106 protein-coding genes and 1 pseudogene (1 of these 107 only partly in view) are annotated in these 113,177 nt (G+C 72.6%); 40 read left to right on the top strand and 67 right to left on the bottom strand.

Features of this window, described 5'->3' with window-relative positions:
* Together ACGFIE_RS15570 and ACGFIE_RS15565 are read right to left on the bottom strand one after the other, a co-directional pair.
* Positions 1-486: the 5' portion of a class I SAM-dependent RNA methyltransferase gene (locus ACGFIE_RS15570; protein ID WP_393294903.1), read on the bottom strand. The gene continues 813 nt to the left of window position 1, outside the view; only the first 486 of its 1,299 coding nucleotides appear in the window; it begins with the start codon at positions 484-486; the stop codon falls past the left edge of the window.
* On the bottom strand, positions 479-2,548 hold the full coding sequence (locus ACGFIE_RS15565) for an APC family permease (RefSeq protein ID WP_393294901.1): 2,070 nt from the start codon (positions 2,546-2,548) through the stop codon (positions 479-481). Before ACGFIE_RS15565 ends, ACGFIE_RS15570 begins: the two co-directional genes overlap by 8 nt.
* Before the next feature lie 172 nt (positions 2,549-2,720).
* On the opposite strand from ACGFIE_RS15565, the gene ACGFIE_RS15560 reads away from it, so the two are divergent.
* Positions 2,721-3,386, top strand: coding sequence for a potassium channel family protein (locus ACGFIE_RS15560; protein ID WP_393294899.1), 666 nt, complete (start codon positions 2,721-2,723; stop codon positions 3,384-3,386).
* Positions 3,387-3,389: 3 nt separating this feature from the next.
* Positions 3,390-4,079, top strand: a complete 690-nt coding sequence (locus tag ACGFIE_RS15555) for a TrkA family potassium uptake protein (protein WP_363682289.1) — start codon at positions 3,390-3,392, stop codon at positions 4,077-4,079.
* 37 nt (positions 4,080-4,116) lie between these two features.
* Here the strand turns inward: ACGFIE_RS15555 and ACGFIE_RS15550 are convergent, their stop codons facing one another.
* From ACGFIE_RS15550 to dut, 4 genes are all read right to left on the bottom strand, one after another.
* The gene (locus tag ACGFIE_RS15550; protein WP_393294897.1) at positions 4,117-4,803 is read right to left on the bottom strand and encodes a DUF3159 domain-containing protein; all 687 of its coding nucleotides are present in this window, start codon (positions 4,801-4,803) and stop codon (positions 4,117-4,119) included.
* A gap of 25 nt (positions 4,804-4,828) precedes the next feature.
* Positions 4,829-5,209 (bottom strand): OB-fold nucleic acid binding domain-containing protein, encoded by a 381-nt coding sequence (locus ACGFIE_RS15545; RefSeq protein ID WP_357498525.1) that lies wholly within the window; start codon positions 5,207-5,209, stop codon positions 4,829-4,831.
* A 126-nt stretch (positions 5,210-5,335) separates the two neighbouring features.
* Positions 5,336-6,010, bottom strand: a complete 675-nt coding sequence (locus ACGFIE_RS15540) for a DUF3710 domain-containing protein (RefSeq protein ID WP_393294895.1) — start codon at positions 6,008-6,010, stop codon at positions 5,336-5,338.
* Positions 6,011-6,035: 25 nt separating this feature from the next.
* On the bottom strand, positions 6,036-6,560 hold the full coding sequence (gene dut / locus ACGFIE_RS15535) for a dUTP diphosphatase (RefSeq protein WP_393294893.1): 525 nt from the start codon (positions 6,558-6,560) through the stop codon (positions 6,036-6,038).
* An 84-nt stretch (positions 6,561-6,644) separates the two neighbouring features.
* Between dut and ACGFIE_RS15530 the strand changes: the two genes are divergently transcribed.
* Positions 6,645-7,178 carry a DUF3093 domain-containing protein gene (locus ACGFIE_RS15530; protein WP_393294891.1) on the top strand — a complete coding sequence of 178 codons (534 nt, stop codon included), beginning with the start codon at positions 6,645-6,647 and terminating at the stop codon, positions 7,176-7,178.
* Positions 7,179-7,197: 19 nt separating this feature from the next.
* On the opposite strand, the gene ACGFIE_RS15525 is transcribed toward ACGFIE_RS15530, so the two are convergent.
* A complete protein-coding gene (locus ACGFIE_RS15525; RefSeq protein ID WP_393294889.1) occupies positions 7,198-7,995 on the bottom strand; it encodes a hypothetical protein in 798 nt (265 codons plus the stop codon).
* Positions 7,996-8,115: 120 nt separating this feature from the next.
* On the bottom strand, positions 8,116-8,412 hold the full coding sequence (locus ACGFIE_RS15520; RefSeq protein WP_007075406.1) for a DUF4193 domain-containing protein: 297 nt from the start codon (positions 8,410-8,412) through the stop codon (positions 8,116-8,118).
* A 434-nt stretch (positions 8,413-8,846) separates the two neighbouring features.
* On the opposite strand from ACGFIE_RS15520, the gene ACGFIE_RS15515 reads away from it, so the two are divergent.
* The gene (locus tag ACGFIE_RS15515; RefSeq protein WP_393295647.1) at positions 8,847-9,365 is read left to right on the top strand and encodes a LytR C-terminal domain-containing protein; all 519 of its coding nucleotides are present in this window, start codon (positions 8,847-8,849) and stop codon (positions 9,363-9,365) included.
* A gap of 73 nt (positions 9,366-9,438) precedes the next feature.
* Here ACGFIE_RS15515 and ACGFIE_RS15510 read toward each other — a convergent pair whose 3' ends face one another.
* Complete coding sequence (locus ACGFIE_RS15510; protein WP_393294887.1) at positions 9,439-10,260, bottom strand: inositol monophosphatase family protein; 822 nt, start codon at positions 10,258-10,260, stop codon at positions 9,439-9,441.
* 289 nt (positions 10,261-10,549) lie between these two features.
* Between ACGFIE_RS15510 and ACGFIE_RS15505 the strand changes: the two genes are divergently transcribed.
* Both ACGFIE_RS15505 and ACGFIE_RS15500 read left to right on the top strand, forming a co-directional pair.
* Positions 10,550-12,127 carry an RNA polymerase sigma factor gene (locus ACGFIE_RS15505; RefSeq protein WP_393294885.1) on the top strand — a complete coding sequence of 526 codons (1,578 nt, stop codon included), beginning with the start codon at positions 10,550-10,552 and terminating at the stop codon, positions 12,125-12,127.
* Positions 12,128-12,372: 245 nt separating this feature from the next.
* On the top strand, positions 12,373-12,606 hold the full coding sequence (locus ACGFIE_RS15500; protein WP_007456919.1) for a hypothetical protein: 234 nt from the start codon (positions 12,373-12,375) through the stop codon (positions 12,604-12,606).
* A gap of 167 nt (positions 12,607-12,773) precedes the next feature.
* Here the strand turns inward: ACGFIE_RS15500 and ACGFIE_RS15495 are convergent, their stop codons facing one another.
* The 3 genes from ACGFIE_RS15495 to ACGFIE_RS15485 form a co-directional block, all read right to left on the bottom strand.
* On the bottom strand, positions 12,774-14,507 hold the full coding sequence (locus tag ACGFIE_RS15495; RefSeq protein WP_363682275.1) for a DEAD/DEAH box helicase: 1,734 nt from the start codon (positions 14,505-14,507) through the stop codon (positions 12,774-12,776).
* Positions 14,508-14,687: 180 nt separating this feature from the next.
* Positions 14,688-15,332 (bottom strand): trimeric intracellular cation channel family protein, encoded by a 645-nt coding sequence (locus ACGFIE_RS15490; RefSeq protein ID WP_363682273.1) that lies wholly within the window; start codon positions 15,330-15,332, stop codon positions 14,688-14,690.
* A 40-nt stretch (positions 15,333-15,372) separates the two neighbouring features.
* A complete protein-coding gene (locus ACGFIE_RS15485; protein ID WP_007456912.1) occupies positions 15,373-15,591 on the bottom strand; it encodes a DUF3039 domain-containing protein in 219 nt (72 codons plus the stop codon).
* Positions 15,592-15,678: 87 nt separating this feature from the next.
* On the opposite strand from ACGFIE_RS15485, the gene ACGFIE_RS15480 reads away from it, so the two are divergent.
* Positions 15,679-16,614, top strand: a complete 936-nt coding sequence (locus ACGFIE_RS15480; protein ID WP_393294882.1) for a pseudouridine-5'-phosphate glycosidase — start codon at positions 15,679-15,681, stop codon at positions 16,612-16,614.
* Positions 16,611-17,510: a PfkB family carbohydrate kinase gene (locus tag ACGFIE_RS15475; protein WP_363682269.1), complete on the top strand. Its 900-nt coding sequence runs from the start codon at positions 16,611-16,613 to the stop codon at positions 17,508-17,510. Before ACGFIE_RS15480 ends, ACGFIE_RS15475 begins: the two co-directional genes overlap by 4 nt.
* Before the next feature lie 80 nt (positions 17,511-17,590).
* Here ACGFIE_RS15475 and ACGFIE_RS15470 read toward each other — a convergent pair whose 3' ends face one another.
* Positions 17,591-17,950: a DUF3099 domain-containing protein gene (locus tag ACGFIE_RS15470; RefSeq protein WP_393294880.1), complete on the bottom strand. Its 360-nt coding sequence runs from the start codon at positions 17,948-17,950 to the stop codon at positions 17,591-17,593.
* A 104-nt stretch (positions 17,951-18,054) separates the two neighbouring features.
* Here ACGFIE_RS15470 and ACGFIE_RS15465 point away from each other — a divergent pair, with 104 nt between their 5' ends.
* Positions 18,055-18,342, top strand: coding sequence for a hypothetical protein (locus ACGFIE_RS15465; protein WP_007456905.1), 288 nt, complete (start codon positions 18,055-18,057; stop codon positions 18,340-18,342).
* Positions 18,343-18,355: 13 nt separating this feature from the next.
* Entirely contained in the window at positions 18,356-18,667 is a 312-nt protein-coding gene (locus tag ACGFIE_RS15460; protein ID WP_363682905.1) for a hypothetical protein, read from the top strand.
* Positions 18,668-18,676: 9 nt separating this feature from the next.
* Here the strand turns inward: ACGFIE_RS15460 and ACGFIE_RS15455 are convergent, their stop codons facing one another.
* A complete protein-coding gene (locus ACGFIE_RS15455) occupies positions 18,677-19,267 on the bottom strand; it encodes an HhH-GPD-type base excision DNA repair protein (RefSeq protein ID WP_393295644.1) in 591 nt (196 codons plus the stop codon).
* Positions 19,268-19,363: 96 nt separating this feature from the next.
* Between ACGFIE_RS15455 and ACGFIE_RS15450 the strand changes: the two genes are divergently transcribed.
* The gene (locus ACGFIE_RS15450) at positions 19,364-20,848 is read left to right on the top strand and encodes a methyltransferase (RefSeq protein WP_393294878.1); all 1,485 of its coding nucleotides are present in this window, start codon (positions 19,364-19,366) and stop codon (positions 20,846-20,848) included.
* A 37-nt stretch (positions 20,849-20,885) separates the two neighbouring features.
* A complete protein-coding gene (gene dtd, locus ACGFIE_RS15445; RefSeq protein WP_363682263.1) occupies positions 20,886-21,308 on the top strand; it encodes a D-aminoacyl-tRNA deacylase in 423 nt (140 codons plus the stop codon).
* 63 nt (positions 21,309-21,371) lie between these two features.
* On the opposite strand, the gene ACGFIE_RS15440 is transcribed toward dtd, so the two are convergent.
* Positions 21,372-22,157, bottom strand: a complete 786-nt coding sequence (locus ACGFIE_RS15440) for a sporulation protein (protein ID WP_393295641.1) — start codon at positions 22,155-22,157, stop codon at positions 21,372-21,374.
* A 233-nt stretch (positions 22,158-22,390) separates the two neighbouring features.
* On the opposite strand from ACGFIE_RS15440, the gene sigB reads away from it, so the two are divergent.
* Both sigB and ACGFIE_RS15430 read left to right on the top strand, forming a co-directional pair.
* The gene (gene sigB / locus ACGFIE_RS15435) at positions 22,391-23,407 is read left to right on the top strand and encodes an RNA polymerase sigma factor SigB (protein WP_393294876.1); all 1,017 of its coding nucleotides are present in this window, start codon (positions 22,391-22,393) and stop codon (positions 23,405-23,407) included.
* 102 nt (positions 23,408-23,509) lie between these two features.
* On the top strand, positions 23,510-23,917 hold the full coding sequence (locus tag ACGFIE_RS15430) for a VOC family protein (protein WP_393294874.1): 408 nt from the start codon (positions 23,510-23,512) through the stop codon (positions 23,915-23,917).
* A 10-nt stretch (positions 23,918-23,927) separates the two neighbouring features.
* Here ACGFIE_RS15430 and ACGFIE_RS15425 read toward each other — a convergent pair whose 3' ends face one another.
* Genes ACGFIE_RS15425 through ACGFIE_RS15415 form a run of 3 tightly spaced genes read right to left on the bottom strand, consistent with a single transcriptional unit; the run spans position 23,928 to position 28,589 of the window.
* Positions 23,928-26,483: a GNAT family N-acetyltransferase gene (locus tag ACGFIE_RS15425; protein WP_393294872.1), complete on the bottom strand. Its 2,556-nt coding sequence runs from the start codon at positions 26,481-26,483 to the stop codon at positions 23,928-23,930.
* Between the two features lie 15 nt (positions 26,484-26,498).
* The gene (locus tag ACGFIE_RS15420; protein WP_393294870.1) at positions 26,499-27,680 is read right to left on the bottom strand and encodes an acetoin utilization protein AcuC; all 1,182 of its coding nucleotides are present in this window, start codon (positions 27,678-27,680) and stop codon (positions 26,499-26,501) included.
* A 48-nt stretch (positions 27,681-27,728) separates the two neighbouring features.
* Complete coding sequence (locus tag ACGFIE_RS15415; RefSeq protein ID WP_393294868.1) at positions 27,729-28,589, bottom strand: sulfurtransferase; 861 nt, start codon at positions 28,587-28,589, stop codon at positions 27,729-27,731.
* A gap of 100 nt (positions 28,590-28,689) precedes the next feature.
* Here ACGFIE_RS15415 and ACGFIE_RS15410 point away from each other — a divergent pair, with 100 nt between their 5' ends.
* Complete coding sequence (locus ACGFIE_RS15410) at positions 28,690-29,379, top strand: metal-dependent transcriptional regulator (RefSeq protein ID WP_393294866.1); 690 nt, start codon at positions 28,690-28,692, stop codon at positions 29,377-29,379.
* 19 nt (positions 29,380-29,398) lie between these two features.
* Here ACGFIE_RS15410 and ACGFIE_RS15405 read toward each other — a convergent pair whose 3' ends face one another.
* Complete coding sequence (locus tag ACGFIE_RS15405) at positions 29,399-29,947, bottom strand: hypothetical protein (RefSeq protein WP_393294864.1); 549 nt, start codon at positions 29,945-29,947, stop codon at positions 29,399-29,401.
* 92 nt (positions 29,948-30,039) lie between these two features.
* Positions 30,040-30,300, bottom strand: a complete 261-nt coding sequence (locus tag ACGFIE_RS15400) for a DUF5522 domain-containing protein (RefSeq protein WP_393294862.1) — start codon at positions 30,298-30,300, stop codon at positions 30,040-30,042.
* A gap of 119 nt (positions 30,301-30,419) precedes the next feature.
* Here ACGFIE_RS15400 and ACGFIE_RS15395 point away from each other — a divergent pair, with 119 nt between their 5' ends.
* From ACGFIE_RS15395 to ACGFIE_RS15385, 3 genes are read left to right on the top strand one after another with little or no spacing between them, the layout of a single operon-like run.
* Positions 30,420-31,697 carry an MFS transporter gene (locus tag ACGFIE_RS15395; RefSeq protein ID WP_393294860.1) on the top strand — a complete coding sequence of 426 codons (1,278 nt, stop codon included), beginning with the start codon at positions 30,420-30,422 and terminating at the stop codon, positions 31,695-31,697.
* A gap of 9 nt (positions 31,698-31,706) precedes the next feature.
* A complete protein-coding gene (locus tag ACGFIE_RS15390) occupies positions 31,707-32,561 on the top strand; it encodes an alpha/beta fold hydrolase (protein ID WP_393294858.1) in 855 nt (284 codons plus the stop codon).
* 33 nt (positions 32,562-32,594) lie between these two features.
* On the top strand, positions 32,595-33,527 hold the full coding sequence (locus ACGFIE_RS15385; protein WP_393294856.1) for a MerR family transcriptional regulator: 933 nt from the start codon (positions 32,595-32,597) through the stop codon (positions 33,525-33,527).
* A gap of 2 nt (positions 33,528-33,529) precedes the next feature.
* On the opposite strand, the gene ACGFIE_RS15380 is transcribed toward ACGFIE_RS15385, so the two are convergent.
* From ACGFIE_RS15380 to ACGFIE_RS15370, 3 genes are all read right to left on the bottom strand, one after another.
* A complete protein-coding gene (locus tag ACGFIE_RS15380; protein ID WP_393294854.1) occupies positions 33,530-34,465 on the bottom strand; it encodes a DUF2332 family protein in 936 nt (311 codons plus the stop codon).
* Between the two features lie 66 nt (positions 34,466-34,531).
* On the bottom strand, positions 34,532-34,693 hold the full coding sequence (locus ACGFIE_RS15375) for a hypothetical protein (RefSeq protein ID WP_393294852.1): 162 nt from the start codon (positions 34,691-34,693) through the stop codon (positions 34,532-34,534).
* Complete coding sequence (locus ACGFIE_RS15370; RefSeq protein ID WP_393294850.1) at positions 34,690-35,088, bottom strand: hypothetical protein; 399 nt, start codon at positions 35,086-35,088, stop codon at positions 34,690-34,692. The genes ACGFIE_RS15375 and ACGFIE_RS15370 overlap by 4 nt, the downstream gene beginning before the upstream one ends.
* Before the next feature lie 329 nt (positions 35,089-35,417).
* Between ACGFIE_RS15370 and ACGFIE_RS15365 the strand changes: the two genes are divergently transcribed.
* Positions 35,418-36,317: a bifunctional 5,10-methylenetetrahydrofolate dehydrogenase/5,10-methenyltetrahydrofolate cyclohydrolase gene (locus tag ACGFIE_RS15365; RefSeq protein ID WP_393294848.1), complete on the top strand. Its 900-nt coding sequence runs from the start codon at positions 35,418-35,420 to the stop codon at positions 36,315-36,317.
* Between the two features lie 162 nt (positions 36,318-36,479).
* Here ACGFIE_RS15365 and ACGFIE_RS15360 read toward each other — a convergent pair whose 3' ends face one another.
* Positions 36,480-39,386: a vitamin B12-dependent ribonucleotide reductase gene (locus ACGFIE_RS15360; protein WP_393294846.1), complete on the bottom strand. Its 2,907-nt coding sequence runs from the start codon at positions 39,384-39,386 to the stop codon at positions 36,480-36,482.
* 34 nt (positions 39,387-39,420) lie between these two features.
* A complete protein-coding gene (gene nrdR, locus ACGFIE_RS15355) occupies positions 39,421-39,921 on the bottom strand; it encodes a transcriptional regulator NrdR (RefSeq protein ID WP_363682235.1) in 501 nt (166 codons plus the stop codon).
* A gap of 580 nt (positions 39,922-40,501) precedes the next feature.
* Here nrdR and lexA point away from each other — a divergent pair.
* Positions 40,502-41,290 (top strand): transcriptional repressor LexA, encoded by a 789-nt coding sequence (lexA, locus tag ACGFIE_RS15350; RefSeq protein ID WP_393294844.1) that lies wholly within the window; start codon positions 40,502-40,504, stop codon positions 41,288-41,290.
* Between the two features lie 70 nt (positions 41,291-41,360).
* Here the strand turns inward: lexA and ACGFIE_RS15345 are convergent, their stop codons facing one another.
* Both ACGFIE_RS15345 and hflX read right to left on the bottom strand, forming a co-directional pair.
* The gene (locus tag ACGFIE_RS15345; RefSeq protein ID WP_393294842.1) at positions 41,361-43,004 is read right to left on the bottom strand and encodes a hypothetical protein; all 1,644 of its coding nucleotides are present in this window, start codon (positions 43,002-43,004) and stop codon (positions 41,361-41,363) included.
* 50 nt (positions 43,005-43,054) lie between these two features.
* Positions 43,055-44,509, bottom strand: coding sequence for a GTPase HflX (gene hflX, locus ACGFIE_RS15340; protein WP_393294840.1), 1,455 nt, complete (start codon positions 44,507-44,509; stop codon positions 43,055-43,057).
* Between the two features lie 185 nt (positions 44,510-44,694).
* Between hflX and ACGFIE_RS15335 the strand changes: the two genes are divergently transcribed.
* The gene (locus tag ACGFIE_RS15335; protein WP_393294838.1) at positions 44,695-46,161 is read left to right on the top strand and encodes an NAD-dependent malic enzyme; all 1,467 of its coding nucleotides are present in this window, start codon (positions 44,695-44,697) and stop codon (positions 46,159-46,161) included.
* 184 nt (positions 46,162-46,345) lie between these two features.
* Here the strand turns inward: ACGFIE_RS15335 and dapF are convergent, their stop codons facing one another.
* From dapF to ACGFIE_RS15320, 3 genes are read right to left on the bottom strand one after another with little or no spacing between them, the layout of a single operon-like run.
* Positions 46,346-47,182: a diaminopimelate epimerase gene (dapF, locus tag ACGFIE_RS15330; RefSeq protein ID WP_393294836.1), complete on the bottom strand. Its 837-nt coding sequence runs from the start codon at positions 47,180-47,182 to the stop codon at positions 46,346-46,348.
* A 7-nt stretch (positions 47,183-47,189) separates the two neighbouring features.
* Positions 47,190-48,134, bottom strand: a complete 945-nt coding sequence (gene miaA / locus ACGFIE_RS15325) for a tRNA (adenosine(37)-N6)-dimethylallyltransferase MiaA (RefSeq protein ID WP_393294835.1) — start codon at positions 48,132-48,134, stop codon at positions 47,190-47,192.
* The gene (locus ACGFIE_RS15320) at positions 48,119-48,850 is read right to left on the bottom strand and encodes a hypothetical protein (protein WP_393294833.1); all 732 of its coding nucleotides are present in this window, start codon (positions 48,848-48,850) and stop codon (positions 48,119-48,121) included. Before ACGFIE_RS15320 ends, miaA begins: the two co-directional genes overlap by 16 nt.
* A 201-nt stretch (positions 48,851-49,051) precedes the next feature.
* Here ACGFIE_RS15320 and ACGFIE_RS15315 point away from each other — a divergent pair, with 201 nt between their 5' ends.
* The 3 genes from ACGFIE_RS15315 (at position 49,052) to ACGFIE_RS15305 (ending at position 53,849) form a co-directional block, all read left to right on the top strand.
* A complete protein-coding gene (locus ACGFIE_RS15315; RefSeq protein WP_363690120.1) occupies positions 49,052-50,260 on the top strand; it encodes a DUF349 domain-containing protein in 1,209 nt (402 codons plus the stop codon).
* Between the two features lie 343 nt (positions 50,261-50,603).
* Positions 50,604-52,211 carry a cellulase family glycosylhydrolase gene (locus ACGFIE_RS15310; protein WP_363690118.1) on the top strand — a complete coding sequence of 536 codons (1,608 nt, stop codon included), beginning with the start codon at positions 50,604-50,606 and terminating at the stop codon, positions 52,209-52,211.
* Positions 52,212-52,448: 237 nt separating this feature from the next.
* Entirely contained in the window at positions 52,449-53,849 is a 1,401-nt protein-coding gene (locus tag ACGFIE_RS15305) for a cellulose binding domain-containing protein (RefSeq protein ID WP_393294830.1), read from the top strand.
* Between the two features lie 46 nt (positions 53,850-53,895).
* Here ACGFIE_RS15305 and miaB read toward each other — a convergent pair whose 3' ends face one another.
* Positions 53,896-55,395 (bottom strand): tRNA (N6-isopentenyl adenosine(37)-C2)-methylthiotransferase MiaB, encoded by a 1,500-nt coding sequence (miaB, locus tag ACGFIE_RS15300; protein ID WP_393294828.1) that lies wholly within the window; start codon positions 55,393-55,395, stop codon positions 53,896-53,898.
* A 56-nt stretch (positions 55,396-55,451) separates the two neighbouring features.
* Here miaB and ACGFIE_RS15295 point away from each other — a divergent pair, with 56 nt between their 5' ends.
* The gene (locus ACGFIE_RS15295; RefSeq protein ID WP_363690112.1) at positions 55,452-55,736 is read left to right on the top strand and encodes a DUF2277 family protein; all 285 of its coding nucleotides are present in this window, start codon (positions 55,452-55,454) and stop codon (positions 55,734-55,736) included.
* Here the strand turns inward: ACGFIE_RS15295 and ACGFIE_RS15290 are convergent.
* Both ACGFIE_RS15290 and selD read right to left on the bottom strand, forming a co-directional pair.
* Positions 55,682-56,161: a hypothetical protein gene (locus ACGFIE_RS15290; protein WP_393294826.1), complete on the bottom strand. Its 480-nt coding sequence runs from the start codon at positions 56,159-56,161 to the stop codon at positions 55,682-55,684. The two genes, ACGFIE_RS15295 and ACGFIE_RS15290, sit on opposite strands and share 55 nt — an antisense overlap.
* A 241-nt stretch (positions 56,162-56,402) precedes the next feature.
* The gene (selD, locus tag ACGFIE_RS15285) at positions 56,403-57,392 is read right to left on the bottom strand and encodes a selenide, water dikinase SelD (RefSeq protein ID WP_393294824.1); all 990 of its coding nucleotides are present in this window, start codon (positions 57,390-57,392) and stop codon (positions 56,403-56,405) included.
* A 195-nt stretch (positions 57,393-57,587) separates the two neighbouring features.
* On the opposite strand from selD, the gene ACGFIE_RS15280 reads away from it, so the two are divergent.
* The 4 genes from ACGFIE_RS15280 to ACGFIE_RS15265 are packed head-to-tail and all read left to right on the top strand — an operon-like array spanning position 57,588 to position 60,989.
* Complete coding sequence (locus tag ACGFIE_RS15280) at positions 57,588-58,343, top strand: amino acid ABC transporter ATP-binding protein (RefSeq protein WP_393294822.1); 756 nt, start codon at positions 57,588-57,590, stop codon at positions 58,341-58,343.
* A gap of 56 nt (positions 58,344-58,399) precedes the next feature.
* On the top strand, positions 58,400-59,275 hold the full coding sequence (locus tag ACGFIE_RS15275; RefSeq protein ID WP_363690104.1) for a glutamate ABC transporter substrate-binding protein: 876 nt from the start codon (positions 58,400-58,402) through the stop codon (positions 59,273-59,275).
* 41 nt (positions 59,276-59,316) lie between these two features.
* Positions 59,317-60,024: an amino acid ABC transporter permease gene (locus ACGFIE_RS15270; RefSeq protein ID WP_363690102.1), complete on the top strand. Its 708-nt coding sequence runs from the start codon at positions 59,317-59,319 to the stop codon at positions 60,022-60,024.
* Positions 60,021-60,989 (top strand): amino acid ABC transporter permease, encoded by a 969-nt coding sequence (locus tag ACGFIE_RS15265; protein WP_393294820.1) that lies wholly within the window; start codon positions 60,021-60,023, stop codon positions 60,987-60,989. Before ACGFIE_RS15270 ends, ACGFIE_RS15265 begins: the two co-directional genes overlap by 4 nt.
* 112 nt (positions 60,990-61,101) lie before the next feature.
* Here the strand turns inward: ACGFIE_RS15265 and rny are convergent, their stop codons facing one another.
* From rny to ACGFIE_RS15210, 11 genes are all read right to left on the bottom strand, one after another.
* Complete coding sequence (rny, locus tag ACGFIE_RS15260; RefSeq protein ID WP_393294818.1) at positions 61,102-62,868, bottom strand: ribonuclease Y; 1,767 nt, start codon at positions 62,866-62,868, stop codon at positions 61,102-61,104.
* A gap of 618 nt (positions 62,869-63,486) precedes the next feature.
* Positions 63,487-64,269, bottom strand: coding sequence for a 3-keto-5-aminohexanoate cleavage protein (locus tag ACGFIE_RS15255; RefSeq protein WP_393294816.1), 783 nt, complete (start codon positions 64,267-64,269; stop codon positions 63,487-63,489).
* 31 nt (positions 64,270-64,300) lie between these two features.
* Positions 64,301-64,996: a regulatory protein RecX gene (locus tag ACGFIE_RS15250; protein WP_393294814.1), complete on the bottom strand. Its 696-nt coding sequence runs from the start codon at positions 64,994-64,996 to the stop codon at positions 64,301-64,303.
* Positions 64,997-65,010: 14 nt separating this feature from the next.
* The gene (recA, locus tag ACGFIE_RS15245) at positions 65,011-66,057 is read right to left on the bottom strand and encodes a recombinase RecA (RefSeq protein ID WP_007456801.1); all 1,047 of its coding nucleotides are present in this window, start codon (positions 66,055-66,057) and stop codon (positions 65,011-65,013) included.
* 188 nt (positions 66,058-66,245) lie between these two features.
* Positions 66,246-66,446 (bottom strand): DUF3046 domain-containing protein, encoded by a 201-nt coding sequence (locus tag ACGFIE_RS15240; protein WP_007456799.1) that lies wholly within the window; start codon positions 66,444-66,446, stop codon positions 66,246-66,248.
* 4 nt (positions 66,447-66,450) lie between these two features.
* Positions 66,451-67,809 (bottom strand): MFS transporter, encoded by a 1,359-nt coding sequence (locus tag ACGFIE_RS15235; protein WP_393294811.1) that lies wholly within the window; start codon positions 67,807-67,809, stop codon positions 66,451-66,453.
* 109 nt (positions 67,810-67,918) lie between these two features.
* Positions 67,919-68,089, bottom strand: a complete 171-nt coding sequence (locus ACGFIE_RS15230) for a hypothetical protein (RefSeq protein ID WP_393294809.1) — start codon at positions 68,087-68,089, stop codon at positions 67,919-67,921.
* A gap of 194 nt (positions 68,090-68,283) precedes the next feature.
* Positions 68,284-69,888, bottom strand: a complete 1,605-nt coding sequence (locus ACGFIE_RS15225) for an FAD-dependent oxidoreductase (protein WP_393294807.1) — start codon at positions 69,886-69,888, stop codon at positions 68,284-68,286.
* Positions 69,889-70,047: 159 nt separating this feature from the next.
* Complete coding sequence (locus ACGFIE_RS15220; protein WP_393294805.1) at positions 70,048-70,752, bottom strand: UdgX family uracil-DNA binding protein; 705 nt, start codon at positions 70,750-70,752, stop codon at positions 70,048-70,050.
* Between the two features lie 49 nt (positions 70,753-70,801).
* Complete coding sequence (locus tag ACGFIE_RS15215; protein ID WP_363689031.1) at positions 70,802-70,924, bottom strand: hypothetical protein; 123 nt, start codon at positions 70,922-70,924, stop codon at positions 70,802-70,804.
* Between the two features lie 90 nt (positions 70,925-71,014).
* Complete coding sequence (locus ACGFIE_RS15210) at positions 71,015-72,355, bottom strand: aminotransferase class I/II-fold pyridoxal phosphate-dependent enzyme (RefSeq protein WP_393294803.1); 1,341 nt, start codon at positions 72,353-72,355, stop codon at positions 71,015-71,017.
* Positions 72,356-72,389: 34 nt separating this feature from the next.
* Here ACGFIE_RS15210 and ACGFIE_RS15205 point away from each other — a divergent pair, with 34 nt between their 5' ends.
* Both ACGFIE_RS15205 and leuE read left to right on the top strand, forming a co-directional pair.
* On the top strand, positions 72,390-73,631 hold the full coding sequence (locus ACGFIE_RS15205) for a bifunctional pyridoxamine 5'-phosphate oxidase family protein/GNAT family N-acetyltransferase (RefSeq protein WP_393294801.1): 1,242 nt from the start codon (positions 72,390-72,392) through the stop codon (positions 73,629-73,631).
* On the top strand, positions 73,631-74,302 hold the full coding sequence (gene leuE, locus ACGFIE_RS15200; protein WP_393294799.1) for a leucine efflux protein LeuE: 672 nt from the start codon (positions 73,631-73,633) through the stop codon (positions 74,300-74,302). The genes ACGFIE_RS15205 and leuE overlap by 1 nt, the downstream gene beginning before the upstream one ends.
* A gap of 6 nt (positions 74,303-74,308) precedes the next feature.
* Here the strand turns inward: leuE and ACGFIE_RS15195 are convergent, their stop codons facing one another.
* The 10 genes from ACGFIE_RS15195 to ACGFIE_RS15150 form a co-directional block, all read right to left on the bottom strand.
* Positions 74,309-75,241, bottom strand: a complete 933-nt coding sequence (locus ACGFIE_RS15195) for a sporulation protein (RefSeq protein ID WP_393294797.1) — start codon at positions 75,239-75,241, stop codon at positions 74,309-74,311.
* A 115-nt stretch (positions 75,242-75,356) separates the two neighbouring features.
* A complete protein-coding gene (locus ACGFIE_RS15190; protein WP_393294795.1) occupies positions 75,357-76,421 on the bottom strand; it encodes a hemolysin family protein in 1,065 nt (354 codons plus the stop codon).
* Positions 76,418-77,773 carry a hemolysin family protein gene (locus ACGFIE_RS15185; RefSeq protein WP_393294793.1) on the bottom strand — a complete coding sequence of 452 codons (1,356 nt, stop codon included), beginning with the start codon at positions 77,771-77,773 and terminating at the stop codon, positions 76,418-76,420. Before ACGFIE_RS15185 ends, ACGFIE_RS15190 begins: the two co-directional genes overlap by 4 nt.
* 161 nt (positions 77,774-77,934) lie before the next feature.
* Complete coding sequence (mnhG, locus tag ACGFIE_RS15180) at positions 77,935-78,306, bottom strand: monovalent cation/H(+) antiporter subunit G (RefSeq protein WP_393295638.1); 372 nt, start codon at positions 78,304-78,306, stop codon at positions 77,935-77,937.
* The gene (locus ACGFIE_RS15175; RefSeq protein WP_393294791.1) at positions 78,306-78,569 is read right to left on the bottom strand and encodes a monovalent cation/H+ antiporter complex subunit F; all 264 of its coding nucleotides are present in this window, start codon (positions 78,567-78,569) and stop codon (positions 78,306-78,308) included. The genes mnhG and ACGFIE_RS15175 overlap by 1 nt, the downstream gene beginning before the upstream one ends.
* Entirely contained in the window at positions 78,566-79,168 is a 603-nt protein-coding gene (locus tag ACGFIE_RS15170; RefSeq protein WP_393294789.1) for a Na+/H+ antiporter subunit E, read from the bottom strand. The genes ACGFIE_RS15175 and ACGFIE_RS15170 overlap by 4 nt, the downstream gene beginning before the upstream one ends.
* Positions 79,165-80,670, bottom strand: a complete 1,506-nt coding sequence (locus ACGFIE_RS15165; protein ID WP_393294787.1) for a Na+/H+ antiporter subunit D — start codon at positions 80,668-80,670, stop codon at positions 79,165-79,167. The genes ACGFIE_RS15170 and ACGFIE_RS15165 overlap by 4 nt, the downstream gene beginning before the upstream one ends.
* 22 nt (positions 80,671-80,692) lie before the next feature.
* Positions 80,693-81,181: a Na(+)/H(+) antiporter subunit C gene (locus ACGFIE_RS15160; protein ID WP_393294785.1), complete on the bottom strand. Its 489-nt coding sequence runs from the start codon at positions 81,179-81,181 to the stop codon at positions 80,693-80,695.
* Positions 81,178-84,012 (bottom strand): Na+/H+ antiporter subunit A, encoded by a 2,835-nt coding sequence (locus tag ACGFIE_RS15155; protein WP_393294783.1) that lies wholly within the window; start codon positions 84,010-84,012, stop codon positions 81,178-81,180. Before ACGFIE_RS15155 ends, ACGFIE_RS15160 begins: the two co-directional genes overlap by 4 nt.
* Positions 84,013-84,203: 191 nt before the next feature.
* Entirely contained in the window at positions 84,204-84,590 is a 387-nt protein-coding gene (locus tag ACGFIE_RS15150) for a hypothetical protein (RefSeq protein WP_393294781.1), read from the bottom strand.
* Positions 84,591-84,801: 211 nt separating this feature from the next.
* Between ACGFIE_RS15150 and ACGFIE_RS15145 the strand changes: the two are divergent.
* Positions 84,802-89,556: pseudogene (locus ACGFIE_RS15145) on the top strand (DEAD/DEAH box helicase); the annotation flags it as partial.
* Positions 89,557-89,639: 83 nt separating this feature from the next.
* Here ACGFIE_RS15145 and ACGFIE_RS15140 read toward each other — a convergent pair.
* Positions 89,640-90,227 (bottom strand): hypothetical protein, encoded by a 588-nt coding sequence (locus ACGFIE_RS15140; RefSeq protein WP_393294779.1) that lies wholly within the window; start codon positions 90,225-90,227, stop codon positions 89,640-89,642.
* Between the two features lie 126 nt (positions 90,228-90,353).
* On the opposite strand from ACGFIE_RS15140, the gene ACGFIE_RS15135 reads away from it, so the two are divergent.
* Together ACGFIE_RS15135 and ACGFIE_RS15130 are read left to right on the top strand one after the other, a co-directional pair.
* On the top strand, positions 90,354-91,154 hold the full coding sequence (locus ACGFIE_RS15135; RefSeq protein WP_393294777.1) for an S-adenosyl-l-methionine hydroxide adenosyltransferase family protein: 801 nt from the start codon (positions 90,354-90,356) through the stop codon (positions 91,152-91,154).
* Positions 91,155-91,179: 25 nt separating this feature from the next.
* Entirely contained in the window at positions 91,180-91,422 is a 243-nt protein-coding gene (locus ACGFIE_RS15130; RefSeq protein WP_039905669.1) for a CPCC family cysteine-rich protein, read from the top strand.
* Positions 91,423-91,446: 24 nt separating this feature from the next.
* Here the strand turns inward: ACGFIE_RS15130 and ACGFIE_RS15125 are convergent, their stop codons facing one another.
* Complete coding sequence (locus ACGFIE_RS15125; RefSeq protein WP_393294775.1) at positions 91,447-92,715, bottom strand: hypothetical protein; 1,269 nt, start codon at positions 92,713-92,715, stop codon at positions 91,447-91,449.
* Positions 92,716-92,825: 110 nt separating this feature from the next.
* Between ACGFIE_RS15125 and ACGFIE_RS15120 the strand changes: the two genes are divergently transcribed.
* Both ACGFIE_RS15120 and ACGFIE_RS15115 read left to right on the top strand, forming a co-directional pair.
* Entirely contained in the window at positions 92,826-93,635 is an 810-nt protein-coding gene (locus tag ACGFIE_RS15120) for a DNA-formamidopyrimidine glycosylase family protein (protein ID WP_393294773.1), read from the top strand.
* A 165-nt stretch (positions 93,636-93,800) separates the two neighbouring features.
* Positions 93,801-97,475, top strand: a complete 3,675-nt coding sequence (locus tag ACGFIE_RS15115) for a hypothetical protein (protein WP_393294771.1) — start codon at positions 93,801-93,803, stop codon at positions 97,473-97,475.
* A gap of 11 nt (positions 97,476-97,486) precedes the next feature.
* Here ACGFIE_RS15115 and ACGFIE_RS15110 read toward each other — a convergent pair whose 3' ends face one another.
* The 7 genes from ACGFIE_RS15110 to ACGFIE_RS15080 form a co-directional block, all read right to left on the bottom strand.
* A complete protein-coding gene (locus ACGFIE_RS15110; protein WP_363688991.1) occupies positions 97,487-98,272 on the bottom strand; it encodes a hypothetical protein in 786 nt (261 codons plus the stop codon).
* Positions 98,273-98,295: 23 nt separating this feature from the next.
* Positions 98,296-99,168: a PspA/IM30 family protein gene (locus ACGFIE_RS15105; protein WP_393294769.1), complete on the bottom strand. Its 873-nt coding sequence runs from the start codon at positions 99,166-99,168 to the stop codon at positions 98,296-98,298.
* Between the two features lie 201 nt (positions 99,169-99,369).
* Positions 99,370-99,831 (bottom strand): helix-turn-helix domain-containing protein, encoded by a 462-nt coding sequence (locus ACGFIE_RS15100; RefSeq protein WP_007456752.1) that lies wholly within the window; start codon positions 99,829-99,831, stop codon positions 99,370-99,372.
* A 152-nt stretch (positions 99,832-99,983) separates the two neighbouring features.
* Positions 99,984-100,535: a CinA family protein gene (locus ACGFIE_RS15095; protein WP_393294767.1), complete on the bottom strand. Its 552-nt coding sequence runs from the start codon at positions 100,533-100,535 to the stop codon at positions 99,984-99,986.
* 131 nt (positions 100,536-100,666) lie between these two features.
* Positions 100,667-101,263 (bottom strand): CDP-diacylglycerol--glycerol-3-phosphate 3-phosphatidyltransferase, encoded by a 597-nt coding sequence (gene pgsA, locus ACGFIE_RS15090; RefSeq protein ID WP_393294766.1) that lies wholly within the window; start codon positions 101,261-101,263, stop codon positions 100,667-100,669.
* A 77-nt stretch (positions 101,264-101,340) separates the two neighbouring features.
* Entirely contained in the window at positions 101,341-102,849 is a 1,509-nt protein-coding gene (rimO, locus tag ACGFIE_RS15085) for a 30S ribosomal protein S12 methylthiotransferase RimO (RefSeq protein ID WP_363688981.1), read from the bottom strand.
* Positions 102,850-102,906: 57 nt separating this feature from the next.
* Positions 102,907-103,830: an ornithine cyclodeaminase family protein gene (locus tag ACGFIE_RS15080; RefSeq protein WP_393294764.1), complete on the bottom strand. Its 924-nt coding sequence runs from the start codon at positions 103,828-103,830 to the stop codon at positions 102,907-102,909.
* Between the two features lie 93 nt (positions 103,831-103,923).
* On the opposite strand from ACGFIE_RS15080, the gene ACGFIE_RS15075 reads away from it, so the two are divergent.
* Together ACGFIE_RS15075 and ACGFIE_RS15070 are read left to right on the top strand one after the other, a co-directional pair.
* The gene (locus ACGFIE_RS15075) at positions 103,924-104,238 is read left to right on the top strand and encodes a DMT family transporter (protein WP_393294762.1); all 315 of its coding nucleotides are present in this window, start codon (positions 103,924-103,926) and stop codon (positions 104,236-104,238) included.
* 75 nt (positions 104,239-104,313) lie between these two features.
* Positions 104,314-104,559, top strand: a complete 246-nt coding sequence (locus ACGFIE_RS15070; RefSeq protein WP_393294760.1) for a hypothetical protein — start codon at positions 104,314-104,316, stop codon at positions 104,557-104,559.
* A 74-nt stretch (positions 104,560-104,633) separates the two neighbouring features.
* Here ACGFIE_RS15070 and ACGFIE_RS15065 read toward each other — a convergent pair whose 3' ends face one another.
* Complete coding sequence (locus ACGFIE_RS15065; RefSeq protein WP_393294758.1) at positions 104,634-107,096, bottom strand: DNA translocase FtsK; 2,463 nt, start codon at positions 107,094-107,096, stop codon at positions 104,634-104,636.
* Positions 107,097-107,209: 113 nt separating this feature from the next.
* Here ACGFIE_RS15065 and ACGFIE_RS15060 point away from each other — a divergent pair, with 113 nt between their 5' ends.
* Together ACGFIE_RS15060 and ACGFIE_RS15055 are read left to right on the top strand one after the other, a co-directional pair.
* The gene (locus tag ACGFIE_RS15060; RefSeq protein ID WP_393294756.1) at positions 107,210-107,680 is read left to right on the top strand and encodes a YbjN domain-containing protein; all 471 of its coding nucleotides are present in this window, start codon (positions 107,210-107,212) and stop codon (positions 107,678-107,680) included.
* An 86-nt stretch (positions 107,681-107,766) separates the two neighbouring features.
* On the top strand, positions 107,767-109,401 hold the full coding sequence (locus ACGFIE_RS15055) for a YbjN domain-containing protein (RefSeq protein WP_393295635.1): 1,635 nt from the start codon (positions 107,767-107,769) through the stop codon (positions 109,399-109,401).
* A 93-nt stretch (positions 109,402-109,494) separates the two neighbouring features.
* On the opposite strand, the gene ACGFIE_RS15050 is transcribed toward ACGFIE_RS15055, so the two are convergent.
* Genes ACGFIE_RS15050 through thyX form a run of 3 tightly spaced genes read right to left on the bottom strand, consistent with a single transcriptional unit; the run spans position 109,495 to position 112,950 of the window.
* A complete protein-coding gene (locus ACGFIE_RS15050; protein ID WP_363688971.1) occupies positions 109,495-111,183 on the bottom strand; it encodes a ribonuclease J in 1,689 nt (562 codons plus the stop codon).
* A gap of 52 nt (positions 111,184-111,235) precedes the next feature.
* Entirely contained in the window at positions 111,236-112,162 is a 927-nt protein-coding gene (dapA, locus tag ACGFIE_RS15045) for a 4-hydroxy-tetrahydrodipicolinate synthase (protein ID WP_393294754.1), read from the bottom strand.
* A gap of 47 nt (positions 112,163-112,209) precedes the next feature.
* A complete protein-coding gene (gene thyX / locus ACGFIE_RS15040) occupies positions 112,210-112,950 on the bottom strand; it encodes an FAD-dependent thymidylate synthase (protein ID WP_363689045.1) in 741 nt (246 codons plus the stop codon).
* Positions 112,951-113,177: the final 227 nt, after the last annotated feature.

Below are 113,177 nucleotides of genomic sequence, written 5' to 3'. Positions count from 1 at the left end.
GTCGACCGCGTAGCGGACCCGCGAACGCCAGCCCAGCAACCCGCCCGGCAACGCCTCGACGCGGACGCCGAGCCGGTCCAGCTCGGCGTCGGTGAGCCCGCCGAGGCGGACCAACTGCTCGCGCACCACGGCGGTCTTCCAGGCCAGCTGCGCGTCCGGGGCGACGTGTTGCAGGTCGCAGCCGCCGCAGGCGCCCGGCTTCGCGTACGGGCAGGGTGGCTCCACCCGGTCCGGCGAGGCGTCCAGCACGGTCACGGCGTCGGCCCGGACGAACCCCCTGTGCACCTCCGTGACCTCGGCGATCACCCGCTCGCCGGGCAGCGCGTGCCGGACGAACACCACCTGCCCGTTAACCCGGGCCACGCAGTGTCCGCCGGGGGCGACCGCGTCGACAGTCAGCTCGACGCGCTCCGCCTCCGCGAGGCCGCGCTCCGCCTCGGCCAGGGCGCGCTCGGCCGCCACGGGCGGTCCGGTCCGCTCAGTCACGGCCGTTCCCGACCGTCTCGGTGCCCGCCGGGCCGGACTCGTCCGGCGGCGGTACGGTGACCGCCGGTGGCACGGTGCCCCGGGGCCCGCGCGCCGGCGTGTTGGAGAGTGCCGCGTCCAGCCGGTCCAGGTTCTTGCTCGCGGTCGAGGCGAGCTGCCACGGGACGCTTACCACCATCACCCCCGGTTCGAAGAGCAGCCGACCCTTGAGGCGCAGCGCGCTCTGGTTGTGCAGCAGGTTCTCCCACCAGCGCCCCACCACGTACTCCGGAATGAAGACGGTGACCACGTCGCGCGGTGACGTACGGCGGGTCGAGGCGACGAAGTCCAGGATCGGGCGGGTGATCTCCCGGTACGGCGAGTCGACGACGGTGAGCGGGATCGCCATCTCCCGCCGCTCCCAGTCGGCCTGCAGGTCGCGGGTGTCCTTCTCGTCGACGTTCACGGTCACCGCGGTCAGCGTGTCCGGCCGGGTCGCCCGGGCGTACGCGATGGCCCGCAGCGTCGGCTGGTGCAGCTTGCTGACCAGCACGATCGCGTGGTTGCGGGCGGGCAGCACGGCCCGGCCCTCGTCCGGCGGGGTCAGCTCGGTGGCGACCCGGTCGTAGTGCCGGCGGATGGCAAGCATCAGCGCGTAGATCACCGCCATCGCCGCGATCGCGATCCAGGCGCCGAGCAGGAACTTGGTGATCAGGACGATCACCAGCACCGTGCCGGTCAGACCCATGCCGAAGGTGTTGATGGCCCGGGACCGCAGCATCCGATGCCGTGCCTCCGGGTCCCGCTCGGTGCGCAGGCGTCGGTTCCAGTGTCGGATCATGCCGGCCTGGGACACGGTGAACGACACGAAGACGCCGACGATGTAGAGCTGGATGAGGCGTGTCACCTCGGCCTGGAACCCGACGATCAGCACGATCGCGAAGAGGGCGAGGAAGGTGATGCCGTTGGAGAAGGCCAGCCGGTCACCACGGGTGTGGAACTGGCGGGGCAGGTAGCGGTCCTGGGCGAGGATCGAGCCGAGCACCGGGAAGCCGTTGAACGCGGTGTTCGCGGCCAGGAAGAGGATGAGCGCGGTCATCCCGGCCACCACGTAGAGCAGGAACGAGCCGGAGCCGAAGACCGTCTCGCCGAGCTGGGTGGTCACCGTCTTCTGCACGTACCCGTCGGGGCCCGAGACGATCTGCAGGGCCGGGTCCTCGACGAACTGCAGACGGGTCAGCCGGGCCAGCCAGATGATCCCGACCAGCAGGCTCACCGCGATCACGCCCAGCAGCAGCAGCGTGGTGGCGGCGTTGCGGCTCTTCGGCGCCTTGAACGCCGGCACGCCGTTGGAGATCGCCTCGACACCTGTGAGCGCGGCGGCGCCCGAGCTGAACGTCCGCAGCAGCAGGAAGACGAGCGCGAAACCTGTCACGCTGTGCTCGGCCTGGATGACGAGGCCGGCACTGGGCGCACGGAGGTCGTCGCCCAGCACGAAGACGCGGAACAGCCCGGTGAGCAGCATTCCGCCCATCACGATCACGAAGCCGTAGGTCGGGATGGCGAACGCGGTGCCCGACTCGCGCAGCCCGCGCAGGTTGACGGCGGTCAGCAGGACCACCGCGAGCACCGCGATCATGACCTTGTGGGTGGCCACGAACGGCACCACCGAGCCGAGGTTGGCCACCCCGGAGGAGACCGACACGGCCACCGTGAGCACGTAGTCGACAAGCAGGGCACTGGCCACGCCGACCCCGAACTTCGGCCCGAGGTTGACCGTTGCCACCTCGTAGTCGCCGCCGCCGGAGGGGTAGGCGTGCACGTTCTGCCGGTAGCTGGCCACCACCGTGAGCATCACCACCACCACGGCGAGGGCGATCCACGGGGAGAAGAAGTACGCCGAGGTGCCGGCGATGGAGAGGGTCAGCAGGATCTCGTCAGGCGCGTACGCGACGCTGGACAGCGCGTCGGAGGCGAACACGGGCAGCGCGATGCGCTTCGGCAGGAGGGTGTGCTGCAGACGGTCGGACCGGAACGGTCGACCGAGGAGCATTCGCTTCAACAGCGAGGTGGGACTGGCCACGAACGCCAAGGGTACGACCACCACTGTGCGAACGCGGGGGTGGGCGATCACGCTCGGCCGCGATGAGGGGGTACGGTCGGTCCCGCTGTCGACCCGGACGTGGCAGGCTCGGACCCGAAGCCACCGGCGGCGGAAGGCCAGCGGCAGCGGTACGCACCTTGGGAGGGACAGCGTGCACGTCGTGATCATGGGATGTGGCCGGGTCGGTTCGACCCTCGCCCACAGCCTGGAGTCCCGGGGGCACTCGGTGGCGGTGATCGACCAGAACGCCGACGCCTTCCGGCGACTCGGCCCCGACTTCGCCGGGATCACGGTGACCGGGGCGGGCTTCGACGGCGAGGTGCTGCGCCAGGCCGGCATCGAACGCGCGGACGCCTTCGCCGCCGTCTCCAGCGGTGACAACTCGAACATCATCTCGGCGCGGTTGGCCCGCGAGACGTTCGGCGTGTCCCGCGTGGCGGCCCGCATCTACGACCAGCGCCGGGCCCAGGTCTACGAGCGGCTGGGCATCCCCACTGTGGCGACTGTGCGCTGGACGGCCGACCGGATGCTGCGGCACCTCGTGCCGGAGGGCAACGTGGAGATCTTCCGCGACCCGACGAGCACCGTGTCGATCGTCGAGGTCCCGGTGCACAAGGAGTGGATCGGCCGCCCGGTGCGCGCCCTGGAGGAGGCGGCCGGCGCGCGGGTGGCCTACCTGATCCGCTTCGGCATCGGCACGCTGCCCACCACGTCCACAGTCGTCCAGGAGGGCGACCAGGTGTTCATGCTGGTCAGCGACGACATCGTGGCGACTGTCACGTCGGTGGCGGCGACGCCGCCGGAAGGGGGGCACTGAGCCATGCGGATCGCCATCGCGGGCGCCGGCAACGTCGGCCGCTCGATCGCCCAGGAGCTGATCGAGAACGGCCACCAGGTGATGCTCATCGAACGGCAGCCGAAGATGCTCCGGCCGGACCGGGTTCCGGCCGCCGAGTGGGTGCTCGCCGACGCGTGTGAGGTGGCCAGCCTGGAGGAGGCCAATGTCGCCGGCTGCGACGTGGTGGTCGCGGCAACCGGTGACGACAAGACCAACCTGGTGCTGTCGCTGCTGGCCAAGACCGAGTTCGCGGTGCCCCGGGTGGTGGCTCGGGTCAACCGGGCCGAGAACGAGTGGCTCTTCACCGAGCAGTGGGGCGTGGACGTCGCGGTGAGCAAGCCGCGGGTCATGGCCGCGCTCGTCGAGGAGGCGGTCACCGTCGGCGACCTGGTCCGCCTGATGACCTTCCGGCAGGGCGAGGCGAACCTCGTCGAGATCACCCTGCCACCGACCGCGCCCTACGTCGGTCAGCCCATTCACGCGGTGCCGCTGCCCCGCGACTCCGCCCTGGTGGCGATCCTGCGCGGCAAGCGCGTCCTGGTGCCCAGCCCGGACGACCCCATCGAGGCCGGTGACGAGCTGATCTTCGTCTGCACCGCCGAGGTGGAGGACGACGTCCGCGCGGTCATCCTCGGCCCGGACAGCGTCGAGCGGACCCGCGGCTCACGCTGAGCGTTGAGCTGCCGCCGGACCGCGGGGGCGCGGTCGATCAGGCGCCGGGCAGCGGGGTGGGCTGCGGCTCCCGGGTGACCCGACGCACCGTCCAGACGGTGATGAGCAGCAGCAGCGCGTACGGCGGGTAGCCCAACGCCAACCGCGCCACGCCCAGTGCGGTGTCCTGGTGGGCCAGGTAGAGCCCGGCCTGCACGCCCACCTTGGCGAGCCACACCACGCCCCAGAGCACTGTCAACCGGGTGAAGGTGCGTACGAGCTTCGGGTCGGCCCGCCACTCCGATTTGCCCTTGGCGACCAGCACCGACCAGATCCACCCGACAAGCGGCTGCCGGACGACCGCCGAGATCAGCAGGGCGATGCCGTAGCCGATGCCGTAGAGGATGCCGGGAAGGTAGAAGTCCCGCTCGTCGCCGGTACGCCAGGCGATGGCGGCGCCGATGCCCACACCGAACAGCCCGTTGACCGCGTGCCGGATCGGCCGGCGCTGGGCCAGCCGCAACCCGGCGATCAACAGCGCGACGCCCACCGAGGCGATCACGGCCGGCCGCAGCTCGCCGATGATGTTGGCGAGCACGAAGACGACCACCGGGATGCTGGACTCGACCAGCCCTCGCCACCCGCCGAGCTGGTCGGCCATCTGTTCGGCGATCGTGGGCAGTGGTTCGTCGTCCTGCGGAGGATCGGTCTCCGGTTGTGCTGCCCGGTGCTGTCCCGTCGTCATGCCCGGCCTTCCGTCCGCGGTGCCGTCACTTCGGCGAGTCCAGCTCGTAGTAAGGGTTGTAGATGACCTTGCGGTCGTCGCGCATGGCGACCCGACCGCGCGCGGTCAGGTGCCGCCCCGGCTCGATCCCGGAGATGTGCCGCCGGCCCAGCCACACCAGCGTGACCACGTCGCTGCCGTCGTACAGGTCGGCCTCGAGGGTGGGCAGGTTGGTGCGCGGCGTGTAGACCACCGTGCGCAGCCGACCGGCGACCGAGACCACCTGACCTCGGGAGCACTGCTGGGCCAGGACGCCACCGCACTCGGCGCTCTCCTGGCGCAGCTCCTGCGCGTCGATCTCGGCCTCGCTGGCGGTGAACCGTTGCAGGATGCGCCGCAGCGACACCCTGCTCTCGTCGGTCGTCATGACCTCCGCGTCACCCTCTCCACACTCGCCGGCGCTGGCCGGCACCGGCCCAGCTCCGGCGACGCCGGAACCGTCCCGCCAGCGTACGCCGACGGGCCCGGTTCCGGCGGGCCGGTGCGTGGTCGGTCAGACCTGGCGGGGCTCGGCGGCGGCGGACGCGTCCGCGCCCTCGGCGCCGGCCTGGTCCGCGATCTCGCGGGGCAGCCGCAGCGGCAGCGGCTCACGGACCGGCTTCGCCTCCTGGCCACGGTCGACCACCAGGCCGTCCAGGCACTCGGCGAGCGGCCCGGCGCTGGCCGGGTCGGTGGCCACCGGGCCCTGGAAGACGCCCCGGACCATCCAGCGCGGCCCGTCGACGCCGACGAATCGCAGGTTCGTCGGGCCGTCCGCGGTCCGCACCTGGGCGTGCAGCTCCGGGCCGTACTCGCCCTCGACCTCCTGGGCGGCGGCGCCGTCGCTCAGCAGCGACTGACGGATCTCCTCGCGCACCTCGTCCCAGATCCCCTCGGACCGGGGGGCAGCGAAGACGCCGAGCTGCAGCGCGTTGTCCCCGTGCACCAGCACCACCTGCTGGATCACGCCCTGCGGGTCGGCCTGCACCCGCACCTCCACCTCGGCCACCGCCGGGATGTGCAGGCTGCCGAGGTCGAGTCGCTGCACGTCGTCGTCGACCTCGGAGATGTCGTACGGCCCACGCACCAGCCCTGGCGTCGACGCCCCGGTGCCCTCGTCGAGGACCTCGGCGGTCCGCTCGTCGCGGGTGTGCCGCCCGGCATCGGCCCGCTTTCGGGAGAAGATCACTGCGCCCACCCTCCGCTGTTCACAATCACCCTGCCACCTCTTCCGTCTGCCCGGGCCGCCGCTGGTCGGCCCACTCCTGGCCGGCCGGCGACGGCACCAACCCGGCGTGCCCGCCGGTCGAGCCGTGCCCGCCGGTCCCGCGCGCGGAACCGGGCAACTCGGCCACCGGCTCGAACCGCGCCCGCGCGACCCGCTGGACGACGAGCTGGGCGATCCGGTCGCCACGGGAGATCTTCGCGGGCGTGTCCCGATCATGATTGATCAGGTTGACCATGATCTCACCCCGGTAGCCGGCGTCGACCGTACCGGGCGCGTTGAGCACCGTCACGCCGAGCCTGGCCGCCAGGCCGGAGCGCGGATGGACCAGGCCCACGTACCCGTCGGGCAGGGCGACGGCCACGCCGGTGGGCACCAGGGCCCGACCGCCGGGCGGCAGCTCCACGTCCGCGGCGGCCATCAGGTCGGCCCCGGCATCGCCGGGATGGGCGTACGTGGGCAGTGGCAGCTCGGCATCGAGCAGCCGTACGGGCACGGGTACGACGTCGGTCACGGGTCCCCTCTTCGTCCGGTTGTCTCCGGTGACCCTGCCATCCTGCCGGTTGGCCGGCCCGCCGTGCGCCGTACCCTCGCAGGAGTGAGCATGTCGCCCTCCCCGTCCGCCGATCGGTCGCCGGCGCCGGCCCGTCCGGCGTACGCCGAACGGCTGGACCTGCCCTGGTGGCTGTGGCTGACCGGGCTGGTGGCCGCCGCGCTGCTGGCCGTCGAGATCTGGATGGGCGGGTCCGGCGCCCGCGCCTGGGTGCCCTTCGCGGTGCTGCTGCCGGTCACCGCCGCCGCGCTGTGGTGGCTGGGCCGGATCCGCGTCGCGGTCGTCGACTCCGAGCTGCGGGTGGACGACGCCCGGCTGCCGGTGCGCTTCGTGGCCGACGTGATCCCGTTGGACGTGGCCGGCCGCCGTGAGGTGCTCGGTGTGGGCGCGGACCCGCTCGCCTTCGTGGTGCAGCGGCCGTGGGTCGGCGGCGCCGTGCAGGTGGTGCTCGACGACCCGGCCGACCCGACCCCGTTCTGGGTGGTCAGCAGCAGGCGTCCGGTCGAGCTGGCCGAGGCGGTGCTGGCCGCGCGGGACGCGCGCCGGCCCGCCGACCGTACGGCCGGCGAGCCGGGCTGATCGACGTCGACGGCTCCGCTCAGGTGCCCGTGGGCGGGCCGGGCAGGGCCGGCGGTGGCGCCGGCCGGGCGATGCCCTGACGGCGCAGGTCCACCTGGAGCTGGTCGGCCATCTGGCGGGTGGCCCGGCGGTTGAGGAAGCTGGCCACCGCCGCGCCGGTCAGGAACGGCCCGAGCGTGGTGAGGTTGCGCCCGAATCGGCGCAGCAGCATGTCCCGCATCTCCTTGCGGGCGGCGGTGCCGAGCACAGCGCCCACGCCCACGCCGGGCACCATCGGGTTGACCCCGCGCTGGGTGGCCCAGGAGTGCACCAGGGCCACCGCCCGTTGACCGCCGGCGCCCGGCAGCGCCACGCCGTGGATCTCGTGCAGCTCACCTATCAGTTTCAGCTCCACCGCCACGACGGCGACGGTCTCGGCGGCGAGCAGCACGGGCGCGGAGAGCAGCGTGGGCGCGACGGTCCACTCGACTGCCGCGACTCCCCCACCGGCCGCGCCGATCCCGGCCGTGGCGCGGGAGGCGTTGCGGATCAGTCGCTCGGCCAGGGCGGCGTCGTCCAGGCCGGGAAAGTGTCGACGCAGGGTCGCCAGGTCCCGCACGGGTACGTGCGGGGCGATCTCGGCCACCGTGTCGGTCATCCAGCGCACTGCGGCGCGGGGTTTGAACAGGTCGGAAATGCCCCTGCTGCGGGCCTGGCTCACCATCCGGGTGAGCAGTTGGCGCCGCCGGGCCGGCGCTATGTCGTCCGCGGTCAACGCCGCGACGGTGGCACCGAGGTCGTCCGCGCCGCCGTCGGTGGTGTCGCCTCGATCGCTCATGGGTCGGACCTCCCGGTGCTGTGGCTACCCGCTACGAGTCAAGCAGGTACCCACCGGCGTCGCATGCCTACACCGGTAGCGGCGGCCCCGATCAGGAGGCCGCCGCCGGTGTCGTGAGTGTCAGACGCACTCTCGGCAGATCAGCTCGCCGTTGCGCTCGACCGCCAGCTGGCTGCGATGGTGGACCAGGAAGCAGCGGGCGCACCGGAACTCGTCCTGCTGCATCGGTAGCACCTTGACAGTGAGCTCCTCGTCGGCCAGGTCGGCACCGGGCAGCTCGAAGCTCTCGGCGACCTCGGCCTCGTCGACGTCCACCGCGCCCGACTGTGAGTCGACGCGCCGTGCCTTGAGCTCTTCCAGGCTGTCCTCGCCGAGGTCGACCTCGTCGCGACGCGGGGCGTCGTAGTCGGTGGCCATCGGTTGTCACTCTCCCATATCGATGTTGTCGCTTCCGGTTGTAACGCCGGACGACGCTGTTTCGGTTCCGCTGGCCGACCACCACTTGTGTCGGGCACCCGACCCGGGGACTGTACGGGTCGGGACCGCTGGGGCCACTCCCCTGCGAGCGCGGAACCTTACCCCCCCTTGGGCGAGGCATGTATACCGCCCTTGCGGCTGAGATGTACGCCCCCGCACGCGAAGTTGTTCCCAATGTGATTCAGGCGACACGAAGATAGGGGTAGTAGTACCCGGTTCGCGGTCGGCGCGCCGGCATGTCGGACTGTTTCCACGCGACGGCCGGACAACCGTTAACCTCAGCGGCGTATTCGACGGCCGACGGTCAGTGCGATCGGTGGCGGCCGCCGCCACCCACCTGAGGTCCCGGGAGCGCCCAGATGAGTTTTGCGCGAGTGCGAGCACTCGTCGTCGTCGGCCTGCTGGGCGTCCTGGCCCTGGCCTTCGTGATCACCGCGATCGTTCGCGACAGCCAGCGGGGGGCCGGCGCAGCGGGCGGTTGTCCGGACGGCTGGCCGCTTGCCGACGTGACGCTGCACGAGCCCAAGGACGTCAAGATCAATGTTTTGAACGCGACAGTCGAGCCGGGCCGCGCCAGCATGGTCGCGGACGACTTCCGCAACCGAAAGTTCCAGGTCAAGAAGGTCGGCAACGCGCCCAAGGGGATCGACGACGTCGCCGTGCTGCGGTACGGCCCCAAGGGCGTCAGCTCCGCCCACCTGCTCAAGGCGTACTTCCTCAACAACGCGGAGCCGGTCTACGACGCGAAGCGCACGGACGACGTGGTCGACGTGGTGTTGGGCAACGGCTACCAGCAGCTCGCCACCACCACCGAGGTCAACCAGTCCCTCGGCGACCTGGGCCCGCCGGTCGCGCCGGCCGGCTCCTGCCCGGCCCCCGCCCCCAAGAAGTGACGCCGTAACCGTCCGATCCCGCTCCCTGCCACCCCGGTCCGCCCCCGGCGCTCCCGACGCGCTCAGGACGTCCTCAGGGGCCGCCGGAGGCGTCCAGGGCGGCCAGCCGGTCGTGCAGCTCGGGGAAGAGGGCGGGCGGGGCCGCGATCACCAGGTCCGGGCCGGGCGGGCGACCGGCCAGGCCGGAGACCCGCACGCCCGCCTCGGCGGCCACCAGACCGCCGGCGGCCAGGTCCCAGGCGGCCAGGCCCTTCTCGAAGTACGCGTCCAGCCGCCCCTCCGCCACCAGGCAGAGGTCCAGGGCGGCGGCGCCGAGGCGGCGGATGTCCCGCACCGACGCGATCAGCCCGGCCACCACCGACGCCTGGTGCGCCCGCCGACCGGCGTCGTAGCCGAAGCCGGTGCCGACCAGCGCCTGCCCCAGGTCCGTCTCCCCGGAGCAGCGCAGCCGGACGCCGTCGCGCCAGGCGCCGCCGCCAGCGGTGGCGGTCCACTCCTCGCCGGTGTTCACGTTGCGCACCACGCCGGCGACCACCACCCCGTCCACCTCGGCCGCCAGCGACACCGCGCTGTACGGCAACCCGTAGAGGTAGTTCACTGTGCCGTCGATCGGGTCGACGATCCACCGCACGCCGCCCGGCTCGGCGGGGCCGGTGTCCTGGGTGCCGTACTCCTCGCCCAGGACCGCGTCCCCCGGCCGCAACGCGCGCAGCGCGTCGAGGACCTGCCGCTCGACGGCGCGGTCCGCCGCCGTGACCACGTCGGTGACCGTGCTCTTGGTCGCCGCCACGGACACGCCCTCGGCCCGCATCCGGTACGCGGTGGCCGCGGCGTCCCGGGCCACCTCGATCGCGATCGCCAACAGTTCCCGCGGTGGCGGCGCCGAACGGTCCATTCCAGGGTCCCCTTCCCGTACGACCGGGGCGTTCCGGGCCGTGCGCGAGTATCATCCTTACAAAGTCCACATCTGCGCCGAATCGGCGGTCCCGCCGCCGTTACGCCGTGCGGCGCAGGATGATCGCCGCAGACGGCGTTACAATTCACCCCTGCCCACGCGCCACGGACCGCCGACCACCGGCCGGCCCGGGACACGGGGGTCCCTCAACCACATCGCCCGGCCCAGTTGCCCCACGCTGTGCCGGACGACCCGGCCGTGCCCGCTCTTCGCCTCCGGAAGGTCATTCGTGACAGAACCCCGCCAGCCCGGCGCCGACGTTCGCTCGCTCACCGACACCCTGATCGCCCACGCGCAGAGCGCCGGTGGTCAGCTCACGTCGGCTCAGCTCGCGCGCACCGTCGAGACCGCCGAGGTGACTCCGGCCCAGGCCAAGAAGATCCTCCGGGCGCTCTCCGAGGCGGGAGTGACCGTTGTGGTGGACGGCTCGGCGAGCACCCGCCGCCGGGTCGCCGCGGCCCGCTCGACGACCCCCGCGTCCCGGGCCACCACCGCCAAGACCACCAAGAAGGCCGCCGCGCCCGCCCCGAAGCAGGCGCCGGCCTCCGACGAGGCGCCGTCGACGCCGGCGCCGCGCAAGGTGGCCGCTCGCAAGGCCGCCGAGGCCACCCCGGCGAAGGCGACCAAGTCCACCCGCGCCACCAAGGCGACGGTGGCCGCGGCGGCCGGCGCCAAGCCGGTCAAGGCCAAGGGCGAGGGCGCCGAGGGTGAGATCGACCCGGAGGAGCTCGCCGCCGCCATCGAGGACGTGGTGGTGGAGGAACCGGCCGAGCTGGCCCAGGCCGCCGAGACCGACGCCGCCGCGTCGGCCACCGACAACGACTTCGAGTGGGACGACGAGGAGTCCGAGGCCCTCAAGCAGGCCCGGCGCGACGCCGAGCTGACGGCCTCCGCCGACTCCGTCCGGGCGTACCTGAAGCAGATCGGCAAGGTTCCGCTGCTCAACGCCGAGCAGGAGGTGGAGCTGGCCAAGCGGATCGAGGCCGGGCTCTACGCCGCCGAGCAGCTGCGCGCGGCCGACGAGGGCGAGGAGAAGCTCGCCCGGGAGATGGTCCGCGACCTGGGCTGGATCTCCCGCGACGGCGAGCGCGCCAAGAACCACCTCCTCGAGGCGAACCTCCGTCTGGTCGTCTCGCTCGCCAAGCGGTACACGGGGCGCGGCATGGCCTTCCTGGACCTGATCCAGGAGGGCAACCTCGGCCTCATCCGCGCGGTGGAGAAGTTCGACTACACCAAGGGCTACAAGTTCTCCACGTACGCCACCTGGTGGATCCGGCAGGCCATCACCCGCGCCATGGCCGACCAGGCCCGCACCATCCGCATCCCGGTGCACATGGTCGAGGTCATCAACAAGCTCGGCCGCATACAGCGCGAGCTGCTCCAGGACCTGGGCCGTGAGCCCACGCCGGAGGAGCTGGCCAAGGAGATGGACATCACACCGGAGAAGGTGCTGGAGATCCAGCAGTACGCCCGGGAGCCCATCTCGCTGGACCAGACCATCGGCGACGAGGGCGACAGCCAGCTCGGTGACTTCATCGAGGATTCCGAGGCCGTGGTGGCCGTCGACGCGGTCTCGTTCTCGCTCCTGCAGGACCAGCTCCAGCAGGTGCTGCAGACGCTCTCCGAGCGTGAGGCGGGTGTGGTACGTCTGCGTTTCGGCCTGACCGACGGTCAGCCGCGGACGCTTGACGAGATCGGCCAGGTCTACGGGGTGACCCGGGAGCGGATCCGGCAGATCGAGTCCAAGACGATGTCCAAGCTGCGTCACCCGTCCCGGTCGCAGGTTCTCCGGGATTACCTGGACTGAGCCGGTTTCGTCAACCGAACGTGTCGTTTTGGCCACCTGGTGTGCAACACCAGATGGAGATCGTCCGGATGCACGAATGTGATCGTTGACGTGGCACCCTTGGTGCACGGCACACTGTCCCTGCCAGGTGTGACCTCGGTCCCCCGCGGGCACACAGGGAAGGCAGCGCCTAGCAAGGGTGTTGCACGATAGGTGAGCAACGACCGAAGAGATTGTTCATCGGTGACGACCAGAGGAGGAAGGCGATGAACTCGACCCTCACGCCGCCGCCCGAAACGGTGGCACCCCCAGCCGCCGATGAACGGTGCGACCGCTGCAATGCTGCCGGTAAGCTCCGGATCACTCTGGTGGGTGGGAGCGAGCTGGTGTTCTGCGGGCACCACGCGAACAAGTACGCGGAGGATCTCGTGAAGATCACCGAGCGGTTCGCGACGGAGCCCGACTTCAGCTGGCGTGGCGCCGATCTGATGGCGAACTGAGTCCGTAGACCGACATAGCCGGCCGGAGGCACCCTGAGGGTGTCTCCGGTCGGCTTTTTCCTGTCCAGCACCCGCGCGCTTCGTGATCCACTCAGTTTCACGGAAGTCGCGCTCTCCACCTCGCTCGAACACCCCGTTTTCATGAAAGCCGAGGGGCGGCGGCCGGGCTAGAGGGTCTGCACCGTCGCGATGCGTTCCTCGAGCTGCTCGATGGTGGCCTGGGCGCTCGGCGGGCCGCCACAGAGCCGGCGCAGCTCGGCGTGGATCTTGCCGTGGGGTTGGCCGGTGCGATGGTGCCGGGCGGCCACCAGAGCGTTCAGTTGCCGCCGGAGCGCCACACGACGCTGGGCGGCACTCATGGGTGCCGGAGGCGCCGCCGTGGGCGCAGCGGCCGGCTGAGCGGCCCCGTCGGCCGTACGACGGCGCTGGGCGGCGAGCTGTGCCGCCTGGCGCTTGGTCAGCAGCAGCGAGACCTGGTCGGCGGTGAGCAGGCCGGGCAGGCCGAGGTACTCCTCCTCCTCCGGTGTGCCGGCCTGCGCGGCGGTCCCGAAGGACGCGCCGTCGAAGATCACCTGGTCCAGTTCGGCGGTGGCCGAGAGCGCCGCGAAGCGCTTCTCCAGCTCCCCGCTGGCCTGGTCGTCGCGCTGTGCCCGTTCCAGCAGGTCGTCATCGAGGCCGTCGGAGTCCTTGGGTTTGCCGAGGACGTGGTCCCGCTCGTTCTCCATCTCGCTGGCCAGCCCGAGCAGGTGCGGCACGCTGGGCAGGAAGACCGACGCCGTCTCGCCGGGGCGGCGGGCCCGCACGAACCGACCGATCGCCTGGGCGAAGTAGAGCGGGGTGCTGGCGCTGGTGGCGTAGACGCCGACCGCCAGCCGGGGGATGTCCACCCCCTCGGACACCATCCGCACCGCGACCAGCCACCGCTGGTCGGACGCCGCGAACGTCGCGATCCGCGCGGAAGCGCCCTGGTCGTCGGAGAGCACCACGGCAGCCTTCTCGCCGGTTATCTGCTCGATGAGCTTGGCGTACGAGCGGGCGGTCTGCTGGTCGGTCGCGATGATCAGACCACCGGCGTCGGGCATGCCGGCGTTGCGCAGCACGGTGAGGCGGGCGTCGGCGGCGCGCAGCACCTGCGGCATCCAGTCCCCCGCCGGGTCCAGGGCGGTACGCCACGCCTGCGCCACCAGGTCCTGGGTCATCGGCTCGCCGAGGCGGGCCGCCAACTCGTCCCCCGCGTTCGTGCGCCAGCGGGTCTCCCCGGAGTACGCCAGGAAGAGCACCGGCCGGACCACGCCGTCGCGCAGCGCGTCGGCGTAGCCGTACACCGAGTCGGCGTGGGAGCGCAGCAGCCCGTCACCGCCCCGCTCGTAGGTGACGAACGGGATGGGGTTGTCGTCGGAGCGGAACGGCGTACCGGTGAGCATCAGCCGGCGTACGGCGGGTTCGAAGGCGTTCTTCACGCCGTCGCCCCAGGAGCGGGAGTCGCCGGCGTGGTGAATCTCGTCGAGGATGACCAGGGTGCGACGGGTCATGGTGCGCCGCCTGTGCACCTGCGGGGCCATCCCCACCTGGGCGTAGGTGACCACCGCGCCGTGGAAGTCGGCCGCCGAGTGCACGTCGGCATTGCGGAACGCGGCGTCGAGCTGAATGCCCACCCGCGCCGCGGCCTCGGCCCACTGGTTCTTCAGGTGCTCGGTGGGCGCGACCACGGTGACCGCCTCGACGGTGCCGTCGCCGAGCAGCTCGGCAGCGATCCGCAGGGCGAAGGTGGTCTTGCCGGCGCCCGGCGTCGCGACCGCTGTGAAGTCCTCGGTACGCCGGCGCAGGTACTCCACCAGGGCCTTGCGCTGCCAGGCACGTAGTGCCGGGAACGTCTCGAGCACCGGCGTCCGGGCTGCCACGCGAAAGCTCCTCTCCGACCGCACGAGGGCGGACACCGGGCGAGGGCCACGAGTATCGCCGCCCATGAAAACGCCTCCGCGCAGAAGCTGCCGCGAAGGCCGACTCAGCATAACCAGCGCGGGCCCGTCGGCCCAGGCGACACCACGCCTGTCACGTTCACCACCCGCGCAGGACGGGCCTCACCACTCCGGGTCGCCGGTCGTCGGTGGCCGCAGCGTGGCCACCGGCGCGGACCAGCGGCGGCGCAGCGCGATCAGGCGCAGCCCGAAGACCCCGACGGCGGCGGCGGTGAGCGGCGCCGGCCCGGTCTGCCCGGTGACGTACAGCAACGCCACCGCGACCGATCCGGCCAGGGCGGCCACCGCGTAGATCTCCCGGCGCAGCACCACCGGGATCTCGGCGGTCAGCAGGTCCCGGCCGAGCCCGCCGCCGATCGCGGTGAGCATGCCGATCAGGCAGGCGCCGACCGCCGGCACCCGGGCGTCGAACGCCTTGAGCGTGCCGGTGACGGTGAACAGACCGAGGCCCGCAGCGTCGAGCACCAGCACAGTGGTGCGCAGTCGGGCGAGCTGTGGGTGCAGCCAGAAGACGGCGACCGCGGTGATCGCCGCGGTGGTGGCGTACCGCCAGTCGGCGAAGGCGAGCGGCGGCACCTCGTCGATGACCAGGTCGCGGAAGATCCCACCGCCGAGCGCGGCCACGAAGCCGACGAACGCGACGCCGAACAGGTCGAGTCGTTTGGCCACCGCCGCCGAGGCGCCGGAGGCGGCGAAGACCGCCACCCCGGTCAGGTCGGCGACGAGCAGGGCGGTGGAGGTGGTCACCGCCGCAGGCTACGTCGCCGGCCGGAGCGCCGGCCGGGGTTCACTCGCGGTACGAGTCGTAGATCTCCTTGCACTTGGGGCAGACCGGCGAGCCCGGCTTGGCCGCCTTGGTGACCGGGAAGGTCTCCCCGCAGAGCGCGACGACGAAGGTGCCCATGACGGCACTCTCGGCGATCTTCTCCTTGCGGACGTAGTGGAACATCTCGGGACCGGTGTCGGCGTCCTTCAGTTCCGGACGCTCGAGAACCTCTGTGCTCACGTCTGCACCTCCAACCGCCAAGTTTGGCAGGTCATCACGGCCGGGTCCACTTGAGCCCGGGCCGGTTCCGACCCGTACCGTGCCGGTGTGACTGACTTTCGCATCAGCTTCGGCACCGAGGTGGCCGAGGCCCTGCGCGACGGCCGGCCCGTCGTCGCGCTGGAGAGCACCATCGTCTCGCACGGCCTGCCCCGTCCGCAGAACCTGCAGGTGGCCCGCGAGATCGAGCAGGCGGTCCGGAACGCCGGGGCGGTGCCGGCGACCATCGGGATGATCGGCGGCGAGCTGGTGGTCGGCCTGGACGACGCGCAGCTGACCCGGCTGGCCACCGTCGACGGGGTGACGAAGCTCTCGGTCCGCGACCTGGCCGTGGCGGCCGCGACCGGCGCGGACGGCGCCACCACCGTGGCGGCGACGAGCGCCGTGGCCGCCGCCGCCGGGATCGGGGTGTTCGCGACCGGCGGCCTGGGCGGCGTGCACCGCGAGGCGGCGCACACCTTCGACGAGTCGGCGGACCTGGTCACCCTGGCCCAGACTCCGATCACTGTGGTCTGCGCGGGGGTCAAGTCGATCCTCGACGTGGGCGCGACGCTGGAGCGCCTGGAGACCCTCGGGGTCGCCGTCATCGGTTACCGCACCCGCCGGTTCCCCGGCTTCTACCTCACCGACGCGGGCTTCGACCTGGACTGGTCGGTGGACTCCCCGGAGCAGGTCGCCGCCGTGCTGGCCGCCCGCGACGAGCACGCCGTGCACACCGGCGGCCTGCTCGTCGCCAACCCGCTGCCGGTCGACGAGCAGCTCGACCCGGAGCTGCACGACCGGACCCTCGCCGAGGGGCTGGCCCGGCTGGAGCGGGACGGGGTGACCGGCAAGGCCGTCACCCCGTACCTCCTGGCGCACTTCCACTCGGCCACCGAGGGCGCCAGCCTGGCGGTGAACGTCCGGATCATCCTGCGCAACGCCGACCTGGCCGCGCGCATCGCGGTCGCCGCGGTCGCCCGCGCCTCCGCCGTCCCGGCATGACCCCTGGGGCCCGCGTGGTCGTCGTCGGGGACGTGATCACCGACGTGGTCGCGGTGCTGTCCGGGCCGCTCGCGGCCGGGTCGGACACCGGTGCCGAGATCAGTCTCGGCGGGGGCGGGCAGGCGGCCAACACCGCCGCCTGGATCGCCGCGCAGGGGATGGCCGTCACACTCGTCGGCGCGGTCGGCGACGATGACGCCGGGCGCGACCGGGTGGCCGAGCTGGACCGCGCGGGCGTGGACTGCGCGGTCGAGCGGGTGGTGGGCGCCCGGACCGGCACGGTGATCGTGCTGGCGGCCGACGGCGAGCGGACCATGGTCACGTCGCGGGGCGCGAACCTCGCGTTGCGCGCCGAGCACGTGGAGAAGGCCCTGGCGGCGGTGCCCGAGGCGGGGCATCTGCACCTGTCCGCGTACACCCTGTTGGACGCCGGGTCGCGCGGCGCGGGGTTGCGGGCGCTGGGCGCCGCCCGCGAGCGCGGGCTCACCACAAGCGTCGACGCGGCGTCCGCGGCGCCGCTGCGGCGGGTCGGCGCGCGGACCTTTCTCGGTTGGGTACGCGATGTCGACCTGCTGCTGGTCAACGCGGACGAGGCCACGGTGCTGGCCGGCGGTCTGGACCCGGCGGCGCAGGGGCGGGCGCTGTCGGCGACGGCTCGGCGGGTCGTGGTGAAGCGCGGGGCGGCGGGAGCGGTCTGGGTGGACCGCACCTCGCCGGTCTGCGTGGCTCCGGCCCGGCGGGTGGCGGTGGTGGACGTCACGGGCGCGGGCGACGCCTTCGCGGCCGGCCTGCTCACCGCGTGGCTCGCCGGTGCCACCCCGACCGCGGCACTGAGCCGCGCGACCGACCTGGGCGCGCTGGCCGTCTCCACGGCCGGTGCGCGGCCACAGCCGTAACTGTCGAAAGCAGCCGTAACGGCCGGCCCACGGCCACCGCGCGGCCGAGAACGGTCGAGCCCTGGCCCGCGCGACGCGGGTCAGGGCTCGACGTCGATGACCCTGTGTGGGCGTTCCTCGGCGGTGAGGCTCATCGGCGGGGTCTCGTCCTTGTGACGGCTGTGGAACCGATTGGCCAGCCGGTGCTCCTCCTTGGGCGGCCGGTCGTTGGCCAGCAACACGGCCAACCACGGAATGAGCACCATGCCGAGGGCACACAGCGGCAACCAGACCCAGAGCAGTGGGGCGTTCGCGCCGACCAGGATCGCGCCGGCGACGATGCAGGCCACCCGGATGCCCATCATGAGGACATAGCGGCGCTGACGGCTGGTGAGCTGATCATTCTGGCTGCGCGAGGCATCGGTGATCAGAATCGGCTGGTACGCCTGACGCTTCACCATGGACCTCCTCGAGGGGATTACGCCCCATCCTGTCACCACGGAGGCGTGATCAGCGAAAATTGACCTGGCCCGGTACGTGTTACGTGCGTGGTACGCTGCGCGACGTGGGCAGCAGGTTCAGCTTCACCGACGAGGCGTTGGCCAACCTGAGGGTCTACGACGTCACGCCCGGGGAAGTCTGGGAGGCGCTGCACAGCGCTCGACGGGTCATCCGCCACCTGGGTGACGACGTGATGGTGGTCTACGCCGCCGGCCGGCGCGGCCGCCGCCTGGCGGTGCTGCTCGCCGAGGCCGATGGCACCGACAACGACTGGGACATCCTCTCCGCCCGCGAGCTGAGCGACGTCGAGTCGAAGCGCTACGACGAGGCCGTGCGGAGAGATCGCCGATGAGGAGGCCGTGACGATGCACCGTAACGACGCGACCAAGCAGTTCCACAGCGGCGACGACCGGCTCGCCGACCTGATCGACGACAGCCCCTCGGTGGACCTGCCCACCCCCGACACCGACGTGCCGATGGTGAGCCGATCGGTGCGGCTGCCACTGGAGACGTACGAGCGGGTGCGCGCCGCCGCCGATGCCCGGGGCATCGGGGTCACCACGCTGATGCGGCAGTGGATCGAGGCCGGCCTCGCCGACCTGGACGACTCCGCGACCGTCTCTCTCGCCGACGTCCGGCGGGCGCTGGCCTCGCTCGCCCACCCGACCGCCGCCTGAGCGCGCGGGTCAGCCGTCGGCGGTCTTCGCCTTGGCCGCCGCCTTCATCTGCTGCTTGTACTCCCGCACCCGGCGCAGCGAGTCGACGTCGGTGACGTCCGCCACCGACCGGTGGGCGCCGGGGTCGCCGTACCCGCCGGCCGCCGTCCGCCAGTCCTGCGGGGTCACCCCGAACCGCTTGCCGAGCAGGGCCACGAAGATCTGCGCCTTCTGCTTGCCGAAGCCGGGCAGCCCGGCGAGCCGCCGCAACAGCTCCGGCCCGTCGGCGACGTCGGCCCAGAGCAGCGCGGCGTCCCCGTCGTAGCGCTCCACGAGCACCCGGCAGACCTCCTGCACCCGGGCCGCCATCGCCTTCGGGAACCTGTGCAACGCGGGCGGCTGGGCGAAGAGCGCGACGAGCGCCTCCGGGTCGTAGCCGGCCAACTCCGCCGCGTCCAGGTCGTGGCCGAGCCGCTGGGTGAGCACGTACGGAGAGGAGAACGCCTTCTCCATCGGCACCTGCTGGTCCAGGGTCATGCCGAGAAGCAGGGCCAGTGGGCTGCGCTCCAGCAGCCGGTTGGCCTCCGGATCGATGGGCAGCACGAGCGTCATACCCGCCATCTTGCCTGGCCCGCGGATCCGGGTCGGCACCGACGCTCCGGCGGTCGTCCGGCGGGTGCTGCCGACGCGGGACGGCACGAAAGGCAGGATGAGGGCGTGGACGAACACGACATGCTGCTCTCCCCCGCCGGTGTCGACGCGCTGCGCGCCGCGCTGACCCGGACCGGGTTCACCAGCCACGGCATCGCCGAGCGGCTGGGCGCGCAGGCCACCGCCGCGGTCGCCCGCAACGACTACCGGGCCGCACTGCGCGCCACCGAGGACGGCGACCCGCTCGGCACCCTCATCCGGGTGTTCATCTGCGACCAGACCGAGCCGGAGGCCGCGGTGGCCGCCGCGCTGGCGCCCCTCCCGCTGGAGGAGGCGCTGGCCGGCGGGCTGGTCGAGCGCTACGGCGACGGCCTGCGCGCCGGCGTCGACCTGGAGCCGTACGGCGACGACTGGTGGGTGCTCGCCGACGTGCCGGCCAGCGCCCGGCCGGGTCGTCCACTGCACGCCGAGCACGTGCTGGGCATCGGCGGCGCCACGCAGACCCTGATCGGCGCGACAGTGCGCCGGCCGGTGGGCAGCGCACTGGACCTGGGCACCGGCTCCGGCGTGCAGGCCCTGCACCTGGCCACCCACGCCGACACGGTGACCGCCACTGACCTCTCCGAGCGGGCCCTGCGCTTCGCCGCGACCACCGCCGCCCTCAACGGCCAGGACTGGGAGCTGCTGCGCGGCGACCTGGTCGCCCCGGTGGCCGGGCGCCGCTTCGACCTGGTGGTGAGCAACCCGCCGTTCGTGGTCGGCCCGGGTACCACCACGCACGTCTACCGCGACTCGGGGCGGGTGGGTGACGCGATCGCCGCCGAACTGGCCTCCGCCGCTCCCGGCCTGCTCACCGAGGGCGGCACCATGCAGTACCTGGCGAACTGGGTGCACGTCGCCGGCGAGGAGTGGGACGAGCGGGTGGCCGGCTGGTTCGCCGGCACCGGCCTGGACGCCTGGGTGATCCAACGCGAGGTGGCCGACCCCATGGCGTACGTCGACCTGTGGCTCAACGACGTCGGCCAGGGCGCCGACCCGCAACGGGCCGCCGTCTGGCTGGACTGGTTCGACGCGCACAAGATCGAGGGAGTCGGCTTCGGCATCGTGTCGCTGCGCCGAGGTGGGCACGCCGATCCGGTGGTCCGCGTGGAGGACCTGCGTCAGCAGGTCCAGCCGCCACTGGGCGACCACATCGGCGCCTGGTTCGACCGCCAGGACTTCCTGCGGGTACGCGACACCGACGGGCTGCTCGCCGAGCGCTACCGGGCCGCCGATGGTCTCCAGCTGCGCCAGGAGGCCACCATGGGCGACGAGGGCTGGGCGGTGGACCGGCAGGTGCTCGCGATGCCGCACGGCCTGCGCTGGACCGAGGAGATCGACCCGCTGGTGCTGGCGCTCGTCGGCGGGGCCGACGGCCGGCTGCCGCTGCGCGACCAGCTCGCCCTGCTCGCGGCGGCCCACGACGTCGAACCCGCGGAGATGGCCGAGGCCGCCGGCCCCATCGTCGCGCACCTGGTGGAGCGCGGCTTCATCGAGCCGGTGACCGCGTGACGCGGGCGGTCGTGCTGATGCGGGCCGGGGTGCTCTGATGCGGGCGGTGGTGCAGACCGTCGGGCGGGCCAGCGTGACGGTCGACGGCGAGGTGGTCGGCGCGATCGAGAACGGCCTGCTGGTGCTGCTCGGGGTGACGCACACCGACACCGCCGAAACCGCCCGGACGATGGCCCGCAAGGTGCACGAGCTGCGGATCCTGGACGGCGAACGGTCCGCCGCCGATGTCGGAGCGCCGATCCTGGTGGTCAGCCAGTTCACCCTTTACGGCGACGCCCGCAAGGGCCGCCGTCCAAGTTGGACGGCGGCGGCCCCCGCCGAGGTGGCCGAACCCCTGGTGACAGCGGTAGTCGAGTCCCTACGCGAACGAGGCGCCACTGTCGAGACCGGCCGCTTCCGCGCCCACATGCTGGTGGAGAGCACCAACATAGGCCCCCAAACCCTCCTCCTGGACCTCTGACACCCCGGTTGATCATGAAGTTGTTGCCACGACACGCCGAGGCGGCGGGCAATAACTTCATGATCAACGGCTGGGGCGGCGGGACAGGGATCCGCGGAGCCAGGTGTCCAGTTCGGCGGGCCAGTCGGTGTGGTCGGCCGTGGCGTGCTCGACAGTGAACCGGCCGAAGGCGTCGCGGCCCTCGGTGAAGACGCCGCCGCGCTTGTCGACCTCCAGCACCACCTGCATCTGTCGCGCGTCGGCGATGAAGGTGACCTCCAACTGGTTGATCGACCGGGCGTACTGCGGTGCCGGGCTGAACTCGATCTCCTGGTAGAACGGCAACGTCTGCCGTACGCCGTAGAGGTGCCCACGCTCCACATCGGCTCGCGCGAAGCGGAAGCCCAGTCGCAGCAGCGCGTCCAGCAGCCGCTCCTGCGCGGGCAGCGGGTGCACCGACACGGCATCCAGATCGCTGGTGTCGACGGCTCGGGCGACCTCCAACTCGGTCCGCAGGCCCATCGTCATGCCGTGCAGGTGCTGCCCGTACAGCTCGGTCACGGGTGTCTCCCAGGGCACGTCGAAGCGGAACGGGAGGTCGTGGCGCTGCCCCGGCTCCAACCGGAACGCGCCGGTGACCCGCTGGCGGTGGAACTCCTGAGTGGTGTCGTAGTCGCTGTCGCCGCTCTCCACCTCGACCCGGGTGACCAGGCCGAGCGTGACGTGCTCGATGTCGACCTGATGGTCGCCGCCGAGCACCTGGATGCGGCCCTCCAACTGCCCTCCGGGGCGGCAGTTCGGGTTGGCGAGCACCGTCTCGACCGACGGGCCACCGACCCCCATCGCCTTCATGAGCCGCTTGAAGACCACACCGTCCTCCATCGTCGGACCACGCCGACCCGGGGCGGCCGGCCTGCCCGCAACGTAGCCGGGCGGCGCACGCAACCGCCGGGACGACACACCGCGGCAACGATCCGGCCGGATTCCTGTCGGGTGCCCGATCGCCTCACTCCCGTTTCACGCCCTGCCCGCCAAGCTGTGTTTCACACCGGCACCACTGGGCCGGAGACGCGGCACAGACGTGGACACGGGGAGAGACAGAGATGGTCCTGCAGATGACGGAACACCGGACGCGCCCGGCCACCAGCACCGAGAGCAACGGGCCCGCAGAGGCCCTCACCGACCTGGACGCCACCGACGAGCGCGGCATCTCCACCGACCTGGTCCGGGCGTACCTGAACGGGATCGGCCGGACGAAGCTGCTCACCGCGGCGCAGGAGGTCGACCTGGCCCGCCGGATCGAGGCCGGCCTGTTCGCCGACGAGAAGCTCGCCACCTGCACCCCGGTCTCCGAGGAACTGCGGGCCGACCTGGAGCTGATCGTCGCCGAGGGCCGCGCCGCCAAGGACCACCTGCTGGAGGCGAACCTGCGGCTGGTGGTCAGCATCGCCAAGCGCTACACCGGACGTGGGATGGCCTTCCTCGACCTGATCCAGGAGGGCAACCTCGGCCTCATCCGGGCGGTGGAGAAGTTCGACTACGCCAAGGGTTACAAGTTCTCCACGTACGCCACCTGGTGGATCCGGCAGGCGATCACCCGGGCCATGGCCGACCAGGCTCGCACCATCCGCATCCCCGTGCACATGGTCGAGCAGGTCAACCGGATGGTCCGGGCCCGCCGCGAGCTGGCGGTGACGCTGGGTCGCGAGCCCACGGTCGCCGAGGTCGCCCGTGCCCTGGACATCCCCGAGTTCCAGGTCATCGAGCTGATCTCGTACGACCGCGAGCCGGTCAGCCTGGACCAGGCCGTCGGCGACGACGGCGAGAGCGCGCTCGGTGACTTCGTGGCCTCGGTGGACCCGCGCACCGACCCGGGCGAGGGCGCCGCGCAGGGCGAACTGCGCAACGAGGTGAGCATCGTGCTGGCCACGCTGTCGCAGCGGGAGCAGGCGGTCATCCGGCTCCGGTTCGGGCTGGACGACGGCCGGCAGCGCACCCTGGACGAGGTCGGCCGGGAGTTCGGCCTGTCCCGTGAGCGCATCCGGCAGATCGAGAAGGTGACGCTGCTGAAGCTGCGCGCTCCGGAGCGCGCGCAGCGCCTGGAGGCGTACGCCTGCTGACGTACCCGCTTCGACAGGGAGGCCCCGGCGGTTCGCCGGGGCCTCCCCCGCTGTCGAGGTGTTTGACTGTGGCACCGATCCATCGCCGCGAGGAGAGCTACCGTGAACTGGACGTTGGAAGTGGTAATCGTGCCGGTCTCCGACGTGGAACGGGCGAAGACGTTCTACGCCGACCAGCTCGGCTTCGTCGTCGACCACGACACGGTGATCAGCGACGAGGCGCGCATCGTCCAGCTGACGCCGCCCGGCTCCGGCTGCTCGATCGTGATCGGCACGGGCGTGGTCCCTGAGATGCCTCCCGGTTCGCTCCGGGGCCTGCAACTGGTGGTGCCCGACCTGAAGCGGGCTCATGCCGAGCTTGTCGAACGTGGTGTGGACGTCAGCGATATCCAGGTGCTGGGCGACAACCCGAGCCCCACGCCGCACCCGCTGGACAATGTCGGCTTCGTCTTCTTCGCCGACCCGGACGGCAACACCTGGGGTGTCCAGCAGATCTCCAGCCGCGCCTGACCGGCCGCGTTCAGAGGCGCCGGGGGCCGGTGTCCGGGCGGGCGGCCACGCCGCCCACCCGCACCTCGGCGTGCAGGACCGAGATGCCGTCCGGACGGGCGAGCACCGGGTTGAGGGTCAACGAACGCACCCGGGGCTGGTCGTCGGCGAGCTGACCGACCCGCAGCAGCAGGTCGGCCAACGCCGCCCGGTCCACCGGTGCGGCACCCCGGTGCCCCCGCAACAGCGGTGCCGCCCGGGGTTCGTCGACCAGCTCGGCCGCGTCGGTGCGGGTCAGCGGCACCGCCCGCCAGGCCCGGTCGCCCAGCAGCTCGGTGGCGACCCCGCCGAGGCCGAAGCCGACCACCGGCCCGAACGCCGGATCCTCCACCAGCTCCACCACGCAGGCCACGCCCGGCGGGACCATCGGCTGCACCAGCACGTCCGCGCCGAAGCCGGCGGCCATGTCGGTGTACGCGCGGCGGACGCTCGCCTCGTCGGCCAGGTCGAGGCGGACCGCGCCCAGGTCGAGCCGGTGTCGCAGCCCCGCGGCGGCGGCCTTGAGCGCCACCGGAAAACCCACCCGGGCCGCCGCGTCGACAGCCGCGTCGACCGAGTCCACGGGCACCGACGCGACGGTCTCGATGCCGTACGCGGCCAGCAGCCCCTGCGCGTCGGTGCTGTCGGCGCGCAGCGCAGCCGCCGCGGCGTCCCGGTCGATCCCGGGCAGTTCGGGTGCCACTCCGGGAGGACGGCGCAGCCACTCGGCGTACCGGTGCGCCCGGGCGAGGGCCCGAACGGCCTCCTCCACGCCCCCGTACGCGGGCACCCCGGCCGGTAACCGCCCGACCAGGAACGTCGCCACGGTGGGCTTGCCCAGGGCGAGGGCGGCCGGCAGCGCGGCGGTGACGTCGGCTTCCATCTCGGCGCGTTGGCCGGGCAGCGGCGGGGCGAAGACCACGACGAGGGCGTCCACCCGGTCGTCGCCTGCCGTCTCGGCGAGGGCGGCGGCGAACTCGTCGGCGCCGGCGCTCGGCGCGACGTCGCGCGGATAGCCCTCGGCGACGGTCAGGCCCTGCCCGACACAGGCCGTGGCGGCCAGGCCGGTCAGCGCCGAGGAGTTGCCGACCACGCCGACCCGGCCGCCGGTGGGCAGCGGCTGGTTGGCCAGCAACACCCCCACGTCGAGCAGCTCGGGCACGGTGTCCACCCGGATCACCCCGGACTGGGCGAAGAGCGCGGCCACCGCCACCTCATCCGGCCCGGCGGTGTCACCGACACCGGGCGGGCGGGCCGGCGAGGCGAGCGCCACGACCGGTTTCGCGCGGCCGATCCGCCGGGCCAGCCGGGCGAACTTGCGTGGATTGCCGAACGTCTCCAGGTACAACATGATCACGTCGGTGCCGGGGTCGTCCTGCCAGTACTGCAGGAGGTCGTTGCCGGAGACGTCGGCCCGATTGCCGGCCGACACGAAGCTGGACAGTCCGAGGCCACGACGGTCCGCCTCGGCGAGCAGCGCCACCCCGAACGCGCCGGACTGGCTGAAGATGCCGACCCGGCCCACCGGCGGCAGCGCCGGGGCGAGGGTGGCGTTGAGGCGTACCGCCGGGTCGGTGTTGGCCACGCCCAGGCAGTTCGGGCCGACCACGCGCATGCCGGCCGCGTGCGCCGCGCGGACCAGCGCACGTTGCGTGGCCGCGCCCTCCGGACCGGCCTCGGCGAAGCCGGCGGAGATCACTACCAGGCCGTGCACCCCGGCTGCCGCAGCGTCGGCGACCACAGCGGTCGCCGCCTCCGGCGGGACCGCCACCACCGCCAGGTCCACCGCGACCCCGGCGTCGACAGCCGAGGGGTACGCGGGCAGTCCCGCCACCGTCGACGCGCTCGGATGCACAGGCACCACCGCGCCCGTGAACCCGCCGTCGCGCAGGTGCCCGAGGACCGCCGCGCCGACACCCTGCCCGGTGGCGCTCGCGCCGTAGACGGCGATGCCGCGCGGGGCGAGCAGCCGGGCGATCGAGCGGGCCTCGGTGCGGTGCTCCCGGCCGCGCTGCACCTCCAGGGTCGTCTCCGTCGGGGCGATCGGGAAGCTCAGGTGCACAACACCGTCGGCGTACGCGCGCTGCACCTGGTAGCCGAAGTCGGAGAAGACCCGCAGCATCGTCCCGTTGGCCGGCAGCACCTCTGCGACGAAGCTCATGATGCCGTTGCGCCGGGCGGCGTCGGCCAGGTGCTCCATCAGCACCGAGCCGATGCCCCGACCCTGGAAGGCGTCCTCGACCACGAAGGCGACCTCCGCCTCCGGCGCCTGCGGGCCGAGCCGCTCGTACCTGCCGACCGCGACGATCAGGTCACCGGCAAGCACCACGAACGCCTCCCGGTCGTGGTGGTCGACAGTGACGAACCGGATCAGATCCCGCTCCGGGATGCGCGGGTACGGCGAGAAGTAGCGCAGGTAGCGGGTGCGCTCGGAGAACCGGCTGTGCATCGCCACGATCGCCGGCGCGTCGGCCGGGTCGATCGATCGCAACTGGACGGTGCTGCCGTCGCTGAGCAGCACGTCCACCGGCTGGTCCACTGTCGTCACAGGAAACGGCCCGGCTCAGTCCCGGGGGTCGTACGGGTCGAGCCCGAGCAGCGGGAAGACGGCCTTGCGGGTCGCCGCGATCGCCCGGTCCACCGCGTTCGGCTCGCCCGTCGGCTGCCACGGCTCGAACGACGGGTCCGCGTCGTCGGTCATCCGCAGCGGAATCTCCCGGCCCGGCCGACGGGCCGCGGCCAGCTCCCGCCAGGCGGGCGGAGTGAGCGTCGCCGGGTCGATCGGGTCGCCGGTCGCCACGGCCAGCAGGTGGCTCCAGGCTCGGGGCACCACCTCGACAAGCGCGTACCCGCCGCCGCCGGTGGCCACCCAGCGGCCCTCACACAGCTCGTCGGCGAGCGCCCGCAACGCCAGGTAGGTGGCGCGCTGCCCGTCCACCGTCAGGTTCAGGTCGGCGAGGGGATCCAGCCGGTGCCCGTCCGCGCCGCACTGGCTCACCAGCACCTGCGGCCGGAACGCGCGCAGCACCGACGGCACGATCGCGTGGAACGCCCGCTGCCAGCCGGTGTCGTCGACACCCGGCGGGAGCGGCATGTTGACCGCGCTGCCCTGCGCGCCCGGCCCACCCGTCTCGTCCGGGAAGCCGGTGCCGGGAAAGAGCGCGAGCGGCGTCTCGTGCAGGCTTACCGTGAGCACCCGCGGGTCGTCCCAGAAGACGTCCTGCACGCCGTCGCCGTGGTGCACGTCCACGTCGACGTACGCGATCCGCTCCGCGCCCAGGTCGAGCAGGCGAGCGATGGCCACGGCCGGGTCGTTGTAGACACAGAAGCCGGAGGCGCGGGCGGGCATCGCGTGGTGCAGGCCGCCGGCCACGTTCACCGCCCGCCGGGCGTCGCCACGCCACACCGCCTCCGCGGCGGCCACCGTCGCACCGGTGATCAGAGCGCTGGACTCGTGCATCCCCTCGAAGACCGGGTTGTCGGAGGTACCCAGCCCGTACCCGGCGAACAGCGGGTCACGCGGCGCGGCCCGCACCGCGGCCAGGTAGGCCGGGTGGTGCACGCGGGTCAGCAGGGCGTCGTCGGCGGGCTCCGGCTTGACCACGCGGACCCCGGGACGGTCCAGGATGCCCAGCTCCCGGGCGAGCGCGACGGTCAGCTCCACCCGGACCGGGTCCAGCGGATGGTCACCCATGTTGTAGGCGAGCAGCGCGGGGTCCCACACCACCACCGTGTCGTCGGACATGAGCCCATCGTCGCACGAGGACCGTCGTCGACCCGTCGCACGCGCTGGTCAGCGGCCAGGTGTCGACCCGGAGGCGACCGGCCGGGCCGGGTCGGCGACCCAGTTGCTCCACGAACCCACGTAGAGCGCGGCGTCCGTGCGGCCGGCCAGGTGCAGCGCGAGAACGGCCTGCGCGGCGGTCACCCCGGAGCCGCAGTACGCCCCGACCGCCCGCGCCCCGCTGACACCGACGGCGGCGAACCGCTCGCGCAGCACGTCGGCGGCCGGAAAGCGCCCGTCCGGGCCGACGTACTCGCCTGCGGGCAGGTTGGCCGCGCCGGGCACGTGACCGGCGACCGGGTCGATCGGCTCGACCTCACCGGCGTAGCGGGGCGCCGCGCGCACGTCGAGCAGCACGGCGTCATCGGCGGTCGCCAGCGCGGCGGCCTGCCCGGCATCCAGCACCGGAAGATCACCAGGGCGTACCTCGACGTCGCCCTCGGCCGGAGCGGGCGCGGTGGTGGAGACCTGTCGTCCGGCGGCGACCCAGGCCGGGAAGCCGCCGTGCAACAGGCGCACCTGCCCGTGCCCGGCCCAGCGCAACGTCCACCAGGCGCGGGCGGCGGCCAGGCCGTCACCACCGTCGTACACCACAACGGGGTGACCGGCGCGGACGCCGGCCGCCCGCAGCGCGGCCCGCAGCGCGCCCGGGTCGGGCAGCGGGTGCCGGCCGCCGGCCCCGGGCCGCCCGCACAGCGCGGTGTCCAGGTCGACGAAGACCGCGTCGGGCAGGTGACCGGCCAGGTAGTCGTCGTGGCCGGGCGGACCGGTGAGCCGCCAGCGGACGTCGAGCAGGGTGGGCGGGTCGGCGTGGTCGAGTTCGGCGGCGAGCCCATCGACCTCGACAAGCAGCTCCTCGGTACCGGACATGGCGACCATCCAACACCATCCGGGACGGCGGCACGCGGTTCGGCGGCGGTCGTCGCTCACGACGCGGGGTAGCATCGTGCACCGGAGGGCCGCTGACGTTATGAAGTCTCACGACCTGGTCGACACGACCGAGATGTACCTGCGCACCATCCTCGAGTTGGAGGAGGAGGGGGTGCCGCCGCTGCGTGCCCGGATCGCCGAACGGCTGCAGCAGAGCGGCCCCACAGTGAGCCAGACCGTCGCCCGGATGGAGCGCGACGGCCTGCTCACCGTCGAGGGCGACCGGCACCTGACGCTCACCGCGCTCGGCCGCGGCAGCGCCGTCTCGGTGATGCGCAAGCACCGCCTCGCCGAGCTGCTGCTCGTCAACGTCATCGGGATGCCCTACGAGGAGGCCCACGAGGAGGCCTGCCGCTGGGAGCACGTGATGAGCGACGCGGTGGAGAAGCGGGTGTACGACCTGCTCAACCGACCCACCCGCTCCCCGTACGGCAACCCGATCCCGGGTCTTCAGGAGCTGGGCTCGGCCGAGGCGGAGACCGTCGAGGCCGCCGAGGGCGAGCGCAACCTGGCCTTCCCCGGCCTCTCCGGGCCGGTCGTGGTGCGTCGGATCTGCGAGAGCGTGCAGAAGGACGCCGACGTGCTGCGCCAGCTGCACGCCGCCGGTGTCGACCCGGGCGCCACGGTGACCGTGGCCCAGGAGCGCGACGGGGTGTCGATCGACCGGTCCGGCGACCGGGTGCGACTGCCCCGCGAGGTCGCCTCCCGGGTCTTCGTCGCCGCCAACTGACGCACCGCGCACCCGGGCGTCACAGCGCCCGGGTGTCCACCTTCCGGGCCAGCGCGACCAGGTCCGTGGCCGTCTTCTCGGCGGCCGCGCGCTCGGCGTCACGGGCACCGGTCCAGGCCAGCGTGGCGAGGCGTCCGTCGGTGGCCAGCCAGCCGACCTCGGCGACCGGCCCGTGCCCGCCGGTAGCGGCGGCGGTACGCCGGTACGCCTGCTGACCCAACCCGGTGACCTTCGCCGCCTTGTCGGGCACCACGTCCGCGCCGAAGGTGGCCTTGTCGATGGTGGTCTCGGACACACTGAGCATCAGCTCCGGCAGCGCCGCGCGCTCGGCCCGGACGACGCACGTGTGCGTGTCGCTCCGCTCGCTGGCCGCCGCCACGTCGAAGCGCACCTTGACGAGCTGCTCGATCACGGCGAAGTCCAGCAGTCGGCAGGCACCTCCCGAGGAGGCCGCCGACACGTCCAGGGCGACCGGCGCCTGCGGCGGCACCGCCACCGGCTCGGCGTCGGCGGCACAGCCGCTCACCAGCAGGCCCGCCAGCCCGGCGACCACGATCCGCCCGCGCACGCTCCACCCTCTCGCCGACCGACGGCGGAAGGGGCCCGCCGGATGTCCGTCGGAAACCGTACGGGGTGTCCGGGTCGGGCGGAAGTCCTCGTCTACACCGCTCCGGTCGGTGGATCGTCCACGTACGGGCAGTGGCGGCAGCCGCGTCCGCAGCACGTGCCGCGGCGGGCCAGGAAAGCGGCGCTGAGCACGAACAGCCCCGTCGCCGGGTCGAGGTAGCCGGCCTCCCCGGCGGCCAGCGCGGCGGCGTGCGCGGCGAGGATCCGGACCCGCTCGGGGTGCTCCGGCGGCAGCCGGGACGGGTGCGGCTCGGTGAGCGGCCGATCCGCCAGGGGTCGTCGCTCTCCACTCACCCGCAGAAGTCTAGGGAGGACCCCTGCCGACGAAAATGCGGTGCCGGCTGGGGTGACGCCCCGTTAGAGTCCCCGGGCCGCCGGCCGGTGGCGCTTACCCGCACGGACAGGCGGCGACAGTGACTCAGCAGGTGGAGCAGCCTCCGGCGGTCACAGCGGGGGCGATCCCGTCGCTGTGGCGCAGCCGGAACTTCCTGCTGCTCTGGGGCGGTCAGACGGTAAGCGAGCTGGGCACCCGCATCGCGAACGTGGCGGTGCCTCTGCTCGCCGCCGACACCCTGCACGCCAGCGTGTTCCAGATCTCCCTGCTGACCGTCCTGGCCTGGCTGCCGTACCTGCTGTTCTCGCTGCCGGCGGGCATCGTCGCCGACCGGCTCGACAAGCGGCGGCTGATGATCGCGTGCGACCTGGGCCGGGCCGCGCTCCTGCTGTCGGTGCCGGTGGCCGCCCTGGTCGGTCACCTCACCCTTCCCTTCCTGTACGCGGTGGTCGGGTTCGGTGGCGTGCTCACCGTGCTGTTCACCGTGGCGTACAAGACCCTGCTGCCCCGACTGGTGCCGGCGGACCTGCTGGTGGACGGCAACGCCAAGCTGACCATCAGCCAGGACGCCGCCGAACTGGTCGGCCCGACGGTAAGCGGCGCGTTGATCGGGCTGGTCGGCGCCGCCCGCACCTTCCTGGCCAACGGGTTCGCCTTCCTGGTCAGCGCGCTGACGCTGATCCTGATCCGGCAGCCACCGGTACGCCGCGAGCCGGCTCTTCGGGTACCCCTGCGGGTGGAGCTGACCGACGGGCTCGGCTTCATCCGGCGGCAGCCGATCCTGGTCAGCATCCTGGCCTGCACGACGTGGTCGAACTTCTGGGGGATGGCGTCCGCCTCGATCGAGGTGACCTTCCTGGTGCGGGAGCTGCACGCCGCGCCGGTGCAGGTGGGTCTGGTCTTCTCGGTGAGCGCCGTCGGCGGGCTGGTGGTGGGGGTGCTGGCCGCCCGGCTGTCGGCCTGGCTCGGCTCGGCCCGGGTGATCTGGGTGGCGATGACCGCGCCGGGTCCGTTCTATCTGCTGATGCCGTTGGCCCGACCGGGCTGGGGACTGCTGCTCTACGGTCTCGGGCTGGCCGCGTTCTCGGCGAACGCGGTGCTGTTCAACGTGGCGGGGATGTCGTACCGGCAGCGGATCACCCCGTCGGCGATCCTCGGCCGGGTCAACGCCGCGTTCCTCTGGATCTGCTTCGGGGTGGTCCCGCTCGGCGCGCTGACCGGCGGCGCGCTCGGGACGGCGCTGGGGCTGCGCGGGGCGCTCTGGGTGTGCGTGCTGGGCACCTGGGCGGCGTGCCTGTTCGTGGTCTGCTCACCGCTGCGACGAATGCGGGACATGCCGCCGCCGGTTTCGTCGTAGGGTCCGACGATGGCGACCTTTGCCGCCCCGGACGGGACGGCGCTCGCGTACCGGACCCTCGGGGGCGGAGACCCGCTGGTCTGCCTGCCGGGCGGCCCGATGCGCGACTCCGCGTACCTCGGCGAACTTGGCGGCCTGGGCGCACTGCGGACGCTCGTCGTTCTCGATCAGCGGGGCACCGGCCGGTCGGCGGCGCCCGCGGACGTCGCCACCTATCGCTGCGACCGACTGGTCGACGACGTGGAGGCACTGCGCCGGCACCTGGGCCTCGACCGGCTGGACCTGCTCGGGCACTCCGCCGGCGCCAACGTGGCGGTGCAGTACGCGGCCCGGCACCCACACCGCGTGGGCCGGCTCGCGCTGGTCACCCCGAGCACCCGGGCGGTCGGGCTGCCGGCGACGGCCGCGCTGCGTCAGGAGGTCACCCGCGCCCGCGCGGCCGAGCCGTGGTTTCCGGCGGCGGCGGAGGCCCTGGACTCCATGGTGGCCGGGTGGGCCAGCCCGGAGGCCTGGCAGGCGATCGCGCCGTTCTTCTACGGCCGGTGGGACGAGGCGGCCCAGGCGCACCAGGCGGCCGAGGCCGGCCAGCGCAACGAGGAGGCGGCGCGGATCTTCGGCAGCGAGGACGCCTTCGACCCGCCGGCCACCCGCTCCGCGCTCGCCGCGCATCGAGGCGCGGTGCTGCTGCTCGCCGGTGAGGTCGACCTCGGCGCGCCGCCCGGCCTCGTGGCCCAGTTCGGCGAGCTGATTCCCGGCGCGGAACTGGTCGTGCAGGCGGGCGCGGGCCACTACCCGTGGCTCGACGACGCCGAGGCATTCCGCGCGACGCTCGCGGCGTTCCTCGCCGGCCCGGCCGGTGCTTGAGTCTCCACCGGGGGGAGACAGCAGGGTGGGGGCATGGACGGGGAAGAGCGCTACACGATCGGTGACCTGGCCCGGCGGAGCGGGCTGAGCGTCAAGACCATCAGGTACTACGCCGACAGCGGGCTCGTGCCGCCGACCGATCGGAGCCCCGCCGGCTACCGGCGGTACGGACCGGACGCCGTCGCCCGACTGGAACTGGTCCGGACGCTGCGCGACCTGGGCGTGGACCTGGCGTCCATACGGCGGGTGGTGGACCAGGAGGTGCCCCTGCACGAGGTGGCCGCCGCGCACGCCGAGGCGCTGGCCGTGCAGATCCGGGTGCTGCGGCTGCGCCGGGCGGTGCTCACCGTGGCGGCGCGACGCGGGTCGGGCCCGGCGGAGGTGGACGACCTGCACCGACTGGCCCAACTCAGCGCCCGGGAACGGGAGCAACTGGTGGACGACTTCCTGGACAGCGTCTTCACGGGCGACCCGCCGACGTACCCGGGTGTGATCGTCTCGATGACGCCGGAGCTGCCCGACGACCCGACCACCGAGCAGGTGCAGGCGTGGCTGGAGCTGGCCGAGCTGTGCCGGGACGCCACCTTCCGGGCGAGCATGCGGCGGCTGGCGCGGCAGCACGCCGCTGACCACGACGTACCCGGGCCGCCCCGCCCCGACGCCGTCGCGATCGTCCGGGACGGGGTGGCCGACGCCCTGGCCGCCGGTCTCGATCCGACCGGCCCGGACGCCGAGCCGGTGGTCGCAGCGGTCACCAGCCGGTACGCACGACTGCACCACCTCCCCGACGACGCCGACCTGCGCCGTCGGCTGCTGGACCGGCTGACCCTGGCGAACGACAGCCGCCGGGACCGCTACCTCGACCTGCTGTCGGTGCTCAACGGCTGGGCGACGGGTGGTGGGGTGACGCCGGCCGTGGACTGGTTCAGTCGCGCGCTGCGCGCCCGGCTGCCGGTGGGGGCCTGATCTCAGCCGAACCAGGTCATCGCCTGACCGTGACCCCTGGCCCAGGCCAGCGGCTTGCCGTCGAGCGCGAGGACGTTGTGCAGCGCGGCGTCCGGCGGGTCGGGCAACCCGCCGTACGGCAGCACCTCCGGTGCCTCGTTGGCGATCCAGTGCCCCGGCAGCTCACGCACCAGCCGGACGAACGCCTCCCGACGCGCGACGGGCACCTGGTAGAGCACCGAGGTGTGGAAGACGACAAGCGTCGCGTCCGCAGGCGCCCGCGCGGCAAGCGCCGGCAGGTCGTCCACCAGGTCACCGCGGACCAGCAGCGGCGGGTCGGCCGCGGCGACCGCCGCCGCCTCGCGCAGCCGGGCCCGCCGGTGCGCGTGCTCCGGCCAGATCAGGGCGTCCAACCAGGACACGTCGCCGGGGTCGGTCACGTCGAGCGGGTTCAGGTCCAGGCCGGCCCGCCACACCACCCGGGGTACGCGCGCCGGCGGCACCAACCCGCTGGCCGCGCACTCCAGGACCGGCGTGCCTTCGCCGACCTCGTGCTCGCCGTAGCGGTAGGCGTACCGGTCGGGATAGAGGCAGAGCCCGGCGGACGCGCCGACCTCCAGCAGGGCGAGGGGCTGCGGCAACGCGGCGAGCACCGGCAGCAGGACCGCGCACCTGCCGGCCTCGTTCGTCTGGGTGGCCCTTCTTCGCAACTCCGTCTCGACGACCGGCCAGTTCGCCACCGTGTAGTCGTGGAAGGCGACCGGGTCGTCGACCGGCCCGCCCAGCCAGCGCACGACGCCGAACAGCAGGTTGGGTTGCCGCTTGCCGGGCGGGAGCGTGTCGAGCAGGGCGAGCAGGGCGTCGTCGCGGGCGACGGCGTGGGACAGCCTCTCGTACGTCGGTGAGACGCCGTGCGCCTCGCGGGTGCCGAACTCGACGTACGCCTCGCTGGTTCTCATGCCCCGATGCTCGCAACATCGCGCCGGCTTTTCAGCCCCGCGGCCCGGTGGCATCGGCGGCCTTCATCACGTTGAGTCGTAGCCCAACGGCGACCTGCCCACGGGCCTGGCGACGGACAGGACGGTGGCCAGGAGGGCGAGGCCCGCGACGATGCTCAGGGCGTGCTGGGCGATGGCCACGGCGGGATACTCGACGGCCACGTAACCCGCCGGCCGAATGATTGTCATCGGCAGCTTCCAGCCACCACCGCGAGAACACCGCTGATCACCAGGTACGGAAGCATCGGCACCAGGAAGCCGCCGCCCACCCAGGCGAAGAAGATCAGCGGTCGCGCGGGAATCCGCCTGCCCCAGTCCTGGGCCAGCGCCAGCCCGACGGTGACCCCGATCGCGGACATCCCGACGGTGACCGCGTTGAGCACCACCCAGGCGGCGGTTCCCATGTCGTCCGGCCCGCTCCCGAGCAGCGCGACAGCGATCCAGATGACCTTGACGAGCAGGTACAGGGACATGGCCGACGCCGCCGCGTAGCCGGCGACCTTGCGGGCGGCGCTCCACCGCGCGCCGATGTCCCGCTCGGGCGGCACGGCCGCCACCGTCACGCCGACCTGTGCATCCGCCACTGGCCCCGCCCTCCGCTACAACCCGACCCGACCCGACCCGGCTCCGGCTCCGGCTCCGGCTCCGGCTCCGGCTCCGGCGAGCGTCTCGCGGTTACCGGCCGCCGGGATCCCGCCGCAGTGGGACCTTCGTGCCGTCTCGTCCCCCGACCGAGGGAACCGCTCGCATCGAGAGCGTGCGTGATCCCCCGCCGCGCGGCCCTTGTTGGGCGACCGCCCTGACCATGAGGCATCATCGGGGCACCGGCGACTGGCGGCACGGGGATGGTTGGAACCATCGGGGAGCCTCTCGCGGGCGTCGACCGCCTGGGCGCCCGCGCGGAGAAACCGTCATGACCACGACCAGCCAATCCGCCGAGACCCACACCACACCCGGCGAGGCTCGGCTCCTGCCGGGCGCACCGGTCGCCGACGCCATCCTGAGCGAGGTCGCCGCCGCGGCCGCACGCCTCCGCAGCCGCGGGATCACACCGAGCCTCGCCACCATCCTGGTGGGCGACGACGACGCCAGCGCCGGCTACATCGGCATCAAGCAGCGTCAGGCCGCCGCCCTCGGCTTCGACTCCCCGCACGTGCACCTGCCGGCCACCGCCACCCAGGCCGATCTGCACCGGGTCATCGCCGGGTTCAACACCGATCCGACAGTGCACGGACTGCTCGTGCAGTACCCCGTTCCGGGGCACCTGGACTACGACGCGGCGCTGCAGACCATCGCCCCGGACAAGGACGTCGACGGCATGCATCCGCTGAACATGGGACGTCTCGCCGTCGGCATGCCCGGCCCGCTGCCGTGCACCCCCGCCGGCATCGAAGCCCTCCTGGCGCACTACGAGATCCCCGTCGCCGGCCGTGAGGTCGTCATCCTCGGTCGCGGTGCCACCCTCGGCCGGCCCCTGGCGATGCTGCTCGCCCAGAAGCGCCCGACCGCCAACGCTGCCGTCACAGTCGTGCACACCGGGGTACCCGACTGGGCCCGCTACACCCGCCGCGCCGACATCCTCGTCGCCGCCGCCGGCGTACCCGGGATCGTCAAGCCCGAGCACGTCAAGCCGGGCGCCGTCGTCATCGGCGCCGGCGTCCGCTACGCCGGGCGGCGGCTCCTGCCCGACGTGGACGAGGCGTGCGCCGAGGTCGCCGGCGCCATCACGCCCCGGGTCGGCGGGGTCGGCCCGACCACAGTGGCGATGCTGTTCCGCAACGCCGTACGCGCCGCCGAACGCGCGAGCCGGTAGCCGCTGCGGCCTCGGTGGGTGATCGCGAGTTCGCTGAAGTCGGGGTATCCGGGCGGGCGCGATACCCCGAGTTCCTGGAACCCGAGCCGATCTTGCGGAGGGCGGAAACGGCGCTGCCCCGGCTCTCCTGGCAGGAGGGCCGGGGCAGCGCTGATGCGTACGTCAGCTGCAGCCGCTTGTGGAGCCGCAGCCCTCGCAGACGTAGCAGCTACCGGCGGGGCGCATCTTCGTACCGCAGGTGAAGCAGAGCGGCGCGTCCGCGGCCTTGCCGATCACGGCCTCCAGCAGTTCGGTGCTGGAACCCACGCTCGGCGCCGGCTTGGCGGCGGCCACGTCGGCCATCTCCTGGGCCGGCTGGGCGACGGCCTCGGTCTTGGCCGGAGCCTCGACCGGCGCCGACGACGCCATCGCGGTGAGCTCGGCACCGGTGACGGCTGCGGCCTCCGCGTCGGCCTCGGCCCGCAGCTGGGCGGCCCGCTCACCGGCGGTGAAGATGCCCAGCTCGGCACGGCGCTCGTAGGGCAGGAAGTCCAGCGCCAGGCGACGGAAGATGTAGTCCATCACCGAGGCCGCCATCCGCACGTCCGGGTCGTCGGTCATACCGGCCGGCTCGAAACGCATGTTGGTGAACTTGCTGACGAACGTCTCCAGCGGCACGCCGTACTGCAGGCCGATGCTGATGGCCACCGAGAAGGCGTCCATCACGCCGGCCAGGGTCGAGCCCTGCTTGGACATCTTGAGGAACACCTCACCGAGGCCGTCGTCCGGGTAGGACGACGCGGTCAGGTAACCCTCGGCGCCACCGACGGAGAAGCTGACCGTCTCGGACGGGCGCTTCTTCGGCAGGCGCTTGCGCACCGGCCGGTACTCGATGACCTTCTCGACCGCGGCCGGCGCGGCCGGTGCCGTCTCGACGGCGGCCGGCTCGGCGGCCTTGTTGGACTTGGCCACCGAGAGCGGCTGGCCGACCTTGCAGTTGTCCCGGTAGATCGCCAGCGCCTTGAGGCCGAGCTTCCAGCCCTCGAAGTAGATCTTCTCGACGTCCTCGACGGTGGCCGCCTCCGGCATGTTGACCGTCTTGGAGATGGCGCCGGAGACGAACGGCTGGATGGCCGCCATCATCCGTACGTGGCCCATCGGGGCGATGGTCCGCTCCCCCATCGCGCAGTCGAAGACCGGGTAGTGCTCCGGCTTGAGGCCGGGGGCGTCCACCACGTGACCGTGGTCGGCGATGTGCTCGACGATCGCCTCGACCTGCTCCTCGGGGTAGCCGAGGCTGCGCAGGGCGCGCGGCACCGTCTGGTTGACGATCTGCATCGAACCGCCACCGACCAGCTTCTTGAACTTGACAAGCGCCAGGTCCGGCTCCACGCCTGTCGTGTCGCAGTCCATCATGAAGCCGATGGTGCCGGTCGGGGCGAGGACGCTCGCCTGCGCGTTACGCCAGCCGAACTTGTCGCCGATCTTGTTGCCCTGGGTCCACTGCTTCGTCGCCTCACGGACGATCGCGGTGGCCACCGGGCTGGTCGGCTTGATCTCGTCGTTGGCCGCGGCGTGCTTGCGCATGACCCGCTTGTGCGGCTCGGCGTTGCGGGCGTAGCCGTCGTACGGGCCGACGACCCCGGCCAGCTCGGCCGAGCGACGGTACGCGGTGCCGGTCATCAGCGACGTGATCGACGCGGCGACCGAGCGGCCCTGGTCCGAGTCGTACGGCAGGCCGGTGGCCATCAGCAGGGCGCCCAGGTTGGCGTAGCCGATGCCGAGCTGCCGGTAGGCGCGCGACGTCTCGCCGATCTTCTCGGTCGGGAAGTCCGCGAAGCAGATCGAGATGTCCATCGCGGTGATGACGAACTCGACGGACTTGACGAACTTCTCCACCTCGAAGCCACCGTCGGCGCGGAGGAACTTCATCAGGTTGAGCGAGGCCAGGTTGCACGAGGAGTTGTCCAGGTGCAGGTACTCCGAGCACGGGTTCGACGCGGTGATCCGCCCGGTCTCCGGGCAGGTGTGCCAGTCGTTGATCGTGTCGTCGTACTGCAGGCCCGGGTCGGCGCACTCCCAGGCGGCCTGGGAGATGGACCGGAACAGGTTCTTGGCGTCGACGGTCTCGATCACCGAGCCGTCCAGCCGGCCGCGCAGGTCGAAGCCCTTGCCGTTCTCCACCGCCGACATGAACTCGTCGGAGACCCGGACCGAGTTGTTGGCGTTCTGATACTGCACGCTGACGATGTCGGAGCCACCGAGGTCCATGTCGAACCCGGCGTCCCGCAGCGCGCGGATCTTGTCCTCCTCGCGCGCCTTCGTGACCACGAACTCCTGGATGTCCGGGTGGTCGACGTCGATGATGACCATCTTGGCCGCCCGGCGGGTCGCGCCGCCGGACTTGATGGTGCCGGCGGAGGCGTCCGCGCCGCGCATGAAGCTGACCGGGCCGGAGGCGTTGCCGCCGGAGGAGAGCAGCTCACGGGACGAGCGGATGCGCGACAGGTTGACCCCGGAGCCGGAGCCGCCCTTGAAGATCAGCCCCTCCTCCTTGTACCAGTCGAGGATGGAGTCCATCGAGTCGTCGACGGCCAGGATGAAGCAGGCGCTGACCTGCTGCGGCGACGGCGTGCCGACGTTGAACCAGACCGGCGAGTTGAAGCTGAACACCTGGTGCAGCAGCATCCAGGTCAGCTCGTGCGCGAACACCTCGGCGTCCGCCGGGCTGGCGAAGTAGCCGTACTCCTCACCCGCGGTGCGGTAGGTGGTGACCACCCGGTCGATCAACTGCTTGAGCGACCACTCGCGCTCCGGGGTCCCCACCGCTCCCCGGAAGTACTTGGTGGTCACGATGTTGGCCGCGTTGACGCTCCACGACTCCGGGAACTCCACCCCACGCTGCTCGAAGTTGATCGAGCCGTCCCGCCAGTTCGTCATGACGACGTCACGGCGCTCCCAGGACACCTCGTCGTACGGGTGGACCCCCTCGGTCGTCCACACCCGCTCGATCTTCAGCCCCGCGCCTGCCTTGCTTCGTGAACGGCTAGTAGTCACGCCGTTGCCCCCCTCGTCTGCGCGGTCACCCACCGCGCGTCCCAATCTCTTGAAAAACCGTGAAGTCTCAGCTGGTACGGCCGGCGGCCTCAACCGCTTCGGCCCGGCCCTGCTCCCGGGCTCGCGCCACGGCCCGCAACGTCTCGATCTCGCGCTCGAAGTCGGCGAGCGAGTCGAAGGAGCGGTAGACACTGGCGAACCGCAGGTAGGCGATCTCGTCCAGGTCGCGCAGCGGGCCCAGGATCGCCAGGCCCACCTCGTGACTGGGGATCTCGGCGGCCCCCTTGGCCCGGACGGTCTCCTCCACCCGCTGCGCGAGCAGCGCGAGTGAGTCGTCGTCCACCGGCCGGCCCTGGCACGCCTTGCGCACCCCGCCGATGATCTTCGTGCGGCTGAACGGTTCGGTCACCCCGCTGCGCTTGACGACCGCGAGGACCGCCTCCTCGACGGTGGTGAACCGCTTGCCGCACTCCGGGCAGGAGCGTCGCCGCCGGATGAGCTGGCCGTCGTCGGCCTCCCGCGAGTCGACCACCCGGGAGTCGGCGTGCCGGCAGTACGGACACCGCATCGCCCAACCTCCACATTCTGATCAACTGCGGACACACCGGGCACTCCCGGACACGACTCACCACGGCGGTGCCACCCTCGGGCGGCGCTCGCCGTGATCGACGTTACGGAAGTGCGGTCGGTAGTCGAACCCAACCTGTAGGCAACTTACGCCCGTGTCACTACTACATCTAGGGGTTGACCGTATGTCGCCGACGAACCCGGGTCAAGTTGACCGGCGTGTCCGGCGCGTCACGGACCATCCGGTCATCCGCATCCGCCGCTCCACCGCAGAACCAACGCCGAGGACCCGACCGGGTTACCGGCCACACGGCCGGAGCACCACGGAAAATGGCCAGACTTCGAACACGCGTGCTATCCGACGTACCATTTATCAGAACATCCGTACGACCGGAGGGGTTTTTCACCCCGACACGCCGGTGAGAGGTCGTACAGATGTTTGAAAATGACCGATCTCACCTATACGGTCAGGAACAACCGGGCGCGATGGATCTTCACCACGTCCGGCGACGCACCACTCATGGCACCCCGCACGCACCACGAGCCGACGAGGCACCCAGCGCCGACCAGGGAGGACGGACGTGACCGAGGACCGGGCAAGCCGGCCGAAGAGCCCGCAGCAGATCACCGAGGCGGGCCCGCCGCCGGCCACCCGACGCCGCAGCGCCGCGCGCAGCCGGACGGGTCAGCCGGCCGTGCGCCCGGTCACCCCGGTGGTCAGCGCCTTCCCCGACCCGGCGACGGTCGACCTGACCGCCCGCCAGCGCCGCATCCTGGAGTTCATCCGCACGTGGGTGGAGCGGCACGGCTACCCGCCGAGCGTCCGCGAGATCGGCGAGGCGGTTGGCCTGGTGTCACCGTCGAGCGTCGCCTACCAGCTCAAGGAGCTGGAGAAGAAGGGCTTCCTGCGCCGCGACCCCAACCGGCCGCGCGCGGTGGACGTCCGGGCCCCCAGCGAGGCCATCGACGACGAGTTGTCCCGCGCCCAACGGCCCACCCCGGCGTACGTGCCGATGCTCGGCCGGATCGCCGCCGGTGGGCCGATCCTCGCCGAGCAGGCGGTGGAGGACATCTTCCCCCTCCCCCGCGAGCTGGTCGGTGAGGGCGAGGTGTTCATGCTCCAGGTCAAGGGCGACTCGATGCTCGACGCGGCGATCTGCGACGGCGACTGGGTGGTCGTCCGGCAGCAGCCGACCGCCGACTCGGGCGAGATCGTGGCCGCCATGCTCGACGGCGAGGCCACGGTCAAGACCTACCGGCGCCGCGACGGGCACGTCTGGCTGATGCCGCAGAACCCCGCCTTCGACCCGATCCCCGGCGATGACGCCACCATCATGGGCCGAGTGGTGGCGGTGCTCCGCCGGATCTGACCGGCCGGCGGAGCGGGTGAGGGTTTACCGCGCTCACCCGCTCGGCCGGACCGATGAAGCGCCGATCGTGTCAGTAGCGGTCGCCGCGAGGGCCACGGCCACCACCCGGGTACTGCCCGTACGGGTCCCCGGGCGCGTCGCCGTCGCGCCGACGACCGGGTCGCTGGCCCCGGGGGTCCGGTTCCTGCCCGCCGCGCCGTGGCGGCTCCGCCCGACCTCCGCCGGGCTGGCCACCACCGCCGTACACCCCGTTGCCGGGCCGACCGCCGGCACCCGCCGGACGACCCCCACCGCCGCCGTACACACCGCCACCGGCGGGAGCGGCACCACCGCGACCACCCGGACGGGCGGGACCGTAGCCACCACCCTCACCGCCCGGTGGGCGTGCACCGCCGCCGTAGACGCCGCCACCGGCGGGAGCGGCACCGCCCCGGCCGGGGCCACCGCCGCCGTAAACGCCGCCACCGGCCGCCGCGCCGCCGTAGACGCCAGGGGCCGGACGGCCTCCGGCCGTCGGTAGGGCACTGTCCCAGGGGGCGCCACGCCTGTCGTCGGGATCGACACCGGAGCCCGGCCCGTCGCCCGGCTCCGCCGACGGTCGTCGACGACGGGCTCGCAGGATGCCGACGATGCCGGTGGCGACGAGCAGTAGACCGAGGACCCCGACCGCGCCCACGAGGTAGGTGATGTCGTCGAAACTGAGCCCGTCGATCCAGGACTTCTCGGCGGCCGGCTTGGCAGCCCCGGCGGCGGCCAGCGGGGCCGCCACGCTCATGGACGGCGTGTAGCTCAGAATGTCGACCGGCTCGTCCGCGGTGAGCTGCCCGCCATCGGAGACGGTGACGAAGGTCTTCCCGTCCGAGGTGTAGGAGATCGCCTCACCGAACGGATCGGCAAGTGGCGTCACCCGCGGCTTGCCGGTGGTGAGCGCCCCGACGATGTCGCCGCCGGTCACGTCGTACTCGAAGGCGTCCGCGTACGTCCGGACGACCACGCGGCTGCCGTCCGGCGATCGGGCGGCCCCGGTGACGGCCGACCGCCCGTAGACGCTGAGCGGGTTCTCGGTGGTGGTCTTCGGCAGCTTGATCTCGCCGACCTTCTTCATCGGCACCGGCGCGGTGTCGCCGTTCCTCAGCTTCGCCGTGGGGGTGAAGATCTCCGAGTTGCCGCTCGCCACCTTGGTGATGACCAGCGGGAGGCCGTCGGCCCCCACCAGCAACGCCTCCGCGTCGTGCGGCTTGTTCTCGGGGTAGGAGAGCCGGTGCAGCACAGGCTGACTGCTGCCGTTGATCGGCATGGTCCAGACCGCGATCCGCGACCGCCGCTCCTTGCTGGTGGTGTTGTCGCCGATGTCACCGATCCACAGGGTGTCGCCCCTGGGCGAGACCGCGAGGTCCTCGGTGTCGAACGGCCCCTGGCCCGAGTACCGGATCGGATCCTTGGCGACCTTGCACTTGCTGTCGAGGAAGAAGACCCGCTTGCGCGCCTCAACCTCGGTGCCGTCGTTGATGACGATGTAGCCGCTCTTGGTCGCCACCAGGCCAGACAGCTCCCGCAGCCGCTCGTCGGCGACGGTGCAGCGCTTCTTGCCGGGGGTGGCGGCGGGCGGCTGGGATGATCCGGGAGCGGGAGCGGCTACGGCAGCTCCGGCCAGCGCCACGGTTGCCCCGAGCAGGCCGAGGGCAACCGTGACCGAGGAAACAACGCGGCGCATTCGGCCAGTGTCGCATGCCGCGCGTTTCCGGTGGATGACGCCGGGGCCGCTCAGGGCCGGCTGCCGACCGCCTGGCCCTCCCGAGCGACGTCGAACGGCGCCAGCTCGGCGGCGAGCGCCGCACTGACCCGCACGTGCAGCAGGGTGCCCTCCGGCAGGTGCGACGTGCTGAGCACCTCACCGGTGCGGTGCACGCGAGACACCAGGTCGCCCCGGTCGTACGGCAGGACGGCCCGGACCTCGACCGCCGGTTGCGGCAGCCGCTCCTCGATCACCGCCCGCAGGGCGTCGATCCCCCGCCCCGAGTACGCCGAGACGAAGATCGCCTCCGGCCAGAGGCGCTTGAGGCGCAGCAGCGCGTCCTCGTCGGCCGCGTCGGTCTTGTTGACCACCAGCAGCTCGGGCAGCCGGTCCGCGCCCACCTCGGCGAGCACCTCGTGCACCGCCCGCACCTGCTCCTCCGGATCCGGGTGGGTGCCGTCGACGACGTGCACCACCAGATCCGCCTCCGCGACCTCCTCCAGCGTCGAGCGGAACGCCTCGACGATCTGGTGCGGCAGGTGCCGGACGAAGCCCACCGTGTCGGAGAGCGTGTAGAGCCGCCCGTCCGAGGTGGTGGCCTTGCGGGTGGTCGGGTCGAGCGTCGCGAAGAGCGCGTTCTCCACCAGCACGCCGGCGCCGGTCAGCCGGTTGAGCAGGCTGGACTTGCCGGCGTTGGTGTAGCCGGCGATGGCCACGGCGGGCACGGAGTTGCGGGTGCGGCGGGCACGCTTGGTGACGCGTACCGTCCGCATGCTCTTGATCTCGCGGCGCAGCCGGGAGATGCGGTGGCGGATGCGCCGCCGGTCGGTCTCCAGCTTGGTCTCACCGGGACCACGCACACCCACGCCACCACCGGCGCCACCGCCACGGCCGGAACCACCGGTCTGCCGGGAGAGCGTCTCACCCCAACCGCGCAGCCGGGGCAGCAGGTATTCGAGCTGAGCCAGCTCGACCTGCGCCTTACCTTCCTTGCTCTTGGCGTGCTGGGCGAAGATGTCGAGGATCAGCGCCGTGCGGTCGACAACCTTGACCTTCGTGCGCTGCTCCAGGTTGCGCAGCTGCGACGGGGACAGCTCGCCGTCGCAGATGACCGTGTCGGCGCCTGTGGAGAGCACCACCGCGCTCAGATCGTCGACCTTGCCACGGCCGATGTAGGTGGCCGGGTCGGGTCGCGTACGACGCTGGATCAGCCCCTCGAGCACCTGCGAGCCCGCGGTCTCGGCCAGCGCGGCCAGCTCGGTGAGGGAATTCTCCGCGTCGGTCACCGTGCCCTCGGTCCAGACGCCCACCAGGACGACCCGCTCCAGCCGCAGCTGGCGGTATTCCACCTCGGTGACGTCGGAGAGCTCGGTTGACAGGCCCGGAACGCGTCGCAGGGACTGTCGCTCCGACAGCTCCATCTCGCCGGTGGTGACGTCGTCGAACTCGTCCTCGACGGGGACGAAGCTCTCCTGGTCTCGCAAGCGGTTCTCCTGTCCGAAATGATGAGTAGAACGTAATCCTGACACGACACAACGCCGAACGCACCTGCTATATGCCCGTGCTGGAGGTCGCCAAAAGTGGGGGCGAATACCGGTCGACCTCGGCAACCCGGTAGAAATGCTCAGGCGGCGGCCGACCGGTCGCACAGCCGTGACGGAGGGACCCCGTGGCCATCACCCGACTGCCGAGCGCCGGATTTTCGATCACCATCCGGATCGCGGTTACCGCGGACGCGTCCTCGATCGGCCGGCTCACCACCTCCGTCGGCGAGGCCGGGGCGATCGTCACGGCGCTGGACGTGGTGGACTCGGACCCGACCCACGTGATCGTCGACCTGACCTGCGACACCGCCGACGCCGGCCACGCCGACCAGGTGGTCGAGGCGCTGACCGCGTTGGACGGCGTGGACGTGCGCAAGGTGTCGGACCGCACGTTCCTGCTGCACCTCGGCGGCAAGATCGAGGTGACCTCGAAGGTCGCGCTGCGCAACCGTGACGAGCTGTCCCGGGCGTACACCCCGGGGGTGGCCCGGGTCTGCATGGCGATCGCCGAGAACCCGGCGGACGCCCGACGGCTGACGATCAAGCGCAACACCGTCGCGGTGGTCAGCGACGGCTCGGCGGTGCTCGGGCTGGGCAACCTCGGCCCGGCCGCGTCGCTGCCGGTGATGGAGGGCAAGGCCGCGCTGTTCAAGCGCTTCGGCGGCGTGGACGCCTGGCCGGTCGTGCTTGACACGCAGGACACCGACGAGATCGTGCAGATCGTCAAGGCGATCGCGCCCGCGTACGGCGGGATCAACCTGGAGGACATCGCCGCGCCGCGCTGCTTCGAGATCGAGGCCCGGCTGCGCGAGGCGCTGGACATCCCGGTCTTCCACGACGACCAGCACGGCACCGCGATCTGCGTGCTGGCCGCGCTGACCAACGCGCTGCGCGTCGTGGGCAAGCAGCTCGCGGACGTGCGGGTGGTCGTCTCCGGCGCCGGCGCGGCCGGCACCGCGATCATGAAGCTGCTGCTGCGCCAGGGCGTCGGCGACATCATCGCGTACGACCGCCAGGGCGCCCTGCACCGCGGGCTGACCGACCTCAACTCGGCGTGGCAGTGGCTGGCGGAGAACACCAACAAGGAGAACTACTCCGGCGACCTGCCCGGCGCGATCCGGGGCGCCGACGTGTTCATCGGGGTCAGCGCCCCGAACCTGCTCACCGGGGACGACATCGCGCAGATGGCGAAGGACTCGATCGTCTTCGCGCTCGCCAACCCGGACCCGGAGGTCGACCCGCGGGAGGCGCGCAAGTACGCCGCGGTGGTCGCCACCGGCCGCTCGGACCAGCCGAACCAGATCAACAACGTGCTCGCCTTCCCGGGCGTCTTCCGCGGGATGCTGGACGCGCACGCCGAGGAGTTCACCGAGGAGATGGCGATCGCCGCCGCCCGGGCCATCGCCGACGTCGTCGGCGAAGAGAAGATCAACCCGACGGTGATCGTGCCGAGCGTCTTCGACTCGCGGGTGGCCCCGGCGGTCGCCGCCGCCGTCCGCGCCGCCGCGCACAACCCCAGCCCACTGCCGGCGGCCGACCCCGGCCCGTCCGACCTCCCCGAGATCGCGGCAAACGCCAGCGCAACCCCGTAAAGCCCGGCCCCACCGGCCCCACGGGCCCCACCGGCCCCACCGGCCCCACCCCCTCCGTCGATCATGAAGTTATTGCCATGACACGCCGAGCTGGCTGGCAATAACTTCATGATCGACGCGGTACCCCGACGCGGTGCCCCGACGCGGTGCCCCGGGTGGGTGGGGGGGTGGGGGGGTGGGTGGGTCAGGTGGGGAGGTTGATCTCGCCTGTCGCCACCAGGACGGCGGGGCCGGACAGCCAGCAGGAGCTCTCGGTTACCGTCACCGTCAGGCGGCCCCCGGGCACGTCCACGGCGACCACCCCGGTGTCCCGGCCGGCGTCGCGCAGGGCCACCGCGCCCACCGCGCACGCGCCGGTACCGCAGGACAGGGTCTCGGCGCTGCCGCGCTCGTACACCCGCATCAACGAGTGCGCGTCGGTGGCGTCGACCGGGTCGCCCGCCACGACGAACTCCACGTTCACGCCGGCCGGGAAGACCTCCGGATCGAACCCGGGCGCGACGGTCAGGTCCAGCGCGGCCAGCTCCACGCCCGCCGGCAGGACACAGACCAGGTGCGGGTTGCCGATGTCCACGGCGGTGCCGGGCAGGGTCAGCCCGCCCAGGGTGGTGGTCGAGGCGTCGTACACCCGGGGGCGGCGCATCTCCACGGACACGGCGTCACCCTCGACCAGCGCGCGCACGACGCCGGCCCGGGTGGCCACCGGCAGCGCCGCGCCGGTGGGCGTGGCCAGCTCGTTGTCGAGCAGGTACCGGACGAAGACCCGCGCGCCGTTGCCACACATCTCGGCGAACGAACCGTCGGCGTTCCAGTAGTCCATGAACCACTCGGCCTCGCCGGCCAGGTCGGCGCCGTCGGGGTGCTTGGCCGCGCGGACGACCCGCAGCACGCCGTCCGCACCGATGCCCCGCCGCCGGTCGCAGAGCGCCGCGACCAGCCCCGGGGTCAGATCGAGCTGACCGTCCGGGTCGGGTAGGAGGACGAAGTCGTTGCCGGTGCCGTGGCCCTTGGTGAACTCCACGCCCCCATTATCGCGTCTCGGCGGGGGCCAGACGCAGGGCGGCGCCGATCAGGTCCGGCGCGGCCGAGTCCAGCCAGTGGATCCGTGGGTCGCGCCGGAACCAGGACCGCTGCCGGCGGACGAAACGCCTGGTGGCCCGGACCGTCTCATCGTGCGCCTGCGCCTCGGTCAGCTCACCGTCGAGCATCCGCAGCACCTGTTGGTAGCCCAGCGCACGGCTCGCCGTCCGCCCCTCGGGCAGCCCCCGACCCACCAGCTCGCGGGTCTCCGGCACCAGACCGTCGGCCCACATCCGGTCCACCCGCAGCGCGATCCGCTCGTCCAGCACGCCGGTGTCCAGGTCGACGCCGAGCTGCACCGACGGGTAGTACGGCGTCGGCTGCGGAAGCGACGCGGCGAACGGCGCACCGGTCAACTCGATCACCTCCAGGGCCCGGACGATCCGCCGGCCGTTGCCGGGCAGGATGCCCTCGGCGGCCACCGGGTCGGCGGCGCGCAGCCGCGCGTACAGCGGCGCGGGGCCCACCTCGGCCAACTCCCGCTCCAGCCGCTCACGCAGCGCCGCGTCGGTGCCGGGGAACTCGAAGCGTTCCAGCACCGCCCGCACGTACAGCCCTGAGCCACCCACCAGCAGCGGCACCCGACCTCGGGACAGGATGTCGTCCACGGCCGCGCGGGCCAGCCGCTGGTACTCGGCGACGCTGGCCGGCTCGGTGACCTCCCAGATGTCCAACAGGTGGTGCGGCACGCCGTCCCGCTCGGCGGGGGTCAGCTTGGCGGTGCCGATGTCCATGCCCCGGTAGAGCTGCATCGAGTCGGCGTTGACCACCTCCCCGTCGAGGGCGTGCGCGAGCGCGATGCTCAACGCCGACTTGCCCGCCGCCGTCGGCCCGACCACCGCCACGACCGTGCCGGCCGGAACCGCCCCGTCGCCGGTCACGCTCGCTCCCACGACGCCACGAAGTAGGCCACGCCGTAGGGGGCCGAGTCGTGCAGCAGCTCGCCGCGCCACCCGCCGCCACTCGACCGGGCCGCCTCGGCGAGCACCTGCCACGACGCCCGGCCGGCGACCCGCAACCGCGCCGACAGATCCGTGTCCAGGTCGCGCAGGGCGTCCAGGTCCGCCTCGGCGAGGGCCGCGGCGACCCGCTCGTCGTACGGGAGGGCACGCTTGTCGTCGTACCCGGGGGCCTTCTCGCCTCGGCACGCGGACCCGTCGCCGAGCACCAGCAGCGCCACCCGGTCACCGGCCGCGGCAACCTGCTCGGCGAGCGCGGCCACCTCGACCGGCCCGGCGTCGGCGGTCACCTGCACGGCGCTCACCGGCGCGGCGGTGATGGCGAGCCGCGCGGCGTGCCGGGTCAGCAGCCACGCGCCGACCGTCAGGCTCAGCGGCAGCACGGCGCCCCGGTCCGGCTGACCGGGGACCAGGGGCACGTCCAGGTCGACGCCCCAGGGCTGCAGGGAACCGGTGGCCGGGGGCCGGATCGAGCCGGTCGACGGGCCGACGCCGAGCAGCACCACCGCGTCCGGATCAACGGCCAACAGCCGGCGTACGGCGAGGTCACACGCGGCCCGCAGGTCGTCCAGCTCCCCCGCGGCCGCACCGGCGACCTCGGGCACGAGCAGGGGCGGATGCGGGCAGACGGCGGCGGCGACCAGTGGCACCCGTCCACCGTAGCGGGAATGCCCGGTGCGTCTCCGCGCCGATCCGGTCAAACAGGCTCTAGGACACCGTATGGTCACGGTCGGCGATAGGCGCTCGACGCGGACCGGGTCGGACCTGTGACAATGCCGGAAGTAACTTGGCTGCGCCGTGGCGGCGACGGGGGACGGCTCCCTCGACGCCGGGAGAACGAGGATGGGCACATGAGCGACTGGACTGCCTTCGGACGGGTGGACGCGGACGGCACCGTTTACGTCAAGACCTCCGAGGGCGAGCGGGTGGTCGGATCCTGGCAGGCGGGAGCACCGGAGGAGGGTCTCGCGCACTTCGCACGCCGCTTCGCCGACCTGGTCACCGAAGTGGACCTGACCGAAGCGCGGCTCAACTCGGGCGCGGCGGACGCCGGGCACTCGCTGAGCACGATCAAGCGGATCCGCGCCACGCTGCCCGAGGCCCACGTGGTCGGCGACATCGACGCCCTGACCGCTCGGCTGGACAAGCTGGCGACCCTCGCCGAGGAGAAGGCCACCGAGGCGCGTGCCGCCCGGGACGCCGCCCGCGGTGAGGCCCTGGCCCGCAAGACCGCGCTGGTGGAGGAGGCCGAGAAGCTCGCCGCCGAGTCCACCGGATGGAAGACGGCAGGTGACCGGCTCAAGGAGATCCTCGACGAGTGGAAGACCATTCGCGGGGTCGACAAGAAGGCCGACGGTGAACTGTGGAAGCGGTTCGCCGCCGCACGCGACGGCTTCACCAGGCGTCGGGGCGCCCACTTCGCCTCCCTGGACGCGACGCGCAAGCAGGCGCAGACGGTCAAGGAGGAGTTGGTCGCCGAGGCCGAGAGCATCAAGGACTCCACCGAGTGGGCGGCCACGGCCAACCAGCTCAAGGAGCTGATGACGCAGTGGAAGGCCGCGCCGCGTGCCTCCAAGGAGGCCGAGCAGAAGCTCTGGGAACGGTTCCGGGCCGCACAGGACGCCTTCTTCAGCCGGCGCAGCGAGGTCTTCTCCGCGCGGGACAACGAGCAGCGCGGCAACCTGGAGCGTAAGCAGGCCCTGCTGGCCGAGGCCGAGGCCCTGGACATCGACGCCGACCCGAAGGGCGCCCAGGCCAAGCTGCGGGAGATCCAGGCCCAGTGGCACGAGGCCGGCCGGGTGCCGCGCGAGGCAGCCGCCGGGCTGGAGCGCCGGCTGCGTGTCATCGACGACAAGGTCCGCGACGTGATGGACTCGGCGTGGCGCCGCACCACCAAGGAGGACAACCCGCTGCTCGCCCAGATGCGGTCCCAGGTGGCCGAGGCCGAGGAGCGGCTGGCCCGGGCGCAGAGCGCCGGGGACGCCCGCCGGATCAAGGAGGCCGAGCAGGCCCTCGCCTCCAAGCGGCAGTTCCTCCAGCTCGCCGAGCAGGCCGGCTGACCTGACGCTGTCCGAGAGCCCCCGGTCCCGTGCGGACCGAGGGCTCTCGCGTGTCCGTGATGACACGCCGGCACGGGCGGGGCGGGCGGGCGGGTGTGCAGTTGACGCATTGAGGCGGGCTGATGAGAATGGGCGACGGAGTCAGGTAGGGCCACCGGGACGAGGGCGACGACGGCGGGGTTCCGCTGTCGAGGATCGGCCGGTGCGCTTCCGCGAGTGTCCCCGTCCGCGTGACATGGACCGTCGCGCACTGTCCGCGTACCCGAAAAGGGGCCGTGACGTGCCGACGGCAGCTCGCCCGCGCGGCCCCTGGCCGACGTCGGGCCTGTGAAGTGGAGCTCGAATGTTCCGTCCCAAAGCTCTCGGCGGTGCGCTGACCGCGCTCGCCACCGTCGCGGCCGGCGTGTTCTTCGCCGCCGCCGTCAGCACCACCCCGGCCTCCGCCGCGGGCACCGGCACCGGTTATCTGCACACGAACGGCAGTCAGATCGTGGACAGCACCGGCGCTACGGTGAGGTTGACAGGCATCAACTGGTTCGGCATGGAGACCGACAACAAGACCTTCCACGGGCTCTGGTCGAGCAATCCGTGGCGGGGGCAGCTCGACACGATGGCCCGGTTGGGCTACAACACGCTGCGGGTGCCGTACTCGAACGACGCGCTGAAGCCGGGCGCGACCGCCACCGGGATCAACGACTTCGTCAACCCGGACCTGATCGGGCTCTCGCCGTTGCAGATCCTGGACAAGGTGATCGCCTACGCCGGCAGCAAGGGGATGCGGATCATCCTGGACCGGCACCGGCCGACGTCCGCCGGGCAGTCGCCGCTCTGGTACACGCCTACGGTCTCCGAGGCGACCTGGATCAACGACTGGAAGATGCTCGCCCAGCGGTACGCGGGCAATCCCACGGTGATCGGCGCGGACCTGCACAACGAGCCGCACGCCGAGGGCACCAACCCGGCGGCCACCGGCGCGTGCTGGGGCTGCGGCGACACCGCGCGGGACTGGCGGCTCGCCGCCGAGCGGGCCGGCAACGCGATCCTCGGTGTCCAGCCCAACTGGTTGATCTTCGTGGAGGGGGTGAGCTGCCCCAGCGGTGGCCTCTCCAACGTGTGGGACAACGACCCGAGCAACGACGAGGACTGCGGCTGGTGGGGCGGCAACCTGTCGAAGGCCGGCCAGTTCCCGGTACGCCTGAACGTGGCCAACCGGCTGGTCTACTCGCCGCACGAGTACGCCACGTCGGTCTACCGGCAGACCTGGTTCGACGCCCCCGACTACCCGGCGAACATGCCGGCCATCTGGGACAAGTACTTCGGTTACCTCTACAAGCAGAACATCGCCCCGATCATGATGGGTGAGTTCGGCAGCACCCTGGCCGACCCGAAGGACCGGGTGTGGCTGGAGAAGTTGATGGCGTACACCGGCACCGGGGTGACCGGGATGTCGTTCACCTACTGGTCGTGGAACCCCAACTCGGGTGACACCGGCGGCATCGCGCTTGACGACTGGACGAACGTCAACACCACCAAGCAGGCGATCCTCCAGCCGTACCTGATCGCGCCGTCCGGTGGCGGACCCACCGGCGGGCCGACGGGCGGGCCGACCGGTGGACCGACCGGCGGGCCGACGACACCGCCCCCGGGCGCCTGCACGGCCACCTACCGGCAGGTGAACGCCTGGCAGGGCGGCTTCCAGGGTGAGGTGACAGTGAAGAACACAGGTACGGCCGCGGTGAATCCGTGGTCGGTGACCTGGACCTGGCCGTCCGGCGTGACGCTGGGCAGTGGCTGGAACGCCACTGTCACCCAGTCGGGTACGACGGTCACGGCTGCCGCGCCCAGTCACGCGCCGTCCCTGGCGGCGGGCGCCTCGGTCACCGTGGGCTTCACCGCCAACGGCACGGCCAGCACCCCGGCGAGCGTGAAGCTCAACGGCGCCGGCTGCTGAGCCACCGGAGTGGCCGGCGCTCACGTCGTGGGCGCCGGCCACTCCGGTGATTTACATCCAGGGGCTTCTATGCTTCCATCGGGAAAGCGCTTGCCTCGGCAGTGGTCGGCGCGAGCGCGGGAGCCGCTTTCACCGAACTGCACCGGCGGGCCCGGGACCCCACGGGTCCCGGCCTACCTCGCCGCCCACGGGCATGGGCGTCGCGACGGTCCGTCCGCCTCATCGAGAGGAAGCAGCATGCACAGAACACAGCGTCGGATGACGCTGCTCGCCACCACCGCCGCCGCCACCGCAGCCCTGGTCACCAGCGGGCTCCTGACCGCCGTATCCGCCCAGGCGGCCGCCGGCTGCCGGGTCGCCTACTCGGTCGCCAGCCAGTGGCCGGGCGGGTTCACCGGCAACGTCACGGTCACCAACCTCGGCGACCCGGTCTCCGGGTGGACGCTGCGCTGGTCGTACGGGGCCGGGCAGCAGGTCAGCCAGGCGTGGGGCGCCACCGCCACGCAGAGCGGCGCCCAGGTCTCCGCCACAAACGTCGACTACAACGGCACCCTGGCCACCAACGGCAGCGCCTCGTTCGGCCTCAACGCGAGCTGGAACAACTCCAGCAATCCGGACCCGACAGGCTTCACCCTGAACAACGTCGCCTGCACCGGCGGCACCACCACCCCGACCACGCCGGCCACCCCGACCACGCCGGGCACCCCGAACACGTCGGGCACGCCGGGCGCCCCGACGACCCCACCGATCCCGAGCGACCCGCCGCCCAGCGTCCCGCCACCGACAGGTCTCGTCGGCTGGGCCACCCAGAACGGCGGCACCACAGGCGGCGGCGGCGCACCGACCACCACCGTCAGCAACACCTCGGCCCTGACCAGCGCCCTGAACGCGACAGGCGCGGCGGTGATCCGGGTGTCCGGCACGATCTCCTGCTCGGGCATGCTGCGGGTCCGGTCCAACAAGACCATCCTCGGCAACTCCGGCGCGACGATCGTCGGCTGCGGACTCAACGTCAGCGGTGACCGCAACGTCATCATCCGGAACCTGACCTTCCGGGACTGGAACGACGACGCGATAAACGTGCAGGAGTCGGCCACCAACGTCTGGATCGACCACAACACCTTCAGCAACGGGTACGACGGCGCAGTCGACATCAAGCGCGGGTCGGACTTCGTCACCGTGTCGTGGAACCGGGTCTTCAACCACGACAAGACCATGCTGCTCGGCCACAGCGACGACAACGGCGCACAGGACACCGGCCACCTGCGGGTGACCTACCACCACAACTGGTTCGACGGCAGCAGGCAGCGCAACCCCCGGGTGCGCTTTGGCAACCCGGTGCACGTCTACAACAACTACTACCGGGCCAACGGCGGCTACGGCGTGGCCTCCACCGAGAACGCCGGCGTGCTCGTCGAGGGCAACTACTTCGAGAACGTCAACGACACGTACCACCTCGGCGAGGCCGACTCCGGGCCGGGCCGCCTGGTCGCCCGCAACAACCACTTCGTCAACTCGCCCGCCGGACAGACCGGCGGCAGCGTCGCCAGCATCCCGTACTCGTACCAGCTGGACACCGCGAGCACCGTCAAGTCCATCGTGACGGGCGGCGCCGGCGCCGGTCGCATCACGGTCTGACCGTGGGCCGGTCGGGGTCCGCCGTGCCGGCGGACCCCGGTCGGGGTCAGTGCGCGGCGCAGCCGGTCGTCGGCGCGGGCGCGACCGCCGGTGCGCCGATCGTGGGCAGGCCGAGCAACACCCCGGGGGTACGCGGGGAACGGCCCGCCTCGGCGGCGTCGCCCGCCCGGGTCCGCCGGTGCGACAGTGGCGCTCCGTCGGCGTTGAGGTGGTGCGGCGCGGCGTACGTGACTGTGGTCTGCACGATGTCGCCGGGCCGGATCGACCCGGCGAAGCTGCCGGCGTCGAAGTGCACGAGCCGGCCGTCACGCGCCCGGCCGGACAGCCGCCCGGTCCGCTCGTCCTTGCGGCCCTCGCCGACCGCTACCAGCACCTCGACGGTCTCCCCCACGAGGCGCTTGTTCTCCGCCCAGGAGATCTCCTCGACGCAGGCGATCAGCCGCTCGTAGCGCTCCTGCACGACCTGCTTGGGCAGTTGGCCGTCCATGGTGGCGGCGGGGGTGCCGGGGCGCTTCGAGTACTGGAAGGTGAAGGCCGAGGAGAATCGGGACTCGCGCACCACGTCCAGGGTGCGCTGGAAGTCGGCCTCCGTCTCGCCGGGGAAGCCGACGATGATGTCGGTGGTGATCGCCGCGTCCGGCATCGCCGACCGGACCTTCTCGATGATCCCCAGGTAGCGCTCGGAACGGTACGACCGGCGCATCGCCTTCAGCACGTCGTCGGAGCCGGACTGCAACGGCATGTGCAGCGAGTGGCACACGTTCGGGGTCTCGGCCATCGCGGCGATCACGTCGTCGGTGAAGTCCTTCGGGTGCGGGCTCGTGAACCGGACCCGCTCCAACCCGTCGATCTCGCCGCAGGCGCGCAGCAGCTTGCCGAACGCGTACCGGTCACCGAACTCGACGCCGTAGGAGTTGACGTTCTGCCCGAGCAGGGTCACTTCCAGCACACCCTCGTCGACCAGGGCGCGCACCTCGGAGAGGACGTCGCCGGGACGGCGGTCCTTCTCCTTGCCGCGCAGAGAGGGCACGATGCAGAACGTGCAGGTGTTGTTGCAGCCCACCGAGATCGAGACCCAACCGGCGTACGTGGACTCGCGGCGGGTCGGCAGCGTGGACGGGAAGACGTCCAGCGACTCCAGGATCTCCACCTCGGCGGCCGCGTTGTGCCGGGCCCGTTCCAGCAGCACCGGCAGCGCGCCGATGTTGTGCGTGCCGAAGACCACGTCCACCCAGGGCGCCCTGCGGACGATCTCGCCGCGGTCCTTCTGCGCCAGGCAACCACCGACGGCGATCTGCATCCCCGGGTGCTTGTCCTTGACGGGGCGCAGATGACCGAGGTTGCCGTAGAGGCGGTTGTCGGCGTTCTCCCGTACCGCGCAGGTGTTGAAGACGACGATGTCCGGGGTGTCGTCGGCCTGGGGCGCGCGTACGTAGCCGGCCTGTTCGAGCAGGCCGGAGATGCGCTCGGAATCGTGCACGTTCATCTGGCAGCCGTAGGTGCGCACCTGGTAGGTGCGCGGGCTGCCCGCCGCTGCGGTAGTCATGACCACGACAGCGTATCCGGATCGGCCGGATCGCCCCGAACCGAGGAGCACCCGACATGTGCCGAAGCATCAAGACGCTGCGCGAGCCGTTCACCCCGCAGGTGACCGACACGGACATCGAGGCGGCGGCGTTGCAGTACGTCCGGAAGATCTCGGGCTTCCGGGCGCCCGCCGCGCACAACGCCGCCGCGTTCGAGGCCGCGGTGGCCGCCGTGACGGAGGCCACCCGCACCCTGCTCGACCAGCTGGTCGTGCGGGGTGGCGGGTCGGGCTCGGTCGCTGCGGGTCAGGCCGCGGCGAGCACCGGCGCGACGGTGTCGGGCGCCCACCGCGAGCGGTGACACTGCGACCAGCCCCGGCAGCCCGGGTCGCCCACCGTGCAGAGCCGCCGCCGGCTGAGCACCTCGCCGTCGTCGGTGTCCCGGACGTCGAAGTGCACCGGGCGGACCGTCCCGTCCGGTGCGACGAGCAGGTGCCGGCCGGCGTCGAGCGTGTCGTCGCGCAGTAGACAGTTGCGGCCCAGCAGCCGGGCCAGCGCGGCGATGCTGGCGTGCTCGGAGAGCTGGTCCGGCACCCCGTAGCAGTCGACCACTGTCGAGAACTCGCCCGGCGCCTGCCAGACGTCACACACCACCGCGTACGCCGGCAGTCGGGCCGGGTCCGCCACCGCGAGCGGCATCACCACCCGGCCGAGCGCCTCGGCCAGCGCCGGGTAGACCTCCACGGGTCGGACCCGATCGATTCTCCAGTTCCACAGCTCGGTCATTCCGCCTCCTCGCTGCGTTCGTCCCACCGGCCTCCGGATCGGGCCTTACTCACGATGGTGGGGGGCATTTGACCCCAGCCGGGGGCAAGTTACCGGTCTGTGACCATTCCGGGCAAAATTTCCCTGAGCGGCATTGCTCGGAGTAGCGGGAAGGTGACAGTTTATCGGGTATCGTGCGCCCGCCGCGCCATCGGGGCCGCGTGTCCTCGCGCCGCCGTGTCCGCCCGCGCCGCCGTGTCCGTCAGCGCAGGACCACCAGGTGCTCCCCGCGGGGCAGCAGCTCGCCCACCACGGGCGCGCCCGGCACCTCACCGGCGACCAGCAGACCGCCGGAGGTCTGCGCGTCGGCCAACAGCAACCGCTCACCCTCGTCCGCCGCGCCGAAATCCGTCCACGGGGTGACCCAGTCCAGGTTGCGACGGCTGCCGCCGCTGACGTACCCGTCGCGCAGCGCCTCCCGCGCGCCGGCCAGGTACGGCACCCGGGCGGTGTCGATGGCCACCGTGAGCCGGCTGGCACGGGCCAGCTTCGAGGCGTGCCCGAGCAGGCCGAAGCCTGTCACGTCGGTGCCGCACCGGATACCGGCGGCGACCGCGGCCCGCGCGGCGTCGCGGTTGAGCGCGCTCATCGTGGCGACCGCCTCCGGGAAGCTCTCGCCGGTGGCCTTGTGCCGGGTGTTGAGCACGCCCACGCCGAGCGGCTTGGTCAGCGACAGCGGCACTCCGGCCCGACCGGCGTCCAGCGTGATCAGCTCCTCCGGTCGGACGGTGCCGGTGACCGCGAGACCGTACTTCGGACCGTCGTCGTCGACGCTGTGCCCGCCGGCCAGGTGACAGCCCGCCTCCCGGGCCACGTCCTGGCCACCGCGCAGCACCTCGCGCGCCAACTCCAGCGGCAGCACGTCACGCGGCCAGCAGAGCAGGTTGAGCGCCACCAGCGGGACGCCGCCCATCGCGTACACGTCGGAGAGCGCGTTGGCCGCCGCGATGCGCCCCCAGTCGTACGCGTCGTCGACGACAGGTGTGAAGAAGTCCGCGGTGCTGACCAGGCCGGTACGCTCGTCCAGCCGGACCACCGCGGCGTCGTCGCCGTGGTCCAGGCCGACAAGCAGCTCCGCCGTTCCGGTGGCCGGGCCGAGACCGGCGACCATGGCCTCCAGCTCGCCCGGCGGAATCTTGCAGGCGCAGCCACCGCCGCGGGCGTACTTCGTCAGGCGTACCGGTTCGGTCATGCCCTTATCGTCGCGGGCATCCGGTGCCGCCGCCACTGTTGCGGTCCGCTCGATGACCGAAATCGGACCCTCGACACCGATCGTGACCGGTGTTACCGCTCCGTGACCAACTGAGTTGCGTTCCGCCACAGCCCGCCGCCTACAGTTGCCCAACCAGGGGTCAACCGACCCCGATCCGGGGAGACGACAGGGACGGTGGACGACGTGACGACGGGCGAACCGCTCATCGTGCTGGACGCGGTCAACAAGTGGTTCGGGCCGCTGCACGTGCTGGACGACGTCTCGCTGTCGGTGGGTCGGGGCGAGGTGGTCGTGGTGATCGGCCCGTCCGGCTCCGGCAAGTCGACGCTGTGCCGCGCCATCAACCGACTGGAACCGATCAACTCCGGCACCATCACCTTCGACGGTCAGCCGCTGCCGGCCGAGGGCAAGGCCCTCGCGAAGCTGCGCAGCGAGGTGGGGATGGTCTTCCAGTCCTTCAACCTCTTCGCCCACAAGACCATCCTGGAGAACGTCACCCTCGGGCCGGTCAAGGTCCGCGGGGAGAAGCCCACCGCGGCGCGCGAGCGCGGCCTGGCCCTGCTCGACCGGGTCGGCATCGCCAACCAGGCGGACAAGTTCCCGGCCCAGCTCTCCGGTGGCCAGCAGCAGCGTGCGGCGATCGCCCGCGCCCTGGCCATGCAGCCCAAGGCGATGCTCTTCGACGAGCCGACAAGCGCGCTGGACCCGGAGATGGTCGGCGAGGTGCTGGACGTGATGACCTCGCTGGCCCGCGACGGCATGACCATGGTCGTGGTCACCCACGAGATGGGTTTCGCCCGGCACGCCGCCAACCGGGTCATCTTCATGGCCGACGGGCAACTGGTCGAGGACGCCCCACCGGCGGAGTTCTTCGCGAACCCGCGCAGCGAGCGGGCCCGCGACTTCCTCTCCAAGATCCTCACGCACTAGGCGTCCGTAGTGGAGCGCGCCGTACTCGGTGGGCTCCGTTGAAGAAGGAGAAGAGTATGCGTATCAAGCGCGTTGCGGCAGTCGCCGCGGTCGCCGCTCTGGCGCTCGGCCTCACCGCCTGTGGTGGCGACGACGACGGGGACTCCGGTGCTGGCAGCAAGTCCTTCGCCGCCGGCAGCACGATGGAGAAGCTGAACAAGGCCCAGAAGATCAAGGTCGGCACCAAGTTCGACCAGCCGGGCTTCGGCCAGAAGGGTCTGTCCGGCAAGCCGGAGGGCTTCGACGTCGAGATCGCCAAGATCATCGTCAAGGAGCTGGGCATCCCCGAGGACAAGATCGAGTACGTCGAGACGCCGTCGAAGGTCCGTGAGGACAAGATCGTGGACGGCAGCGTCGACCTGGTCGCCGCCACCTACACGATCAACGACAAGCGCAAGGAGCGCATCGCCTTCGCGGGCCCGTACTACGAGGCCGGCCAGAACATCCTGGTCAAGAAGGACGACGCGACGATCACCGGTCCGGACTCGTTCAAGGACGGCACCAAGAAGGTCTGCTCGGTCACCGGCTCGACGCCGGCCGAGACCATCAAGACGTACGTCAAGGACGTCGGCTCGCAGCTGGTGCTCTTCGACACGTACGACAAGTGCCGGGACGCGCTCAAGGGCGGCCAGGTCGACGCCGTCACCACCGACAACGTGATCCTCCTCGGCTACATCGCCAAGGACGAGGCGTCCTTCAAGCTGGCTGGCGCCAACTTCACCAAGGAGCCGTACGGCATCGGCGTGAAGAAGGAAGACGCCGACTTCCGCAGCTTCATCAACGACACCCTGGACAAGGCCGTCGCCGACGGTCGGTGGAAGAAGGCCTGGGACGACACCGCCGGCAAGTTCGGCGCGGAACTGGGCTCGGCGCCCACCATCAACCGCTACTGATCTGATCCTTCGATCTGGAGGGTGGGGAGGAACACCGACCCGTGAACGTGCTCATCGACAAGTTCGACGTCTTTGCGGGTGGTTTCTGGCTCACCCTCCAGATCTGCGTGCTCGCCGCGATCGGCGCCCTGATCCTGGGCGCGATCGTGGCGGTGCTCCGCATCTCGCCGGTGCCGCCGCTGCGCGCGCTCGGCACCGGCTACGTGAACGTCTTCCGCAACATGCCGCTGACCGTCGTGATGTTCTTCGCCGCGTTCGGTCTGCCGGCGCTCGGTTCCAACGCCGACTTCCTTCGCATTCCCGTCGTGGACGGGTTGTTCAAGCGGCTCGGCACCGATCTGCCGTACTTCCGCTTCGCCCTGATCGCCTTGGTGCTCTACACCGCGGCGTTCGTCTGCGAGGCGCTGCGCTCCGGGGTGAACGCGGTGCCGGCCGGGCAGGCCGAGGCCGCTCGCTCCCTCGGGCTCACCTTCAGCCAGAACCTGCGCTACGTGGTGCTGCCGCAGTCCTGGAAGGCATCCATCGTGCCGCTCGGCTCGGTGATCATCGCAATGATCAAAAACTCGGCACTGGTCGGCTTCTTCGGGGTGGTCGGTGACCTGTCACAGACCGCGGATCAGCTCACGTCGGCCGAGGGTTATGCCTTCATTCCCGTCGCAATCGGCATCTCGATCGGATACCTGATCATGACTGTGCCGCTCGGTGCCCTGCTGGACCGACTGGAGAAGCGACAGGCGGTGGCCCGGTGACCCAGCAGACCACAGTCCTCTACGACGTTCCCGGCCCGCGCCAGCGGCGGATCACGCTGATCAGCAGCCTGGTCGCCACCGTGGCGCTGCTGGTCGGGGCCTACTTCCTGATCTACCGGCCGCTTGACGACAAGGGTCAGCTCTCGATGGAGCTGTGGGGGCCGTTGATCGACCCCTCCAACGAGAACTTCTCCCAGGTGTGGGACCGGATCGGCCACGGCTTCAAGAACACCCTGATCGCGGCCGCGCTGGCCATCGTCGCCTCCCTGGTGGTGGGCACCCTGCTGGCCGTACTGCGGATCCAGCTCAAGAGCCTCACCCGGCGGCGGTTCACCGGGCTGGCCACGCCCGTGTCGTACCTGCTCCGCGGGGCGAGCCTGCTGCTCTCGGCGCTCACCCGAGTCTGCGTCGAGGTGTTCCGCGGCCTGCCGGTCGTCATCACCATCTTCTTCGTGGCCCGCGGCTTCCCCGAGTTCGGCATCTCGTTCGACACCCTCTGGTACCTGGTGATCGGCCTGACCATCTACAACTCGGTGGTCATCGCCGAGATCCTCCGCTCCGGCATGGAGGGTCTGCCCGGCGGTCAGGCGGAGGCCGCGGCTGCCATCGGGTTGTCCCCCGCGCAGACCACCCGGATGATCCTGCTGCCACAGTCGTTCCGGATCATGCTGCCGGCGCTGATCAGCCAGTTGGTCGTGGTGCTCAAGGACACCTCGCTGGGGTTCATCATCAGCTACGAAGAGACCTTGAACATCGGCAAGCAGATCATCGGCGTGCTGGGCAACCCGATCCAGGTGTACGTCGTCATCGCCGTGCTCTTCATCGCGGTGAACTACTCGCTGTCGAAGCTCGCCCAGTACATCCAGCGGCGGCTCGCCCGGGGCCGCAAGACCGCGGGCACCCCGGCGCAGAACCCGCCGCCGGCGGCACTGATGTCCCAGGCCGAGGGCACCGGCGGCATCTGACACCCAGATCGACAAGAGTTCGCTGATATCGGGGTATCACCGGCGACGGGATACCCCGATATCGCGGAAAACGTGTCGATCATGGGCTCGCGCCGAGCGGCGCGGGCCGGAGTCAGCGGGCGATCTCGGTGACTCGGGACTCGCGGACCACCGTGACGCGGATCTGACCCGGGTAGGTCAGCTCCTCCTCGATCTGCTTCGCCACGTCGCGGGCCAGCACGGCCGCCCCGATGTCGTCCACGTCGTCCGGCTTGACCATCACCCGGATCTCCCGGCCGGCCTGCATGGCGAACACCTTGTCGACACCGAGTTTCCCGGCCGCGATCTCCTCGATCCGCTCCAGCCGCTTGACGTACGCCTCCAGGCTCTCCCGACGCGCGCCCGGCCGACCGCCGGAACAGGCGTCGGAGGCCTGGGTGAGCACGGCCTCGATCGTCTGCGGCGGAACCTCGTTGTGATGCGCCTCGATGGCGTGCACCACGTCCTCGTGCTCGCCGTACTTGCGGGCCAGGTCGGCGCCGATGATGGCGTGGCTGCCCTCGACCTCGTGGGTGAGCGCCTTGCCGATGTCGTGCAGGAACGCCGACCGCTTGATCGTGGGCACGTCCAGCCGCAGTTCGGCGGCCATGATGCCGGCGATGTGCGCGGTCTCGACCAGGTGCTTGAGCACGTTCTGCCCGTACGAGGTGCGGTAACGCAGCCGGCCCAGCAGGCTCACCAGCTCCGGGTGGATCTCGGTGATGCCGACCTCGACGAGGGCGTCCTCGGCGGCGCGGAGGCAGAGCTGCTCCACCTCCTGGCGGGCCAGGTCGTAGACCTCCTCGATCCGGTGCGGGTGGATCCGCCCGTCGAGCACCAGCTTCTCCAGCGTGAGCCGGCCGACCTCCCGGCGCACCGGGTCGAAGCAGGACAGCAGCACCGCCTCGGGGGTGTCGTCGATGATCAGGTTGACCCCGGTCACCGACTCGAAGGCGCGGATGTTGCGCCCCTCCCGGCCGATGATGCGGCCCTTCATCTCGTCGCCGGGCAGGTGCAGGACGCTGACCACGCTCTCGGCGGTCTGCTCGCTGGCCACCCGCTGGATAGCGTCCACCACGATGTGTCGGGCCCGCTGCTCGGCGGTGTTGCGCGCGTCGGACTCGATGTCGCGCACCAGCAGCGCGGCCTCCCGCTTGGCGGACGTCTCGATCGCGTCGATCAACTCCAGTCGGGCCGAGTCGGCGGTGAGACCTGCCACCCGCTCCAGCTCCCGACGGCGCAGCTCCTCGGCCTCGGCCAGCTCGGTCTCACGCTGGACGAGCGCGGACTCCCGGGCCGCGAGGGCGGCGCTCGCGGCGGTGAGCTGCCGCTCCCGTTCGGCGAACCGCTCCACCTCCTCGGTGTGCAGCCGCTCCCGCTCGTCCATCCGGGCCGCCCGGCGCTCCACCTCAGCGGCCTGCTCCCGGGTCGTGGCGGCGAGCACCGCGACCTCCCGCTCGCCGCTGCGTCGCGCAGCCGTACGCAGCTGCTCGGCGTCAGCCTCGGCCTGCTTGTGCGCCCGCTCCAGCACGGTGTCCGCCTCGGCGCGGGCGTCGTCGAGCACCCGCCGGGCCTCGGCCCGGGCCGCCTTCGCCTCGGCCTTCGCCGCCGCCGCCTCGGCACGCGCCGCGGAGGCGGCGGACTTCGCCACGTCGATCGTGCTGTTCGCCTGGTCCGCGGCGTTACGCAGGGCGGCCAGGGACTGCTCCTGACGGTCCTTCTCCGCGATGAAGGCGGGATCCTCCGGGGCCGGCGCCGTGCCCATCCGGCGCAGTGTCCGAATGCCGACCAGCACCGCCCCGACCACGACCACCGCGAGGATCAGGACGGCCGCGAGGAGCACGACGTCGAGGGCGTTCATGCCGGAACCCCGTGAGGTCTACCGGTGAACCTGTGCCGCCGCCCCGCCATGGCCGCCTCCCCTGAACGTCGAGACCGCAGCGACCGTGCCCGAGGCACACTCCTGCGGCTGTGGACGCCCGACCGGAGCGGCTGGCCGTGGATAGCTCTCTCCGCCGGCGGTGCCCTCGGGCATCGTCGGCGACCGGGTGCAGTTGTCGCGGAGCGCCGGACCGGCCAGTCCGGAACTGCCGCCAAAGGCCGCGGAGTCGGCCAAAGTGATGCTGTTCTGTTACGAGATCTATGTTGTGCGCTTAGCCTGCGCTGGTCGGGCAATGTGAGCCTGTATGGCGAGGCTAGGTCGCCGAGGGTGGTCTGGTCAAGGACTCATGATCAAACCCCCCGAACGGAGCGAAGTTGTAGCGTCACCCAACGCTGATGTCGTTGCGGACAACGGGGGACAAACGCGGCGAGCTGACGGGCGTCGATCCGGATGTCGTACCTGTTCAGCGACGAGGACGCCATCCGCCGAGCCGACTGTGTGACAACAGTGACCCGGGTTCGGCAACAACCGCGCGACGCGCCGTGACCCACTTCAAGATCGTGCTCGATCCTGGATCGGGCGAAGGACGCCAGCAGCTCAGCCAGCGCCGGCCGCCAGCGCGGCGCTCACCAGCGCGGCGTTGCCCGGTGTCGGTGCGCCGTCGGGCAACAGGAGCGTGTCCTCCAGCCCGATCCGAGTGTGCAGCCCACGGCTGACCGCCTCGGCGAGCACCGCCCAGGTTGCCGGACCCTCGGCGTGCAGCAGCACCGGCGGGCCGATCCCCACTGACCGCGCCTCCGGCGCCGAAGCGGCGGGGACCCCCGTCGACGGTGGCGCGGCGGGCAGCCCCGTGGACGGCGGCTGTAGCGCGGCGAGGATCCGCGCCGCATCGGCCAACGCGACAGGCGCCGCATCGGCCATGCACTCGACGAGGATCCGGCCGACCGGCACCCGCCAGGACCGGTACGCCTCGACGGCGTCGAGTGTCCAGAGCCCCACCTCGACAAGCACACCGCGCTCGTGCAGCGCGGAGGCCACCGCCTCGGCGCCGGGCTCGTGCGCGTTGACGGAGGCGAAGTCGGGCAGCACCGGCCAGGCCCGGACGGCGGCCACCCGGGCTGCCGGATCCGGTTCGATCCAGGCGCCGGTGCTCACCCCCACCGGCAGCCCCGGACGGGCCGCACGGATCGCGGTCAGCGCGTCGGCGATCACCGCCGGGCGCAGCGACTCGACGCCTGCCGCGTCCCGGGGATGGACGTGCACGGCCGCGACGCCCAGCGCGGCGCAGCGGGCCGCGTCGGCGGCCAACTCCCTCGGGGTCACCGGCACGGCCGGATGGGCCGCACGGCTGCGCTGGCCGTTCAGACACGCCTTCAGCATCGGGTCACCCCCATCGCACCCGTCGCGCCGCTCAGTCGAGCGGACGGTTGTCGCGCTCCAGATCGCCCTCGGCGTCGGCGAGCGCGTCGGCGTCGATCTGCTCGGCGAACTCGGCCGCCTCGGCGCTCTGCGCGGCGAGCGCGTCCTTCACCGCGCGGATGGCCACGCCGGGCGGATAGCCCTTGCGGGCCAGCATCCCGACCAGGCGGCGGAAGACCGCGTCGGGCTCACCCCGGGCGGTACGCAGTTTGCGGTCCACCAGAGCGCGGGCGGTCGCCGCCTCGGTCTCCTCGTCCAGCTCGCCCAGCGCCTCGGTGGCCACCTCACCGTCGACGCCCTTTCGGCGCAGCTCGTTGGCGAGCGCCCGACGGGCCAGGCCGCGACCGGTGTGCCGGCTGGACACCCAGGCGCGGGCGAACGCGGCGTCGTCGATGATGCCGACCTCGTCGTAGCGGTCGAGCACCTCGGCCGAGACCTCTTCGGAGATGCCCCGCTTGGCCAACGCATCGGCCAGCTCGGCCCGGGTACGGGGTCGGACGGCGAGCTGGCGCAGGCAGATCTCGCGAGCCACCTCCGACTCGTCACGAGGCGGGGACTGCGGCTCGTCGCTCTGCTGCTGCTCGGCCCCCCGGCGACCCCGGCGAGGGCGGGGAGGATCGGTGGCGTCGCCCGTACGGGATGGGCTGGCATCCCAGCCCCGTCCCGTACGGGCGCGTCGTCCTGCCACTGGTCAGCGACCGATCAGAAGTCGACAGGCGGCAGCTCCGGGCCACCGGCGGCGTCACCCGCGCCGACCCCGACGCCGAGCTTCTCCAGGATCTTCTTCTCGATCTCGGCGGCCACGTCCGGGTTTTCCTTCAGGAACTCCCGGGCCTTCTCCTTGCCCTGGCCGAGCTGGTCGCCGTCGTACGTGTACCACGCTCCGGACTTGCGGATGATCGCCTGCTCCACGCCGACGTCGATAAGCGAGCCCTCACGCGAGATGCCCTTGCCGTACATGATGTCGAACTCGGCCTGCTTGAACGGCGCGGCGACCTTGTTCTTCACGACCTTGACCCGGGTGCGGTTACCGACCACGTCGGTGCCGTCCTTGAGGCTCTCGATGCGTCGCACGTCGAGCCGGACCGAGGCGTAGAACTTCAGCGCCCGACCACCGGTGGTGGTCTCCGGGCTGCCGAACATGACGCCGATCTTTTCGCGCAGCTGGTTGATGAAGATCGCCGTGGTGCCGGTGTTGCTGAGCACACCGGTGATCTTCCGGAGTGCCTGGCTCATCAGCCGGGCCTGGAGGCCCACGTGGCTGTCGCCCATCTCGCCCTCGATCTCGGCGCGCGGCACGAGGGCCGCCACCGAGTCGATCACGATGATGTCCAGAGCGCCGGAACGGATCAGCATGTCCGCGATTTCCAGCGCCTGCTCGCCCGTGTCCGGCTGCGAGACCAGCATCGCGTCGGTGTCGACGCCCAGGGCCTTCGCGTACTCCGGGTCGAGCGCGTGCTCGGCGTCGATGAAGGCGGCGATGCCGCCGTTGCGTTGGGCGTTGGCCACCGCGTGCAGAGCCACAGTCGTCTTACCGCTGGACTCCGGGCCGTAGATCTCGACCACCCGGCCACGGGGCAGACCACCGATGCCCAGCGCCACGTCGAGCGCGATGGACCCGGTCGGAATGATCGCGGTCTGGACAACCGGCCGGTCGCCCAGCCGCATCACCGAGCCCTTGCCGAATTGCTTGTCAATCTGAGCGAGAGCAAGGTCGAGCGCCTTCTCCCGGTCAGGACCTGCTGCCATCGTTGCCACCCCTGCCTTCGCCGGCGTCTTTCCTGCTGAGCTTCTCGTCACGCGAGACACGCTAGGCGCTGGGTCCGACAGAAAACCAGCCGACGGGCCGCGAGCTGTGGACGAGCACCCCGCTGTGGACAATAGCCGAACAGGTGTACGACTCGACAAGCGACACGCGGAACCGGCGAGAAGGCTGCTCAGCGTAGTCGGGCGGGCACGCGGTCGGGGTACGCGGCGCAGACCGCCCGCCACACCACGTGCGTCTGCTCCCCCGACGACAGCGCCTGCTCGATGGTCCGCCCATGGAGCTGGGACAGCACCTGGTCGCGGGCGATGCTGGCCGCGTAGCCCGGCCCGAACGCCTCCTCCAGCCGCGCCCAGAAGTCCGTCAGCCGCACGTGATCAACCCTCCTCGCCCGGTGCCCCCGTCGGCACCGGGCGCAACGCTAGCGCCACCAGGGGCACTGTCGCGACCGCCGCGAGCAGGGTGAGCACCGGATAACCGGCGAGCTGCATGACAAACCCGCTGAGCACCGCGGCGCTGGCCCCCGCCAACCCCATGATCAGGTCGGAGAACCCCTGGACGCTGGGCCGCACACCTGCCGACACCGACTCGGAGAGCAGCGTCGAGCCGGCCACCATCGTCCCCGACCAGCCCAGCCCGAGCAGGACCAGACCGACCGAGAGCCGGGGCGTGTGGTGCCCGGCGGTGCCGGCGACCGCGCAGGCGGCCAGCAGCAGCCCGACCCCACCGAGGATCACCGCCCGCCGGCCGAGCCGGTCGGTGAGCCAGCCCACCACCGGGGAGAACGCGTACATGCCGGCGATGTGCAGGCTCAACACGATCCCGACCAGCCGCAGCACGTCGGCGTCGGCGTGCGACTCACCGAGCCGGACCGGGGTCATCGCCATCACCGCCACCATCACCAGGTGACCGATCGCCACGGCGGCGATGCCGAGTCGGGCGGCGGGCTGTCCGCGTACCACAGACCAGGCCAGCCGCATGCCGGCGCCGCGCGGCGCGCGCACCTTGACCGGCGCGGCGGCCGGCGTCGCGCCGCCACCTGCCGCCGGCGCCTCGGCCGCCACGGCGGTCGCCGGCGCGTCGGCCGACGCGAGCCGCCGCGCCGTGAGCAGCGGGTCGGGCCGGAGCAACCCGAGGAGTACGACGGCAGCCAGCACGAACGCGGCAGCGCTGAACGCGAACGGGCCGGCCAGCGGGGGCAGCCCCCAGCCGGTGGTGACCCGGTCGGCCAGGGCGGCGAAGTTCGGCGCGGCCACCGCCCCGATGGTGGTGGCCCAGACGATCAGGGAGAGCTGGCGCCCTCGGCGGGCCGGCTCGGCGAGGTCCACCGCCGTGTAACGGGCCTGCAGGTTCGCTGCGGTGCCACCGCCGAAGAGCAGCATGCCCAGAAAGAGCAGCGGCACCGAGCGGGTGGCAGCCGCCAGCACCACCAGGACGCCACCGACGGCGCCCACCGCGTACGCCAGCACCAGGCCGGGACGACGGCCGTGCCTCGTCATGATCCGGGTGACCGGGACGGCGAGCAGCGCCGCACCGACCACTCCGGCGCTCTGCGCGACGCCCGCCACCGCGGTGCCGGCGACGCGGGCGGCGAGCAACGCGCCGACGGAGATGCCGATCGTCACACCGATGCCGCCGATGATCTGGGTGGTGAAGAGCAGCCGCAGGGTACGCCGCTGGATCGACGCGACGTCGGGCTGGGCGGCGGTACGCGGCGCGGTCAGGTCGGTCGCCATCGGCGCTCCTGTCGGAAGGGGGTGACTCATCCTCGCGCACCCGAACCGACAAGCGGCAGTGGGTTTTGCCGACAGCCGAACAGACGACCGGATCGCCCTCACCCCGCGATCATGGTGTTCCCGGCGGGTTGGGCGGGGCCAGCAGGGACGCCAGCCGACGGGTCCGGGTCAGGGTGATCGCGGCGACGGTCCCGCTGACCGCGGCAACAAGGCCGAAGACCACCGCGAAGCCCTCGTTGTCCGCCCCGAGCAGAGCGAGCAGGACCAGCCCGAGGCACACACCCAGGACAAGCAGCAGCGCCGCCCAGGTGGCGCGCCGCTGCCGGGCGCACCCGCACGACGCTCCTCGTTGTCAACATCCATCGACGCCCGTTACCCACCCTGGCGATCCGCCACGCACTGTCAATCTTGGACAGTTTCCGTTACGGCGTAACGGAAACTGTCCAAGATCTGGACGGCGTACGGCGTTGTCGATCAGCCCGCCATCACCCGCTGGTGCAGCGCGGACACCGCCGAACGGGCCGCCACGAACGCGCCGTGCTGCCAGGCCACCTCGTGGCTCAGCCAGTCCCCGGCGAAGTAGACCCGTCCGGCCGGTTGGAGCAGCAGGTTGTATCCGGCCGTGCCGTAGCGGGGCGAGGTCCAGGCGCCCTCGATGTAGGGGGTGCGGTCCCAGGCGTGGGAGTACGAGGTGACCAGCTCGCTGCGGTACTTGTCGCCGTGGATCTTCACGCCCTGGCTGACCGCCCGCTCCCGGCGCTGCTCGGGGGTGAGCCCGCTGTACGTCCTGGCGTTCGCCCCGGTGTTGTAGTAGCCGACGACAAGGCCGCGCTTGCCGTGGAAGCCGTAGGACGGGTACCAGATGTGCGACAGGTCCAGATCGGTCTCGGTGATGCCGCCGTAGATCCGCTGGTCGGTCTCCCACCAGCGGCTGCGGTACTCCAGGCCGATCTTGCCGGCGGCGGTGACCGGGAAGTCGGCCAGGGCGGCGGTCACCCCGGCGCCGAGGTTGTGTGGCACGCGGGCCATCAGGTGCGGCGGCAGCGCGGCCACGCAGTAGTCGGCGGTGATCTGCGACTGCCGGCCGCCCTGCCGGTAGGTCACCTCGACGCGGCTGCCCCGGTCGGTCACGCCTGTCACCTCGGCGTCGAGTCGGATCCGGTGCCCGCCCACGGCCTTGGCGAGGGCACGTGGGATCTGGTCCATCCCCCCGACCGGCTGGAACATCAGCATGGCCTGGTCGTAGCCGAACTCGAAGGAGAAGTACCGGCCCACGTTGCTCGCGAAGACGTCGGACAGCGCGGGCGGCGCGCCGAGCAGCGTTCCCACCTCGTTCCCGGCGCCGGGGTACGCGGAGAAGCCGCGACGGTTGGTCCCGGCGTACGCCCAGTCGCTGGTACGTCCACCGATCGCGCCGAAGCTCTGCAGGAACGACAGCAGCCGGTCCCGGTCCTCGGTGGTGAGCCGCGCGTCCAGCGCGCCCTGGTCGGTGGCCTTCGCGAGCAGCTCCGAGACGTAGCCGTACACGTCGGCCTTGGCGGTGCGGTAGCGGATCGGCTCGGTCATCCCGGCGGACTCGTTGTAGATCCAGGCGTCGGCGTTCTGGTTGGTGAAGACCTCGATGGGTACGCCGAGTTCCCGGCAGTAGTCCATGGTGACCATCCACTGTGCGATCCGGCCCGGGCCGGCGTTGAAGTAGACGCCGTCGGAGAAGCCGGCCCGCTGGGTGTGCCCGTCGAGGTCGGTCTCGACGTCGCCGCCACGGATGGTCAGGTTCCGTCCGCCGACGCGGTGCCGCGCCTCCAGGATCGTGCAGTGGTAGCCCGCCTTGCCCAGCTCGTACGCGGTGGTGAGCCCCGCGATGCCACCGCCGAGCACGACGACGCTGGCTCCCGCCCGCCCGGTCAGGGTGAAGTCGGACCGCTCGGGCGCCCGGAACGCCGGTGTCACCGACGCGGCGGCGCTGGGCGCGAGACCCATGGCTCCCATCGTGGCGAGCATCGCACCGGCACCGCCGCTGACCCCGACCGCGCGCAGGAACCCGCGCCGGCTCACCGTCGACTGCGTCTGATCGCTCATGAACGCCTCCCCTACAAGATCGACTCACGTGAGTCTGCAGAGGACCTGTTACGTGGATCTCGCAACGCCGTTTCCGGCAGGTATCGCCTCCCGGCCCGCCGGTCGCGGCGGTTTCCGACAGGCACGACGCTCAGGTCAGCGGGGGTACGCCGAGCACGGTCAGCCGGCGAGGGCGCGGGCCGCCACGGTGAGGTCGGCGACGAGACCCTCGTACGCCTTGTCCTGGTCGTCTGCGCGCAGCACGGCGGACGGGTGGATGGTCGCCAGTAGCCGGGCCGGCGGGGCGTCGGCCCGCTCTCCGGCGCTGTCCACCGGCACCTGGATGAAGTCCTCCGGGTGCTGGGCGGACGCGGGCCAGGGCAGCAGCTCGCCGCGCTGTCTCGTCACCCGGAAGGACGGGCCGAGCAACGCCTTCGCGGCGGTCGCGCCGAGCACCACGACGATCTCCGGGTCGAGCCGGGCGAACTCGGCGACCAGCCATGGCCGGCAGGCGGTGATGTGCACCCGGTCCGGGGTCTGGTGGATGCGCCGCTTGCCACGCAGCTCGAAACGGAAGTGCTTCACCGCGTTGGTCAGGTAGATCTGCGCGGGGTCGAGCCCGGCGTCGTCGACGGCCTTGCGCAACAGCCGACCGGCGGGACCGACGAACGGCAGGCCCTTCTGGTCCTCCATGTCGCCGGGCTGCTCCCCGACGAGCACCACGCGGGCGCTTTCGTCGCCCCGGCCGAAGACGGTCTGCGTGGCGTCCCGATACAGCTCGCAGCCCCGACAACCGCCCGCTGCCGTGCGCAGCTCGGCGATGGTGTCGGCGCCGGGCGGGATGAAGCGCTGCGCGCCGGGAGCGTTGTCGGTCTGCTCGGCCATGCCGACTGTTATATACCCGTTCGATATCGCCTGCCGGGTACGTCCCGCGTCAGTACCCGTTGCCGCCCCCGCCGCCGCCGCAGGACGCGATGGCGATCAGCACGATGATGATCACGATGATGGCGACCGCGATCGCGATCCACAGTCCCCTACGGTTTCCGTTTGCAGCCATGGTCAGGCACCTCCGGCGGCCCGCATACCCATCCCACTCGCTCCGAATCGTCGCGATTCACCCTTTTACCGAAGGAAGGTTCGCGGCAGGTCAGGTGGCGAAGCCCGACGGAGGGGAGGGATCGACGGCGCGGGCCAGCGCGACGGCCAGCGGGGTCAACTCCTCGACGGCCAGCGAACTGACGGTGATGCGCAGGGCGGGCGGGGCGGCGATCCGGTAGAGGGCGCCGGGCGCCACCGCCCAGCCGGCGTCCCGCAACGCGGTGACCGCGCTGGTCTCGTCCGGCACCGGCAGCCAGACGTTGATGCCGCTGCGGCCGTGCGCGGTCAGGCCGTGCGCGGCGAGCGCCTCGATCAGGCCCTCGCGCCGCAGCTCGTAGCTCTGCGCCGCCCGTCGCACCAGTTCGTCGACAGCCTGGTCCCGCCAGAGGGCGAGCACCAGCCGTTGCAGAACTGTGGACACCCAGCCGGCGCCGACCCGCGTCCGGCCGGTCACCCGGGCCACCGTGGTCTCGTCGCCGGCCAGCACCGCCAGCCGCAGGTCCGGACCGAAGGGCTTGCTCACCGACCGCACGAAGGCCCAGCTTCCGGTCACGCCGGCCAGCGGGTGCAGGGGTACGCGGGCCAGCTCGGCGGCGTGGTCGTCCTCGATGAGCAGCAGGTCCCGCCGGCCGGCGAGCAGCGCGCGCAGCTCCTCGGCGCGGGCGGCGGAGACGGCGGCGCCCGTCGGGTTCTGCGCCCGGCTGGTGACCACAAGTGCCCGCGCTCCGGCGGTCAGCGCGGCCGCCACGCCGGCCACCAGTGGACCGTCGTCGTCCAGCGGCACGCCGATCGGCCGTAGCCCGAGGGCGGCGACCAGGTCGAGCAGGTTGGCCCAACCGGGATCCTCCACCGCCACCGCGTCGCCGGGACGCAGGTGGGCGCCGAGCAGCCGTTCGATGCCGTCCAGCGCGCCGCCGGTCAGGGTGAGGTCCCCGACGGGCACGCCGTCGGCGCTCAACCGGGCACGGGCGGCCTCGGCCAGCTCCGGAAGCACGCCGGCCTGCGAGTAGCCGACCGGTGGACCGGCGTCGGCGGCCATGGCGGCCAGGTGCCTGCCGATCGGGGGCAGCAGCCGGGGGTCGGGCTCACCCCGGGACAGGTCGCGGGCACCGGGCAGCGGCGCGGGGCGCAGCGCGGAGCGGCGGGCGGCCACCGGCGGGCGCGGGCGGACGCGGGTGCCGTGCCGGCCGGCGGTGGACAGCACCCCACGCTGGCGCAGCTCCTGGTAGGCGCGGGCCACGGTGGCAGGGCTGACGCCCAACTCGGCGGCGAGGGCCCGCACCGGCGGCAGGGCGGCACCTGGTGACAGCGCGCCGGTACGGATGCCCGACTCGATGCTTGCCGAAATCGCGACGGCCGTCGTCCCACTCAACTGATAGCGTGCTGACACAAACAAGAGATTGTACTAGAACAAAGGGGCGTCGATGTACCCACCCACCGCCCGGACCACCCCCACCCGCTCGCGCGACCGGATGAGTTACGACCGCGAGGCGGCACACGCCGTGCTCGACGAGGCGTACCACTGCGCGCTCGGCTTCACAGTCGACGGCGAGCCCCGGGTGCTCCCCACCCTGCACGTCCGTATCGGTGACACCCTCTACCTGCACGGGTCCACCGGCAGCCGGCCGCTGCTCGCCGCCCGGGGCGACGGGCTGGAAGTCTGCGTCACGGTGACACTGCTCGACGGGCTGGTCTACGCCCGCTCGCAGTTCCACCACAGCGCCAACTACCGCTCGGTGGTGGCGCTCGGCACCGCCCACCTGGTCACCGACGAGCGTGAGAAGAGCGCCATGCTCACCGCGCTCGTCGAGAAGGTGGGCGCGGGGCGCAGCGCGGACAGCCGCCCGCCGAACCGCCGCGAACTGGCCGAGACCGCCGTGCTGGCGCTGCCGCTGCGCGAGGTGTCCGTCCGGTCCCGCACCGGCGGGGTCCGCGAGGACGAGGCAGACCTGCACCTGCCGCACTGGGCCGGCGTACTGCCGCTGCGGCTGACCGCCGGCCTGCCGCAACCCGCCGCCGGGGTCACCGCGCCGCTGCCGGCGTACCTGCGGTCGGCGCACACGCCCTGGCACGACCCGGCCCCGCTGCGCGGCGAGCACGTCCTGCTGGAGCCGCTCGCCCCGAGCCACGCCGAAGATCTGTACGCCGCCACCACCGACCCAGAGGTGTGGCAGCACCTCGGTGGGCGGCAACCGGTCGACGCGACCGAGATGGGTAACGTCATCGAGGCCTACCTGAGCGCATGCCACCGCGGCGAGCGGGTGCCCTGGGTGCAGCGGTGCGCGGTGACCGGGGCGGTCGTCGGCACCACGTCCTACTACGAGATCGACCCGGAGCGGCGGTCGGTGGGGATCGGGCACACCTGGCTCGGCCGACCGTGGTGGCGTACCGGGATCAACACCGAGGCCAAGCTGCTGCTGCTCGGACGGGCCTTCGACGACCTGGGCGCGGTGCGGGTCGTCTGGCACACCGACATCCGCAACGCTCGCTCCCAGGCCGCCATCGAGCGACTCGGCGCGACCCGGGAGGGTGTGCTGCGGATGCACCGGCAACGCCCCGACGGCTCGTGGCGGGACACCGTGCAGTACTCGATGACAGTCGACGAGTGGCCGAACGCACAGGCCAGGCTGCGAGAAAGACTTCTGCGGACGGCACCGGTGGCGTGATGATGGCGGGCGTGCTGGGGATCACCGACATCTGGACGTACGTGCTGGGCACCGTGGCCATCATCCTGCTGCCCGGGCCGAACTCGCTCTTCGTGCTCTCCACCGCCGCCAAGCGGGGTGTGGGCGTCGGCTACCGGGCCGCGGGCGGGGTGTTCGTCGGCGACGGGGTCCTGATGATCCTCTCCGCCGCCGGGGTGGCGTCACTGCTCAAGGCGTACCCTCCGCTGTTCCTGGTGATCAAGTACGCCGGTGCCGCGTACCTCGGTTATGTCGGGGTGACCATGCTGGTCGGTGCCGCGCGGCGCTGGCGCGACCGCAACGACCCGGGCACGCCGCGGCTCATCGACGCCGCGGAGCCGGCGCAGATGCGCAGCCCGTTCCGCAAGGCGCTGGTGATCAGCCTGCTGAACCCGAAGGCGATCCTGTTCTTCATCTCGTTCTTCATCCAGTTCGTCGACCCCGACTACGCCTGGCCGGCGCTGTCGTTCCTGCTGCTCGGCCTGATCGCCCAGGTCACCAGCGCGCTCTACCTGACCGCGCTGATCTTCGCGGGCACGTTCCTGGCCACCCAGTTCCGCAGGCGTCGCCGCCTCGCCGTGGGCGGCACCACCGCCGTGGCGGCCCTCTTCCTCGCCTTCAGCCTCAAGCTCGCCACCGCCAGCGCCGGCTGACCCCGGTCAGGTCCCGTCGCCTCCACCGGAGCCGCCGCCACCGACGCCGGCGCCTCCGGCGGTGCCGCCCAGGCCGTAGCCGGGCTTGATCGGCTCGTCGGGGTGGCGGCTGACATGGGCGGACCCGCTGATGTTCGCGGACCAGTCGGCGTGCGCGGCGGCCGCGGCGTGCCTGTTGATCGCCTGACGTATCCAGCCGTCCACCGTGGCGATCCAGTCCCGCTGCCCGGCGTCCGCGTGCCAGATCCGGAACCGGCTGATGCTCTGGTGGGTGATCCCGGCCAGCGACAACCGGCGGTCCAGCCAGATGATCACCTCCAGGCCCGCCGAGTTCGTCACGAAGATCAGCTCCAGCTCGGTGATCGGGCCGGCGTAGAGCGGGCCCACCCAGTAGCCCCACCGCTGGTGCAGCGGCAGGGTGTGCTCCACCCCCGGCAGCCCGCCCTCCTGCAACCCGGCCTGGCGGATCAGGAAGCCCAGCGTGGCCAGCGCCGCCAGCACGTGCTGCTGGGTGGGGATCGGGTGCACGAGGACCGGCACCATGGCCCCCTGGTCCAGATCCGGGTCGACGGACACCTCGGTCCGCAGACCCATCCGCAGACTCAGCAACGGCACCCCGCCGAACGTGGTCAACGGGGTCTCCCACGGCAGCGGCAGCGCGAAGTCGACAGCCCGCCGACGACCCGCCGGCACGACGAACCGCCCGGCGATGGGCACCTGGTGAAACTGCACGAGCCGCCGGGGGGCGGCCGGGTCGTCCGGCTCGACGGTGGTGACCAGGCCGAGCCGGATGTGGCGTACGAGCACGTCGTCCGGACCGGCGGCGAGGATCACCCGCCCCGGCAGACGCAGACCCGGGCGGGTGCTCGGGTTCGGCAGCGTGGTCCGCACGGACAGCCCGGTCCCGCCGGACTCCCGAGACACCCCCGTCAACCGCACCGCGCGCCCCCTCGCGGACGGGGCCCCGCCGGCCCCGGACCGACCGCGCCTACCCCGTCGGGGTCACCTCACGCCCGCCGCCCCGACCGAAAGCCGACCCGCCGACGTGCGCGCCTCACCGCAACCGCCGCCCGCGCGGCACCGTGTCGGTCTCGTCGTCGAACTCGCCGATGACCTCCTCCAGCAGGTCCTCCAGGGCGACGAAGCCGATCGGGCGGGCCGGACCACCGCCGTTGCGGACCAGCGCGAGCTGGGACTGCCGGGCGCGCATCGCGGCCACCGCCTCGGTGACCGAGGACGTCGCCGGCAGGGTGAACGCCGGCGTCATCAGCTCCCCGGCGGTGGCGGCGCGGCCGGTGGTGACCACCCGCACCGCCTCCCGGACGTGCACCAGGCCACAGACGTCACCAGCGGTGTCCAGGACCGCCATCCGCGACCGGCCGCTGTCCCGGCTGACCTGCTCGATGCGCTCGGCCGGGTCCTCGCGCCGGACGGTGACCATGGTGGCGAACGGTTCCATCACCTGCGCCACCGAGGTGCCCTGCAACTCCAGCATGCTGGTGAGCAGTTGGTGCTGCTCGGCGCCGAGCAGGCCGTGCTCGCGGGACTGCTCCAGCAGCATCCGCAACTCGTCCGGGCCGTGCACCTGGGCCAGCTGATCCTGCTGGTTGACCCCGACGAGGCGCAGGACCGCGTTGGCAAGCGCGTTCAACGCCGACAGCACGGGCCGGGACACCCGGGCGAAGGCCCGGAACGGCAGCGCGAGCAGCGTCGCCGAACGCTCGGCGTCGGTGATCGCCCACGACTTCGGCGCCATTTCCCCCACCACCAGGTGCAGGAAGGTCACCAGACCGAGGGCGAACACCAGGGCGACGATGTGACTGGCCGCGTCGGGCAGCCCCACCGCGTGCAGCAACGGGCTGATCAGGTGCTCGATCGCCGGCTCGGCCAGCGCGCCGAGCCCCAGGGTGCACAGCGTGATGCCCAACTGCGCCCCGGCCAGCATCAGCGACAGCTCACGGACACCGTCCAGCGCCGCGCGGGCCGCCCGGCCGCCGCTGGCCGCGGCCTGCTCCAGCCGGTACCGCTTGCTCGCCACCAGGGCGAACTCGGCGGCCACGAAGAACCCGTTCAGCGCCAGCAGGATGCCCGAGCTGAACAGGGCGATGCCGGGGCTCACGCGGACACCCCCGGCGTGCTCAGCTGCAGCCGTACCGAGTCGGCGACGTGGCGGTCCACTGCGAGCACCTCGACCAGGGCGCGCGGCTCCTCCTCGCCGTCGTCCACCTCGACACCCTCGGGCAGCAGACTGATCTCCAGCCGGTCGCCGACCTCCGGCACGCGGCCCAGCTCGCGCATGACCAACCCGGACAGCGTGTCGTACTCCGGGGCCTCGGGCAGCGCGATGCCGGTGCTGTCGGCGACCTCGTCGATCCGCCAGCGGGCCGGCACCACCCAGGAACCGTCCTCCTGCCGGGCGGGCGCGCGCTCCGGCGGGTCGTCCTCGTCCCGGATCGGGCCGACCAACTCCTCCGCGATGTCCTCCAGCGTGATGACGCCGGCGAAGCCGCCGTACTCGTCCACCACGCAGGCCATCTGCCGGTGCCCGGACCGCAGGCGGTCCAGCACCGTGGGCAGGGGCAGAGTCTCCGGTACGAGCAGCGGCGGCCCCGCCACCGCGCTCACCGGGGTGGTGGCCCGCTCCCCCGGCGCTACGCCGAGCACGTCGGCGATCCCGACGATGCCGATCAGGTCGTCGACGCCCTCCGCGCCGCGCACCGGGAAGCGGGAGTGGCCGGTGTCCAGCAGCTCGACCACGCGGCTGACCGGCTCGTGCGCCCGGACGGTGTGCACGTCGACGCGCGGCACCATGGCCTCGCCGGCGGTCAGCTCACGGAAGTCGAGCCCCCGGTCGAGAAGCGTGGACATCTCGGCGTCCAGGCTGCCCTCCTCGCGGGACTCGGCGATGATCTGTTCCAGGTCGGCCGGGGTGGCGCCGCTGGGCAGCTCCTCGATCGGCTCGATGCCGACCCGGCGCAGCAGGCGTACCGACGCGCGGTCGAAGAGCCGGATCACCGGCCCGGCCACGGCCAGGTAGAGGAGGGTGGACCGGCTCAGCGCCCGGGCGAGCGGCACGGCGCGGGCGATGGCGAGGTTCTTCGGGGCCAGCTCGCCGAGGACCATCTGCACCACGGTGGCGATGACCAGGGCCAGCGCCACCGACAGCGGCAGGCTTACCGACTCGCGGAGGCCGGCCACGCCGAACAGGTCGGCGAGGCCGCCACCGAGGTACGGCTCGGCGACGTAGCCGACCAGCAGGGCGGTGACGGTGATGCCGAGTTGGGCGCCGGAGAGCACGAAGGAGAGCCGGCTGGTGACGGTGAGGGCCCGGGCGGCGGCCTGGTCGCCGTCGTCGGCGAGCTGGCGCAGCTTGCCCCGGTCCACGGCGACATAGCCGAACTCCTGCGCCACGAAGTAACCGGTGGCGGCGGTGAGCACGATGATCAAGAGAAGGCCGACGACGATCAGCACCTGTCGCTCAGGGCTCCCGTGGCCGTCGGGACGGGGATATGCCGGGCACGACCCGGCTGGCTACTGCTGCCCTCCTGGGCAGAGGAGTCGATCATGCCGTCATTTTATCGGTGCTGGCTGGGACTCCGCTGGGGGTGGGCCGAAGGCGTCGATCGTCCGGTTCACCCCGGCTGGGCGCGGCCCTCGCCGGATCCGCCGCCCGTCGGGCGCTCGGCCAGCTCGTCGGCGTCGAGCAGGCTCCGGTCGAGCCGTCCGGACCGGTACGCGGCCCGGCCGATCATCTGCGCCGCGACCGGTGCGGTGGCCAACTGGAAGACCGCCACCAGCAGGATCATGCCGAGGTCGGCCGGGGACCGCAGCCGCAGCGCGATGCCGAGCAGCAGCAGGAGCACTCCCAGCACCTGGGGCTTGGTGCCCGCGTGCATACGGGACAGGGCGTCCGGGAAGCGCAGCACCCCGATCCCGGCGCACAGGGCGAGCAGAGCGCCGGCCACCAGGCAGGCGGCACCGAGCCAGTCGGCGACCACCCCGATCACGCCTGCTCCCGTACGGCGAAGCGGACCAGCGACACCGACCCGACGAAGCCGAGCAGGGAGAGCACCACCAGCACGGGCAGCGTGGTGGCGTGCCGGTTGACAGCCGCCTCCGCGCCCACCGCGCTGACCATGGTGGCGAGCAGCATGTCCGCGGCGATCACCCGGTCCAGCAGCGAGGGACCCCGGTAGAGCCGGATCAGCGCGAGTAGCGCGGTCACCGTCAGCAGCGCGGTGAGAACGACGCCCAGGAAAGTGATCATGAGGTTCCCTTCTCGGCGGTGTCGGGCTCGACGCGGCGCAGTTCGGCGGCACTGCCCACCGCCCGGACGATCCGTCGCTCGACGTCGAGGGTGCGTTCCCGGGCACGGGCCAGGTCCCCCGGCCCATGGGTGTCCAGCACGTGCAGGTAGAGCGTCGCCGACTCCCTGTCCACCTCGAGGATCAGCGTGCCCGGCACCAGCGAGACCGCCTCGGCGGTGAGTGCCAGGTTCAGGTCGGTGGGGACCCGCAGCGGCACGGCGATGATCGCCCCGCGTGGCCGGTAGCCGGGTTGCACGGCGATCCGGGCGATGTGCAGGCTCGCGCTGACGAGTTCGACGGCGAACCGGCCCGCGAACGCCAGCAGCGCACCGGGCCGCAGCCGGCCGCCGAAGCTGACCGCCGGCAGCGGAAAGAACAGCAGGACCGCGCCGCCCACCAGCAGCCCGCCGACGATGTTGGCGAGGCTGATCGCACCCCAGAGCAGGTTCCAGACGAGCACCAGCCAGCCGAGCGCCAGCGCCTGGTCCCGCCGACGCCCGAACCGGCCCCGCATCGGCGGGGCGGCGTCCGCCGGAGGCGTCGCGCGCGGGCCGGTCACGGCCCGACTCCGGGCAGGACGGCCCGCACGTACGGGGTACGCGAGAGCAGGTCGGTGGCCGCGTCGGCGGTGACGTCGAAGAGCGGACCGGCAAGCACGGTGAGCGTCAACCCGAACGCGACAAGGGCCGCGGTGGCGCCGACCATGAGGGTCGGCAGCCGGACGGCGGGCTCGCTGGTGGCGATCCGGGGCGCCCGCCAGAACGCGATGTTCCAGACCCGGGAGGCCACGTACAGGGTGAGCAGGCTGGTCAGGGTGCCGGCCGCCACAAGCGTCGCGGGCAGCGCCCCGCCGGCTGCCACACCCGCCTGGAGCAGGCCGAGCTTTCCGAGGAACCCGGAGAACGGCGGCACGCCGGCGAGGTTCATCGCCGGTACGAAGAAGAGGACGCCGAGCAGGGGCGCCATCCGGGCCAGCCCGCCGAGTCGGCGCAGGTCGGTGCTGCCGGCCCGCTCCTCGACCAGGCCGGCCACCAGGAACAGCGTGGTCTGGATGGTGATGTGGTGCACCACGTAGAAGATCGCGCCGGCGAGTCCGGCGGCGGTGCTCAACGCCACCCCGAAGATCATGTAGCCGATGTGGCTGACCAGCGTGAACGAGAAGAGCCGCTTCATGTCCGACTGCGCCACCGCGCCGAGGATCCCGACCACCATTGTCAACCCGGCGACGACCATGAGCAGACCGTCGACCTGGCCACCCGGAAACAGCAACGTCTCGGTACGGATGATCGCGTACACGCCGACCTTGGTGAGCAGTCCCGCGAACACGGCGGTGACCGGGGCGGGGGCCGTGGGATAGCTGTCCGGCAGCCAGGCCGACAGCGGGAAGACCGCCGCCTTGATCGCGAACGCGAGCAGCAGCGTCAGTTGCAGGGTCAACCGGACGTTGTCCGGCAGGTCGTCGAGGCGCTGGGCGAGCTGCGCCAGGTTGAGCGTGCCGGTGGCCGCGTACACCAGCCCCACCGCGGCCAGGAAGATCATCGAGGAGAGGATGCTGACCACCACGTACGTCGACCCGGTGCGGATCCGCGTCTCGGTGCCGCCCAGCGTGATCAGCACGAAGCTGGCCGCCAGCAGGATCTCGAAGCCGACGAACAGGTTGAACAGGTCGCCCGCCAGGAACGCGTTGGTGACGCCCGCGGTGAGCACCAGGTACGTCGGGTGGAAGATGACCACCGGCGCGCTCTCGCTCGTCTCGCTGCGGCCCTGGCCGATCGAGTAGAGCAGCACGCAGAGGGTGACAGCCGAGGACACCACAAGCATCAGCGCGGCCAACTGGTCGGCCACCAGCACGATGCCGACCGGCGGCGGCCACCCGCCGATCGCCAGCACCACCGGCCCGTGCCGGTACGCCTGGACCAGCAGCACCACCGCGACGGTGAAGGTGACAGTCAGGCAGAGCACGCTCACCGCACGCTGCACCCGGGGGCGGGTGGCAAGCAGCAGGGTCAGCGCCGCGCCGAGCAGCGGCACCACCACCGGCAGCGGCAGGAGCCTGCTCACGACGATCTCCGCGACGCCCCGGTCACCGCGGCCCGTCCCCTGTGCCGCGTCGCAGCCGGCGGCGGGCCGGCTCGGGATCGACCTGCTCCGGGTCGCCGTCGGGACCCTCCCCGCCGTGGTCGACGGCACCCGCCTCGTTGCGCCCGGCACGGCGGATGATCTGCCGGTCCTCCAGGTCGTCGGGCACCTCGTCGTCGCCCGTGAGATACCAGCTCCGGTACGCCACGGCGAGCAGGAACGCGGTCAACCCGAACGTGATCACGATGGCGGTCAGCACCATCGCCTGCGGCAGCGGATCACTCATCTCGTCCACCGGCCCGGTGCCCACGACCGGCGCGCCACCGGACCGGCCGCCCAGCAGGATCAGCAGGTTGACCCCGTTGCCGAGCAGGATCACGCCCAGCAGGATGCGGGTGAGGCTGCGCTCCAGGAGCAGGATCACCCCGCACCCGACAAGCACCGCGACGGCGAGCACCAGCACCATCGTGGGGCGAGCGTCACTGGCCGTCATGTCCCGCCGCCCTTGTCGACGGCCAGACCGCCGTTGGCCGTGTCGGTGGCCTCGATGTGCCTGTCCACCTCGGCGCCGAGGCTGCGCAGGATGTCCAGCAGCAGCCCGATCACGATGAGGTACACGCCGATGTCGAAGAAGAGCGCCGTGACGAGGTGGACGTCGCCGATCAGCGGCAGGGACAGGTCGAGCTTGGCGCTCTGCAACACCGACCCACCGGCCAGCAGCGCCACGGCGCCGGTGCCCACCGCCAGGGCCAGTCCCGCGCCGAGGATCAGGCCGGCGCCCACCGGGGCGGCCTCGGTCAGCTCGTACCGGCCACCGGCCAGGTAGCGGACCACGAGCGCGAGGCCGGCCACCAGACCGCCGGCGAACCCGCCGCCCGGCGCGTTGTGCCCGGAGAAGAGCAGGAACAGAGAGAACAGCGCCACGGTGTGGAAGATCAGCCGGGTGACCACCTCCAGCACTATCGACCGCCGCTCCTCGTACAGCGTCGGGCCGCCCCGCAACCAGACCGGCCGGTCGGAGCGGACCGCCCGGTCAGCCGACTCCGGACGGCGCGGTCGTGGCCCGGTGCGGGACCTCTCGAAGATCAGGCTGGCCACCCCGGTCGCGGCCACCACCAGCACCGCCACCTCCCCCATCGTGTCCCAGGCCCGGATGTCGACGAGGGTCACGTTGACGACGTTGCGGCCGTACCCCTCGCTCACCGCCAGGTCCGGGAAGGCAGCGGAGATGTCCGGCGCGCGCCGGGCGCCGGCCGCGACGAGCGCGAGCCCGCCCGCCACCACGCCCATCGCCACGCCGATCGCCCGGCGGGCCCATCGACTGCGCCGCAGCGGACGGGCCGAGAAGCGCTCCGGCAGGCGGCGCAGCACCAGCACGAACACCGCGATCGTCGCGGTCTCCACCAGGAACTGGGTGAGCGCGAGATCCGGTGCCCCGTGCAGGATGAACAGCATGGCCGTGCCGTAGCCGGTCATCCCCACCAGCAGCATGGCGGTCAACCGTCGGCGGGCGCGGACCGCGAGCAGCGCGGCCACCGCGATCACCACCACCACCACCGGTTGCAGCGGGTTGTCCCACATCGGGAGTCGGGCCCGCCACGGCCCGGCGGCGAGCATCGCCCCACCGGGCAGCAGCACGACGGCGACCAGGATGATGCCGAGGTACTGCGGCAGGGAGCCCCGCTGGGTCGCGCCCGTCACCTCGATGGCGAGCCTGTCGAACCGGTCCACTACCCACTCGTACCCCTGGTTGCCGCTCACCGGCGAGCGGAGCCGGGCCAGCACCGGTGCGAGCGGCCCGCGCAGCGCGAAGAGCAGGCCGCCGCCGACCAGCGCCAGCACGGACAGACCGAGCGCCGCGGTCGGCCCGGACCAGAGCGTCAGGTGCGCGTCGACCGCGCCGAGCAACTCGGCGTACGGGTGGAGCAGGCCGTTCAGCACGCCGGCGGCGGGGCCGGCGAGCAGCCCGACGACGGCGAGCACGGCCGGGGGGACAAGCATCGACGCGGCGATCGGCGCCGGCTGGACCGGTTCGACGCCCGGCCGGTCGGCGAACGCGCCCCAGAGGAAGCGGGCACTGTACGCGACGGTGAGCACCGTCCCGGCTACCAGTCCGGTGAGGACCAGTGGGTCGTCGGTGAACGCCGCGAACACCGCCTCCTTGGCGACGAACCCGACCAGCGGCGGTACGCCGGCCATCGACGCCGCCGCCAGCACCGCGACGCCGAACAACGGTCGGGACCAGCGCCGCAGCCCGGACAGCTCGCGCAGGTCGCGGGTCCCGGCGCCGTGGTCGATGACGCCGACGACCAGGAACAGCGCCGCCTTGAACAGGGCGTGCGCCAGCAGCATCGCCGTGCCGGCGAGCGCGGCGGCCGGGGTGCCCGCGCCGGTCACCGCGACCAGCAGGCCCAGCTGGCTGACCGTGCCGTACGCCAGCAGCAGTTTCAGGTCGTTCTGCCGCAGCGCGGCCCAGCCGCCGACGAGCATGGTGGCCACGCCGGCGATGAGCACCACGGGCCGCCAGGGGCCGACAGTGGCGAGCACCGGCGCGAGCAGGCCGACCAGGTAGACGCCCGCCTTGACCATGGCGGCGGCGTGCAGGTACGCGCTGACCGGGGTGGGCGCCGCCATCGCGACCGGCAGCCAGGAGCTGAACGGCAGCACCGCCGACTTGGACAGGGCCCCGGCCAGGATCAGCAGCACCGCCGTGACGAGGTAGCCGCCGCCGGGCAGCGGATGGGTGGCGATCTCCGACCAGCGGTAGCTGCCCGCGTGCTCGCCCAGCAGGATGAACCCGACAAGCATGGCCAGCCCGCCCAGCGTGGTGACGGTGAGCGCCTGCGCGGCCGCCCATCGGCTGGACCGGCGTTCGCTGCTGTGCCCGATCAGCAGGTACGAGAAGATCGTCGTCAGCTCCCAGCCGACATAGAGCAGCAGCAGGTCGTCGGCGAAGATCAGCACCAGCATCGCGCCGGCGAAGGCGACCAGGACGGCGGCGAGCTGCGCCATCCCGGGAGTGCCCGGCTCGAAGTACCGGGCGCTGTAGACCAGCACCAGCGCGCCGACGCCGCCCACCAGCAGGGTCAGGAGCCAGGACAGCGTGGTGAGGCGCAGCGCGATGTCGAGGCCCAACTGCCCGATCCACGGGTACGTCTCGACCACCGCGCCGCCGTGGCCGACGGCCGGGGTGCGGGCCAGCGCCCAGCCGAACGCGGCGGCCGGCGCGAGCGCCAGCGGATAGCACGCGCGCGGACCCCACCACCGGACGAGCAGCGGCGCGGCGAGGGCCGCCACGAGGTGGAGGATGAGCAGTACCAGCACCCGCACTCCCGATCGAGGTGGCCGACGCCCGTACAGCGGTGGCGCCTAGCAGCGATCAGACGCCAGATCTCCGCCCACCGGGCGGTTTTGCCGGAATTCGACCACTATGGCGAGTGCTGTGCGGTGGTGCGTGCCATGCGCCGGGCTGCGTTGCCCGCGTGCGGTGTGCGTGCGCGGGGTGCGGTCGACGGTCAGCGCAGCAGGGCGTCGCCGGGGGTCAGCGCGTCGTCCAGGTCGGAGCCATCGAGGCGCAGGTCGGCCAGCAGATCGACGCGGCCGAGCTGACGGGCGACCTTCGCGACGACCCGCTCCGCGACGGCCAGCGACCGCATCGAGAGCAGCCGGCCACGGCTCTCCCGGCGAAGCACGAAATAGTGCACGGCCACGCGGACCTGCCCCCGATCGGCGGCGCTGGCCTGAGCGGTGGAGACGACCAGCTCCCGCAGGCAGCGGGCGAGGCGTTCGGCGAGCTCCAACTCGGGCCCGTGCAGACCGCCGCGGAGCGTGGCGAGGTGACTGTCGACCTTGCGGATCAGCACATCGGTGCCGGGCTCGACGTGTCGCGGCTCGCCGGTCATCCGATCCCCTCCACCCGGTTCGCGTTGCGGGTGAAGTTACTTTATGTTGCTCCGTACAAGCAAGCAGTTAAGTGAGACTTAACGTATTAATGACGCATCCATCGCTTTTTCCGTCCAGCTCGGCACGTTCCGCTGCGCGGCGCTCGTGGTTGTCGTACCTGCGGGGCAGGATGGATCGGTGACCAGGGCAGAGGAGGGCGGGGGCGGGGTGCTCGACGGGTTCGGCCCGGCCACCCGCGCCTGGTTCGACGCCGCCTTCGCCGCGCCCACCGCCGCCCAGACGGGCGCCTGGCGGTCCGTCGCCGCCGGCCGCAACGCCCTCGTCGTGGCACCCACCGGCTCCGGCAAGACGCTCGCGGCCTTCCTCTGGTCGCTGGACCGGCTGGCCCGCGAGCCGGCGCCGGCAGAGGCTCGGCAGCGGTGCCGGGTGCTCTACGTCAGCCCGCTCAAGGCCCTCGCCGTCGACGTGGAACGCAACCTGCGTGCCCCACTTGCCGGCATCCGGCAGGCGGCGACCCGACTCGGTGTCGCACCGCCGGACATCACCGTCGGCATGCGTACGGGAGACACGCCGGCGGACGAGCGACGCGCCTTCGCCCGCACCCCGCCGGACATCCTCATCACCACGCCCGAGTCCCTGTTCCTGCTGCTCACCTCCGCCGCTCGGGACTCGCTGCGCGGCGTCCAGACGGTGATCGTCGACGAGGTGCACGCGGTGGCCGGCAGCAAGCGCGGCGCCCACCTCGCCCTCTCGCTGGAGCGCCTCGACGAACTGCTGCCCGCGCCGGCACAACGGATCGGGCTCTCCGCCACCGTCCGGCCGATCGACGCCTGCGCCCGGTTCCTCGGCGGCGCCCGGCCGGTCGACGTCGTGCAGCCGGCCACGGCGAAGACCATCGAGGTCAGCGTGCAGGTCCCCGTGGAGGACATGACCCGCCTGGACGAGCAGGAGCAGCCGCCGGAGGATTCCCTCGGCGGTCCCGGGCCACGCCGCGCCTCGATCTGGCCGGCCGTCGAGGAGCGGGTCTTCACGCTCATCGGGCAGCACCGCTCCACAATCGTCTTCACCAACTCCCGCCGCAGTGCCGAGCGCCTGTGCGCCCGCCTCAACGAGCTGGCCGCCGAGGAGGTGGCCGCCGTGCCGACCGGCGGCGCGGTCGCCGACGGCGCGTCAGACCACGGCACGCCGGATGACGGCCCATTCGGCGACGGCTCGTCGGGCGACGGTGCGTCGGGCCACGGCTCGTCAGGCGACGGCTCGTCGGGCCACGGCTCGTCGGGCGACGGCTCGGTCGGCGTACCGCAGGGGTTGTCGGGGGGCGACGAGCCGGCGGCCGGCGCGCAACGCTGGGGTGGCCCCGCCGGTCCGCTGCGCAACCGGCCGCCGGCCGAGGTGATGGCCCAGTCCGGCGCGGCCGCCGGGGCCGCGCCGGTGATCGCCCGCGCCCACCACGGCAGCGTCTCCCGCGAGGAGCGCAAGCACATCGAGGAGGCGCTCAAGTCCGGCCAGCTCCCGGCGGTGGTGGCCACCTCCAGCCTGGAGCTGGGCATCGACATGGGCGCGGTCGACCTGGTGGTGCAGATCGAGGCCCCACCGAGCGTCGCCGCCGGCCTGCAACGTGTCGGCCGGGCCGGGCACCAGGTGGGCGCGGTCTCCCGCGGGGTGGTCTTTCCCAAGCACCGTGGCGACCTGCTGTCCTGCGCGGTCGTCGCCGAGCGGATGACCGACGGGGCGATCGAGGAGCTGCACTACCCGCGCAACCCCCTGGACGTGCTGGCGCAGCAGATCGTGGCGATGGTGGCCCTGGAGCCGTGGCGGGTCGGTGACCTGGCCGTGCTGGTCCGCCGGGCCGCGCCCTTCAACGAGCTGCCCGACTCCGCGCTGCACGCCGTACTGGACATGCTCTCCGGCCGCTATCCGTCCACCGCGTTCGCCGAGCTGCGGCCCCGGCTGGTCTGGGACCGGGCCAGTGACCTGCTCACCGGCCGCCCCGGCGCGCAGCGGCTGGCCGTGACCAGCGGCGGCACCATCCCCGACCGGGGCCTGTTCGGGGTCTTCCTGGCCGGCGCCGAGCGGGCCGCCCGGGTCGGCGAGCTGGACGAGGAGATGGTCTACGAGTCGCGGGTCGGCGACGTCTTCCTGCTCGGCTCCTCGTCCTGGCGCATCGAGGAGATCACTCCGGACCGGGTGCTGGTCTCCCCCGCGCCCGGCCAGGCCGCCCGGATGCCGTTCTGGAAGGGCGATCAGCTGGGCCGCCCGGTGGAGTTGGGCCGAGCCATCGGCGCGCGGGTGCGTACCCTGCTGCGGTTGAGTGACGAGGCGGCGCTGACCGCGCTGCGCGACGGCGGGCTGGACGACTGGGCCGCCACCAACCTGATGGCGTATTTGCGCGACCAGCGGGAGGCAACGCGCTCGCTGCCCGACGACCGCACCATCGTCGTCGAGCGGTTCCGCGACGAGCTGGGCGACTGGCGACTGGCCGTGCACAGCGTCCTCGGCGCGCGGGTCAACGGGCCGTGGGCCCTCGCCGTGGGCCGCCGACTCGCCGAGCGGTACGGGGTGGACGCCCAGGTGATGCCCTCCGACGACGGGATCGTGGTGCGCCTGCCCGACACCGCCGACGAGCCGCCCGGCGCCGACGTGGTGGTCTTCGAGCCGGACGAGATCGCCCAGCTGGTGGAGGAGTCGGTCGGCACCAGCGCGCTGTTCGCCGCCCGTTTCCGGGAGTGCGCCGCCCGCTCGCTGCTGCTGCCCCGCCGCGACCCGCGCCGCCGCCAGCCGCTCTGGCAGCAGCGGCAACGCGCCGCGCAGCTGCTCGACGTCGCCCGCGAGTACGCCGACTTCCCGGTCACCCTGGAGGCCGCCCGGGAGTGCCTCCAGGACGTCTTCGACCAGCCGGCGCTGGCCGGGCTGATGCGCGACCTGGCGTCCCGCAAGGTCCGGCTGGTCGAGGTGGAGACCAGTGCGCCGTCCCCGTTCGCCCGGTCGCTGCTCTTCGGCTACGTCGGCGCGTTCCTCTACGAGGGCGACGCCCCGCTCGCCGAGCGCCGGGCCGCCGCCCTCGCGCTGGACTCCACGCTCCTCGGTGAACTGCTCGGCCGGGTCGACCTGCGCGAACTGCTGGATCCGGCGGTGCTCGCCGAGACCGATCGGCAACTGCGCTGGCTGACCGACCAACGCCGCCCGCGTGACGCGGAGGACGTGGTCGAGCTGCTGCGGGTGCTCGGCGACCTGAACGACGCCGAGTTGACCGAGCGGGGTGTGCCGCAGGGCTGGCTGACCGAGTTGGAGGCCACCCGCCGGGTGCTGCGGGTCCGGATCGCCGGCGAGCAGCGCTGGGTGGGCATCGAGGACGCGGCCCGGCTGCGGGACGCACTCGGCGTGGCGCTGCCGGTCGGGGTGGCCGAGGCGTACCTCGCCCCGGTGGCCGACCCGCTGGGCGACCTGGTGGCCCGCTACGCCCGCACCCACGGGCCGTTCGCCGCCGCGAGCTGCGCGGCCCGCTTCGGGCTCGGCGTGTTCGTCGTCGAGCAGGCGCTGCGCCGCCTCGCCGCCACCGGCCGCGTCGTCTCCGGGGAGTTCACGCCGGACACGGCAGGCGCCCAGTGGTGTGACGCCGAGGTGCTGCGGATGCTGCGCCGCCGTTCGCTCGCCGCCCTGCGGCGGGAGATCGAGCCCGTGCCACCCCGGGCGCTTGCCACGTTCCTGCCCCGCTGGCAGCAGGTCGGCTCGTCCGCCCGAGGTGTGGAGGCGCTCGCCGCCACGGTGGAGCAGTTGCAGGGCGCGGCGGTGCCGGCGTCCGCGCTGGAACGGCTGGTGCTGCCCGGCCGGGTCGCCGACTACTCCCCCGCCCAGCTCGACGAGCTGTGCGCCAGCGGTGAGGTGCTCTGGGCCGGGTCGGGGGCTATCTCCGGTGGCGACGGCTGGGTCACCCTGGCGTACGCGGACGCCGCGCCGCTCCTCCTCCCGCCGCCCGACGAGGCGCTGACGCGTACCCCGTTGCACGACGCGGTGCTCGACGCGCTCGGTGACGGGCAGGCGCTGTTCTTCCGGGCACTGGCCGACCGGGTCGGCTCCACCGACGACGCCGCCCTGACCGGGGTGATCTGGGATCTGGTCTGGGCGGGGCACCTCACCAACGACACCCTCGCCCCGCTGCGGGCGGTGCTCGGCGCCGGTGGCGCGCACCGGTCGCGGCCCTCCGCGCCGCGCACCCGCTACCGGCGGCCCGGTCGGGTGGCGCTGCCGACCCGGGGCGGGCCACCGACCGTCGCCGGCCGCTGGTCCCGGCTGCCGGAGCGGGACCTCGATCCGACCCGGCGGGCCGCAGCGCTCGCCGACGTGCTGCTGGAGCGGCACGGGGTGGTCACCCGGGGCGCCGTCATGGCCGAGCAGGTGGTCGGCGGGTTCGCGGCGGTCTACCCGGTGCTGTCGGCGCTCGAGGAACGCGGCGCGGCCCGCCGGGGCTACTTCGTCGAGGGTCTCGGCGCGGCGCAGTTCGCGGTGCCCGGCGCGGTGGACCGGCTCCGCGCGCTTGCCGACCCGGCCGACGGTGGTCGTGGCCGGGGCGGCGGGCTGACCACCGTGCTCGCCGCCACCGACCCGGCCAACCCGTACGGTGCGGCGCTGCCCTGGCCGGAACGCGTCGTCGACTCCGGTGACGGGGCCGCCCCCGCGACGGGGCACCGGGCCGGCCGCAAGGCGGGCGCGCTCGTGGTGCAGGTCGGCGGTGACCTGGTCCTGTACGTGGAACGCGGCGGCCGGACCCTGCTCTCCTTCACCGACGACACCGAGACCCTCGCGGCGGCCGGCAAGGCGCTCGCCGACGCCGTCCACTCCGGAGCGTTGGGCGCGATGTCGGTGGAGCGGGCCGACGGCGAGGCGGTGCACTCGTCGCCGCTCAGTGAGGCGTTGACCGCCGCCGGCTTCCGGGCCACCCCGCGCGGCCTGCGCCTGCGCGGCTGACCCACCCGCGCAGCCGCGGCACGCGGATCGCCGCCGGTCGCAGGGCCACACGACCGCGCCGGCCGGCCGCCGGTCGCGGCGCGTCAGTGGAGGCTGTTGAGGGCCTTCTCGTAGCGCGGGCGGTCGGCTGCCGGGGTCTTGGCCTCGAGGTAGTTGAGCACCACCGCGCCGCGCCGGTACGACTGACCACTCCACGTCTCGGCGATGTCGCCGGCGCTTGTCTCGTCCGGAAACACGAAGACGGTGACGCCGTCGGTGGCGACGATCTCGGAGCAGCCCAGGCCGAGGCCGTCCGGTCCACAGTCCACCGAGCGGTCCTTCGGGTGTGTCACCCGCAGACCCGCGGCCCGGAACGCGTCGACCACCTGCCGAGCACCCGGGGCGCCGGGCGGACGCGGGGGCAGTACCACCGGCGGTGGGCTGGCCGGCCGGCGCTCGATCGGCCCCTGCGGCGGGGCGGACGGCGGGACCGGCGGCGCCTGGCTGCCCGACGACTGGGCGGCACCGGCGGGGCCGGTCGGCGTCGGCGCGCTCGCGAGGCCGCTCGCCGCCGGGGCGGTGACCGGCGGCACGGACTGCGCCGCGCTCGGCTTGTCGTCACTGCCGCAGGCGGCGGTGAGGGCGACGGCGACCAGCAGGACCCCGACGGCGGGCAGGCTCCGATGTGTCACCAGGGCAGTCTGCCGGGCGGCGCCGGCCGCCGGCAGTGGCCGGTCGGCCACCTGCGCTGTCCCATATCCGCCACCCGCCGATCAGCCGCGCGGCGACCGGAGCGCGTCGAGGGTTAACCTGCCGGCATGGCTGTCACGCCCTGGGTCTCGTTGACCACCGACTACGGCCTCACCGACGGTTTCGTGGCCGCCTGCCACGGGGTGATCGCCCGGATCGCGCCGGCCGTCCGGGTCATCGACGTGACCCATCTGGTGCCGCCGGCGGACGTCCGGCACGGTGCCGCCGTGCTGGCGCAGACGGTGCCCTACCTGCCGTTGGGCGTTCACGTGGCGGTTGTCGACCCCGGGGTGGGCACCACCCGGCGGGGCGTCGCGCTGGCCACCCCGGGCGGTTTGCTGGTCGGCCCGGACAACGGGCTGCTGCCGGACGCGGCCGACGCGCTCGGCGGGGTGACCGCGGCCGTGGAACTGACCGAACCGACCTGGCTGGCAGCCCGGGTGTCCGGCACGTTCCACGGCCGCGACGTCTTCGCCCCGGCGGCGGCCCGCCTGGCCCTCGGCGTACCGCTGGCGGAGGCGGGCCCGGCGCTCGACCCGGACGGGCTGGTCCGGCTGCCGTCGCCGGTCGTGGCCCGCGACGGCGAGGGTTTCACCGCCGAGGTGCTGACCGTCGACCATTTCGGAAACGTCCAACTGGCCGCACCGGCCGAGGCGCTCGGTCCGCTCCCGACCACCGTCCGGGTCGGCCCGCCGGGGCCCGCCCCGGCCCGCGCGGCGGTGCGCGGGCGGACGTTCGGCGACGCGCCGGAGGGCGGCCTGGTGGTGTACGTCGACTCGGCCGATCTGGTGGCGGTGGCGGTCAACGGCGGCCGAGCGGTGGACGTCCTCGGGGTGCGCCCGGGCGACCTCCTGCGGGTGGCCGCGTGACATTAGACTATGGAATGCTGCCCCGGTGGGTGAACACGTAGTTCCCGTGGGCTGTCCCTGTTGCGCCTCTCGGACCGGCGGCGGGACCTGCCCGGTCTGCTTCTGGACCGACGACGGTCAGAGCGACGCCGACGCCGACGCGGTGCGCGGTGGGGCCAACGGCGACCTGAGCCTGTCGCACGCCCGGCTCAACTACGCCGTGTACGGGGCGAGCCACCCGCGTTACCAGGACATGGTGCGGCCCGCCCGCCCCGACGAGCGCCCCTGAAGGTGCCCGCCGAGGCGAGGTAGCTCAGCAGACCGGCACGACGCCGCCGTAGACGGCGGAGATGTACGCGTGGCTGACGTACTGCCCGGTGGCCAGGCGGTTCCACCTGGTGGTGGTGCGGTACGGGCCGGCTACCGACTGACCGGTGACCCAGCACTGGATCGGCACGTTCGCGAACCGGGCGGCGAATCCACGGGCCGCGTACGACGTGCTGGGCCCGCTGCGGATGTTGAGCGGCCCGTCGCCGACGACGCCGCGCGGCCCGCCACCGGTCCACAGGTAGGCGACGTCCACCCACGCGTTCGTGGTGAGTCGCAGGCCATCGATGAAGGTGCCGTCGGCGAGGTCGATGCCGGCCGGGTTGAGCACCGTACGCCCGAACTGGTCCCGGCCCCCGTTGTAGCCGGACTGGAACGCGGCCTGCGCCTCCGGCCGGCCCTGCGGCAGGTTCTTCCAGTTCTCCCGAACGGCGGGCGGGTTCCAGTAGTCGTCGCGGGTGTTCCACGGCCCGACGTCCCAGACCGGGGCGTACTCGCAGCGGGCGCCCGTGGTGGTGCAGACCCGCACTGTGTAGTCGCCGGTGTTGAGCGGGGAGAGGCCTCGACGCGAGGGTAGCGCCGCGAAGTGGTCGCGCGGCTGGATGGTGCGGCCGTTGGCGGTCCGTTCGCCGACCAGGCCGATGCGGGTGGCGTACACCCGGTAGGTGAGGCCGGGCGTGGCGGCGGAGACGGCTGCCGTCGCGTCGGCGGTGAGCTGGACGGCGCGTACCGTCGCGGTCGCGCCGCCGGCCCGCGCGGTCAGCACCACCCGGGTCTGCACCTGGCTGACCGGCTGGTCGAAGACCGCGCCGGCGGTCGCGGCCCGCCATTCGGTCCAGCCGCTGACCCGCCAGCCGCGGACCTGAGCCTCCACGCCGGCGCCGGCCGGGACGTCGGCGCTGATCTCGGCGCGGACCCGGGTGGCCGGTCGGGTGAGGGTGCGCGGTGCGGTCAGCAGCATGCCCTCGGCGACCGCGCTGTGCGGGCTGCGAGGGCTGCGCCCGGCCGCGCGGGCGTCGCGCAGCCGCAGCCCGCCGGGGGTACGCCGGACGTTGACGTCGTCGCGGTCGACGATCGAGAGGTCGGCGCTCCACCGTTCCCCGCCGCTTGCGGCGGCGGTCAGGGCGAACGAGCCGCCGATTGCGGAAGCGGTGGTCGGGGAACCGCCGATCGTGGGCACCGCGGCCGCGGCGAGCAGGAGGGCGAGGGTGGCGGTGAGGGTAGCGGATGGGATACGACAATGAGGTCGCGTCATGTGCATTCTCCTCAGAACCCCCCTGACCCTTCCATGTCTGTAGATCACCAGGAACCTGAGTACAAATAGCGACACATGCGAATTTTGCTCGAAAGAGGAAGGATGGCAGGGTGCCCGAAGGTGACACCGTCTGGAACACGGCGCGCGTGCTGCACCGCGCGCTCGCCGGCGCGCGGCTCACCGGGTGCGACTTCCGGGTGCCGCAGCTCGCCACCACCGACCTGACCGGGTGGACCGTCCGCGAGTCGGCCAGCCGGGGCAAGCACCTGCTGCTCCGCCTCACCGCCCCGGACGAGGCGCGGTGGACGCTGCACTCGCACCTGCGGATGGACGGCGCCTGGCGGGCGTACGCGCCGGGGGAACGGTGGAGCGGCAAGCCCGCGCACCTGATCCGGGTGGTGCTGCGCACCCCCGGCGCGGTGGCGGTCGGCTACCACCTGCACGAGCTGGCCCTGGTGCCGACCGCCGAGGAGGACACCCTGGTCGGTCACCTCGGACCGGACCTGCTCGGCTCGGACTGGGACCCGGACGAGGCGGTCAACCGGCTCGCCGCGCACCCGGAGCAGACCATCAGTGAGGCCCTGCTCGACCAGCGCAACCTGGCCGGGGTGGGCAACCTCTACAAGTGCGAGGTGCTGTTCCTGCGGGGCGTGTCGCCGTGGACGCCCGTCGGCGCGGTGCCCGACCTGCCCGGCACGGTGGCGCTCGCGCAGCGGCTGCTGGCCGCCAACCGGGGCCGCTGGACGCAGAGCACCACCGGTTCGCTGCACCGGGGTCAGACCAGCTACGTGTACGGCCGCCGCGCCCAGCCGTGCCGCCGCTGCGGCACCGCCATCCGCAAGGAGGAGCTCGGCGAACGGGTCACCTACTGGTGCCCGGCCTGCCAGCCGGAGCAACCGGGTACCCCGCCGCCCGCCTGACGAGGCCCTCGTCTACCCCTGTCGGCCCAGAAACGGACGATTGGGTAATTCCTATCCGGCCTCCGACGTCGCATGCTGCGGTTGAGTGCTCACCGCCCGTCAGCAGAGTGCCGGGGGCCGCCACGCCGGGGTGGCGATCCTCCTGCCCCAACCTCGGGGAGAGTCATGGCGATCTTCCGCAGACTCCGCTCCACCTTCTTCTACCGGCCCACTCCCGACAGCCTCGGCGCGACGGTGTCCGTCCCGTCCGCGCGTACCGCCGAGGAGGCCGCCCCCGCGGCGAGCCTGGACCCGGCCGCCGTGCCGCGCTGTTTCGGGCCGGTGCCGAACGTCGCGTACAGTCCCCGCCCGACCCGCGCCCCCGACGGCCGGCCGGTGCCGGGCACCGGACTGCGGAAATTCGTCGACCCGCTGCCGACCCCGGGCCGGGCGGGCGGCGCCGACCTCGTCGGGCGGTTGCCGGTGGCGGTGCCCGACACGATCAGCTACCCGGGCTGCGACTACTACGAGATCGGGCTCCAGGAGTACGCGCAACGCCTGCACCGGGACCTGCCGGCCACCCGGCTGCGCGGCTACCGGCAGCTCAACCTGGGCACCGACGCGTCCGGCCACAACACGGTGGCGCCCCCGGAGCGGCCCTGGCACCTCGGCCCGATGATCCACGCCCGGCGGGGCCGGCCGGTCCGGGTGAAGTTCATCAACCAGCTCCCCACCGGCCGCGCCGGCGAGCTGTTCCTGCCTGTCGACGGGACCGTCGAGGGGGCCGGCATCGGCCCGTTGGACGGCCCCGCGCCGTACCCGCAGAACCGGGCGGTGCTGCACCTGGCCGGGGCGCAGACCGGCTGGACCAGCGCGGGAAACCCCGGGCAGTGGATCACCCCGGCCGGGGAGATCACCCCGTACCCGACCGGAACGGGGCTGACGCCCGTGCCGGACATGCCGTCGCCCGGGGCCGGCGCCACCACCCTCTACTTTCCGAACGAGCAGAGCGGGCGGCTGCTTTGGTTCCACGACAACACCCTCGGCCTGGCCCGGCTGACCGTCTACGGCGGGCAGCTCGCGCCCTACCTGCTCACCGACCCGGTCGAGGACCAGCTCGTCGCCGACGGGGTGCTGCCGGCCGATCAGCTGCCCCTGGTGATCGAGGACAAGACGTTCGTGCCGGACGACACCCAGCTCGCCGCCGAGGATCCGACGTGGGACCGGGAGCGGTGGGGCGCCCGGGGCAGCCTGTGGCACCCCCACGTCTACCAGCCCCGGCAGAACCCGTACCGGTCCGGTGGGCGCAACCCGACCGGTCGGTGGGACTACGGCCCCTGGTCGCGCAGTCCCGCCCCGGACGGCGGCCGGGTCGACGGCGGGCCCACCGTGGACGGCTGGCCGTTGGCGGACCGGATCGCCGGCGGGCCGCCGCCGACCGGGCCGGGGCCGGTGCCGAACCCGCACCACGACCCCGTCGACGCACCCGCCGAGCCGCCGCTGCGCCCCGGGGTGCCACACCCGTCCGCGGTGCCCGGGGCGTACGGCGACACCCCGCTGGTCAACGGTGTCGCCTACCCGTACCTGGAGGTGCGCCCACGCGTGTACCGGTTCCGCATCCTCAACGCCTGCCTGGATCGCAGCCTCAACCTCCAGCTCTACCGGGCCTGCTCGGACGCCCCGATGTGGACCGCGGGCGGCGCTCTGGCCGACGCGGACGCCGGCGAGGTGCCGATGGTGCCCGCCGTACGGGCGTCGGACCGACCCGCCTTCTGGCCGAGCGACGGGCGCGACGGCGGTGTGCCGGACCCACGGGCCGCCGGGCCGCAGTTCGTCCAGATCGGCAACGAGGCCGGGCTGCTGCCCGCCCCGGTGGTGCTGCCGAACCGGCCGATCGGGTACCGCTACGACCGACTCGACCCGACAGTGCTGAACGTGGACGGGCACACGCTGCTGCTCGCCCCGGGTGAGCGCGCGGACGTGCTCGTGGACTTCTCCACAGTGGCGCCGGGCAGCACGCTGATCCTGTACAACGACGCCCCGGCCCCGCTGCCCGGCTTCGATCCGCGCTACGACCAGCACACCGACGCACCGGACCGGACGGCCGAGGGCGGCCCGCCGCGCACCGAACCCGGGTACGGCCCGAACACCCGTACCCTGCTCCAGTTCCGGGTGAGCGGCACGCCCGAACCGGCGTACGACCTGGCCCGGCTGCGGGAGCGCCTACCCGGGGCGTACGCGGCCAGCCAGCGCCCGCCGATCGTGCCGCAGCCGGCGTACGACGTGGCGTTCGGCAGCCGGACGGCGGCCGAGACGACTGTGTCGGCGCACGCGGACACGGTGACGTTCACGCCGCTGGGCGGCGCCGGCCCGGTGACCCTGCCGCTCGAGGTCAAGGCCGCACAGCAGGTCTTCGAACCCGGTCACGGGCGGCTGGCCGGGCGGCTCGGGGTGGCCCACCCGCATGCCGGACCGCTCACCCCGGCGACCCTGCCGCTCGGCCCGACCGACCCGGTCACCGAGGTGCTGTACGCCGCCGACCCGGCCATGCCGGTCGGTGCGCCGACCGACGGCACCCAGCTCTGGCGGATCAGCGGCAACGTCCGGCAGACGGAGCCGCTGCACTTCGGCGGCTGCGACGTGCAGCTCGTCAACCGGGTCGGCTGGGACGGCACGCAGCGCCCCCCGCACGCGACGGAGCTGGGCTGGAAGCAGATCGTCCGGGTCAACCCCCGCGAGGACGTGGTGGTGGCGCTCCGCCCGGTCGCCCCGGCCCTGCCGTTCAAGCTGGGCGACAGCGTCCGGTTGCTCGACCCCGCCCGTCCCGCAGGTGCGCGGACCGGGTCGACAGCGGTCAGCCCGGCCGACGGGCGACCCGCCGTGGTGGTGAACCAGATGGTCAACCTCGGTTGGGAGTACCGCTGGCACAGCCAGCTCGCGGGCCACCGCGACCTGGGCATGAGCCGTCCGCTGGTGCTGCGGGTGACGCCGCGGGCGCCCACGGGGCTTACCGCCACGCCGGTGCCCGGCTCGGCCACCGCGCTGCCGGCGATCGCCCTGACCTGGACCGGTAACGGTGGACGCCCGCCCGCGACCAGCCACCTGCTGCAACGGGCCACCGACGCGGCCTTCGGGGGTGACGTCACCACGATCACCGTCGCGGCCGCCGCCACCCGCTACACCGACGCGACTGTCACTCCCGGCGCGACCTACCACTACCGGATCCGGGCGGAGAACGACGTGAGCTACTCGTCCTGGTCGAACAGCGTGCCCGCCTCGGTGCACCTGGCCGCGCCGGGCGGGCTGGTCGCGGCGATCCCGCCCGCCGCGCCGCTGCGGGTGGCCCTGCGCTGGACGAACCGCTCCTTCGCCACAGGAATCGACGTGCAGCGGGCCACCAACCCGACCTTCACCAGCGGCCCGGGCACGACGGCGATCGGCGTCGGTGACAACCACCTGGACACCACTGCCGCTGCGGACACCACGTACTACTACCGGGTCCGCACCACGTACCTGGGGGCCGCCTCGGCCTGGTCGACGGTGGCCGCGGCGAGCACCCCTCCCGCGCCGGGCACCCCGAGCGAGGTGACCGCCGCCGCGAGCGCGCCGGGCCCGGACACCGCCACCGTGGTGCTGGGCTGGACGGCGCACACGCCCGCCGGGCCGGGGTCCGGGTTCATCGTCCAGCGGGCGCTGGACCCGGCGTTCGGTCAGGAGGTGGCGACGTTCACGGTGACCGGTCGCGGCTTCACCAACACGGGGCTGGCCCGGGGCGTCACCTACCACTACCGGATCCGGTCGTTCAACGTCGTGGGCAGCTCGCCGTACACCGGCCCGATCCCGGTCACGACCCCACCGTGACGGGCGGGTCGTCAGCGAGTGGGCGCGCGCAGGCCGGCGCTGCCGGCACGCAGCTCGGCGAGGGCCGAGGCGACCCCGTGCAGCAGATCGGTCGCCTCGGTCAGCCGGTCGGCGGCCGGGTGGGTGGGCTCCGGGCGAGCGTCCTCGGCGAGGTAGCCGGCGGCGGCGACCACCAGCCGCTCGTAGGCCGCCACACCGCCCTCCAGCTGGGCGGTCAGCGTGCGGTGAGCGTCGGCCAGCGGCGTCCGGGCGTCGGGCGGAGCGAGCCGCAGGGCCCGTTCCACGCTTGCCACCCGCTCGGCGAGGTCGCGCAACGACCGGTCGGCGGCAGCGGCCTCGAGCACGGCCGGCTCCGCCAACCCGGTGAGCCGGGGCGCCATCCCGGCCAGGGTGAGCGACGCCCGGTCCAGTCGGGCCCACTGCTGCCCGGCGGTGGTGCCGCGCAGCGCGACACGGCTGCGGACCCGGCGTACCTCGGCGAGCACACCCGAGCCGACCGGCAGTCGCTCGACGGCCGCCACCAGCCGGGCCCGGGACCGGGCGGCGGCCTCGGCCGGATCCAACGCGGGCGGGGCCGGGCGGGCGGCCAGCGCCCGCAGGTCGATCCAGCGCCAGGCGGCCAACGCCACAGCGCTGCCCGCGGCGCCGGCCCAGGCCGCGTCCGGCAGACCGAGGCCGGCGTACGGAGTCAGCACCGCCGCGGCGCCGCCGAGCCCACCGGCCAGTACGCTCCACCGCCGGGCGGACCGGCGCAACCGACCCAGCCGACGGAAGTACCGCGTCCGCTCGTCTGCCACCGTGACCTCCTCGGACCGGTCGTTCAGCCGGCGGCGGTCGGGTCGCCGGTGCCCCGTTCGCGGGCCATGCTGGCGCGCAGCTCGTCCAGCCGGGCTGCGGCGGTCGGGTCGCTGCCCGGACCCGCCTTCTCACCCTGCGGCACCGCCGGGCGCTGGGCTGTGCCGCCGAGCTGCTCCCCCGCCATGCTGGACCGGATCTGCTCGAGTCGGGCCGAGCCCGCCGAGTCGATGGTCGCCTTCTGGATCTCCAGCATCCGGCCCTCGACGGAGTTGCCGGCCAGTTCCGCGCGACCCATCGCGTTGGCGTACCGCCGCTCGATGCGGTCACGCACCTCGTCCAGGGAGGGGGTGTTGGTCGGCGCGGTCAGCGACGACATCGACTCCAGCGAGCGGGCCACCGTCTCCTGCATCTTGGCCTGCTCCAGCTGGCTGAGGAGCTTGGTGCGCTCGGCGAGCTTCTGCTGGAGGATCATCGAGTTGTTCTCGACGGCGCGGCGGGCCTGCGCGGCGGCGCCGAGCGCCTGGTCGTGCAGGGTCTTCAGGTCCTCGGTGGCCTGCTCGGCCGAGACGAGCTGAGTGGCCAGGGCCTGGGCGGACTGCTCGAACCGCACCGCCTCGGCCTCGTCGCCCTTGGCGCGGGCCTGGTCGGACAGCACCAGGGCCTGCCGGGCGTTGCCCTGCAGCCGCTCGACCTCGGTCATCTGCCGGGACAGCTTCATCTCCAGCTGACGCTGGTTGCCGATCACCGCCGCAGCCTGCTGGACCAGCGCCTGGTGCTGCCGCTGGGCATCCTCGACGGCCTGCTGGATCTGCACCTTGGGATCGGCATGCTCGTCGATCTTGGCACCGAAGAGCGCCATCAGGTAGTTCCAGCCCTTGACGAACGGGTTCGCCATCTCCGCGGTATCCCCTCAGTAGCGTCGCTCCACCGCGATCGGACGGGGTTGAGCCGACCGGCCGCGAACCGGCCGGTCTCCATCGTCCCAGCCGAACGCCAACGGGGCATCCGTACCGGGTGCTCGACGGGCGCCGTCGGCTCCTGCGGGCCACCCTACGCGGCCGGGGCCACCTCGCCCATGGTCAACCGGAAGGACGGCTCAGGCGGCGCAGACCACGTCCCGGTCGCGCTCGGTGGGGCGGACGCGGGTGCTGCGCAGGGTCGCGCGCAGCGGCGAGTCCTGTCGGACCGACACGGCGACCTTGCCGTCGGAGGTGACCTGGCGAACGCCCCGGTTGGCGCCCTTGCGCACGGCGGCTGTCGCGCCGACCGGCGCGGCCTCGGCCGGCTCGTCCTGCATGCCGACGAGCACCCCGGCGGGCATCTGCTCGGCGAGCGCCACGGTGTCGCTCACCTCGCGCAGCAACTCGGACAGGCGGGCGCCGAGCGCGTCGCAGATCGCGGCGAGCAGCTCGCTGGACGGCTCCTTGTGCCCCCGCTCGATCTCGGAGAGGTAGCCGAGGCTGACGTTGGCGGCGGTGGACACCTCACGCAGTGTGCGCTGCTGCCCCTGCCGGCGCGCCCGCAGTGCGTCACCGATCACCCGGCGTAGCAGGACCATCGCACCTCCCCCTGAGGGATACCTCTCGCCCGGCGTCGGGCAGCCGGCCGCGGCGGACCGCGCCGGCCCCGAGCGTCGGAGCCTTCCCGCAACCGTACCCGCTGCGGGCCCCGGCGACATCCCGCCCCGCCCGTCGGTTCGCCCGGGGCGGCTCATCGGCGCCCCGGGCCGGCGGTTCCCACGCCGTCGCGGGCGGCTTCGTCGGCGGCGTGGATCCGTTCGGTGAGCAGCCGTAACGCCTCGATGACGGCGGCCGAGCGCACGTGGTCCCGCCCGCCATCAAGGTCGAGCTGACGGACCTCGGCACCGGTCGGGCCGGCGACCGCGACGTAGACGAGACCGACGGGCTTGCCGTCCTGCGGCTCCGGGCCGGCGACCCCGGTGGTCGCGAGCCCCCAGTCCGCACCGCAGCGCTTCCGGCCGCCCTCGGCGAGCGCCAACGCCACGTCCGGGTCGACCGGGCCGCGCTCGGCCAGCAGATCGGCCGGTACGCCGGCAAGCGTGGCCTTCAGCTCGGTGGCGTAGACGACCAGCCCGCCCCGGTAGATCCCACTGACCCCGGCGATCTCCACGATCGACGCCGACAGCAGGCCACCGGTGAGCGACTCGACAGTGGCCAGGGTCTCGTGTCGCTGCACCAGGCTGTGCACCACGCCCGCCGCCGCGCTTCCCTCCGCGTTCTCATCCCGCTCTTCCCGCGCCATGAGCTCGTCCTTCCCCGCCCGAGGAGGCCCAACCCTCCCGGCCGAAACCGTCGATCATGAAGTTGTCGCCCCGACACGCCGGCCCGGACGGCATCAACGTCATGATCGCCGCGGAGAGGGTGGGGGTGGGGTCAGTCCCGGCGGGGATTGCGGAGGCGGAGGGCCTGGGTGATGTAGTCGAAGCCCGTCGCCACCGTGACCAGGACGGCGGCGCCCATGATCCAGGGGCCGACGGCGACGAGGGCGGCCGGCATCGGCCACAGGTACCAGGCGATGGCGAGGATCTGCAGCGCAGTCTTGATCTTGCCGCCGCGGCTGGCCGCGATCACCCCGTGTCGGATCACCCAGAACCGCAGGCCGGTGATGCCCAGCTCACGGGCGAGGATCAGCGCCGTCACCCACCAGGGCAGCCGGTCATACCAGGACAGCAGCACCAGGGCCGCGCCGGTGAGCGCCTTGTCGGCGATCGGGTCGGCGACCTTGCCGACCGAGGTGACCAGCCCGAACCGGCGGGCGATCCAGCCGTCCACCAGGTCGGTCGCCGAGGCCACCGCGAAGATCAGGCAGGCCGCCATCCGCCAGCCCGTGTGGGTCATCCCCGACACGATCACCGACGCGGCGAAGACCGGCACCAGCACCAGCCGCAGGGCGGTGAGCGCGTTGGCCGCGTTGAGCACGGGCACCCGCGCGACCACCCGGGCCGGCGTCGACTCGGTCGCCCCGGTCACCGTCTCGCTCCGCTCGGGTCGCCATGGCGTCTCCGGCACCGCACCAGCTGGCTCCCCCGCTCCGTCCGGGCCCGCCGTCACCGTGCCGCGCCGGGCGCCGCCGAGATCATCTCATCCGGCACCGCGAGCAGATCCACCCCTTCGGTGCCGGTCACGGTGGCCCGCACCAGGTCACCCGGGCGCAACGCGGCCAGGTCGACGCCGCCGTCGGCAGGTGCGACAAGGGTGGTGGAACCGTCCACCTCCGGCGCCTGGTGGGCCGCCCGGCCCTCCACCACGCCGTCGACGATCGCGTCGACGAGCACCTCGACCGTCGAGCCGAGCCGGTCCTCGGCACGCTGCGAGCAGAGCTCGTCGGCGAGGGCGCTGAGCCGGTCGTAGCGCCGCTTGATTGTCGCGGCGGAGACCTTGCCGGGCAGGCCGGCCGCCTCGGTGCCGTCCTCGTCGCTGTAGTCGAACATGCCTATCGCGTCCAGCCGGGCCTCGGTCAGGAACCGGGTCAGCTCGTCGATGTCGGCGCGGGTCTCACCGGGGAAGCCCACGATGAAGTTGCTCCGCGCGCCCGCCTCCGGGGCCAGCGCGCGGGCACTGGCCAGCAGCTCCAGGAACCGGTCGGTGGAGCCGAAACGCCGCATCCGGCGCAGCACCGGCTCGCTGGAGTGCTGGAACGACAGGTCGAAGTACGGGGCCACCCCGGGCGTGCCGGCGATCGCCTCGACCAGGCCGGGCCGGGTCTCGGCCGGCTGGAGGTAGCTCACCCGCACCCGCACGATGCCGGAGACGGCGGCGAGCTGCGGCAGCAGCTTCTCCAACGCGCGCGGGTCGCCGAGGTCCTTGCCGTACGAGGTGGAGTTCTCGCTGACCAGCACCAGCTCCCGTACGCCGGTCTTGGCCAGCCACTCCGCCTCGGCGAGCAGCTCGTCGGGCGTACGAGAGACGAACGCCCCACGGAACGCGGGAATGGCACAGAACGCGCAGCGCCTGTCGCAGCCGCTGGCGAGCTTCAGCGAGGCGACCGGGCCGGTGTCCAGCCGACGGCGCAGCACCTGGCGCAGGTGCGCAGGGGTGTGCTCGTCCGTGTCGACGGCGGTGCGGGTCACGGTGCCGTGCCCGGGCAGGGACACGGTGGCCGACTGGCGCTGCACCGGGGTGAGCGGCAGCAGCTCGCGGCGGTCCCGGGGGGTGTGCGCGGTGATCTGCTCCCCGGCGACGACGGCGTTCAGCCGGGCGGCGATGTCCGGGTAGTCGTCGAAGCTCAGCACCGCCTGCGCCTCGGGCAGGCTGTCGGCAAGCTCCCGGCCGTACCGCTCGGCCATGCAGCCGGCGGCGACGACCTTGGCGCCGGTGCCGGCGGCGGCGAGCAGGGTCTGGATGGAGTCCTGCTTGGCCTTCTCCACGAAACCGCAGGTGTTGACGACCACCACGTCGGCGCCCTCGCCGTCGGTGGTCACCTGCCAGCCGTCGGCGTGCAGCCGGGCGGCCAGCTCCTCCGAGTCGACCTCGTTGCGGGCGCAGCCCAGGGTGAGCAGGGCGACGCGGCGGCCCTCGGCGTGGTCGGAAGGAGAAGGAGAGGTGGCAGACACCATCCGAGGGTACCGGGCCGCCCGGAGAAGCCCGCGCACGCGGGCCACGCGGTCCTCCGGTCAGCCCCGTGCCGCGCCCACCCGGGTCAGCGCGTCGAGCAGGAAGACCTCCGTGCCGGCCAGGCCCGTGGAGCAGAAGACGGAGAGCTGGTCCGCCGTGGTCCGGCCGGGGACCGCGCCCGCCAGGATGCCGCCCAGGTCACGCAACCGTCCGGCGTACGGGGGCAGGGCCGCGAGCATCGGCGGCTGGTAGTCGGCCGCCTGGGCCGGCGAGTCGGTGACCAGCAGGTCGGCGACGTCCAGCAGGTCGGTGCCGAACTCGCTGCGGTCGTGCTGCTTGAAACCGACAGCGTTGACGTGTGTGCCGGGGCTCACATCGCAGGCGTGCAGCACCGGGGTGGGGCTGGTGGTGGCGAGCACCACGATGTCCCGCCCGGTGACCGCCGCGCCCGGGTCGGCGACGGCGCGGGCCGGCACGTCCAGCTCGGCGCGTACCCGGGCGGCGAAGGCGTCCCGTCGCGCCGCCGAGCGGCTGTGCACCACCACCTCCCGCAGCGGACGCACGGCCGCCGCGGCCCACACCTGGGTCCACGCCTGCCGCCCGGAGCCGATCACGCCGAGGGTCGCCGCGTCCGGCCGGGCCAGCGCGTCGACGGCCGCTCCACCCAGTCCACCGGTACGCCGGGAGCCCAACTCCTCGCCGACGGCGACGGCACGGACCGCGCCGGTGCGGGCGTCGTGCAGCACCACCAGCTGCTCGCCCTGCGGGTGGCCGAACGTGTCGTACGAGCGGTAGCCGTACCACTCGCCGACCAGGTGCCCGGCGGTGAGGACCATCCGTCCCCCGCCGAGCGGGGCGGCGGCCCGGGGTGGGGCGACCAGCCGCCCCTCGTGGGCGGCCACCAGGGCGACCCGCATGGCGTCGACTGTGGTGGTGGCGTCCAGGACGGCGGCGACCTCGGGATCGGCATAGAGCAGGGCCATGCTCGCCATACTGCAAGTTGAAGTGAGGTAGAGGTCAACGCGTGGTGGCGGGAGTCACCACCCTGGCCGTCGGCCCGGTGCTAGCGTCGGCCGATGGCCTGGCTGGTGTTGGTGATCTCTGGACTGTTGGAGACGGCCTGGGCGATCGCCCTGGACCGCAGCGCCGGCTTCAGCCGGCCGATCCCGTCGGTGGTGTTCGCGCTGACCCTGGTGCTGAGCATGGCCGGGCTGGCGTACGCGCTGCGCGACATCCCGGTCGGCACCGGTTACGCGGTCTGGGTCGGCATCGGCGCGGTGGGTACCGCGCTGGTCGGGATGCTGGCGCTCGGCGAGTCGACAAGCCTGCCCCGGATCCTCTGCCTGTTGCTGGTGGTCGCCGGCGTGGTCGGGCTGAAGATCTTCCACTGAAGAGGGACGCGTGACCAGCACCCACAGTGGGTAGTGATCGGTCCGTCACCACAGGCTCTCACACCGGAGGAAGACATGGCCGACGTCCCCGGCACCGCCCGCCAGCGCACCAGCGCCGCTCGGATCCTCACCATCGTGGGTTTCGTGTTCGCGGTGCTCGCGCTGCTGCTCAACCCGATCATCTTCGGTGTACTCGGCGTGATCGCCGGCGTCGTCGGCGCCGTCCTGGGCGACAAGCCACTGGGCTGGTACGCCGCCGCGGCAAGCGTCGTCGCCGCGATCATCAGCCTGGTGATCATCGGTGCATTGATCAACAACTGAGCGCTCTTCTTCGACGGGCCCGCCGGCTTCCGGCGGGCCCGTCGCGTACTCCGGGTCGGCCGCGCCCCGCCCGGTCAGTCCACGTCGCCTCGCAGGCCGGACAGGACGTCCTCCAACTCGTCCGGCTTGACCAGCACGTCACGCGCCTTCGACCCCTCCGACGGCCCGACCACACCACGGGTCTCCATGAGGTCCATGAGACGGCCCGCCTTCGCGAAACCGACCCGCAGCTTGCGCTGGAGCATCGAGGTGGAGCCGAACTGTGAGGTGACCACCAGCTCCACCGCCTGCACCAGCAGGTCGAGGTCGTCGCCGATGTCCTCGTCGATCTTCTTCTTGTTGTCCTGCGCGGGCGCCAGCACGTCCTTGCGGAACTCAGGCTCCCGCTGGTCCTTGCAGAACTTCACCACGTCGGCGATCTCGCGCTCGGTCACCCAGGCGCCCTGGATCCGGACCGGCTTCGAGGCGCCCATCGGCAGGAAGAGACCGTCACCGCGGCCGAGCAGCTTCTCCGCGCCGGGCTGGTCCAGGATGACCCGGGAGTCCGCGAGGGACGAGGTGGCGAACGCCAGCCGGGACGGCACGTTCGCCTTGATCAGGCCGGTCACCACGTCGACCGAGGGGCGCTGGGTGGCCAGTACCAGGTGGATGCCTGCGGCACGGGCGAGCTGGGTGATCCGGACGACCGAGTCCTCCACGTCGCGTGGCGCGACCATCATGAGGTCCGCCAACTCGTCCACGATCACCAGCAGGTACGGGTACGGGCGCATCTCCCGTTCGCTGCCCGGCGGGGCCTTGATCTCGCCGTTGCGGACCTTGCGGTTGAAGTCGTCGATGTGCCGGACCCCGTTGGCGGCGAGGTCGTCGTAGCGCATGTCCATCTCGCGCACGACCCAGTCCAGCGAGTCGGCCGCCTTCTTTGCGTTCGTGACGATCGGGGTGACCAGGTGCGGGATGCCCTCGTAGCCGGTCATCTCGACCCGCTTCGGGTCGATCAGCAGCAGCCGCACCTCGTCCGGGGTGGCCCGGGTGAGGACGGACACCAGCAGCGTGTTCAGGCACGAACTCTTGCCCGCGCCGGTGGCCCCGGCGATCAGAATGTGGGGCATCTTCGCGAGGTTGGCCACCACGTAGCCGCCCTCGATGTCCTTGCCGAGCGCCACCACCATCGGGTGATGGTCGCTCGTCGCCGCCCGCGAGCGCAGCACGTCGCCGAGCGCCACGTTCTCCGGGTCGGTGTTCGGGATCTCCACGCCGACCGCGCTCTTGCCCGGAATCGGGCTGAGGATCCGCACGTCAGGTGACTTCACGGCGTACGCGATGTTGCGGGAGAGCTGGGTGATCCGCTCGACCTTGACCCCGTGCCCCAGCTCCACCTCGTAGCGGGTGACCGTCGGGCCGCGGGTGAAGCCGGTGACGGCGGCGTCCACGTCGAACTGGTCGAAGACGCCTGTCAGCGCGGCGATCACCTCGTCGTTGGCCTTGCTGCGGGTCTTCGCGGCCGCGCCGGCGCTGAGCATGTTCGCCGGCGGCAGTGTGTAGTCGCCGGACATGCCTGTCAACGCGAGTTGCTCGGCGCGGGTGGGCGCGGGCGAGTGCTCCGGCGGCTCGGCCGGCTTGCGGCTGGCCGGCACCTTCGCCGGGGCCTTGCGCGGCAGGACCATCGTCTCCTGGAGGTCGGCGCCCTCCAGGTCGTCGAAGTCGTCCGGGTCCAGTGGCGGGGGCATCCGCTTCGCCTGCCGCTTGCGGGCCGGTCGGTTGAGGACCGTCTCGTCGGTCTCTTCGCCGACGACCGCCTCCGGTGTCGCCACCAGGCTTCCGGCGAGCAGGCCCAGCCGCTCGGGGATCTTGTTGATCGGCGTCGCGGTCACCACGAGCAGGCCGAAGAGCAGCAGCAGGATCAGCAACGGTACGGCCACCCAGGCGGTGACCGCCCGCTCCAGCAACCCGCCCACGCCGGCGCCGACCAGGCCACCGGCGTAGTCACGCTGCACCGTGTCCGTCGGGTCCTGACCGATCTGGAGCAGCGCGGCTGTCGACACGAGCAGCGAGCCCCACCCGATCAACCCGCGACCCCGGTGCTCCGGATCGGCCGGCTGGCGCATCAGCCGCCAGGCGCCGATCATCAGCAGCACCGGCACCACCACGGAGATCGCGCCCAGGAACAGCCGGATCGTGTCGGCCAGACGCGCGCCCACCGGGCCCGCGCCGGAGAACCAGAGCGCGACGGCGCTGAGCAGGGCCAGCCCGAACAGCAGCAACCCGCCGCCGTCGCGACGGTGCTCCGGGTCGAGGTCGCGGGCGGAGGCTGCCTGTCGGCCGGCGGCCCGCACCGCCCAACCCATCCCGTGGGCCAGCCCCATCCACAGTGCGCCGACCGCGCGGCCAACGTAGACGGCCGGCCCCGGACGGGCGGGTGTGGTGCGTCGGCGTACGGGTGCCCGGGTCTTCTTCGCCGGTTGACGGGCACGGCTGTTGGTGCCACCGCGCGGCGACGCGCCGCGTCGCCGGCTCGCCTGAGAGGTACGGCCCGCCATAGAGTCACGGTAACGGTGGGGGCGGGCAGATCCCCGCTTTTCCGGGTCGTGTCCGCGCGTCGCAACACGGACCCCGCCGCCGGTCGTGATATCCGCCTCAGAAGGGATGCCCGATGGCGTCGCCGAGAATCGAGGACGATCCGCTGGCCGGGCACCCCGACAGGTTGCGCCCGCTGACCGGCGAGCTGGTCGCCGCGGTGCTCGCCGCGCGTGGCCGGCGGGTCGGTCGCGCCGTGGACGGTGACCTCGTGGGCCGCTTCGACGACAACCTGATCTGGTTCCTGCGTCTCGGCGCTGCCGGCGAGGTGCTCCAGGTCCGCACGATGGTCGCGCCCGCCTTCGGGATCGAGCAGGTGCCCGCCCTGTACGCCTTCTGCAACGCGTGGAACCACGACCGGCTCTGGCCGAAGGCGTTCGTGCACGTCGACGACGGCGGTCAGGCCCGGATCTACGGTGAGGTGATCACCGACCTGGAACGCGGGGTCACACCGCACCAGCTCGACCAACTGCTCGACTGTGGCATCACTACCGGCTGCCAGCTCGCCGTCGCCGTCGGCCGGCTGCCCGGCGCGGTGTCGGCGTGACCGGCCGCGAGGAGACGACGGGCAGCCGCACCGACCGGGTCGAGGCGCCCTCCGACGGCCGGGCCGCAGGTCACCGGGTCACCGCGCTGGTGGCCGCGCTCGCCGACGCCCGGGACCTGCCGGACGGGTCCGGTCGGCTGGCCGCCCTCGAACGCGTCGCCGAGCGGGCCGACGCCGCCGAGGACGTCCGGTCCGGGTTGGACGCCCGGTTCGCCCTGATCGAGGCGTACCTACTGCACGGCGAGCGGTGGCGGCTGATCGAACCGCTGCGACGCTGCCTGGCCGCCGCCGACAGGTGGCCCGCGCTGCTCACCGACGCCGAGGCCGAGCTGCTGCCGCGCTACCAGCGGTACGCGGTGGAGGCGCTGCTCGGCACTCCCCGGGTCGGGCTGGACCAGACCCGACTTCTGCTGGACGACCTGGCCCACCGGGTGGGGGCCGACGGGCCCGACGCGCCGATGGTCGCCGAGCTGCGCTGCCGGATCGCCGACCACCTCGGCGACGAGCCCACCGCCCGCCACTTCTTCCAGGAGTGGGCGGGCACGCGTTCCGGGCCGGCCGGTGGGTGCCCGGGCTGCGCCCCGGCCCGACGCGCGGAGCTGCTCGCCGGTTGGGGTGAGTGGCAGGCCGCCCGCACCGAGCTTGAGGCGCCCGGCACCGAGGCTCAGGAGTGCACCGACCAGCCCGAGCGGGCGCTTGTCGCCGGGCTGCTGCCGATGTCGCGGGTCGGCGAGCCCGAGCAGGCCGCGGCGGCGCACGTGCGGGCGTACCGGCGGCACCGGCGGGAGCGTTCCGCCTTCCCGTACCTCGCCACGCACCTGCGCTTCTGCGCGCTCGGCGGGCACCTGGACCGCGGGCTGGCAATCCTGACCGAGCAGTTGCCCCGACTGGACCGGCCCACCGACGACCTCGCCGCGATGGAGTTCGCCGCGGCCGGGGCGCTGGTCTGCGCGCTGGCCGACGAGGCGGGCCTGGGTGACCGGACGGTGCACCGCCCGGCGTACGGCGAGCGCCCGGCCGCCGAGCTGGACGTGACCACCCTCGGTTCGCTGTTGCTCGGCATCGCCACCGACCTGGCGGGCAGCTTCGACGCCCGCAACGGCACCGGTCACCAGTCCGGTCGGATGGCGGCCTGGCTGGCCGAGCGCCCATCGGCGGCGGCCGTGCCGCTGCCCGCGCCCGACTCCGACGACAACCCGAACGACGAGCCCGGCGCGGACGAGCCCGGCACCGAAGCGGGCGCCGCGAACGCCGGCACCGAGTTCGGCGCTCCCGACGCCGGCACCGAACCCGGCGCGGACGCTGCCTCCGAGCGGGAGGTGATGGCACTCACCACCGACATGATCACCTCGACGCTGGATCGGCGCGGCGACAGGTACCTGGTCGACGACGGGGGCACCGTGGTCGGCAGGTGGGGTGCCGCGGTGATCCAGTTCCGTCGGGCCGGCGAACGCGGCGAGGTGCTGCACACCCGGGCGATGGCCGCCCGTCGGCTGCCGACGGCACGCCGCGCCGAGGCGTACGCCTTCTGCAACGCCTGGAACCATGACCGGCTGCTGCCCAAGGCGTACGCCCACGACCTCGACACGGAGATCGTGCTCGCCGGGGACGTGGCGACCGACCTGACCCACGGGGTGGCGCCGGCACAACTGCTGGTGCTGGTGGACGCCGCGATCGCCACCGGTGTCGCGTACGCCGAAGCGGTGGCCGACCTGCCCTGACCGCGAAGCGGCCCGACCTGCCCTGATCGCCCGCCGGTGGACACGGCGACGCCGGTCCACCCGAGCGGGTGGACCGGCGTCAGCGCGACGTGCTCAGACCTCGACGACTGTGGGCACGATCATGGGTCGCCGCCGGTACTTGTCGTTGACCCACCGCCCCACGGTCCGCCGGACGATCTGCTGGAGCTGGTGCGGGTCGGTGATGCCGTCCGCGGCCGCCCGGTTGAGCGCCTCGGTGACCAGCGGAACCACCGGGTTGAACGCCTCCGGGTCCTCGGAGAAGCCCTTCGCGGACAGCGTCGGGCCGGCAACGACCTTGCCGGTGACCGAGTCGACGACCACTGTGGTGGCGATGAAACCGCCGTCGCCGAGGATCCGCCGTTCGGTGAGCAGCGACTCGCTGACGTCGCCGACGGCGAGACCGTCGACGTAGACGTACCGGCTCTTCACGTGCCCGACCAGACTGGCCCGGCCCTCGACGAGGTCGACGACGTCGCCGTCCTCGCAGAGCACCACCCGGTCGGCGGCCACCCCGGACTCGATGCCGAGGCGGGCGTGGGCGCGCAGGTGCCGCCACTCCCCGTGTACGGGCATCAGGTTGCTGGGCCGGACCACGTTGAGCAGGTAGAGCAGTTCGCCGGCCGGGGCGTGCCCGGAGACGTGCACCTTGGCCACGTCCTTGTGCACGACCACCGCGCCGGCCCGGGCGAGCCGGTTGATGACCCGGTACACCGAGGTCTCGTTGCCCGGCACAAGCGAGGACGCGAGGACGACTGTGTCACCGGGGGCGATGGTGATGTGCCGATGGTCGCCGCTGGCCATCCGGCCCAGAGCGCTCATCGGCTCGCCCTGCGAACCCGTGGACATCAGCACGATCTGCTCCGGCGGCAGCGTGGTCGCCTCCTCGATGCCGACGACCAGGCCGGCCGGGATGTTGAGCAGGCCGAGGTCCCGCGCGATGCCCATGTTGCGCACCATGGACCGCCCGATCAGCGCGACCTTGCGGCCGTGCTCGGCTGCGGAGTCGAACACCTGCTGCACCCGGTGTACGTGCGAGGCGAACGAGGCCACGATGATCCGGCCCTTTGCCTTCGCGAAGATCGAGTCGAGCACCGGCCCGATCTCCCGCTCCGGGGTGACGAAGCCGGGGATCTCCGCGTTTGTGGAGTCGGACAGCAGCAGGTCGACACCCTCGGCGCCGAGCCGCGCGAAACCGGCCAGGTCGGTGATCCGGCCGTCCAGCGGGAGCTGGTCCATCTTGAAGTCGCCGGTGTGCAGCACCAGGCCGGCCGGGGTACGGATGGCCACCGCGAGCGCGTCCGGGATGGAGTGGTTGACCGCGAAGAACTCGCACTCGAACGGGCCGAGGCGTTCCCGGCCACCCTCGCGCACGGTGAGTGTGTACGGCTGGATCCGCCGCTCGGCCAGCTTCGCCTCGACCAGAGCGAGGGTGAACTGTGAGCCGACCAGCGGGATGTCGGGCTTGTGGGCGAGCAGGTACGGCACCGCGCCGATGTGGTCCTCGTGACCGTGGGTCAGCACGATCGCCTGGACGTCGGCCAGCCGGTCCAGGATCGGACCGAAGTCGGGCAGGATCAGGTCCACACCCGGCTGCTCGACGTCGGGGAACAGGACACCGCAGTCGACGATCAGCAACTTGCCGTCGTACTCGAAGACGGTCATGTTCCGACCGATGGCGCCGAGCCCGCCGAGCGGGATGATCCGCAGGCCACCTTCCGGCAGCGGCGGGGGTAGTTCCGCCTCGATGTGCGCCTCGGTCACGCGTCCACCTCATTCTGCGACGCCGTCACTCGGCGCCCATCGTGTCGTTCGATCATTCGGGCAGCTCCAGGCCCGCTGCCGCGAAGTCCGCGCGCAGCTGGGCGATCTCGTCGTCGGTGGCGTCCACGAGCGGGGGTCGCACCGGGCCGGCCGGCAGGCCGAGCGACGCCAGGCCCGCCTTCACCAGGATGGTGCCCTGCGTGCGGAAGATGCCGGTGAACAGCGGCAGCAGCCGCCGGTGCAGGGCAAGCGCGGCCGGCATGTCCCCCGCGTCGTACGCCTCGATCATTTTTGCGGTCAGCGCCCCGGTGAAGTGCGTCGAGGTGCCGACCACGCCCACGCATCCGACGGCCAGCGCCGGCAGGGTGAGCGCGTCCTCGCCGCTGTAGAAGGCGAGGCCGGTCCGGCTGGTAACCCAACTGGTGGCGGTCAGGTCGCCCTTGGCGTCCTTGACCGCGACGATCCGGCCATGGTCGGCCAGCCGGACCAGCGTCTCGGTGTCGATCGGCACGCCGGAGCGGTGCGGGATGTCGTACAGCATCACCGGCAGTCCGCTGGCGTCGGCCACGGCGGTGAAGTGCCGCAGCAGACCGCTCTGCGGCGGCTTGTTGTAGTACGGAGTGACCACGAGCAGCCCGTGCGCGCCGGCCTTCTCGGCGGCGGCGGCCAGCTCGATGGTGTGCCGGGTGTCGTTGGTGCCGACCCCGGCGACGACCCTGGCCCGGTCACCGACGGCCTCCACCACTGCCCGGATCAGGCGTTCCTTCTCCGCGTCGGTGGTGGTCGGCGACTCGCCGGTGGTGCCGTTGACCACCAGCGCGTCGTTGCCCTGCTCGTCGACCAGGTGGCTCGCCAGCCGGGCGGCACCGTCGAGGTCGAGCGTGCCGTCGGACGTGAACGGGCTCACCATGGCCGTGAGCACCCGGCCGAAGGGGCGGGACACCGGTCGGGCCGCGGTGTCGGGGTGGTCGTGCGTCATACCCTCCAACCTAGCGGACGACCAGCCGGAGCCCGCCGGGGAAGGGCTCAGGACGCCTCGTGCGGGCTGGCCGCCACCTCGGTGCCGTCCGGCAGCGTGGAGATCACGAAGTCGGCGAAGACGTTCGGCGCCACCGTCTGGAGCTGGCGCAGGCACTCCACGGCCAGCTCACGGATCTCCACGTCGGCGTGCTCGGTGGCTCGCATCGCGATGAAGTGCCGCCACGCCCGGTAGTTGCCGGTGACCACGATCCGCGTCTCGGTGGCGTTGGGCAGCACCGCGCGGGCGGCCTGTCGGGCCTGCTTGCGGCGCAGCGTCGGGTTCGGCTCGTCGGAGAAGCGCTGCTCAAGGCCCTCCAACAACTCGGTGTACGCCCGAACGCTCGCCTCGGCGGCCTCGACGAACTTCTTGTGCAGCTCGGGGTCGTCGGCGATGACGGCCGGCTCGACCATGGCCGCGTCCCGCTCGGGGACGTAGCGCTGCGAGAGCTGGGAGTACGAGAAGTGCCGGTGCCGGATCAGCTCGTGGGTGAGGGAGCGGGAGACGCCGGTGAAGTAGAAGGTCACCGAGCCGTGCTCCAGCACGCTCAGGTGGCCGACGTCGAGGATGTGCGCGAGGTAGCCGGCGTTGGTGGCGGTGGCCGGGTTCGGCTTCTTCCACGACTGGTAGCAGGCCCGTCCGGCGAACTCGGCGAGCGCCTGGCCGCCCTCGGCATCGGTCGACCACGGCACGTCGTCCGGGGCCGCGAACTGGGTCCACGCGATCAACTTGACCTGGGGCTGCACCATCTCCGGCATTCCTGGGACTGTAGTGGCCGACGGCTGCGCGCCCAACTCGGGCTCACGGTGCGGCAACCGCCCAGTAACGGACAAATCACCGACACCGCCGAGCCAGCGAAGGTCGCGGGTGTCCAAGATCTCGACCAGCTCGCCGGCACGCCGCCGGTCCCCCGCACGTCCTCGGCTGCCTGTAGAGCTGCCCCATTCCCGGGGCGGAGGCGAGGCTGAGGCCAGCG

The sequence above is a fragment of the Micromonospora sp. NPDC049275 genome, assembly GCF_043197115.1.
GTDB lineage: Bacteria > Actinomycetota > Actinomycetes > Mycobacteriales > Micromonosporaceae > Micromonospora.
Note: the sequence above shows the minus strand (reverse complement) of the source record. Positions and strands in the feature narration are given on the sequence as shown.

What these genes read in the sequence shown, in the direction of transcription:
- ACGFIE_RS15550 (WP_393294897.1), bottom strand. Translation starts at nt 4,803, where the DNA reads ATGACGACGGGACAGCACCGGGCAGCACAACCGGAGACCGATCCTCCG.
- ACGFIE_RS15305 (WP_393294830.1), top strand. Translation starts at nt 52,449, where the DNA reads ATGCACAGAACACAGCGTCGGATGACGCTGCTCGCCACCACCGCCGCC.
- rimO (WP_363688981.1), bottom strand. Translation starts at nt 102,849, where the DNA reads ATGGTGTCTGCCACCTCTCCTTCTCCTTCCGACCACGCCGAGGGCCGC.
- ACGFIE_RS15420 (WP_393294870.1), bottom strand. Translation starts at nt 27,680, where the DNA reads ATGTCCGACGACACGGTGGTGGTGTGGGACCCCGCGCTGCTCGCCTAC.
- ACGFIE_RS15385 (WP_393294856.1), top strand. Translation starts at nt 32,595, where the DNA reads ATGGACGGGGAAGAGCGCTACACGATCGGTGACCTGGCCCGGCGGAGC.
- ACGFIE_RS15460 (WP_363682905.1), top strand. Translation starts at nt 18,356, where the DNA reads ATGCACCGTAACGACGCGACCAAGCAGTTCCACAGCGGCGACGACCGG.
- ACGFIE_RS15115 (WP_393294771.1), top strand. Translation starts at nt 93,801, where the DNA reads ATGGCGATCTTCCGCAGACTCCGCTCCACCTTCTTCTACCGGCCCACT.
- ACGFIE_RS15455 (WP_393295644.1), bottom strand. Translation starts at nt 19,267, where the DNA reads ATGGCGGGTATGACGCTCGTGCTGCCCATCGATCCGGAGGCCAACCGG.
- ACGFIE_RS15470 (WP_393294880.1), bottom strand. Translation starts at nt 17,950, where the DNA reads ATGGTGAAGCGTCAGGCGTACCAGCCGATTCTGATCACCGATGCCTCG.
- ACGFIE_RS15095 (WP_393294767.1), bottom strand. Translation starts at nt 100,535, where the DNA reads ATGGCGCGGGAAGAGCGGGATGAGAACGCGGAGGGAAGCGCGGCGGCG.
- ACGFIE_RS15555 (WP_363682289.1), top strand. Translation starts at nt 3,390, where the DNA reads ATGCGGATCGCCATCGCGGGCGCCGGCAACGTCGGCCGCTCGATCGCC.
- ACGFIE_RS15080 (WP_393294764.1), bottom strand. Translation starts at nt 103,830, where the DNA reads ATGGCCCTGCTCTATGCCGATCCCGAGGTCGCCGCCGTCCTGGACGCC.
- ACGFIE_RS15525 (WP_393294889.1), bottom strand. Translation starts at nt 7,995, where the DNA reads ATGAGCGATCGAGGCGACACCACCGACGGCGGCGCGGACGACCTCGGT.
- ACGFIE_RS15345 (WP_393294842.1), bottom strand. Translation starts at nt 43,004, where the DNA reads ATGCGCCGCGTTGTTTCCTCGGTCACGGTTGCCCTCGGCCTGCTCGGG.
- ACGFIE_RS15375 (WP_393294852.1), bottom strand. Translation starts at nt 34,693, where the DNA reads ATGACAATCATTCGGCCGGCGGGTTACGTGGCCGTCGAGTATCCCGCC.
- rny (WP_393294818.1), bottom strand. Translation starts at nt 62,868, where the DNA reads ATGAACGCCCTCGACGTCGTGCTCCTCGCGGCCGTCCTGATCCTCGCG.
- ACGFIE_RS15310 (WP_363690118.1), top strand. Translation starts at nt 50,604, where the DNA reads ATGTTCCGTCCCAAAGCTCTCGGCGGTGCGCTGACCGCGCTCGCCACC.
- ACGFIE_RS15415 (WP_393294868.1), bottom strand. Translation starts at nt 28,589, where the DNA reads ATGTCCGGTACCGAGGAGCTGCTTGTCGAGGTCGATGGGCTCGCCGCC.
- ACGFIE_RS15475 (WP_363682269.1), top strand. Translation starts at nt 16,611, where the DNA reads ATGACCCCTGGGGCCCGCGTGGTCGTCGTCGGGGACGTGATCACCGAC.
- ACGFIE_RS15365 (WP_393294848.1), top strand. Translation starts at nt 35,418, where the DNA reads ATGACCACGACCAGCCAATCCGCCGAGACCCACACCACACCCGGCGAG.
- leuE (WP_393294799.1), top strand. Translation starts at nt 73,631, where the DNA reads ATGATGGCGGGCGTGCTGGGGATCACCGACATCTGGACGTACGTGCTG.
- ACGFIE_RS15060 (WP_393294756.1), top strand. Translation starts at nt 107,210, where the DNA reads ATGGCGTCGCCGAGAATCGAGGACGATCCGCTGGCCGGGCACCCCGAC.
- dtd (WP_363682263.1), top strand. Translation starts at nt 20,886, where the DNA reads ATGCGGGCGGTGGTGCAGACCGTCGGGCGGGCCAGCGTGACGGTCGAC.
- ACGFIE_RS15510 (WP_393294887.1), bottom strand. Translation starts at nt 10,260, where the DNA reads ATGGACCGTTCGGCGCCGCCACCGCGGGAACTGTTGGCGATCGCGATC.
- ACGFIE_RS15290 (WP_393294826.1), bottom strand. Translation starts at nt 56,161, where the DNA reads ATGACCGAGCTGTGGAACTGGAGAATCGATCGGGTCCGACCCGTGGAG.
- sigB (WP_393294876.1), top strand. Translation starts at nt 22,391, where the DNA reads ATGGTCCTGCAGATGACGGAACACCGGACGCGCCCGGCCACCAGCACC.
- ACGFIE_RS15070 (WP_393294760.1), top strand. Translation starts at nt 104,314, where the DNA reads ATGGCCGACGTCCCCGGCACCGCCCGCCAGCGCACCAGCGCCGCTCGG.
- ACGFIE_RS15105 (WP_393294769.1), bottom strand. Translation starts at nt 99,168, where the DNA reads ATGGCGAACCCGTTCGTCAAGGGCTGGAACTACCTGATGGCGCTCTTC.
- ACGFIE_RS15545 (WP_357498525.1), bottom strand. Translation starts at nt 5,209, where the DNA reads ATGACGACCGACGAGAGCAGGGTGTCGCTGCGGCGCATCCTGCAACGG.
- recA (WP_007456801.1), bottom strand. Translation starts at nt 66,057, where the DNA reads ATGGCAGCAGGTCCTGACCGGGAGAAGGCGCTCGACCTTGCTCTCGCT.
- ACGFIE_RS15125 (WP_393294775.1), bottom strand. Translation starts at nt 92,715, where the DNA reads ATGACGCGACCTCATTGTCGTATCCCATCCGCTACCCTCACCGCCACC.
- dapA (WP_393294754.1), bottom strand. Translation starts at nt 112,162, where the DNA reads ATGACGCACGACCACCCCGACACCGCGGCCCGACCGGTGTCCCGCCCC.
- ACGFIE_RS15520 (WP_007075406.1), bottom strand. Translation starts at nt 8,412, where the DNA reads ATGGCCACCGACTACGACGCCCCGCGTCGCGACGAGGTCGACCTCGGC.
- thyX (WP_363689045.1), bottom strand. Translation starts at nt 112,950, where the DNA reads ATGGTGCAGCCCCAGGTCAAGTTGATCGCGTGGACCCAGTTCGCGGCC.
- ACGFIE_RS15160 (WP_393294785.1), bottom strand. Translation starts at nt 81,181, where the DNA reads ATGACGGCCAGTGACGCTCGCCCCACGATGGTGCTGGTGCTCGCCGTC.
- ACGFIE_RS15315 (WP_363690120.1), top strand. Translation starts at nt 49,052, where the DNA reads ATGAGCGACTGGACTGCCTTCGGACGGGTGGACGCGGACGGCACCGTT.
- ACGFIE_RS15065 (WP_393294758.1), bottom strand. Translation starts at nt 107,096, where the DNA reads ATGGCGGGCCGTACCTCTCAGGCGAGCCGGCGACGCGGCGCGTCGCCG.
- selD (WP_393294824.1), bottom strand. Translation starts at nt 57,392, where the DNA reads ATGACCGAACCGGTACGCCTGACGAAGTACGCCCGCGGCGGTGGCTGC.
- ACGFIE_RS15500 (WP_007456919.1), top strand. Translation starts at nt 12,373, where the DNA reads ATGAACTCGACCCTCACGCCGCCGCCCGAAACGGTGGCACCCCCAGCC.
- ACGFIE_RS15175 (WP_393294791.1), bottom strand. Translation starts at nt 78,569, where the DNA reads ATGATCACTTTCCTGGGCGTCGTTCTCACCGCGCTGCTGACGGTGACC.
- nrdR (WP_363682235.1), bottom strand. Translation starts at nt 39,921, where the DNA reads ATGCGGTGTCCGTACTGCCGGCACGCCGACTCCCGGGTGGTCGACTCG.
- ACGFIE_RS15235 (WP_393294811.1), bottom strand. Translation starts at nt 67,809, where the DNA reads ATGGCGACCGACCTGACCGCGCCGCGTACCGCCGCCCAGCCCGACGTC.
- ACGFIE_RS15220 (WP_393294805.1), bottom strand. Translation starts at nt 70,752, where the DNA reads ATGGCCGAGCAGACCGACAACGCTCCCGGCGCGCAGCGCTTCATCCCG.
- ACGFIE_RS15380 (WP_393294854.1), bottom strand. Translation starts at nt 34,465, where the DNA reads ATGAGAACCAGCGAGGCGTACGTCGAGTTCGGCACCCGCGAGGCGCAC.
- ACGFIE_RS15255 (WP_393294816.1), bottom strand. Translation starts at nt 64,269, where the DNA reads ATGCTGAAGGCGTGTCTGAACGGCCAGCGCAGCCGTGCGGCCCATCCG.
- ACGFIE_RS15215 (WP_363689031.1), bottom strand. Translation starts at nt 70,924, where the DNA reads ATGGCTGCAAACGGAAACCGTAGGGGACTGTGGATCGCGATCGCGGTC.
- ACGFIE_RS15135 (WP_393294777.1), top strand. Translation starts at nt 90,354, where the DNA reads ATGGCTGTCACGCCCTGGGTCTCGTTGACCACCGACTACGGCCTCACC.
- miaB (WP_393294828.1), bottom strand. Translation starts at nt 55,395, where the DNA reads ATGACTACCGCAGCGGCGGGCAGCCCGCGCACCTACCAGGTGCGCACC.
- ACGFIE_RS15100 (WP_007456752.1), bottom strand. Translation starts at nt 99,831, where the DNA reads ATGGTCCTGCTACGCCGGGTGATCGGTGACGCACTGCGGGCGCGCCGG.
- ACGFIE_RS15205 (WP_393294801.1), top strand. Translation starts at nt 72,390, where the DNA reads ATGTACCCACCCACCGCCCGGACCACCCCCACCCGCTCGCGCGACCGG.
- ACGFIE_RS15390 (WP_393294858.1), top strand. Translation starts at nt 31,707, where the DNA reads ATGGCGACCTTTGCCGCCCCGGACGGGACGGCGCTCGCGTACCGGACC.
- ACGFIE_RS15075 (WP_393294762.1), top strand. Translation starts at nt 103,924, where the DNA reads ATGGCCTGGCTGGTGTTGGTGATCTCTGGACTGTTGGAGACGGCCTGG.
- ACGFIE_RS15150 (WP_393294781.1), bottom strand. Translation starts at nt 84,590, where the DNA reads ATGACCGGCGAGCCGCGACACGTCGAGCCCGGCACCGATGTGCTGATC.
- ACGFIE_RS15410 (WP_393294866.1), top strand. Translation starts at nt 28,690, where the DNA reads ATGAAGTCTCACGACCTGGTCGACACGACCGAGATGTACCTGCGCACC.
- ACGFIE_RS15225 (WP_393294807.1), bottom strand. Translation starts at nt 69,888, where the DNA reads ATGAGCGATCAGACGCAGTCGACGGTGAGCCGGCGCGGGTTCCTGCGC.
- ACGFIE_RS15275 (WP_363690104.1), top strand. Translation starts at nt 58,400, where the DNA reads ATGCGTATCAAGCGCGTTGCGGCAGTCGCCGCGGTCGCCGCTCTGGCG.
- ACGFIE_RS15295 (WP_363690112.1), top strand. Translation starts at nt 55,452, where the DNA reads ATGTGCCGAAGCATCAAGACGCTGCGCGAGCCGTTCACCCCGCAGGTG.